Annotated in this window: 115 protein-coding genes, 2 tRNA genes and 1 pseudogene (1 of these 118 running past the window's edge); 13 read left to right on the plus strand and 105 right to left on the minus strand. The window is 40.1% G+C overall.

What is annotated here, in order from left to right:
• Positions 1–107: 107 nt before the first annotated feature.
• From ilvC to DWX96_RS09465, 9 genes are all read right to left on the minus strand, one after another.
• Positions 108–1,130, minus strand: coding sequence for a ketol-acid reductoisomerase (gene ilvC / locus DWX96_RS09425; RefSeq protein ID WP_117698982.1), 1,023 nt, complete (start codon positions 1,128–1,130; stop codon positions 108–110).
• A 24-nt stretch (positions 1,131–1,154) separates the two neighbouring features.
• A complete protein-coding gene (ilvN, locus tag DWX96_RS09430; RefSeq protein ID WP_022242269.1) occupies positions 1,155–1,655 on the minus strand; it encodes an acetolactate synthase small subunit in 501 nt (166 codons plus the stop codon).
• 187 nt (positions 1,656–1,842) lie between these two features.
• On the minus strand, positions 1,843–2,205 hold the full coding sequence (locus DWX96_RS09435; protein WP_158564615.1) for an Hpt domain-containing protein: 363 nt from the start codon (positions 2,203–2,205) through the stop codon (positions 1,843–1,845).
• A 77-nt stretch (positions 2,206–2,282) separates the two neighbouring features.
• On the minus strand, positions 2,283–2,507 hold the full coding sequence (locus tag DWX96_RS14605) for a hypothetical protein (RefSeq protein ID WP_242988778.1): 225 nt from the start codon (positions 2,505–2,507) through the stop codon (positions 2,283–2,285).
• Positions 2,508–2,819: 312 nt separating this feature from the next.
• Positions 2,820–3,779, minus strand: coding sequence for a hypothetical protein (locus DWX96_RS09445; protein WP_118057345.1), 960 nt, complete (start codon positions 3,777–3,779; stop codon positions 2,820–2,822).
• Positions 3,780–4,126: 347 nt separating this feature from the next.
• Positions 4,127–5,101, minus strand: coding sequence for a ribosomal protein L7/L12 (locus DWX96_RS09450; protein ID WP_158552123.1), 975 nt, complete (start codon positions 5,099–5,101; stop codon positions 4,127–4,129).
• A 19-nt stretch (positions 5,102–5,120) separates the two neighbouring features.
• Positions 5,121–6,233 (minus strand): hypothetical protein, encoded by a 1,113-nt coding sequence (locus tag DWX96_RS09455; protein ID WP_118057346.1) that lies wholly within the window; start codon positions 6,231–6,233, stop codon positions 5,121–5,123.
• A gap of 3 nt (positions 6,234–6,236) precedes the next feature.
• Positions 6,237–6,815: a hypothetical protein gene (locus DWX96_RS09460; RefSeq protein WP_022242263.1), complete on the minus strand. Its 579-nt coding sequence runs from the start codon at positions 6,813–6,815 to the stop codon at positions 6,237–6,239.
• On the minus strand, positions 6,815–8,008 hold the full coding sequence (locus tag DWX96_RS09465; RefSeq protein ID WP_118057347.1) for an SPFH domain-containing protein: 1,194 nt from the start codon (positions 8,006–8,008) through the stop codon (positions 6,815–6,817). The genes DWX96_RS09460 and DWX96_RS09465 overlap by 1 nt, the downstream gene beginning before the upstream one ends.
• A 118-nt stretch (positions 8,009–8,126) precedes the next feature.
• On the opposite strand from DWX96_RS09465, the gene DWX96_RS09470 reads away from it, so the two are divergent.
• Complete coding sequence (locus tag DWX96_RS09470; RefSeq protein WP_022242261.1) at positions 8,127–8,366, plus strand: helix-turn-helix domain-containing protein; 240 nt, start codon at positions 8,127–8,129, stop codon at positions 8,364–8,366.
• A gap of 285 nt (positions 8,367–8,651) precedes the next feature.
• Here the strand turns inward: DWX96_RS09470 and DWX96_RS09475 are convergent, their stop codons facing one another.
• The 6 genes from DWX96_RS09475 to DWX96_RS09500 all read right to left on the minus strand — a co-directional run bounded on the left by DWX96_RS09475 (position 8,652) and on the right by DWX96_RS09500 (position 14,348).
• Positions 8,652–8,891: a DNA-binding protein gene (locus DWX96_RS09475; protein WP_117698976.1), complete on the minus strand. Its 240-nt coding sequence runs from the start codon at positions 8,889–8,891 to the stop codon at positions 8,652–8,654.
• A 1-nt stretch (position 8,892) separates the two neighbouring features.
• Positions 8,893–9,129 (minus strand): helix-turn-helix domain-containing protein, encoded by a 237-nt coding sequence (locus DWX96_RS09480; protein ID WP_158552122.1) that lies wholly within the window; start codon positions 9,127–9,129, stop codon positions 8,893–8,895.
• A gap of 401 nt (positions 9,130–9,530) precedes the next feature.
• Positions 9,531–10,055: an O-acetyl-ADP-ribose deacetylase gene (locus DWX96_RS09485; RefSeq protein WP_117698975.1), complete on the minus strand. Its 525-nt coding sequence runs from the start codon at positions 10,053–10,055 to the stop codon at positions 9,531–9,533.
• Positions 10,027–10,248, minus strand: coding sequence for a hypothetical protein (locus tag DWX96_RS09490; RefSeq protein WP_147338618.1), 222 nt, complete (start codon positions 10,246–10,248; stop codon positions 10,027–10,029). Before DWX96_RS09490 ends, DWX96_RS09485 begins: the two co-directional genes overlap by 29 nt.
• Before the next feature lie 217 nt (positions 10,249–10,465).
• Complete coding sequence (locus DWX96_RS09495; RefSeq protein ID WP_117947099.1) at positions 10,466–11,911, minus strand: MFS transporter; 1,446 nt, start codon at positions 11,909–11,911, stop codon at positions 10,466–10,468.
• 19 nt (positions 11,912–11,930) lie between these two features.
• Positions 11,931–14,348, minus strand: a complete 2,418-nt coding sequence (locus tag DWX96_RS09500; protein WP_117699253.1) for a glycoside hydrolase family 3 C-terminal domain-containing protein — start codon at positions 14,346–14,348, stop codon at positions 11,931–11,933.
• Positions 14,349–14,463: 115 nt separating this feature from the next.
• On the opposite strand from DWX96_RS09500, the gene DWX96_RS09505 reads away from it, so the two are divergent.
• Positions 14,464–15,222: a helix-turn-helix domain-containing protein gene (locus tag DWX96_RS09505; RefSeq protein WP_117699251.1), complete on the plus strand. Its 759-nt coding sequence runs from the start codon at positions 14,464–14,466 to the stop codon at positions 15,220–15,222.
• A gap of 109 nt (positions 15,223–15,331) precedes the next feature.
• Here the strand turns inward: DWX96_RS09505 and DWX96_RS09510 are convergent, their stop codons facing one another.
• The 14 genes from DWX96_RS09510 to DWX96_RS09575 form a co-directional block, all read right to left on the minus strand.
• Positions 15,332–15,964, minus strand: a complete 633-nt coding sequence (locus DWX96_RS09510; protein WP_118057349.1) for a hypothetical protein — start codon at positions 15,962–15,964, stop codon at positions 15,332–15,334.
• A gap of 18 nt (positions 15,965–15,982) precedes the next feature.
• Positions 15,983–16,201: a hypothetical protein gene (locus DWX96_RS09515; RefSeq protein WP_118057350.1), complete on the minus strand. Its 219-nt coding sequence runs from the start codon at positions 16,199–16,201 to the stop codon at positions 15,983–15,985.
• 149 nt (positions 16,202–16,350) lie between these two features.
• Positions 16,351–16,803, minus strand: a complete 453-nt coding sequence (locus DWX96_RS09520; protein ID WP_118057351.1) for a hypothetical protein — start codon at positions 16,801–16,803, stop codon at positions 16,351–16,353.
• Complete coding sequence (locus DWX96_RS09525; protein WP_118057352.1) at positions 16,778–17,077, minus strand: hypothetical protein; 300 nt, start codon at positions 17,075–17,077, stop codon at positions 16,778–16,780. The genes DWX96_RS09520 and DWX96_RS09525 overlap by 26 nt, the downstream gene beginning before the upstream one ends.
• A 190-nt stretch (positions 17,078–17,267) precedes the next feature.
• Complete coding sequence (locus DWX96_RS09530; RefSeq protein ID WP_117841112.1) at positions 17,268–18,278, minus strand: GGGtGRT protein; 1,011 nt, start codon at positions 18,276–18,278, stop codon at positions 17,268–17,270.
• Between the two features lie 19 nt (positions 18,279–18,297).
• The gene (locus tag DWX96_RS09535; RefSeq protein ID WP_022243201.1) at positions 18,298–18,990 is read right to left on the minus strand and encodes an iron-sulfur cluster assembly scaffold protein; all 693 of its coding nucleotides are present in this window, start codon (positions 18,988–18,990) and stop codon (positions 18,298–18,300) included.
• Between the two features lie 138 nt (positions 18,991–19,128).
• Positions 19,129–20,706 carry a putative ABC exporter domain-containing protein gene (locus DWX96_RS09540; protein WP_118057353.1) on the minus strand — a complete coding sequence of 526 codons (1,578 nt, stop codon included), beginning with the start codon at positions 20,704–20,706 and terminating at the stop codon, positions 19,129–19,131.
• Positions 20,699–21,412 (minus strand): ABC transporter ATP-binding protein, encoded by a 714-nt coding sequence (locus DWX96_RS09545; protein WP_117698561.1) that lies wholly within the window; start codon positions 21,410–21,412, stop codon positions 20,699–20,701. The genes DWX96_RS09540 and DWX96_RS09545 overlap by 8 nt, the downstream gene beginning before the upstream one ends.
• 230 nt (positions 21,413–21,642) lie before the next feature.
• Entirely contained in the window at positions 21,643–22,314 is a 672-nt protein-coding gene (locus DWX96_RS09550; protein WP_118057354.1) for a UDP-N-acetylglucosamine pyrophosphorylase, read from the minus strand.
• Positions 22,292–25,486 (minus strand): type IA DNA topoisomerase, encoded by a 3,195-nt coding sequence (locus DWX96_RS09555; RefSeq protein ID WP_118057355.1) that lies wholly within the window; start codon positions 25,484–25,486, stop codon positions 22,292–22,294. Before DWX96_RS09555 ends, DWX96_RS09550 begins: the two co-directional genes overlap by 23 nt.
• 89 nt (positions 25,487–25,575) lie before the next feature.
• On the minus strand, positions 25,576–26,937 hold the full coding sequence (locus tag DWX96_RS09560; RefSeq protein WP_118057356.1) for an ATP-binding protein: 1,362 nt from the start codon (positions 26,935–26,937) through the stop codon (positions 25,576–25,578).
• Positions 26,938–27,092: 155 nt separating this feature from the next.
• Complete coding sequence (gene asd, locus DWX96_RS09565; protein ID WP_117698564.1) at positions 27,093–28,178, minus strand: aspartate-semialdehyde dehydrogenase; 1,086 nt, start codon at positions 28,176–28,178, stop codon at positions 27,093–27,095.
• A 172-nt stretch (positions 28,179–28,350) separates the two neighbouring features.
• Positions 28,351–29,763 (minus strand): argininosuccinate lyase, encoded by a 1,413-nt coding sequence (gene argH / locus DWX96_RS09570; RefSeq protein ID WP_117698565.1) that lies wholly within the window; start codon positions 29,761–29,763, stop codon positions 28,351–28,353.
• 109 nt (positions 29,764–29,872) lie between these two features.
• Positions 29,873–30,556 carry an epoxyqueuosine reductase QueH gene (locus DWX96_RS09575; RefSeq protein WP_118057357.1) on the minus strand — a complete coding sequence of 228 codons (684 nt, stop codon included), beginning with the start codon at positions 30,554–30,556 and terminating at the stop codon, positions 29,873–29,875.
• 117 nt (positions 30,557–30,673) lie between these two features.
• On the opposite strand from DWX96_RS09575, the gene DWX96_RS09580 reads away from it, so the two are divergent.
• Together DWX96_RS09580 and DWX96_RS09585 are read left to right on the plus strand one after the other, a co-directional pair.
• A complete protein-coding gene (locus DWX96_RS09580) occupies positions 30,674–31,441 on the plus strand; it encodes an ABC transporter ATP-binding protein (RefSeq protein ID WP_117841118.1) in 768 nt (255 codons plus the stop codon).
• A complete protein-coding gene (locus tag DWX96_RS09585) occupies positions 31,434–32,231 on the plus strand; it encodes an ABC transporter permease (protein ID WP_118057358.1) in 798 nt (265 codons plus the stop codon). The genes DWX96_RS09580 and DWX96_RS09585 overlap by 8 nt, the downstream gene beginning before the upstream one ends.
• 78 nt (positions 32,232–32,309) lie before the next feature.
• Here the strand turns inward: DWX96_RS09585 and DWX96_RS09590 are convergent, their stop codons facing one another.
• Genes DWX96_RS09590 through DWX96_RS09600 form a run of 3 tightly spaced genes read right to left on the minus strand, consistent with a single transcriptional unit; the run spans position 32,310 to position 34,165 of the window.
• The gene (locus DWX96_RS09590) at positions 32,310–32,717 is read right to left on the minus strand and encodes a hypothetical protein (protein ID WP_118057359.1); all 408 of its coding nucleotides are present in this window, start codon (positions 32,715–32,717) and stop codon (positions 32,310–32,312) included.
• Between the two features lie 6 nt (positions 32,718–32,723).
• Complete coding sequence (locus tag DWX96_RS09595; protein WP_117698569.1) at positions 32,724–33,698, minus strand: DHH family phosphoesterase; 975 nt, start codon at positions 33,696–33,698, stop codon at positions 32,724–32,726.
• Between the two features lie 26 nt (positions 33,699–33,724).
• Positions 33,725–34,165: a hypothetical protein gene (locus DWX96_RS09600; protein ID WP_117698570.1), complete on the minus strand. Its 441-nt coding sequence runs from the start codon at positions 34,163–34,165 to the stop codon at positions 33,725–33,727.
• A gap of 228 nt (positions 34,166–34,393) precedes the next feature.
• Here DWX96_RS09600 and DWX96_RS09605 point away from each other — a divergent pair.
• From DWX96_RS09605 to DWX96_RS09635, 7 genes are all read left to right on the plus strand, one after another.
• Positions 34,394–34,466: transfer RNA gene (locus DWX96_RS09605), tRNA-Thr, on the plus strand.
• A gap of 162 nt (positions 34,467–34,628) precedes the next feature.
• The gene (locus DWX96_RS09610) at positions 34,629–35,168 is read left to right on the plus strand and encodes a helix-turn-helix domain-containing protein (RefSeq protein ID WP_022243215.1); all 540 of its coding nucleotides are present in this window, start codon (positions 34,629–34,631) and stop codon (positions 35,166–35,168) included.
• Positions 35,169–35,177: 9 nt separating this feature from the next.
• Positions 35,178–36,251, plus strand: a complete 1,074-nt coding sequence (potA, locus tag DWX96_RS09615) for a spermidine/putrescine ABC transporter ATP-binding protein (protein ID WP_117698571.1) — start codon at positions 35,178–35,180, stop codon at positions 36,249–36,251.
• Positions 36,244–37,065, plus strand: coding sequence for an ABC transporter permease (locus tag DWX96_RS09620; protein ID WP_117698572.1), 822 nt, complete (start codon positions 36,244–36,246; stop codon positions 37,063–37,065). Before potA ends, DWX96_RS09620 begins: the two co-directional genes overlap by 8 nt.
• Entirely contained in the window at positions 37,059–37,838 is a 780-nt protein-coding gene (locus DWX96_RS09625; protein ID WP_117698573.1) for an ABC transporter permease, read from the plus strand. The genes DWX96_RS09620 and DWX96_RS09625 overlap by 7 nt, the downstream gene beginning before the upstream one ends.
• Positions 37,839–37,841: 3 nt before the next feature.
• On the plus strand, positions 37,842–38,891 hold the full coding sequence (locus DWX96_RS09630; protein ID WP_022243219.1) for an ABC transporter substrate-binding protein: 1,050 nt from the start codon (positions 37,842–37,844) through the stop codon (positions 38,889–38,891).
• A gap of 161 nt (positions 38,892–39,052) precedes the next feature.
• Positions 39,053–39,970, plus strand: a complete 918-nt coding sequence (locus DWX96_RS09635; RefSeq protein ID WP_118057360.1) for a DUF5688 family protein — start codon at positions 39,053–39,055, stop codon at positions 39,968–39,970.
• Here the strand turns inward: DWX96_RS09635 and glgA are convergent.
• From glgA to DWX96_RS09750, 23 genes are all read right to left on the minus strand, one after another.
• Positions 39,960–41,399: a glycogen synthase GlgA gene (gene glgA, locus DWX96_RS09640; protein ID WP_118057361.1), complete on the minus strand. Its 1,440-nt coding sequence runs from the start codon at positions 41,397–41,399 to the stop codon at positions 39,960–39,962. The two genes, DWX96_RS09635 and glgA, sit on opposite strands and share 11 nt — an antisense overlap.
• 444 nt (positions 41,400–41,843) lie before the next feature.
• A complete protein-coding gene (spo0A, locus tag DWX96_RS09645; RefSeq protein ID WP_118057362.1) occupies positions 41,844–42,641 on the minus strand; it encodes a sporulation transcription factor Spo0A in 798 nt (265 codons plus the stop codon).
• A 221-nt stretch (positions 42,642–42,862) separates the two neighbouring features.
• Positions 42,863–44,152, minus strand: a complete 1,290-nt coding sequence (spoIVB, locus tag DWX96_RS09650; RefSeq protein ID WP_158561844.1) for a SpoIVB peptidase — start codon at positions 44,150–44,152, stop codon at positions 42,863–42,865.
• A gap of 135 nt (positions 44,153–44,287) precedes the next feature.
• The gene (gene recN, locus DWX96_RS09655) at positions 44,288–45,964 is read right to left on the minus strand and encodes a DNA repair protein RecN (protein ID WP_117841126.1); all 1,677 of its coding nucleotides are present in this window, start codon (positions 45,962–45,964) and stop codon (positions 44,288–44,290) included.
• A gap of 33 nt (positions 45,965–45,997) precedes the next feature.
• On the minus strand, positions 45,998–46,450 hold the full coding sequence (gene argR, locus DWX96_RS09660; RefSeq protein ID WP_117841127.1) for an arginine repressor: 453 nt from the start codon (positions 46,448–46,450) through the stop codon (positions 45,998–46,000).
• A 14-nt stretch (positions 46,451–46,464) separates the two neighbouring features.
• Positions 46,465–47,319, minus strand: a complete 855-nt coding sequence (locus tag DWX96_RS09665) for an NAD(+)/NADH kinase (RefSeq protein ID WP_118057364.1) — start codon at positions 47,317–47,319, stop codon at positions 46,465–46,467.
• A gap of 4 nt (positions 47,320–47,323) precedes the next feature.
• Positions 47,324–48,124: a TlyA family RNA methyltransferase gene (locus DWX96_RS09670; RefSeq protein ID WP_118057365.1), complete on the minus strand. Its 801-nt coding sequence runs from the start codon at positions 48,122–48,124 to the stop codon at positions 47,324–47,326.
• Between the two features lie 5 nt (positions 48,125–48,129).
• Entirely contained in the window at positions 48,130–49,995 is a 1,866-nt protein-coding gene (gene dxs, locus DWX96_RS09675; protein WP_118057366.1) for a 1-deoxy-D-xylulose-5-phosphate synthase, read from the minus strand.
• A gap of 30 nt (positions 49,996–50,025) precedes the next feature.
• The gene (locus DWX96_RS09680) at positions 50,026–50,913 is read right to left on the minus strand and encodes a polyprenyl synthetase family protein (protein WP_117698580.1); all 888 of its coding nucleotides are present in this window, start codon (positions 50,911–50,913) and stop codon (positions 50,026–50,028) included.
• A complete protein-coding gene (xseB, locus tag DWX96_RS09685) occupies positions 50,913–51,164 on the minus strand; it encodes an exodeoxyribonuclease VII small subunit (RefSeq protein ID WP_117698581.1) in 252 nt (83 codons plus the stop codon). The genes DWX96_RS09680 and xseB overlap by 1 nt, the downstream gene beginning before the upstream one ends.
• The gene (gene xseA, locus DWX96_RS09690; protein ID WP_118057367.1) at positions 51,161–52,378 is read right to left on the minus strand and encodes an exodeoxyribonuclease VII large subunit; all 1,218 of its coding nucleotides are present in this window, start codon (positions 52,376–52,378) and stop codon (positions 51,161–51,163) included. The genes xseB and xseA overlap by 4 nt, the downstream gene beginning before the upstream one ends.
• Positions 52,375–52,770: a transcription antitermination factor NusB gene (gene nusB, locus DWX96_RS09695; RefSeq protein ID WP_197420811.1), complete on the minus strand. Its 396-nt coding sequence runs from the start codon at positions 52,768–52,770 to the stop codon at positions 52,375–52,377. The genes xseA and nusB overlap by 4 nt, the downstream gene beginning before the upstream one ends.
• A 97-nt stretch (positions 52,771–52,867) precedes the next feature.
• Positions 52,868–53,245, minus strand: a complete 378-nt coding sequence (locus tag DWX96_RS09700; protein WP_022243233.1) for an Asp23/Gls24 family envelope stress response protein — start codon at positions 53,243–53,245, stop codon at positions 52,868–52,870.
• A gap of 22 nt (positions 53,246–53,267) precedes the next feature.
• Positions 53,268–55,232, minus strand: coding sequence for an EAL domain-containing protein (locus DWX96_RS09705; RefSeq protein ID WP_118057368.1), 1,965 nt, complete (start codon positions 55,230–55,232; stop codon positions 53,268–53,270).
• 2 nt (positions 55,233–55,234) lie between these two features.
• Positions 55,235–55,714, minus strand: a complete 480-nt coding sequence (locus tag DWX96_RS09710) for a hypothetical protein (RefSeq protein WP_117698585.1) — start codon at positions 55,712–55,714, stop codon at positions 55,235–55,237.
• A 46-nt stretch (positions 55,715–55,760) separates the two neighbouring features.
• Entirely contained in the window at positions 55,761–56,693 is a 933-nt protein-coding gene (gene metA / locus DWX96_RS09715) for a homoserine O-acetyltransferase MetA (protein WP_022243236.1), read from the minus strand.
• Positions 56,694–56,771: 78 nt separating this feature from the next.
• Positions 56,772–58,745: an NAD-dependent DNA ligase LigA gene (gene ligA / locus DWX96_RS09720; RefSeq protein WP_118057369.1), complete on the minus strand. Its 1,974-nt coding sequence runs from the start codon at positions 58,743–58,745 to the stop codon at positions 56,772–56,774.
• Between the two features lie 22 nt (positions 58,746–58,767).
• Positions 58,768–59,508, minus strand: coding sequence for a pseudouridine synthase (locus DWX96_RS09725; protein WP_118057370.1), 741 nt, complete (start codon positions 59,506–59,508; stop codon positions 58,768–58,770).
• Positions 59,509–59,656: 148 nt separating this feature from the next.
• On the minus strand, positions 59,657–60,925 hold the full coding sequence (locus DWX96_RS09730) for an SH3 domain-containing protein (RefSeq protein ID WP_118057371.1): 1,269 nt from the start codon (positions 60,923–60,925) through the stop codon (positions 59,657–59,659).
• A 140-nt stretch (positions 60,926–61,065) separates the two neighbouring features.
• A tRNA-Arg gene (locus DWX96_RS09735) sits at positions 61,066–61,137 on the minus strand.
• Between the two features lie 47 nt (positions 61,138–61,184).
• A complete protein-coding gene (locus DWX96_RS09740; protein ID WP_118057372.1) occupies positions 61,185–63,038 on the minus strand; it encodes an ABC transporter ATP-binding protein in 1,854 nt (617 codons plus the stop codon).
• 1 nt (position 63,039) lies between these two features.
• The gene (locus DWX96_RS09745; protein ID WP_118057373.1) at positions 63,040–65,358 is read right to left on the minus strand and encodes an ABC transporter ATP-binding protein; all 2,319 of its coding nucleotides are present in this window, start codon (positions 65,356–65,358) and stop codon (positions 63,040–63,042) included.
• Between the two features lie 42 nt (positions 65,359–65,400).
• Positions 65,401–65,919 carry a MarR family winged helix-turn-helix transcriptional regulator gene (locus tag DWX96_RS09750; RefSeq protein ID WP_117947078.1) on the minus strand — a complete coding sequence of 173 codons (519 nt, stop codon included), beginning with the start codon at positions 65,917–65,919 and terminating at the stop codon, positions 65,401–65,403.
• Between the two features lie 204 nt (positions 65,920–66,123).
• On the opposite strand from DWX96_RS09750, the gene DWX96_RS09755 reads away from it, so the two are divergent.
• Positions 66,124–67,155, plus strand: a complete 1,032-nt coding sequence (locus DWX96_RS09755) for a 3-deoxy-7-phosphoheptulonate synthase (protein ID WP_022243243.1) — start codon at positions 66,124–66,126, stop codon at positions 67,153–67,155.
• 154 nt (positions 67,156–67,309) lie between these two features.
• Here DWX96_RS09755 and xerD read toward each other — a convergent pair whose 3' ends face one another.
• The 7 genes from xerD to DWX96_RS09790 form a co-directional block, all read right to left on the minus strand.
• Positions 67,310–68,194, minus strand: coding sequence for a site-specific tyrosine recombinase XerD (gene xerD / locus DWX96_RS09760; RefSeq protein ID WP_118057374.1), 885 nt, complete (start codon positions 68,192–68,194; stop codon positions 67,310–67,312).
• 201 nt (positions 68,195–68,395) lie between these two features.
• On the minus strand, positions 68,396–68,971 hold the full coding sequence (locus DWX96_RS09765; RefSeq protein WP_118057375.1) for a stage II sporulation protein M: 576 nt from the start codon (positions 68,969–68,971) through the stop codon (positions 68,396–68,398).
• 22 nt (positions 68,972–68,993) lie between these two features.
• Positions 68,994–69,563 carry an NUDIX hydrolase gene (locus DWX96_RS09770; protein WP_118057420.1) on the minus strand — a complete coding sequence of 190 codons (570 nt, stop codon included), beginning with the start codon at positions 69,561–69,563 and terminating at the stop codon, positions 68,994–68,996.
• Between the two features lie 102 nt (positions 69,564–69,665).
• Positions 69,666–71,186: a ribonuclease Y gene (gene rny, locus DWX96_RS09775; RefSeq protein ID WP_416390266.1), complete on the minus strand. Its 1,521-nt coding sequence runs from the start codon at positions 71,184–71,186 to the stop codon at positions 69,666–69,668.
• A 126-nt stretch (positions 71,187–71,312) separates the two neighbouring features.
• A complete protein-coding gene (locus tag DWX96_RS09780) occupies positions 71,313–71,930 on the minus strand; it encodes a regulatory protein RecX (RefSeq protein WP_118057376.1) in 618 nt (205 codons plus the stop codon).
• Positions 71,930–73,018: a recombinase RecA gene (gene recA, locus DWX96_RS09785; protein WP_022243249.1), complete on the minus strand. Its 1,089-nt coding sequence runs from the start codon at positions 73,016–73,018 to the stop codon at positions 71,930–71,932. The genes DWX96_RS09780 and recA overlap by 1 nt, the downstream gene beginning before the upstream one ends.
• 300 nt (positions 73,019–73,318) lie before the next feature.
• A complete protein-coding gene (locus DWX96_RS09790; RefSeq protein WP_022243250.1) occupies positions 73,319–73,525 on the minus strand; it encodes a helix-turn-helix transcriptional regulator in 207 nt (68 codons plus the stop codon).
• A 183-nt stretch (positions 73,526–73,708) separates the two neighbouring features.
• On the opposite strand from DWX96_RS09790, the gene DWX96_RS09795 reads away from it, so the two are divergent.
• Positions 73,709–74,065, plus strand: a complete 357-nt coding sequence (locus tag DWX96_RS09795) for a helix-turn-helix domain-containing protein (RefSeq protein WP_022243251.1) — start codon at positions 73,709–73,711, stop codon at positions 74,063–74,065.
• Positions 74,066–74,204: 139 nt separating this feature from the next.
• On the opposite strand, the gene trxA is transcribed toward DWX96_RS09795, so the two are convergent.
• From trxA to flhF, 43 genes and pseudogenes are all read right to left on the minus strand, one after another.
• Positions 74,205–74,516, minus strand: a complete 312-nt coding sequence (trxA, locus tag DWX96_RS09800) for a thioredoxin (RefSeq protein WP_022243252.1) — start codon at positions 74,514–74,516, stop codon at positions 74,205–74,207.
• An 84-nt stretch (positions 74,517–74,600) separates the two neighbouring features.
• Positions 74,601–76,190: a peptide chain release factor 3 gene (locus DWX96_RS09805; protein ID WP_118057377.1), complete on the minus strand. Its 1,590-nt coding sequence runs from the start codon at positions 76,188–76,190 to the stop codon at positions 74,601–74,603.
• An 11-nt stretch (positions 76,191–76,201) separates the two neighbouring features.
• Positions 76,202–77,356: a phosphopentomutase gene (locus tag DWX96_RS09810; protein WP_117947075.1), complete on the minus strand. Its 1,155-nt coding sequence runs from the start codon at positions 77,354–77,356 to the stop codon at positions 76,202–76,204.
• A 104-nt stretch (positions 77,357–77,460) separates the two neighbouring features.
• A complete protein-coding gene (locus DWX96_RS09815) occupies positions 77,461–78,171 on the minus strand; it encodes a SpoIIIAH-like family protein (protein ID WP_118057378.1) in 711 nt (236 codons plus the stop codon).
• Positions 78,168–78,758 carry a stage III sporulation protein AG gene (locus tag DWX96_RS09820; RefSeq protein WP_118057379.1) on the minus strand — a complete coding sequence of 197 codons (591 nt, stop codon included), beginning with the start codon at positions 78,756–78,758 and terminating at the stop codon, positions 78,168–78,170. Before DWX96_RS09820 ends, DWX96_RS09815 begins: the two co-directional genes overlap by 4 nt.
• Positions 78,755–79,348, minus strand: coding sequence for a stage III sporulation protein AF (locus tag DWX96_RS09825; RefSeq protein ID WP_118057380.1), 594 nt, complete (start codon positions 79,346–79,348; stop codon positions 78,755–78,757). The genes DWX96_RS09820 and DWX96_RS09825 overlap by 4 nt, the downstream gene beginning before the upstream one ends.
• A 43-nt stretch (positions 79,349–79,391) precedes the next feature.
• Complete coding sequence (locus DWX96_RS09830) at positions 79,392–80,609, minus strand: stage III sporulation protein AE (protein ID WP_118057381.1); 1,218 nt, start codon at positions 80,607–80,609, stop codon at positions 79,392–79,394.
• Positions 80,606–80,989 (minus strand): SpoIIIAC/SpoIIIAD family protein, encoded by a 384-nt coding sequence (locus DWX96_RS09835; RefSeq protein WP_117841147.1) that lies wholly within the window; start codon positions 80,987–80,989, stop codon positions 80,606–80,608. The genes DWX96_RS09830 and DWX96_RS09835 overlap by 4 nt, the downstream gene beginning before the upstream one ends.
• Before the next feature lie 9 nt (positions 80,990–80,998).
• Complete coding sequence (gene spoIIIAC / locus DWX96_RS09840; RefSeq protein ID WP_022243260.1) at positions 80,999–81,193, minus strand: stage III sporulation protein AC; 195 nt, start codon at positions 81,191–81,193, stop codon at positions 80,999–81,001.
• Between the two features lie 11 nt (positions 81,194–81,204).
• Entirely contained in the window at positions 81,205–81,723 is a 519-nt protein-coding gene (locus tag DWX96_RS09845; protein ID WP_158561845.1) for a stage III sporulation protein AB, read from the minus strand.
• Entirely contained in the window at positions 81,711–82,658 is a 948-nt protein-coding gene (gene spoIIIAA / locus DWX96_RS09850) for a stage III sporulation protein AA (RefSeq protein ID WP_147337980.1), read from the minus strand. The genes DWX96_RS09845 and spoIIIAA overlap by 13 nt, the downstream gene beginning before the upstream one ends.
• A gap of 517 nt (positions 82,659–83,175) precedes the next feature.
• Positions 83,176–83,352, minus strand: a complete 177-nt coding sequence (gene rpsU / locus DWX96_RS09855; protein ID WP_021737899.1) for a 30S ribosomal protein S21 — start codon at positions 83,350–83,352, stop codon at positions 83,176–83,178.
• A gap of 160 nt (positions 83,353–83,512) precedes the next feature.
• Entirely contained in the window at positions 83,513–86,176 is a 2,664-nt protein-coding gene (gene alaS / locus DWX96_RS09860; protein WP_330408383.1) for an alanine--tRNA ligase, read from the minus strand.
• Positions 86,177–86,194: 18 nt separating this feature from the next.
• Entirely contained in the window at positions 86,195–86,359 is a 165-nt protein-coding gene (locus DWX96_RS09865) for a vanadium nitrogenase (protein WP_117698712.1), read from the minus strand.
• Positions 86,360–86,487: 128 nt separating this feature from the next.
• Positions 86,488–87,246, minus strand: coding sequence for an MBL fold metallo-hydrolase (locus tag DWX96_RS09870; protein WP_118057384.1), 759 nt, complete (start codon positions 87,244–87,246; stop codon positions 86,488–86,490).
• A gap of 10 nt (positions 87,247–87,256) precedes the next feature.
• Positions 87,257–88,561 (minus strand): amidohydrolase, encoded by a 1,305-nt coding sequence (locus tag DWX96_RS09875; protein ID WP_118057385.1) that lies wholly within the window; start codon positions 88,559–88,561, stop codon positions 87,257–87,259.
• Between the two features lie 91 nt (positions 88,562–88,652).
• A complete protein-coding gene (locus DWX96_RS09880; protein ID WP_118057386.1) occupies positions 88,653–89,489 on the minus strand; it encodes a purine-nucleoside phosphorylase in 837 nt (278 codons plus the stop codon).
• A 38-nt stretch (positions 89,490–89,527) separates the two neighbouring features.
• The gene (locus DWX96_RS09885; protein WP_118057387.1) at positions 89,528–94,048 is read right to left on the minus strand and encodes a PolC-type DNA polymerase III; all 4,521 of its coding nucleotides are present in this window, start codon (positions 94,046–94,048) and stop codon (positions 89,528–89,530) included.
• Between the two features lie 8 nt (positions 94,049–94,056).
• Positions 94,057–95,115, minus strand: a complete 1,059-nt coding sequence (ispG, locus tag DWX96_RS09890) for a flavodoxin-dependent (E)-4-hydroxy-3-methylbut-2-enyl-diphosphate synthase (protein ID WP_118057388.1) — start codon at positions 95,113–95,115, stop codon at positions 94,057–94,059.
• Between the two features lie 28 nt (positions 95,116–95,143).
• The gene (gene rseP, locus DWX96_RS09895; RefSeq protein ID WP_022243270.1) at positions 95,144–96,175 is read right to left on the minus strand and encodes an RIP metalloprotease RseP; all 1,032 of its coding nucleotides are present in this window, start codon (positions 96,173–96,175) and stop codon (positions 95,144–95,146) included.
• A 1-nt stretch (position 96,176) separates the two neighbouring features.
• The gene (dxr, locus tag DWX96_RS09900; RefSeq protein WP_117698708.1) at positions 96,177–97,319 is read right to left on the minus strand and encodes a 1-deoxy-D-xylulose-5-phosphate reductoisomerase; all 1,143 of its coding nucleotides are present in this window, start codon (positions 97,317–97,319) and stop codon (positions 96,177–96,179) included.
• An 8-nt stretch (positions 97,320–97,327) separates the two neighbouring features.
• The gene (locus DWX96_RS09905) at positions 97,328–98,134 is read right to left on the minus strand and encodes a phosphatidate cytidylyltransferase (protein WP_117841155.1); all 807 of its coding nucleotides are present in this window, start codon (positions 98,132–98,134) and stop codon (positions 97,328–97,330) included.
• Position 98,135: 1 nt separating this feature from the next.
• Positions 98,136–98,837 (minus strand): annotated as a pseudogene (locus DWX96_RS09910) (isoprenyl transferase); the annotation flags it as partial.
• Between the two features lie 82 nt (positions 98,838–98,919).
• The gene (frr, locus tag DWX96_RS09915; protein WP_022243274.1) at positions 98,920–99,474 is read right to left on the minus strand and encodes a ribosome recycling factor; all 555 of its coding nucleotides are present in this window, start codon (positions 99,472–99,474) and stop codon (positions 98,920–98,922) included.
• 15 nt (positions 99,475–99,489) lie between these two features.
• Positions 99,490–100,185 carry a UMP kinase gene (pyrH, locus tag DWX96_RS09920; protein WP_022243275.1) on the minus strand — a complete coding sequence of 232 codons (696 nt, stop codon included), beginning with the start codon at positions 100,183–100,185 and terminating at the stop codon, positions 99,490–99,492.
• The gene (locus DWX96_RS09925) at positions 100,185–101,042 is read right to left on the minus strand and encodes a polymer-forming cytoskeletal protein (protein ID WP_118057389.1); all 858 of its coding nucleotides are present in this window, start codon (positions 101,040–101,042) and stop codon (positions 100,185–100,187) included. The genes pyrH and DWX96_RS09925 overlap by 1 nt, the downstream gene beginning before the upstream one ends.
• Positions 101,043–101,063: 21 nt before the next feature.
• Positions 101,064–102,047 (minus strand): polysaccharide deacetylase family protein, encoded by a 984-nt coding sequence (locus tag DWX96_RS09930; protein WP_117841156.1) that lies wholly within the window; start codon positions 102,045–102,047, stop codon positions 101,064–101,066.
• 186 nt (positions 102,048–102,233) lie between these two features.
• Positions 102,234–103,172, minus strand: coding sequence for a translation elongation factor Ts (gene tsf, locus DWX96_RS09935; protein WP_022243278.1), 939 nt, complete (start codon positions 103,170–103,172; stop codon positions 102,234–102,236).
• Positions 103,173–103,277: 105 nt separating this feature from the next.
• Positions 103,278–104,015, minus strand: coding sequence for a 30S ribosomal protein S2 (rpsB, locus tag DWX96_RS09940; protein ID WP_022243279.1), 738 nt, complete (start codon positions 104,013–104,015; stop codon positions 103,278–103,280).
• 142 nt (positions 104,016–104,157) lie between these two features.
• Positions 104,158–104,712, minus strand: coding sequence for a hypothetical protein (locus DWX96_RS09945; RefSeq protein ID WP_118057390.1), 555 nt, complete (start codon positions 104,710–104,712; stop codon positions 104,158–104,160).
• Positions 104,702–105,367 carry a DUF6115 domain-containing protein gene (locus DWX96_RS09950; protein WP_117698702.1) on the minus strand — a complete coding sequence of 222 codons (666 nt, stop codon included), beginning with the start codon at positions 105,365–105,367 and terminating at the stop codon, positions 104,702–104,704. The genes DWX96_RS09945 and DWX96_RS09950 overlap by 11 nt, the downstream gene beginning before the upstream one ends.
• Before the next feature lie 19 nt (positions 105,368–105,386).
• Positions 105,387–105,695, minus strand: coding sequence for a hypothetical protein (locus tag DWX96_RS09955; RefSeq protein WP_117698701.1), 309 nt, complete (start codon positions 105,693–105,695; stop codon positions 105,387–105,389).
• A 36-nt stretch (positions 105,696–105,731) separates the two neighbouring features.
• Positions 105,732–107,327: a FapA family protein gene (locus DWX96_RS09960; protein WP_158561846.1), complete on the minus strand. Its 1,596-nt coding sequence runs from the start codon at positions 107,325–107,327 to the stop codon at positions 105,732–105,734.
• Between the two features lie 13 nt (positions 107,328–107,340).
• The gene (locus DWX96_RS09965) at positions 107,341–108,111 is read right to left on the minus strand and encodes a FliA/WhiG family RNA polymerase sigma factor (RefSeq protein WP_118057392.1); all 771 of its coding nucleotides are present in this window, start codon (positions 108,109–108,111) and stop codon (positions 107,341–107,343) included.
• Positions 108,112–108,135: 24 nt separating this feature from the next.
• On the minus strand, positions 108,136–108,444 hold the full coding sequence (locus DWX96_RS09970; RefSeq protein WP_117699038.1) for a hypothetical protein: 309 nt from the start codon (positions 108,442–108,444) through the stop codon (positions 108,136–108,138).
• Positions 108,445–108,459: 15 nt separating this feature from the next.
• On the minus strand, positions 108,460–108,945 hold the full coding sequence (locus tag DWX96_RS09975; RefSeq protein ID WP_022243286.1) for a chemotaxis protein CheD: 486 nt from the start codon (positions 108,943–108,945) through the stop codon (positions 108,460–108,462).
• A 14-nt stretch (positions 108,946–108,959) separates the two neighbouring features.
• Positions 108,960–109,580, minus strand: coding sequence for a chemotaxis protein CheC (locus tag DWX96_RS09980; RefSeq protein WP_022243287.1), 621 nt, complete (start codon positions 109,578–109,580; stop codon positions 108,960–108,962).
• 70 nt (positions 109,581–109,650) lie between these two features.
• Positions 109,651–110,115 carry a chemotaxis protein CheW gene (locus DWX96_RS09985; RefSeq protein ID WP_022243288.1) on the minus strand — a complete coding sequence of 155 codons (465 nt, stop codon included), beginning with the start codon at positions 110,113–110,115 and terminating at the stop codon, positions 109,651–109,653.
• Positions 110,116–110,130: 15 nt separating this feature from the next.
• Positions 110,131–112,218 carry a chemotaxis protein CheA gene (locus DWX96_RS09990; protein ID WP_117947059.1) on the minus strand — a complete coding sequence of 696 codons (2,088 nt, stop codon included), beginning with the start codon at positions 112,216–112,218 and terminating at the stop codon, positions 110,131–110,133.
• A gap of 2 nt (positions 112,219–112,220) precedes the next feature.
• A complete protein-coding gene (locus tag DWX96_RS09995) occupies positions 112,221–113,288 on the minus strand; it encodes a protein-glutamate methylesterase/protein-glutamine glutaminase (RefSeq protein WP_118057393.1) in 1,068 nt (355 codons plus the stop codon).
• 15 nt (positions 113,289–113,303) lie between these two features.
• Complete coding sequence (locus DWX96_RS10000; RefSeq protein WP_118057394.1) at positions 113,304–114,044, minus strand: flagellar brake protein; 741 nt, start codon at positions 114,042–114,044, stop codon at positions 113,304–113,306.
• An 8-nt stretch (positions 114,045–114,052) separates the two neighbouring features.
• Positions 114,053–114,928, minus strand: coding sequence for a MinD/ParA family protein (locus DWX96_RS10005; RefSeq protein ID WP_117699044.1), 876 nt, complete (start codon positions 114,926–114,928; stop codon positions 114,053–114,055).
• Positions 114,929–114,932: 4 nt separating this feature from the next.
• On the minus strand, positions 114,933–115,343 hold the end of the coding sequence (gene flhF / locus DWX96_RS10010; protein ID WP_118057395.1) for a flagellar biosynthesis protein FlhF. Its footprint extends 825 nt past the window's final position; the window shows 411 of its 1,236 coding nt (coding positions 826–1,236); its start codon lies beyond the right edge, outside the window; the stop codon is at positions 114,933–114,935.

Here is a 115,343-nt window from a genome sequence, read left to right on the forward strand (position 1 = left end):
ATTTTCAAGGCTTGAAAGCGGTTTTCATCAACACATTTTGTCCTATAACTCTAAAAAAAGCTGCCGCAATCGCGACAGCTTTTTTATCATCTTTTTGAAGTATCAGATTAGTTGTTAACCAGCTTATCTTCTTCGTTGTTCCAGCTATACAGCTTACGAATTTCTTCGCCGACTTTCTCTGATGGATGCTCAGAAGCAAGCTTTCTCATAGCTTTGAAGTGTACCTGGCGTCCTGCCGGTGACATATCAAGTAAGAATTCTTTTGCAAAAGTACCATCCTGAATATCTGTTAAAATCTGTTTCATTGCTTTCTTTGTCTCAGCAGTAACAATCTTAGGTCCTGTGATATAATCACCATATTCAGCAGTGTTAGAGATAGAATATCTCATTCCAGCGAATCCTGACTGGTAGATTAAGTCAACAATCAGTTTCATCTCATGGATACACTCGAAGTATGCATTTCTTGGGTCATAACCAGCTTCGCAAAGTGTTTCGAAACCAGCCTGCATAAGTGCACAAACACCGCCACAAAGAACTGCCTGCTCACCAAAGAGGTCTGTCTCTGTCTCTGTACGGAAGGTTGTCTCAAGAAGTCCTGCTCTTGCTCCACCAATTCCAAGACCATATGCTAATGCCAGGTCAAGTGCTTTACCGGTTGCATCCTGCTCTACTGCTACCAGACAAGGAGTTCCTTTTCCAGCCTGATACTCAGAACGTACAGTATGTCCTGGTGCCTTAGGAGCGATCATTGTTACGTCAACATCCTTTGGAGGTTTGATACATCCGAAATGAATGTTAAATCCGTGAGCGAACATTAACATGTTTCCTGGCTCAAGGTTTGGCTCAATATCGTTCTTATACATATCTGCCTGTAACTCGTCATTGATAAGAATCATAATAATATCAGCCTGTTTTGCAGCTTCTGCTGCTGTATATACTTTGAATCCCTGTTTTTCTGCTTTTGCCCAGGATTTGCTACCATTGTAAAGTCCAATAATGACATCACAGCCTGATTCCTTTAAATTTAATGCATGTGCATGTCCCTGGCTACCGTAACCAATGATGGCGATTTTCTTACCATCCAGTAAGGAAAGGTTACAATCTTCCTGATAATAAATTTTTGCTGCCATTTTTTCAGCCTCCTGTTTTAATGATTAATCTAAATATGTAACATCGGCAGACCCTCTGGTCAAACCTGTGATACCGGTTCTAGCGAGCTCTAATATCTCATAGCCCTGTAACAGATCCATAAATGCATCTAATTTATCCTGATGCCCTGTCAGTTCAATTACCATGGAATCGTTGGTGACATCAACCACCTTGCCATGGAAAATATTGGTAACGCTTAAGATTGCCTGACGTTCTGTATCCTTTGCTTTAATCTTAACCAGAATCAGTTCTCTTGTAACGGATGTACCCGGCTCTAATTTTTTAATATTGCGCACATCTTCTAACTTTGCCAACTGCTTCTCAATCTGCTCTAAAATCTGTTCGTCACCACTTGCTACTATCGTAATTCTGGTATATCTTGGATCTGCAGTTACACCAGAAGAAAAACTATCGATATTGTATCCTCTCCGGCTGAAAAGTCCTGAAATATGACTTAATACACCAGAAGTATTCTCTACTAAAATAGATAATGCCTGTTTTCTCATGCGAAAACCATCCTTTTTCTTTCATTCACATTACAGTTATTCTAGCATATCAGTTCTGTTTGTCAATACTAAAATGGCTTAAAGTAATAATATTTTTTTATGCAATAACCTATGGTTATATCATTAATAACAATAACAGAAAACTACAAGAAACACATTTTGCAATCTGGCAGGCTGCCTGCATAAATTACGGCTGTGAATCCCTGTATTTCCGGATAATATCAATTGTCTTCTGATAATCCATTCTGACTTTCCTAAATTGCTGCAGCATCTCTTCTCCGTATATTTTATAGCGGAGCTGTTCGCACAGAATTATGCTTGATTTGCTCAGCCGTCCCAACCCGAGCGTCATGGTCTCTCCCTTTAAGGTATGTACCAGATCAAAGGCTTTCTCATAATCCCTTTCCTGTAAAGCTTCATCAATCCGCTGTACTTCATCGTTTTCTAAGAATTTTATCAAAAAACGGTGTACCAGCTCTTCCTTCCGGAGTCTGCGCATGACCTCTGCATAATCTCCCTCCAGTTCCTTGTAGCATTGCTCTAAATCCATACTCATATTCCCTTTCTGTTGATTTTCTCATAGCATTATAGTACACCACCGTTTTTTCTTTTTCAAGCAATTCTTCCTTATTGTCTGGTGTTTCCATCCGGCTGCACCGGCAGTTCATTCTGTTGCTTTACACTTTGTTGTCCTTCCGAGAGCATAATAAGCGTCCAGGTTATTTCTTTTCTTGCATATTCCAATGTCTCTTCTCCATCATATACCGTATCAACCTGGTACTTACGAAATACAAGAATATCTGTAACAGCTTCTGCCATGCTTTCTTCGTCTTCTGCATAGAGTAACTTCATAAAAACATCCTCCTTGTTGCATAACCTGCCAGGCATACCATAACTAGCTTCTTACAAGCATTTTGGAACTATAGAAAACACATTTTGCAGGAAAGCAATTTCCTGTAAAACAAAAAAGCCAGGATAAAATCCTGACTATATTTTCGGGGAGTACCTCCCGAACTCCGAAGAGCCCGAGAGGCATGAGTTATGAAAAATTATATTAGCTTAATAGCTAGTACTTTTATACTATATCTTATAAAAATATGTTTGTCAAGTGTTTCCCTACAATTTTTCTTAGGGACTTACTTGGGTATATTTCCATTTGAATTTCTACAGTTTTTGATATATTTTTTCTACGTCATAATCCGGCGCCATAGTTGCTGCAATTTCATATATCTTCCTGATATTTTCCGGCTCTTCTTCCAGCATATCAGATGTTTCTTCTACGGAGTTGCCTTTTTGCAGTTTCTTGATTACCTGACGAATTAGTTGCAGTTTTTCGCCCTGCTCCAAACCTTCTTCCAACCCCTGTTCCAGACCTTGTTTTCGACCCTGCTCCAATTTATTTTCCAGTTCTTTTTCAATTTCATCTTTCATTAATTCACGCAATGCTTCACACATCTCATTTTGCCTCCTTAACAGACTATATACCTGCTTATTTGCATTTACACTTACTTGAAGTACCGAATCAATATTGCTCCGTTCATTCTTACTTTCCAAATAATGTATCTGTTCCAAAAATAGTTCTGCATCCTGCATCTCTACCTGTGTAGTCAATACCCGCAGGCTGCAATGAGCTTTTCTTTCCAACTGACTTGTTACTACAACTTGTACTGGGAACGGAACTTTTCCTCTTACATAATAAATTCCAGGATACATTTTTTTCAGGATATATCCTTCTTTTTTCAGTTCCAGAAAAAGTGCCTTCGGATAAGCATTCCGAAAAAAGGATACGGTCACCTCAGATGCTGGAATTTTATTGACTGCTATCCCCTGCGCCTTATATAAGCTGGCGTATCCAATTACCTTAAAGAAGGAATCTATCGTCAATTCATCTCCCGGTCCCTTATACTCTAAAATATTGTGTCCCCTCATAATATGACCAATTTCATTTTGTAACGTCCGCTTCCAATCCATCTTTTTAATAATCACAAGATTAATCTGAAGTGGTTTCTTACTCAAATTATACTCCGGAATTAATTCCAGTACATCCAGATCTTGTCGCAGTTCCAGTTCTGTTGCTGCACAAAACGCCGGATGCCATTGTAATTTTTCTGCTTTTCCTGACATTTCTTCTCCTTTCTTTTGTCTTGGAGAGTATACTTTTGCAATGTCACTTAACCGCAACAACCTTTGTCTGAAAGAATTCTCTCCGCTTCATTTAATGTGAAATAAAAGCTTTGAAAATTCCTGTTATCATATCAGGTTATGTGGTGAACCCGGCGAAATGATAGAATACCGGTATACTTCTGACAGGCTATGTGCCATTGAAATGTATATAGAAATATCAAGCTTTGATTGCATTATAACATGATGAAATGAAAATGTCAGTAAAAAAAGAAAGCATCTGCCCTCCCTTAATCGGATAAGCAGATGTTTTCCATCTCAATTTCTTTCAACTTCTATTTTTGTATCTGTTACATGCATCTTGCTCCGCACTTTGTGCAGAATTTTGCCCCGGGCATAATTTCATTTCCACACTGTGAACAGAACATTTTCTGAGCTTCCTCAACTTTGGTGCCGCATTTCGGGCAGAATTTTGTGCCGGATGCAAGTTCGGCACCACAATTATTGCAATAACAACCACCTTGTTCCTGTTTATCTCTATACTTCATTTTACTTGTTGCACCAATTGCATCAAGTTCCTGTTTCATTTCTTCTAATACTTCCAAAGAACCTTTTATAAAGAAACCATTTCCAGCTTCAATTTCATCAATACATTCTTTTGCTTCCCTAAGATCTGATCCTGTATATTCTCGAATCAATTTAATCAGCTGAACCCTCTTGTCTCCTGTAGATGTAATAATCAATGCTGCTTCTGTGTCCATTTCTACATACATATCATCTTCATCCACATCTGAATCATTTTCATTCATATCCATTTCATAATCTGCTCCAAGATTATCCAAAACTTTTATTAACTCTTCTACTCTTTCATTTCTGGCTGAAATTTGAAATCCATTATTTTCTGACAAATCATTTAAAAGTTTTAATTCCAAATCTTTTCTATCTAATCCAAGTATCTGATGATATGCTTCGATTACTTTTTCTCCCTGATCTCCTAATGAAAAAATTGCAATAGATGTATTCATTTCTGCATCATCTTCATCTTGCCAATTCTTTTGAATATAAGTAAATGCACCTGCCTCATCCAATTCCTGTTGCATCTGCTGTAATAATTCTAAAGACTCTAATGTACACACGGTTGACTGTTCATCTAAAATATTGCCATTAATTAAATTGCTTAACTCCGTATAATCTGACTGCAGATATTTTTGAATAATTGATATAATCTGTACCGGGTTAGGACCAACATCTGTAATTACAATTCTATATTCCGGTATCTCCTGCTGTACTCCCTTATTTCCAAATAATGATTTCATGAATCCCATTTTCATTTCTCCTTTTCTACTAGTAGTATTTTCCGGCTTCAATTAATAAAGGAATAATTTCTTCCGGTTTTATCTGCTGCAGTTGTTCTAATCTGCTTCCGATACGATTGATATTCTGTATATTCATTTGTTCCTCATCAAAGCGACGCTGTAAAATCTCATGTCTTTCCTGTAATTTCTGAATCTGTTCATCCATTTTATCAATATTAAGCTGTGCATCATCTTTCTGTGGATTTGCCGTAATGAACCCAAGAATAACAAAGTAAATCAAAATACCCAGAATAATTACACCAACAGACACTGCAACACGGAGAATTGTCCGGACACAGCTCCATAAAATGCGTAAAATTCCTGCAAAAAATCCATAATTCATTGCATTGGCAAATAAATGTCTCACATCAATAATCCAGCGGAACAGGGAAACAGCACACCATACCAGTACTAACGCACAGATAATACCGATTGCAATAGAAATTGCCTTGCGGACAGGGGAAGTCTGGCTCCAACGCTCTGCAAACTCTTCCTTTTTCCGTGTCAGTGTGTTTTCCTGCAATTTAGACATTTCAGTTACCTGTTGTATTTTAGAACTAATCTCATTCTGCTGTACATTCCGCTCATTCAATGACTTTCCAAGACTTGCTAAAGCGATCTGTCTGCCGTCATTTAAAATGCCTTCCATCTCCTGAAGAATCTCTGGAGTAACATCCTCACAGCGATATATTTGCTGAATATAATCTCCTATCTCCCCCCAATTTATATGTTTCTTCTTTTTTTCACATAAAATCAGTCCATAATAGCCCTTACAGCTCCACATAAAATCATTACGGATTCCTGTAAATTCTGCTTTTGCTGCCGAAATGTTTCCCTGATTTAGTAATGTCATGGCATTTTTATAACGGTTATCCAGACCATCTCTTCCACTTCCTCCGGCAACAGCAGCAGTCAGATTGATATTTTCAATTGTTTTCTTCAAATCCTGATGAATATTTTCAATATGTTCATCTGTTTTCTGAAACTCTTTTGATAAATTATGTACCAGGAAAAGATTATCACATGCCATGCATTCATACTTTTCATCTGTAATTTTTCTTACTGCACCACTGCCACAACTGGGACATTTTATTTCTTCCATTTTCTAGCCCTGCTCCTTTGTATTTTTTATTTTTCTGATTTCAAGCTGCTTCATGATTGCTCCGCAGATTTCCGCAAAAGCGGCTTCATCTGTTGTTGAAGAAAGCTGCAATATCAACTGTCTGATTGCCTCATTTTCTGTTGCCACTGCCGGTGAACTGACCGGATCACTGTATCGCATCTTTTCCAGCACTTTGTCAATTTCTTTGCGGTTGACCTCATCTGTAATCTGCACTCTGCAAATTTCAAGCTGCTGAATAAGTCCTTTAAACACTTCGATGGAACTCTGTTCCTGTGTCTGAACCTTTGTAATATATTTATTACTTGCTGCCATAGCAATCTCAATGATAATGAAAACTGCTAAAATCGCACTCTGTAACAAATAGGAATACACCTGATAATCCTTCGGAATTTTCAGGCAGACCTTAAAGAAAACAAAAATCTGAATTACAAGATAGACTCCGCTCAGATATACAAGCGGCATCTTTAATGCTGCCTTTTGTTTTTCCTGTTTATGAAATACCAGAAATGCAAAAATTGGCTGCATCAATATTGCAATCAGGCAAAATATGTACTTGAACATTATTTCTCCCTCCTCGTTCCGCATTTCGTACAGAAATTAGCTTCCGGCGGCATTTCATTTCCACAGTTTGCGCAGAAAATCTTCTGTGGAATCACCACTTTTTCACCACACTGGAAACAGAATTTAGCATCCTTCGACAGACTCGTTCCACACTTGACACAGGTAATATTTCCACCTTGCGCCTGCGGCTGTACTGCTGGCTGCGACTGTGTTGCTGCAATATCCGGCTGCATTGCTGCTGTCCCTGTCTGCGCTGCTGTTACCGGCTGTGCCTGAACTGCTGCATCCATATTGTTTTTCATCATGTCACCCATGGAAAACGCCAGTGGAATCTGTGCCATCATATTCGCCGGATTCGCTGCAAAGCCTTCATTCTGTGCAAATGTTCTGCTTACATCAAACTGCTGCTCCTGTTGCCAGGTATATCCCTGCAGTTCTCTCGCTTTGGCAAGTCCTTCTGCTTCAATTACGGTAGCATCACGATTTCCCATTGCTTCAAACCGCTTCTGTGCCATGCTGTTATCTAATTTTTTAAGTTCTTCCAAATCGTCCGGCTTAATGGTAACTGCAGACACAAAGAAATTTAAAATCCGGATGCCATAGCCTTCAAGGTCGCTTTCCACCTGACCGGCAACGTTTTCGGAAATTTCATTCAAATGCTGGTTGAAAACATTGTAGCTATATTTGCTGAGTTCTACTGCAATGCAATTTTTTACTCTTGCAACTAAAAGGTCTTTAAAAAATTTCTGAATATCTTTGGTGGTCATTGCTTTTTCGGTACCAACCAGATTAATCAGAAGCTTTCTTCCATCCTCTATTTTCAGTCCGAAAGAACCACTGGCACCGGCACTGTAACTATAGCCGTAATTCGGATCACGAACTGTCACCTGACTTGGTGTTCCCCATGCGATATCCATCATGGTCGCAAGGTTAATAAAATAAACCTCCACATGGAACGGACTTACTCCGCCCGAAACCAGATTTCTTATTTTGGAAATAAGTGGAATGTTTTTCGTTTCTAAGGTATAACGACCTGCTTTAAAAGAATCCAGTGCCTGTCCGTCACTGAAAAATACTGCCTCCTGCGACTCATGCACAATCAATTGTGACAGCGTATTAAAGTCTTCTGCGGGATGCTTATAAATAAGAGTTGAATTATCCCCTTCATATTTGATCACTTCCTGAATAGCCATCAAACTTTCTCCTTCCGTAAATTTATATAAACTCCTTTCTCGATTATACTACAAAACTTCCATTTTGGACACTTTTTTCTTCCATTTTGGATATTATTTTCTCAACGAGGTGATACATATGTCAGAAAGAATTAATCAACACCTGCATCCACTGGTAGGTTCTAACATCCGGAGACTGCGGAAAGAACAGGGTTTGAAAGCCACCGAAGTCATTGCGAAGCTCCAATGTGATGGCATCAATGTAACTACCGGCATATTCAGCAAGGTGGAAAATGGTTATAATAACCCAACGGTAGATATGCTGATTGGATTGACCAAGATTTTTAATTGTGATTTTAATGAATTCTTTAAACAATAACAGGCAGCTAAACGGTGAATGGTTTAGTTGCCTGTTGTTGTTTTGTCATATAAAAGGGGAGCTACCAATATTATTTTTTGAAATATGTTATTTTCTACAATGTTGTCCTGTCGTTGACTTTGCCTGATTCTGACATAATCACACTACACATAACATCAAGTGTCTAACACGTTTTTATTATATCATCACCATCTTTTTTTACAATACTAACGCTTATGAAATATACTAATAAAACAAGGTCAGTCTTTCCACACCATGGTGATTCCAAGACTGACCTTAATGTCACTAATTCATATTCTGTTGCAATTCTTTTATGTTGTCCAAATCAGACAAATCCATTCCTTCATATCTCTCAACAAAATCTATCAATGTTGATTTACGAACCTTTAGACTACCTAATCGAAGTGCAGATAATAGTTTTCTGTTAATCAACTCATATACCAGATGCCCATTCACCTCTAATACCGCTGCCGTCTCACGCACATTGTACAAAAGCTTTTCGTCTTTTAAATCCTTTTTATCCATTTTACACCATCCCTCCTAAATATGTTCCTAAAATCGTATTTGCATCAGTTTTGTAAAAATTAATAAATCTAAAAAGCATCTGAATACTCATTCCCTTTGAGCCTTCCTCAATTCGTGCATAATGACATAAACTCATATCCATTTCCTCAGCCGCCTTCATCTGTGTCATTTTTCTTTTTTCACGTAAATCTCTTATATTATTTCCAATCACATATGGATCAAATTTAGTTCTGCTCACTTCTGCCACCTCCATCAATTAACATCCATACTCCTCTGCATGTGATATTTTTCTCTTACTCATAATAAATTATCTCCTTTACGATTTCGTATTGGAGAGCTCCGGCGCCTTCACTCTCGTGACGTGCTCTCTCAAGCACATGTTTATTGTATATTGTCATGGATGAATTACCGACCGTGTTTACGCGACAATTTTGTCGTGTTAACACGACATTTGCATCTGCTTCTAATATACTTAAATATTTTTTACAGATAGGACTTCCGTTCGAAGCAAAAAAAAGAATCCATGCCTTTCCCGCATGAATTCATTTTATCGTTCCTTACGCATCCTTATATTCTATTTTTAATGGTGTATGTGTCTCAAATATCTGTCATATATAAAGTCTGCTATAATTAATACAATTATTTGTCGTATAATTTATCAACCTCGGCTTCATACACCGATTCAGTCTGAGTATCAAACAGCACCCATTCCACCAAATCGAAGCTGTCCGGATTATCTTGCAAGAACCTGTTTACTGTATGTACTGCAATCTTTGCTGCCAACTCAACCGGAAAACCATATGCTCCCGTTGATATGGAAGGAAATGCAATAGACCTTATTCCATTATCCATTGCTAACTTCATAGAATTAAAATAGCAGTTAGCAAGAAGTTCCTCTTCTCTATTTCTTCCACCATTCCATATCGGTCCGACAGTATGTATAACATCATCACATGGCAGATTATATGCCTTAGTGATTTTAGCCTCTCCCGTATCACATCCATGAAGTGTCCTGCACTCCACCAGAAGTTCCGGTCCTGCGGCTCTGTGAATAGCACCATCTACTCCGCCTCCTCCAAGAAGAGAGCTGTTTGCTGCATTCACGATTGCCTGCACATCTGTTATTTTCGTAATATCACCTTTTATCGTCTTGATCAAGTACATTTTCTTCTCCTTTATCTTCAACAATTAATGCTAAATAATATGCAAATGGAATCAATATTTTCTGCTGTACAGAACTCTCATCATACACAATTATCTTCTTTTGAATAGCATTTAAATCTGTGAAATACGCTAAATACAGACTGAACAATTCCCAATATGTTTGATCCCAAATCAAAGCCTTTTCTTCACTCACTTTTATAATACGTGGAAAAAGCATAATTTGTAGAAATCATTTTTATAGTTAATCCATAATTATTACAAACAGATTCTATCACCCTATCTATATGATCTGCTATATATTCAGAAACATTATCACGTACAATACTATTTTCATATATAAAATCATCAATTGTCATTCATATCACTTTTTTCTAAACTCATCAATTATAAGGTCATCACAACTAATTGAATCATTTTTTATTTGTGCTTTTTATTTCCGCTACCAGTTCTTCATACTTACGTTCGTCAATAATATATTTCCGTTTAATCAGTATATAAGCAGCTCCTATAGAAATTACCGGAACAGCTACAATTCCAAGACGCAATATAAATCTTTGTCCGGCATCTGCTGTCTGAATAAATTTATCTGCCTGTACAATTACATTTTCCGAAGTAAGTTCTCCTGTACCAGCTTTTATTTCTAATCCGGATATTTTCTGACTGATTGCATAAATATTGCTTATAATCAGTATTAACGCAACAACCGCCTGATCAACTGCACTTGCTAGCTTTGTTGCAAAAGATCTTACTGCTGAGATAATACTGTCATGTCGTTCATGAAACCGGACTTCATCATACTCTATGGTATTATTTAACATGACAATCATCGTCATATTGAATGCCCCCTGCGAAAAGAAGATTAGAAAACCGATGATATTCAGTAAAACAACACTTTTTGGTACAATGTAGCCTACACTCATAAAAAGTATATACCCAATGACTGTAATGCTGGTAGCTGCAGTTATAATCTGATTTCGTGTGAATTTTGAGGAAAGCCACGCAAAAGATGCCTCTGATATCAGCGTTCCTAATCCATACATAATTGTAAACCAAAATACAAGACTGCCACCTACAGAATATCCAAATTCAAAATAAAAGAAATTCATTCCAATCATAATCAGAAGACCATTTCCGATTTGGAATAATAAACATGCAATTCCAATCACTATCAACTGATCATTTCTCAGGAATATATGAAACATATCTTTTAATGACAGTGTTCTCTTCTTTTCCGGTCGTTTTCTCTCTTTTACTCCAAACACTGTAAGTAGCTGGAAACCAATAAAACAAAAAGCAATCACAATCGCAGCCGTCCGATATGCCATAATCGCATTTCCAGCTACCATATCAGGGAGCAGACCTGCAACAGAAAACTGTCCGATACAGATAAAAATTCCCTGTACGGTTACCAGCCAGTTCCGTTCTCCCGGATCTGATGTAAGACTCGGCAGCATTCCCCAATAGGCAATATCATTCATTGTGTAAGTCATTCCCCATAAAAGATATCCCACTCCAAAAAATGCAACAAATCCCCATCCTTCCGGCCTTACTGTAAACAAGCAGATAATTATCAGGCTGTTTAAAATTACTCCTATAAAAATCCAAGGTTTAAATTTTCCGGCTTTCAAATGCGAATTTTCAATAATAATTCCCATCATTGGATCATTAATGGCATCCCACAGCAGACACACTACCATAATTGCTGATATTACTGCATATTGGGCAACTGTCAGTTTCATCGTATATTGAATATATGTAAGAAGAAACATAGAGACAAGTGCATACGCCATATCTCTTCCGGTTGCTCCTATACAATAGCTCCATTTTGTGCGTTTATCCAATTTATTGTTTTCCATATACGACTTCCCCCTCTCTCTATTTCTTCAGCAGTCTTTTTAAAGCCTGCAGATATTTTTTATTTGCATTGTAAACTAACATATCGATTAACTTCGGAGTTGCAATTCCACCACTGGTTGCAATCAGTCCTTCCAGATTTCCTTCTTCGACTCCCATTTTTACCATTTTAAAGGCCGGGTCCCGCTCTGATTTTCCCCGAAGTATAATCTTAAGTCCAATATGTACGACTCCACGAACAATTTTTCCAAACATTGAGACATTTACCACATCCTGATAGGAATCGTAAACCGTATACTCTCCACGCTTTTTTTCTTTGTCATGTTTCGGTTCACCGCCTAATAGCTGATAAAATTGTTCTGCACTGATTTCCATTCCATGTGGCTGCTCTCTAAAATAATCCGGAAACAGTTCTCTTTCATTTCTAAAATAACTATTTCCTACTACTTCCATATTCGCCTTTAATTGCAAATCATGTACCGATGCTCCGATACAGATCTGATATTTGCCGCTTAACATGGAAAAGGCTTTTTTCTCTACATCATAGACGGAAAAACTTCTTTCATCCAGCTCTAGTATAACTTCTTTTTCTTCACCCGGATGCAGATATATTTTTTGAAATCCCTTTAGTTCTATATGGCTTCTGATAACATCTGATTCAATCGGGCAGATATATAACTGTGCTATTTCTGCTCCACTCACTTTTCCGATATTTTTAATTTTAAAACGAATTTGTATCTTTCCACCACTATATACTTCCGGTACATTCAATTCCGAATAGGAAAAAGAAGTATAGGAAAGTCCATAACCAAACGGATATTTTACCGGAACATGGAATGTCTCATAGTAACGATAACCTACAAAAATGCTTTCCCTGTATTCTACATCATCATTCGGAGGTGCAAAATATCTCCATGCCGGAGTATCTTTTTCTGAAAGCGGAATTGTCTCTGCCAATTTACCGGATGGATTCACCTCTCCACTGATTAAGTCAGCAACAGATTCCCCTACAGCCTGTCCTCCGAGGTACATGTGAAGAATTGCTCCTACATTCTTTTCAAAACTAAAATCCATAGGCGCACCACCGAAACTAATTGCTGCAATATGATTTTTTCCGACAGTTTCTGCAATTTCAGCCAACAGCTCTTCCTGATTTTGAGGGATTTTAAGATTTTTCCTGTCGTATCCTTCTCCTTCATAAGATTCTGTAAGACCGATAAAATATAGAATCACACAATCCTTTTTTCTATATTCCTGTTTCAGTTTTTCTATCGTATCCTGTAGTTGCTTTTCTCCTAATTCCTCCGTTTCATTCTGATATCCCTGTATATAAGTTACCTGATATCCTTTTTCACGTATTGCTTCAATCGCATTTGTCATCTTCGTCGGCTGGATATGACTGCTCCCACCTCCCTGAAACCGCATCTGCCTGGCAAGCTCTCCAATAATGATTACCTTCTTCTCTTTTCCAATTGGCAAAACACTATTATTTTTCAAAAGTACTGCACTTTCATTTTCCAGTTTACGTGCCACCTGATTCTGTTCTTCCATATCTACCTCATAATTTTCTTCTATATTTTTATGAAGTGATACAAAATTCTGCAGAACATTCTTAGTCCAGTTATCCAGTTCCTGATCCGTAATCCGGCCATCCTTATACGCTTCTTTTAACACATCTGTGTGGAAGCCTTTCGGATCTGGCATTTCCAGTGTCAGACCATTTTTCATACAGCTTACAATATCATTTGCTGCTCCCCAATCCGACACCACACCACCTTGATATTTCCATTCTTTTCTCAGAACATCTGTCAGTAAGTATTTATTTCTTGCTCCAAATTCGCCATTAATCCTGTTGTATGAAGCCATTACAGAAGTCGGTTTTGCTTTTTTCACAACTTCTTCAAAAGCCGACAGATATATTTCCCTAAGAGTTCTTTCATCAATCTGGCTATTGGATGTCATTCGTCTTGTTTCCTGTGAATTAACAGCATAATGCTTTAAACTCGTACCTATTCCAAGGCTCTGTACACCTTCGATATATCCCGTTGCCAGCTTTCCTGTCAAATACGGATCTTCACTGAAATATTCAAAATTTCTTCCGCATAAAGGAGAACGCTTGATATTGATTCCGCAGCCTAGCACAATAGATATCTGCTCTTTTTTTGCTTCTTTCGCAATCGCTTCACCCATCTTTTTAACAATAGCAGGATTCCAACTGCAGGCTATTGCACTTGCAGTTGGAAAACAGGTTGCTGGCTTACTGGTTTCAATATCCCCAATCTTTTCCTGTTCCAGTTTTCGAATCCCATGTGGTCCGTCTGTCATCATAATAGAGGGGATTTTCCCATTACAGTCATAAGTATGCCAGTCACCAACACCGCCTAAAAGCCGGATTTTTTCATCTATTGTTAACTGTTCGCATATTTTATCAATGTTCATCTCTTTTCCTCTCTCTTAATCTCTTAATTGTATTTTATCTATTTCTGGCATATAATTATATTGATTTATCGTGTTTTATATCAATTTATCGTGTTTTTGACAGGAGGAATTACCTATGTATAAAATGAAGTCAGACATCAATTTTTCACTCACACATGAAATGTTGGAAAATGCAGAAAATGAACGGATACATACATCTTATGCACAGGAAAAAGCAATTCTCGAATGTGTTTCAAACGGAGATATTCACGCATTGGAGAATACCTATTATTCACTCCCAACAACTGTTTACGGAAAGATGACCTCTTCCAATTCCAAATTAAAATTACTTTTTTATGCAAGTATTGCTAATACAACTTTAGTTACCAGATATGCCATCGAAGGAGGACTTAATGAGGAAACTGCTTTTTCCTTAAGTGATGTATATATACGAAAAATGGAACAATGTACCGATGTTGACGCTTTAATGAAATTAAATGAACAGATGGCTATTGAATTTACGCTTCGTGTTGCTGAAGCAAAAAAGACTCCAAAAAACTACTATTCACCAGCTATTTCTCGCGTCATTGATTATATCTATCATGGTAAAAATAAAACTTTAACCTTAAATCAACTGGCATCTTTAGTTAATTTAACACCTAAATATCTGTCTGCCCTGTTCCATAAAGAAACCGGACAGACGCTTACTGTTTTTATCCATAAAGTTCTTATTGAAAAGGCACAGAATTTACTGGCACATTCCGACTATAGTCTGGGTGAAATCAGTACTTACTTGAATTTTTCATCTCAAAGTTATTTTATTTCTATTTTTAAGAGATACACTGGTATAACTCCCGGACAATATCGTAAAATGCATCGCCAGATTAGTTGGTAAAATAGAAAATAAAATAAGAATATCGATGATTAAACGTTACTATCGCCAGAACTTTTCTCGTCTTGAAGATAAAAGAAAGCTACCAGTTTTTCCTCTGATAGCTTTCCATTCATTCTTGTTCTGTTGGGAACATCGCTGCTTCCAGCTTATTCATCTCTGTATCCGAAAGACCATATTTTCCTGAATTATCTTTTTCCACGGATACTTTTACAGTAACAGTTTTTCCATAACTGTTCTTTTCAAGACTCTTCTGGACACTTTCTGTTAATACGGCTGCAAAGACTTCCGGATCATTTCCATCCAATCCCTGCTTTATTTTTTCATTGTTTACCTCTGTAGAGCTTTGTTGCAATGTCTGAAATACATTGGATGGTTCAACTTGTACACTTACTGTATAAACTCCATCCTCTTCTTTCACATCCTGTACTTTGTATTTTGCCAGTTTCTTTACTTCTGTCAGTTTTTCCGTATAATCAGCAATTCCTTTATCCGTAATGTTATCGGAATCATCAAATTGCTTTTGGATGCTCTCATTAAAATCCTCTTCGATTTCTTTCTTTGCATCTTTTTCCGAGAGTTCTAACAGATTCGCATAGTCCTTATATTCTCCATGATAGTATGCATCAAGAGAACTTTGGGCGTAAGATTTGGCATCGAAGTCTGGTTGTTTAGAGCACGCACTAATCCCAATACTTAACATTATCGTTCCCAAAATCATTAGATACTTTTGTAAGTTTTTCATCCTGTTATCCTCATACTTTTACTTTACAAAAAAATTTACAAATTTTCCGGCCTTTGATGGTAGTTTAAATTTATATTCTTGTCCTTCATACTTGAAAGAAAACTTTCCACCAAATAATCCGGCTTTTCCTTGGATATTTTTCATATTTGGAATATAAATTTTTGCTAATTGTTTGCCATAAGAATTATCAATATTGGCTCGGTGAATATATAAAATATCTTCATATACACTCAGCAATACTAATCCCTTAACGCTCCCAATAAGACCACCTATTTTATTGCTAAGTGATGCATAAATGTAATTATTTTTTCATCTAAAAACTTATCACTATATAATTGCTTTTCCATTTTTTCTAAATTCATAATTCTTTTTCCCTGTATTTAATATTAAAAACAGAAGGGTCTTTCCGGCAGTTTTTCAATTTTATATTTTTCGAATTTCATTCTATAGTTTGCTTCTAATACTTCATGATTACTAGCTTTTTTCCAATTCAACATCCAATTTTTAAAACCACCATCTCGTACAAAATATCTTTCTTCTGGCCATGATTTTAATTCATTGTAAACCGTATGCAATGCATTATCAAAAAGTTCTTTTTTTCTTGTCCAGCTACTGATGTATACATAATCCTCATATTCTACAATTGTTCCTTTATTTGGGTTTTTAAAATATCGTTCATATCCATTCTTTACGTCCTCAAAAGTCACTTCCCCTTGTAACGGAATATATGCTTTTTGGATTAATTGTTGGGCAATTTGTTCACTATAAATTTCATGCATTTGCATATCCATCGATCGTCTTTCTATTTCTAAACTAGAAGTTTTTTTTCTCATAGCCATATAATGTACTTTCCTTACATGTCAGTTTACAATCATTTTCCATCCATAAATCCCCAAAATCAGCATATGAAATATCCCTATCTACCATTACCTGTCCCACATTTTCATATTCAGATAATGCTTTTCTTCCAGCTATTCTTGCGTCCCTTTTACTAGCAAATTCAGATTTTGATTTACGCTTTCTTTTTCCATCAACACTTGCCATCTCAAATGAATACTCATATACTTTTTTGCCAGACCTCAAAAAACGTTCTCTTACCATAATCTCACTCATATAATTCTCCCTCCACATAATGAATATATAAGTAATACTAATAAATCGACTCTTTGAAATCTATGACCTGCGAGGCTAAAAAATTTAACAAAGTATTTAGATACCTCCTTTAATATGAGAATATAAAAAGAGACTTCCGTCTTAATTTAAACGGAAGTCTCCAAAAATCCTATAAAATCAAGCTTTCTATTTAGAATTTACCAGCTTTTGCTGCTTCCTCAACGGAAACGGCAACTGCTACTGTAGCACCAACCATTGGGTTGTTACCCATTCCGATTAAGCCCATCATCTCAACGTGAGCTGGTACGGAAGAAGAACCTGCAAACTGTGCATCAGAATGCATACGTCCCATAGTATCTGTCATACCATAAGATGCAGGACCTGCAGCCATGTTATCTGGGTGAAGGGTACGTCCTGTACCACCGCCGGATGCTACGGAGAAGTATTTCTTACCCTGCTCGATACATTCTTTCTTGTATGTACCTGCTACTGGATGCTGGAAACGTGTTGGGTTGGTAGAGTTACCAGTAATGGAAACACCAACATTCTCATGATGCATGATTGCAACACCTTCCTGAACATCATCAGCACCGTAACATTTTACAGTTGCACGAAGTCCGTTAGAATATGCTTTTTCATATACAACATTAAGTTTTGCTGCTTTGTAATCATACTGTGTCTCAACAAATGTAAATCCGTTGATACGGGAAATAATCTGTGCAGCGTCTTTTCCAAGTCCGTTTAAGATAACACGAAGTGGTTTCTGACGTACTTTGTTTGCTTTCTCAGCGATTCCGATTGCACCTTCAGCAGCTGCAAAAGACTCGTGTCCAGCTAAGAAACAGAAACACTCTGTCTCTTCCTCTAATAACATTTTTCCAAGGTTACCATGTCCAAGACCTACTTTTCTGTGGTCAGCAACAGAACCTGGAATACAGAATGCCTGAAGACCTTCACCGATTGCTGCAGCAGCATCAGCAGCTCTTTTGCATCCTTTTTTGATTGCGATTGCTGCACCTATAGTGTAAGCCCAGCAAGCGTTCTCGAAACAGATAGGCTGGATTTTCTTTACCTGATCATATACATCAAGTCCAGCATCTTTTGTAATTTTTTCAGCTTCTTCAATAGAGCTGATACCATAGCTGTTTAATACAGCGTTAATCTGGTCAATTCTTCTTTCATATCCTTCAAATAATGCCATTATCTTCGTCTCTCCTTTCTTACTCTTCTCTTGGGTCAATGATCTTAACAGCATCAGCTACACGACCATACTGGCCTTTTGCTTTTTCCCATGCAGTGTTAGGGTCATCACCTTTTTTGATAAAGTCTGTCATTTTTCCAAGAGAAACGAACTGATATCCGATAACTTCGTTGTTCTCGTCAAGAGCGATGCCTGTTACATAACCTTCAGCCATCTCTAAGTAACGAACACCTTTCTCCTTTGTTGCGTACATAGTACCAACCTGGGAACGAAGTCCTTTTCCTAAATCTTCCAGACCAGCACCTACTGCAAGTCCGTCATCAGAGAATGCACTCTGAGTACGTCCGTAAACGATCTGTAAGAATAATTCTCTCATTGCTGTATTGATTGCGTCACAAACAAGGTCAGTATTTAATGCTTCAAGAATTGTTTTTCCCTGAAGAACCTCTGCTGCCATTGCTGCTGAATGTGTCATACCTGAGCATCCGATTGTCTCAACCAGTGCTTCTTCAATCACACCATTTTTTACATTTAATGAAAGCTTGCAGGCACCCTGCTGTGGTGCACACCAGCCTACACCGTGTGTAAATCCTGAAATATCTTCAATTTTTTTGGAATGAACCCATTTTCCTTCTTCTGGAATTGGAGCTGGCTCATGTTTTGCGCCCTTGGCAACAGGACACATGTTTTCGACTTCCTTCGTGTAAATCATTATAAGACTCCTTTCGATATGAAATATATATCATGTTAAACTTTGTTATACATTTAACACACCGCCCTCATTTTCTCACATTTTTTGACATTAGTCCAGTCTTTTTTACAGGAAATGCCCCTTAATTTTCTCAATTTGTTAATCTAATGCCTCCATCCGCTCAAATGCAAAGGATGCTCCGATTGCTCCAACCAGTGTCAGCAGGAATATAACGACTATCATCATAATAAATCCTGCAGTCACAGAAATGAACGCTCCTGTTGCTACTGCCACAATGATTCCGACACATAATACCAGTCCCTGGAACAGCATCCGAAGAATCGTTCTGCCCAGTTCTCCAAACATTTTCCCTATCACGACATCTGCCAGCATATTCATATAAAGCTTATTAGCATTCAGGCACATATATAAAATGACGGTCAAAATCATGTAAGACACCGGAAGTCCCATTACGATACTGCCCGGCAGCGTAATCAGAAGTCCGTCAATCAGCGCACGGATATGCTCCATTTTGGTGGCATACCACATTTTCTTAAAATTGCTGTCCGGAATCAGATAGGTGTATGGATTTTCCAGTTCCTTCGACCACTTCGTCTTATAACCGCTGAAAATAAAGATAACATAGGCAATGACGCCCGGAATTACAAACATTTTAAAAGGCTGGCTGGAAATTTTATTATAATAAGAAACAACCGCAATTGCCACACCTATGACCAGAAACAGCACCGAATTCCAGCCAAAGATAAAGAAACGGTTTTTACGGTATTCTAATACCTGCCGGTAGAAAATTGCTTTAGCGTAAGTTCCCTTATAAGCCATCTTTACATTCCGTAAATACTTTTTCTTGCCATTTCCCACTACAACCTCGCCCTTTTTCGAGCGTTTCATCCGGTCATCATAATCTTCTGCAAATTTTGCAGCATCTTCATAGAATTCTCCGGTACACTTCATCTTTCTCGCATAAAGTACCAGAAAAACAGTACTGGTTAAAAGAAGTACGGTTGCCACCACATTGATTCCTGCAGGACCTATAATAATAAACTGAATCAATGCAATTTCCCAGCCTATAATCGGAATCAGCTGTACCACCGGAAGCTGGATTAAGTCCACAAACACAGATAACTGCATGCCTTTCACCGAAACAAAGTAGATTGCCACCAGTGCAAAAGCTGCCATTACTCCATACATAATATAGGTAAGTACGGTAAAGAACTGTTTAGGAAGTGTTTCATTTCCATAGCAGATAATCATTAACGCTCCCTCTAAAATATTTTCCAGTACACCAGCATAAAGGAAATATAAAATCATCTTATATGGTGTAACACCAAATACACCAATTCCAAGTACCAGTACAAATAGTTCAACAATAAAATTGGTTAAGAACTGCTTCATTCCGGCATGAAGAATAACTTTCTTCGGTTCTTCCGGTGCAGCAAATACAAAATGTACTTCTGACGGGCGGAACAACAGTCCTTTTCTCTTGATATAGGAAATCAGATTTGCCGGAACAATCATAACCATCAGTACGGATAAAACAGTTGCAATTCCTTCCGGGCTGTTTAATCCGAAATCGACAGACATGGAACCAAGTCCATACAATACCAATGCTGCATATAAAACAACAAATACCAGTGCAAGAAAAGTCTGTGGCCGTTTCAGGCTCCGCTTCACTTTATTCTTAATGGTCTGGGAAAAAACAAAGGAAAGACTACTCATGTTCTTCACCACCAGTCTTTGGTTCTGTCACTTCAAAGAACAGTTCTTCTATGTCTTTATCCGCAATTTCATTTTTGTTAAATGTTGCTATAATTTTCCCTTGTTCCATTACAAACATCACATCCCACAAATCTTTTACCATTTCAAGCATATGGGTACTGATAAGAATGGTACAGCCTTTCTCTTTTAACTCAAGCACAACTTCTTTCAGTTCTTTTATGGCTGCCGGGTCAAGTCCAACCATTGGCTCATCCAACATCACAACCTTTGGATGAATAGCAAGTGCACAACAGATACTGACCTTCTGCATCATTCCCTTGGACAATTCATTTCCCAGCTTCTCCTGTTTATCCAGAAGTTCAAAACGTGTCAGCAGTGCATCTATTTCTTCCTCTGTAATGTCACTGTTATATGCCCGCTTCACATATTCGATATGCTCCCGCACCGTCAGTGCTTCAAACATTGCCGGAATCTCCGGTACATAGCCAAATATTTTCTTCGCTTCCAGGCTTCTTGCCTTCATTCCATTAATACCAACACCGCCTTCATAACGAAGGAGTCCTGCAATACTCTTTATAATGGTTGATTTTCCGGCACCATTTGGTCCAAGCAGGATACCGACCTGACCATCCTGCACCATAAAGCTGACATGGTCCACTGCTACATTCTTTCCATATTTCTTAGTAAGTTCTTGTACTTCTAACATTTTCACCCTCCAAAATTCACGAGAAACACTCTTTGTAAGCTTCCCGTATATACTGCGAGAAACACTCTTTTCAAAGTTCTCGTCCAACTAAAAAGCAGCCGTATGTATTACTTAATTAATACAGTAATGCATACAGCTGTTTTTGTCAACCATTCATTTCTTAATTTTCTATTGTCATTTTTCTGCAAGCAGCTACCGCAGGTAACTTCTGCGGGTAAATTTCCATCCGTTTAACCTTCTGCTTTACTTACAATTTCATTCTTATTCTTATAAATAGAATGCGCCGGAACTACTCCACGTACCGGGGAAAGCGGATAAATATTGGTATGTGGTCCGATGACCGTTCCCGGATTCAACACGGAATTACAGCCGACCTCTACAAAATCTCCTAACATGGCACCGAATTTCTTACGTCCGGTTTCCATCTTCTCATCAGCAGATTTTACTACCACCAGTGTCTTATCGGATTTTACATTGGATGTGATGGAACCTGCTCCCATGTGTGACTTGTATCCTAAAATAGAATCTCCCACATAATTATAGTGTGGTACCTGCACGGAATTAAAAAGAATGACATTCTTTAACTCGGTAGAATTGCCTACCACCGTTCCTTTTCCGACAATTGCATTTCCACGAATGAATGCGCAGTGTCGTATTTCAGCATTTTCATCAATAATTAAAGGACCATTTAAACATGCTGTCGGTGCCACGACAGCGGATTTTGCCACCCAGATATCCTCACCCTTCTGTTCATAAACATCCGGATTCAATGTTTTTCCCAGTTCTTTGATATAATCTCCGATTCCGGCAAGTGCCTCCCACGGATAAGTAAATTGTGCAAGATAATCCTTTGCGATTGTCTCCTCTAATGTATACATATTACTGATTTTGCACTGTTCCATCTTTCTCTTCCTCTCTTTCTTCTTCCGGTTTCCGGTCAAAATCAAAACGGATTTCATCCTCTTCAAACTTCAGACAGGTATCAAATACATTTCCTGCTTTCGAAGTAAATCCGGTTATTTTTTTAGCGGTATATCCTTTTGCAAAAAGCTCTTCTAATACTTCTTCAGCCAGTTCCACCTTTGCTACATAACGGTTCACCCGGAATCCGCAGTCACATTCATAGTACCACTGGCTTTTCTTTAACAATGCCCCACACTTTGGACATTTTACTTTTGTCTCTTCCGGTTTCGGACGCTCCGGAAAGTCAAATTCAATGCGTCCATCCTCGGTAAGCTTCAATGGTGCATCAAATTTCTTGCCATTCTTAGACTTAAATCCTGTTATAATTTCTGTCTTTCCAGTTAGTAAAAGTGCTTTCACCTGAGTTTCCTTTAATTTTACACCAGCTATTTTACCGATTGAGAAACGGCAGCTGTCCTCTTTGTTTCTGTCATAATTGGCACAGCCATAGCCAAATGGCGTCTGCACAATATCACCCTGACACAGTGGACATTTTACATCTTTTACCTTCTTTGCTTCCACATGCTCAAAATCAAATTTCAGGACTTTCTTTCCATTCTCATCTTCTCCAAGCATCAGGCAGGCATCAAATTTCTTCTTATTCTTTGAAGTAAATCCACGAATCGTTCCGGTTCTTCCATTGGTCAGAAGCTCCTTCACCTGGGCAGTGTTTAAATCTTTCCCGGCTATTTTGCCAATGGCAAACCGGCAGCCAGCCTCATCTTCCGCTTTATAATTGGCACAGCCATAACCAAATGGCTTTATTTCTATTGCTCCGCCACACAACGGACAGCTTACGCCCTCTATGGTCTCCGGCTCATTCTGTGAAAAATCAAAGGTTATATTCGGTTTTCCTTCTTCATCCTTTGTCATCACAAGGCAGGCAGAAAACTTCTTCTTATTCTTCGAAGTAAATCCCTTTAAGACTCCGGTTCTGCCTTTGCTTAATAACTGCTTTACTTCTTCATCGTTAAGCTCTCTTCCGGCGATGGCACCAATAGCAAAACGGCAGCCACTGCCATCTTTATTATAATTTGAGCAGCCATAACCAAAAGGTGTAGTCTCAATCTCGCCGCCACAGACCGGACAGGTTGCTCCGATTTTAACCCTTGCCTTCATATCTTTGGCATTGCTGCCAGCCAATGGACGAATCTGACCGGCAATCTGGCTGGTGAGATTTTCATTTATCATGGAAACTGTTTCTTTCCGGATAAATTCCTCTAACTTCTCCCGATAATCTTCCATCGGAACCGTTCCCTGGGTAATGCCATCCAAGCCCTTTTCCCAGGAAGCGGTCATCTTCGGATTCAAAAGTGCCGGAACAGTCATATTCACCACTTCATAAACCATCTCGCCTAAGGCTTCCGGCGTCAGCACCTGTGTTTTCTTATTCAAAGCAAGGTAGCCGATACGCACCAGCTTCTTGATGATTTCTGCCCTTGTAGCAGAGGTTCCAATTCCGGAGCCTTTAATCTGTTCTCTTAATTCCTCTTCCTCGATTAACTGTCCCGCATTTTCCATGGCAAGCACCATGGAACCTGAAGTATAACGCTTTGGTGGAGAAGTCTTTCCCTCTTTTACCAGAAATTCTTTTACTTCTGCGGTATCTCCTTCTTTGAGACTATCTGCAAGTTTTAGTAATGCTGCGCTGTTCTTGGGATTGTTTTCTTCTCCGTCGCCATCTTCCTTTTCCCGTTTTTCTTTGGTATCCGGTCTTCCGGCAATTTCAAGATATCCGGGAACCTTTAATACTTTTGCTCCGGCAAAGAAAGATTCCTTTTCAATTCCGATGGTCAGCTTTACCGTCTGATACTGTGCCGGCGGATAAAAAATACTTAAAAAACGCCGCACAATCAGTTCGTAGACCCGCTTCTGCAATTCCGTCAGCGACTTATATTCATTGACCTGTCCGGTTGGAATAATAGCATAATGGTCTGTAATCTTACTGTCATCGGTATAACTGCTCTTTCCGATATTTTTATATAAACCATGTTCCATAATATTTTGTACAAAAGGTGCAACCGGCTCAAAGGAACGGAGTCCTCTGATATTCTTACTGATTTCTTTTGCAACGGCAGAAGATAATACTCTTGCATCTGTTCTCGGATAAGTAGTCAGCTTTCTTTCATATAAGTCCTGTGCTACCTGCAGCGTCTCGTCCGGGCTGATTTTAAACCTTTTCGAGCACTCTGCTTGAAGCTCCGCCAGGTTAAATAAAAGCGGTGCACGTTTCTTTGCAATTCCTTTATCTACTGTTTTTACAATCGCTGTTTTATTAGTTAAATCTTCAATTAATTTTTCTGCATGTGTTTTTTCTTTGAATCCATTCTCTTTATAGAGCAACGGAGACGCATAATAAGAAGAACCTTCTACTGCTTTCCATTCGCCTTCTATCTCTGCATCAAAAAAATTCCCCACTACCCGATAAAATGGTGTCTCTACAAAATTACGGATTTCCCGCTCCCGGATTACAACCATGCCAAGCACACAGGTCATGACACGGCCAACTGCAATTGCAGTATAGGACTTGGTTCCTGCCGCATCATTTAAAAGATTTCCATATTTTACAGACATGACACGGGAAAAATTAATTCCCATGGCATAGTCTTCAATGGTACGCATAATCCCGGAATTAGCAAGATTATCATAATCCGCCATTGGTCTTGCTTCAGCAATTCCTCTTTTAATTTCTTCCTCCGTCTGCGAATCTATCCATACCCGCAGCTCTTTCATACCTTCACGGACTCCACCGAACCGCCGGATATTCTCTTCAATGGTCTGTCCTTCTTTTCCGGCATCGCCTGCCCAGTAAACGGTATCAATATCTTCCCGGTGCAAAAGCTTATGTACGATGTCATACTGTTTGCTTACAGATGGTATGACATTATATTTATAATCTTTCGGAAGAAATGGAAGGTCTTCTAACTTCCACTTCTTATATTTTATATCATATTCTTCCGGATATACCATTTCCACCAGATGACCAACACACCAGGTAATAGCATAGTGACTGTCTTCGATATATCCGTCATTTCTGCCGGATACGCCAAGAATTCGTGCAAATTCCCGGGCAACACTTGGTTTCTCCGTGATAATTAACGACTTACCCAACCGTTATTTCCTCCAATTTCTGTGCCATTTCTATTATTTTGTCTTTTTCAATCATTTGACTTTACTGTCATTTTTAGCTTTCCGGCACTTTATAATTCCTTCATATCGATCAGGACAAATCTTTTATCTTCTTCTGCCATCTGTTTTAAATCCTCTGCAAATTCCTGTGCGGAAAACATATAAAGATATTTTGCGGAAATTTTTGCCTGTTTCAGATTATCAAGCAATGCTTCACCTGACGAGCGGGTCATATAAGGCTCTGACCAGTTACAGATTCCGACAATGCTCTCACGGACACTGTTCTGGGCGACAATATCGATATTGCCCTTCTTTCCAACCCAGGTTCCAATCCGGTGAATGTTAATCGGAAGTTTACCAATACGATTTAATAAAGTCAGATATTCCCGGCAGACCTTGACAAAATAACGGTTCATATAGTCATCTAAATCTTTTTCAATATAAGTATCATAAAATTCTTCCGGTGTCATCATATATAAGTCCGATAAATGTGGATAGACAAAACGGAACCAGAAATTCACATAAGTATTGGCAATGCGGTAAACACCCTTTTTCGTATTCTCCCAGCCACCGGTATCAAAGGAAACCACCTTTTCTACCACATCAAATGCCATCAGATTCTTCATGTAGACACTGATTTTTGCTCTGGAGAAGCCTGTCTTTAAAAAGAGGTCATTCAGCTTATTATTTCCCGAAGCCAATGCTGCAAGTATTGTATTATATACAGAAAGTTCTCTTAATTCAATGCTGATATAATTTTCTGCCTCATGGAACAGGAAGCCATCCGGAGACAAAATATGCCGACAGACATTTTCCTTAATACTCTTTTTGGAATTCCAGCGTGTAAGATAACCCGGCACACCTCCAATAATTCCATAGACCTGCACTGCCTGACTGGTTCCATATTCCGGGAAATGTCGAACCACATCAAGAAATGTCGCATCCTCCATGCGGATGGCTGCGTCTACCTTCTTTAAGTATTCACCATATTTTTCTCTGCAGTCTTCCTCTACCCATACCAGTGAAGAGCTGGTCAGAATAATCATAACAGGACCCGGATATAATTTCTTTGCTTTCAGTTTCAGAATGCTGTTCATAAAGCCAACATCTTTTCTGGCAATATACTGGAATTCATCAATAACAACCACAAGCTTGGTCGGGTCTCCACTCTTGATGCGGTTAAAGAATTCATCATAACTATAGCGTGTCAGACGAATTCCGTATTTTGCTTCCACTTCCTGCCCCATCTGTAAAACCTGTTCCCTTTCGGATGCCTGTCTGGCGCGATAGTAAAAAAACTTTTTCTCCTTACAGAATTCTTTTATTAACTGCTCTTTCTGGCAGTTATCTCTTCCATATAAAAGAACAATCTGATTGCCGGACTGTCCATATACCTCTTCTAATTTTTTTAATTCGGATGTCTGAATCATCATTGGTAATATCCTCCAAAATTTCTAATTCTAAGAAGTCACTCTAACAAAAATAATATCACATTTTAATTTTTCTATCAACGCCAAACGATAAAAAAGCCATACTGCTTTCCTGCAATATGACTTTTCTATCTTCATTTTGTTACATATTTTGCTGCTTATTTTGCGGTAATGTAACCCTGTGCTTTTAAAAGTTCTGCACAAAGAACAGCTCCACCAGCCGCACCACGTACGGTATTGTGGGATAATCCTACGAATTTCCAATCATATACGGTGTCCTCACGAAGACGTCCAACACTGATTCCCATACCGTTTTCATAGTTAACATCCATAGAAACCTGTGGTCTGTTGTCTTCTTCTAAGTACTGGATAAACTGCTTTGGTGCACTTGGAAGATTTAATTCCTGTGGAACACCCTTGAAGTTTACTAATTTTTCGATTAACTGCTCTTTTGTAGGGTTCTTTTTGAACTTAACAAATACAGCTGCTGTATGTCCGTTTAATACCGGAACACGGATACACTGGCAGGTAATAACCGGTGATGTAGCAGGTACAATGACACCATCTTTGATTTCACCCCAGATACGAAGTGGCTCTTTTTCGGATTTTTCTTCCTCTCCACCGATGTATGGGATAATATTTCCAACCATTTCCGGCCAGTCCTTAAAGGTTTTTCCGGCACCGGAAATTGCCTGATAGGTAGTTGCTACTACTTCATATGGTTCAAACTCTTTCCATGCTGTAAGAACAGGAGCATAACTCTGGATGGAGCAGTTTGGTTTTACTGCAACGAATCCTCTCTTGGTTCCCAGTCTCTTGCGCTGGAATTCGATTACTTTCATATGTTCCGGATTGATTTCAGGTACTACCATAGGAACATCCGGTGTCCATCTGTGTGCACTGTTGTTCGAAACAACAGGAGTCTCTGTCTTAGCATATGCTTCTTCAATTGCTTTGATTTCATCTTTAGTCATATCTACAGCACTGAATACGAAATCAACTTCTGCTGCAACATTTTCTACTTCATTAACATTCTTTACTACAATATTTTTAACGGCTTCCGGCATTGGAGTATCCATTTTCCAACGATCTCCAACTGCTTCTGCATAGGTCTTTCCTGCACTTCTTGGGCTTGCTGCAATTGTAGTTACCTCAAACCATGGATGATTCTCCAGAAGAGAAATAAATCTCTGACCTACCATTCCTGTTCCACCTAAAATACCGACTTTTAATTTGCTGCTCATTTCTTTTTCTCCTCACGTTTTTATGTTCGTCTATCGCGAACAGTTGTCTTTCTGATAAATATACTATCCTATTTATACAAAAAATGCAATTCACAATTTATCAAAAATTACTAAGTGAATTGCATTTTTCTTATACATATGTACCAATTTTTTTAAATAAGCTACTTATTTTCTACGCCTCTTCCGGCAGATTCAACTCATCCTGCCAGTCCTTTGACAGATATTCCTTATGCAATGCAATGACTTTTTCCATTGCGTCTTTACCAGGCGCACCAACAGTCAGACGTTTATTAACACAGGTTTCCATGGAAATTGCTTCATAGATATCTTCTTCAAATACCGGACAGATTGCCTTTAACTCATCCAATGACATATCATCAATGGCAATCTTCTTATCCAGACAATAAAGCACGATTCTTCCTACAATACCGTGGGCATCACGGAAAGGAACGCCATGATTTACCAGATAATCTGCTGCATCTGTCGCATTGGTAAATCCCTTGTTGGCACTGTCATGCATTTTTTCTTTATTGAATTTCATAGTTGCGAGCATACCGTTAAAGAGTGCCAGACAGCCTTTTGCAGTATCCATGGCATCAAAGGAAAGCTCCTTGTCTTCCTGCATATCTTTATTATACGCAAGGGGAATTCCCTTCATTGTAGTAAGCAATGACATCAGTGCACCATACACTCTTCCGGTCTTTCCACGTACCAATTCTGCAATATCCGGATTCTTCTTCTGTGGCATAATGCTGCTTCCGGTGCTGTATGCATCGTCAATCTCTACAAACTGATATTCATTGGAATTCCAGATGATAACTTCTTCTGAGAAACGGCTTAAATGCATCATAATCGTTGATAATGCAGATAAAAATTCGATTAAGTAGTCACGGTCTGATACGCCATCCATACTGTTTAAGGTTGGTCCATAGAAACCAAGTAATTCTGCAGTATATTCACGGTCTAATGGATAAGTAGTTCCTGCCAGGGCACCGGAACCTAACGGACAGTAATTCATTCTCTTAAAAATATCCTGCAGGCGTAGTCTGTCACGGCGGAACATCTCAAAATAAGCTCCCATATGATGTGCCAGTGTAATCGGCTGTGCTTTCTGAAGATGGGTAAATCCCGGCATAATCGTCTCGGTATTTTCTTCCATAATCTTAAGAATGGTCTCAAGAAGTTCTTTTACCAGCTTGTCAGTATGCAATACTTCCTGTCTGGTATAAAGACGCATGTCCAGTGCAACCTGATCATTTCTGCTTCGTCCGGTATGTAATTTCTTACCGGTATCTCCCAGACGGTCAATGAGCTTTGCCTCTACAAAGCTGTGAATGTCTTCGTATTCATCGGTAATAATAAGCTTTCCTTCTTCTACTTCTTTTAAGATTTCTTTTAAACAGTCTACAATATCCTGCATTTCTTTCTCTGTTAAAATGCCCTGTTTTCCAAGCATTTTCACATGTGCAATGCTGCCTTCCATATCCTGTTTATAGAATTTCTGATCAAATGATATAGACGCATTAAAATTGTAAACGAGCTTGTCTGTCTCTTTGGTAAAGCGTCCACCCCATAACTGTGCCACTCTTTTATCCTCTCTTTCCATACGGATGTCCGTACTTATTCTAAACAAAAATCCATAACTAACTTCTGAAAGTATACCTTATTTTTCATAAAATGACAACCAGAAGAAATCACTCCTGTACTGCTTGCTCACTTTCCTGTGCCGCACGTTCTCTTTTCTGTTCTTCCCGCTCCCGCTTCGAAAATACACAGCCACAATAATCCTGCCGGTACATGCCATACTCTGCCGAAATTACGGTAGAACGCTTATAGCCATCCCGTTTCTTAAAATCCGAATATAAATAGGGAATGCCATATTCTTCAGCCAGCCTTCCTCCAATCTCATTTAACTTTACAGCATTCTTCATGGGACTGATAGACAGCGTTGTCGTAAAATAATCACAATTTAATTTTTTCGCATACTCTGCCGCTTCCCGCAGTCTTAATTCATAACAGCGGAAACACCGTTCGCCACCCTCCCGGATATTTTCATAACCTTTTACTGTTTCATAAAAACGCTCCGGTTCAAAGTTTCCTTCCACAAAGGTGACAGGATATTTCGTCGGAAATTCTTTAATAAAGCGTTTCTGCTCCGCTGCTCTGTGATAATATTCATCCTCCGGATAAATATTGGGATTATAGTACAACACCGTAATATAAAAATAGTTGGAAAGATACTCTAATACATAAGAACTGCAGGGTGCACAGCAGCTATGAAGTAAAAGTTTCGGAACTTCTCCTCTTTCTTCTAATCCGGCAATCGTTTCATCCAATATTTTCTGGTAATTTTCTTTCATCGCATTTACCTTTCCCATTCAAAATTTCTGTCGATTCTGTTCCTATTATAATCTATCCTTTTCTTCTGTCAATCCGGGTGACCAATCTCATTTTTTCACATATATTATCCTATAAACTTCTATCAGGTGAATACCATGTGCTCCATCCTTGAATTGTCCAATATAGATTATATTTATCATACGAAAGACGGCGAAACCAAGGCTCTGTCCAATATCAGTTTTACTTTATCCAATGGAGAATTTGTTGCTATTGTAGGTCCCAGTGGATGTGGCAAATCAACACTTTTATCCCTTATCTGCGGTCTCCTTGTCCCATCCGGCGGCAGCATTTCCTTCATGGGACACCCCCTGCAGTCAAAGGATATCTTAAATATGGGATACATGCTCCAGAAAGACCATCTCTTAGAGTGGCGTACCATCGCATCCAATATCCAATTAGGGCTGGAAATCCAGCACAAAATGACACCAGAAAATCTTGCTTATGCCAGCCGGCTGTTAGAAACTTATGGACTTGCCGATTTTGCTGCAAAACGTCCTTCTGAGCTTTCCGGCGGCATGCGGCAGCGGGCTGCCCTGATTCGGACCCTGGTACTTCGCCCGGAGCTGCTTCTCTTAGATGAACCCTTCTCGGCATTAGATTATCAGACCCGCCTTAATGTCAGCAATGACATCGGTACCATTCTGCGGCAGGAACATAAAACCGCCATTCTTGTAACCCATGATTTATCCGAAGCAATTTCCATGGGAGACCGTGTCATTGTCTTAAGCCACCGGCCGGGCACAATCCGCTCCATTATACCCGTTTCCTTTGAGTCAGATCTTACGCCTTTAGAGAAACGGAATGACAGCCATTTTAAATCCTATTTTAACTTAATATGGAAGGAATTTAATCAAAATGAATAACCCATCCTCTGCACAGCTTATGTACTTACGGCAATGCCGCAGGCATCAGCTTAAAATAAAAATCTGTCGCATCCTGATTCTTATTGTCTTTCTATTGCAATGGGAGCTTTGTGCCAGATATGGAAAAATCGACCCTTTTATTTTCAGCAGTCCCACCAGACTTATCATCTGCTTCTACCAGATGATTACCGGTCAGAAGCTCCTTTATCACATTGGAATCACCCTGTTTGAAACCTTAAGCAGCTTTTTCTTTGTTATTATTTTAACATTACTGATTGCTGCAATCCTCTGGTTTTCCAAAACCTTATCCGAAACCTTAGAGCCTTATCTTGTGGTTTTAAATTCCCTGCCAAAATCCGCGCTGGCTCCACTGCTGATTGTATGGCTGGGCGGCAATTACAAGACCATTATCATCACCGGTATGTCCGTAGCTATCTTTGGCTCTATTCTGAGTCTTTACACTGCTTTTTGTGATATGGATAAAGAAAAGATTCTTCTGATAAAGACATTAGGCGGCACCCGTAATGATGTCATGTTTAAAATTATGCTGCCGGGCTGTGTTCCCACCCTGCTTTCTATTATGAAAGTCAACATCGGTCTTTGTCTGGTTGGTGTTATCATCGGTGAATTTATTGCAGCAAAAAAAGGCTTAGGCTATCTTATTATTTATGGCAGCCAGGTTTTTAAATTAGACTGGGTCATCTTATCGATTCTGATTCTCTGTCTCATTGCCATGCTGCTCTATCAGCTGATTGGAAGTTTTGAGAAGCTCTGCTTAAAGAGGAAATAAAGAAAGGCGGTATGAATTGCACCTGCTCTTCATACTGCCTTTCTCTTTCTTACTTTACAGGAAATTACTTATGAATTTTTATGCTTCTTCGATTTCTTCAAAGTCACAGTAATCTGCTCCTGCTTCAGAAGCAAACTTAAAACTTACTTTCTCGCCCTGATATTCCACGGTAAAATCACCTTCCATATCAAGGAAAGAATGTGCCTGGGCTATATTATCCAAGAATTCTGCCATATCTGCCGGAAAGTCTTTTGCGTCTACCTCTACGCTGCACTCTTCTTCTAAGATTTCCTGCTCCACAAAGAGACGCAGGGTAAAGTCATCCAAATCACTTTCATCATCAAAATCTACACCCTGAAAATAATGATTGCCACAATTTTTAAATAAGTTCTTTACATAAGAGGTACTGGATAAAATTCTCGACTGGGATACATCCTCTGCCTCAAGATAAATATGATAGGTTATCTTCACCTGATTTTCTGCCATGGTATCTTACCTTCCTTCTTCTGCCTTGATCTGCTCTAAGAACAGCATTTCTAATTTATAATCCCGGTCCGGTTCCAACTTTTCCATATTCTTCTTTGGAATGAAACCGCCAGCCATTGCCGGATGTCCGCCACCATTTCCATAATCTGCTAATGCCTTTGCTACAACTCTTCCGGCATCTACATGATTTAATGCACTACGGACAGAAAACTTAATGCCGTCAGAACGGATTGCATAAATCACGGAAATATTAACTACATCAAGAGATAAAATAAAGTCTGAAATAATTGCAATCAGCGCATCCGGACAATCAAACGGAATCGATGCAAATCCCACATCATCATAAATGTGGATATTATCGATTGCCGCACCATATGCCTTTAAATCAGAAAACTCCATTACATTTACATACATGGACTTTAACTCTTCCACATCTGCCATTGGATAGATGTATGCAAACATATCCACATCAAGCTTTGTTGTACCACGGACAAAGTCATCCGTATCCATCTTGATGCCATATGCCAGTGCTGCCGCCACATCCCGGCTCATTGGTGTATTGGTAAGATAAAAATACTCTGCAATCATTGTGGCACAGGCTCCCACACGGCGCACATCTTTATAAGCATATTCACAGGCAATTACTGTCGGATGATGGTCAATACATGCCACCTCATCCCCGATAAAATCGGTCAGATTCGCATTATATTTCTGGGAGTCTACGGTAACAATATAGTCCTCTTTCTTCATATCATCCAAATCTTCTTTAGACAAAATATCAATATGAAATGTGTCAAACATCTTTCTTGTACTCAGGCGTTCAATCTTACCATCATAACAGATATCTGCTTTAATCCCATGGTAATTTAAAAAATGCTGTAAGCCAAAGGCACTGGCAATCGCATCCGGATCTGGAAAATTATGTGTCTGAATATAAGTTCTGTGTCCTCTTAATAACTCTACTAATTGTAAGGGATCCATGTTTTATCTCCTGGTATGATTTCTTCTTATTTTAATATAGAAAGCGGATTATTTTCCTTCTGGAATTTCAATGCAAACAAAGCTGCCCCATAGCATAAAATTCCAATCAGCATAAATATTACTTTACCGGAAATTATTCCAACGACAATCTCTGCTGCTGCAACAATTCCATGCAGCCAGACAGGAAGGTTATGCAGACATGCAGCAAGTCCCGCTTCAATCAACACTACAATACATACGCTCACTACCGGAATCTTCCATACCAGTATACCCAGTACAATTTCCAATACGGCAAAAACCACAAATACACATAACATAATCAGCGCGCTGTTTTCCTTTAATTCTGCAATCGTAAACTGACTGTTCTTCTTTGCATAATTTTTCTTTGCGCTGTTGATTTTCTTCTTCATATTCTTCTTACTGTCCTCAGTTTTCTTTCCCCCTGAAACAAATTCCTTCACTTCCATGAAAAAAACTTCCTCCTTGTAATGATTTCCCTTTTCATAAGCCGGTTCATCTTTCTCCGGTTCTTACACATCTACGCCCATTATACCAAGTAACCTTTGAAAGAACAACTTTTTTCAAAAAAACATTGCAAATTTATTTTTTTCTATATATAATATTATAGTATGATTTTAATAAATAAAGGGTTGTCTGAGGAAAATATTTTATTTCGCATATAACCAGATTATTCTGCTTCCGTGGCTCAGTTGGTAGAGCGGCGCATTCGTAATGCGTAGGTCAGGGGTTCGAGTCCCCTCGGGAGCTTTTTTTGTTGTCTAAAAATAATCTAAAAATAGTATTGACATTTCTCTTTCAATTTCTCATAATACTCCTTAGTGAGTTTATTATTATTAAACTTCAAATACATTATTAGCTTCATTTTGTAAAAACTATGTAAAATCACTTTTCATGGAAAGGAAGTACAAAATGGATATTGGAAATAAAATCAAGGAGCTGCGGATTCTCTACGGTCTCACCCAGCAGGAACTGGCTGACCGTCTGGAATTATCCAAAGGATTTATCTCCCAGTTAGAGCGTAATCTTACATCTCCTTCCGTGGGTACACTTTTAGATATTATCCAGTGTCTCGGCACTACGCCGGCAGAATTTTTTGCAGATGATGAACCTGCACAGCTTGTCTTTAAAAATGAAGATTATTTTGAAAAAGAAGATGCGGAACACAGGAGCTTAATCGAATGGATGGTTCCCGGTGCCCAGAAAGATATGATGGAACCGGTACGTCTGACGCTGAAGCCCGGCGGCACATCAGACATCTATCTTCCACATGAGGGAGAAGAATTCGGCTATGTACTTAAGGGCTCCATTAAAATCATATATGGTACCCGTACTTATACTGCAAGACAGGGGGAGTCTTTTTATCTTAAGTCCAATAAAAAGCACCATATCGAAAATACCGGAAGGAAAGATGCCGTTCTTATCTGGGTTACAAACCCGCCAAGTTTTTAGGAGGTTATGATGGGCAAGAAATTAATACAATTAGAAAATATTACCAAAACTTATGACGGAAATATGATTTTGGATGACTTAAATCTTTATGTAAAGGAAAACGAATTCTTAACACTGCTGGGACCTTCCGGCTGTGGAAAGACTACTACCCTGCGTCTTATCGGTGGTTTTGAGACACCGGACACCGGACGTATTATTTTTGATGGAAAAGATATTACTTCTCTTCCGCCAAATGAGCGTAAATTAAATACCGTATTCCAGAAATACGCACTTTTTACCCATATGAGCATTGCAGAAAATATTGCTTTTGGGTTAAAAATCAGCAAGAAAAGCAAGGCTTATATTCAGGATAAAATCAAATATGCCTTAAAGCTTGTAAACTTAGACGGTTATGAAAACCGCAGCATTGATTCCTTAAGCGGTGGCCAGCAGCAACGTATTGCCATTGCCCGTGCCATTGTAAATGAACCAAAGGTGCTCCTTTTAGACGAGCCTTTGGGTGCACTGGATTTAAAAATGCGTCAGGACATGCAGTACGAACTGATTCGTCTGAAAAATGAACTTGGCATTACTTTTATCTATGTTACCCACGACCAGGAAGAAGCCCTTACCATGTCAGACACCATTGCTGTCATGAATCAGGGCTATATCCAGCAGATTGGTACTCCGGAAGATATTTATAATGAGCCGGAAAATGCATTCGTTGCCGACTTTATCGGAGACAGCAATATCATTGACGGTATCATGATTGAGGATAAATTAGTCAGCTTCTTAGGCATCAAGCACGAATGTGTCGACACCGGTTTTGGTAATAATAAACCGGTAGACGTAGTCATCCGCCCGGAAGATATTGAGATTGTAGAAGCCGGCACCGGTTTTATGGATGGTGATATTACTTCTGTTATCTTCAAGGGTGTCCACTACGAAATCGAAATTATGGCTGGCGGATATGAATGGCTTGTTCATACCACCAAATATTTCGAAACCGGAAGCCATGTGGGAATGAAGGTAATTCCTTTCAATATCCAGATTATGCATAAACCGGAATCCAGTGACGAAAAGGCGGTGGAACTCGATGCATAATGCCAGAAAAAGACTTTTAGCCGGACCTTATCTGGTCTGGATTATTGGATTTACTGTACTTCCGATTCTGATGATATTATATTACGCATTCACCAACAGTGACGGTGGTTTTACCTGGGCAAATATTGCTGCAATTGCAGACCCGGTACATATAAAAGCACTCCTGCTTTCCTTAAAGCTTGGTATCTTATGTACGGTTGTCTGTCTCCTGCTCTCCTACCCGCTTGCCATGATATTAAACAGTCTTCATATCAAGCATCAGAGCTTTGTGGTATTTATCTTCGTCCTGCCAATGTGGATGAACTTCATGCTGCGTATTTTAGCATGGCAGATGTTACTTTCCAACAACGGAATTATCAATGGATTCCTTTCCATTTTTGGCATCCCGAAGCTTCATATGTTAAATACCCAGGGAGCCGTTGTATTTGGCATGATTTATGATTTTCTTCCATTTATGATTATGCCGATTTACAATTCCATAGTACGTATCCGCAAAGAAACCATAGATGCGGCAAGGGATTTAGGTGCCAACAGTTTTATCACCTTCTTCCGTATCATTCTGCCGCTTACTTTGCCTGGAATTGTCAGCGGAATTATTATGGTATTCGTGCCGGCACTTACCTCCTTTGTTATTTCAGACCTTTTAGGTGGAGGTAAAGTACTTCTCATTGGAAATGTTATTGAGCAGTCCTTCATGCAGGGTTCCTACTGGAATTTAGGTTCCGGACTTTCCATTGTACTTATGATTTTTGTTTTAATCAGTATGGCATTTATGAATCGTGCCGGTGAATCAGGAGGGCATGCAGTATGGTAAAGAAAAGTTTATCAAGAATTTATCTTGCAATTATTTTCCTGTTTCTGTATCTTCCAATTGGAGTTCTGATTGTACTTTCCTTCAACAACTCCCTCTCCCGTGTAAAATGGGGTGGATTTACGACAGAATGGTACCGCAATCTTGTTTCTGACCCGACTATTATGAATGCCTTTTATACCACGATTCTGATTACCGTTGCATCTTCTGTGATTGCTACAATAATCGGAACCATGGCAGCAATCGGAATCAGTGCCATGCGGAAAAGGAACCGTCAGATTATGCTTGGTGCAACTAACATTCCACTTCTGAATGCAGATATTGTTACTGGTATCTCCCTGATGCTGCTTTTTGTCCGCTTTACAGAGCTTGGAACATCAACCGTATTGATTGCACATATTACCTTTGACATTCCATATGTCATTTTAAATGTACTGCCTAAGCTTTCCAACACCTCCTCCCATACCTATGAGGCTGCCAGAGACTTAGGTGCAACACCACTTTATGCATTTTTCAAAATTGTATGGCCGGATATCAAGCCTGGTGTATTCTCCGGTTTTCTGATGGCCGTGACAATGTCCTTAGACGATTTTTCCATCACCTACTTTACCAAAGGTGCCGGTGTCAATACATTGTCTACCATGATTTATACCCAGCTGCGTAAAGGTATTATTCCGGAAATGTATGCACTGTCTACGATTTTATTCTTCCTTGCTCTGGTGCTTCTTCTGATTATGAATTACCGCAGTGTCAAGGATGCGAAAGGAAGGTCTTAGGAAATGAAGAAATTCTTATTTTCATTTATGCTTATTGCTGGTCTCCTTACTCTTTCCGGCTGTGGACAGAAAGAGGATGAAAATGCACTTGTTATTTTAAATTATGGAAAATATATAGAGCCGGATGTTATCCAGCAATTTGAAAAAGAAACCGGTATTACCATCAAATACGAAGAATATGAAAGTCCGGAGGAAATGTATACCAAATACAAAGCGGGTTCCATCAAATACGATTTAATCTGTACCTCCGACTATATGATCCAGAAGCTTATCAATGAAGGTGAAGTCTTAGAAATGGATTATGATAATATTCCACTTTACGAAAACATTGACCCGACCTATGTGGAATTTTCCAAGGCATTCGATCCGGAAACGAAATACACACTACCTTATTTCTTCGGCACACTGGGTATTCTCTACAATAAAACCATGGTAGATGAAGCTGATATGGACAGCTGGAATGTTCTCTGGAATCCGAAATATAAGGGACAGATTATCATGGAAAATTCCGTCCGCGATACCTTCGTTCCTGCACTCCGGCTTTTGGACTATTCCATCAATACTACGGATGAAGATGAATTAAACGAAGCACTTTCCATGCTTTGTGACCAGAAAGATTTAGTCTACTCCTATCTGGTAGATTCTTCTGCCGATGAAATGATTGCCGGAAATGCTGCCATGGCTCTTATTTATTCCGGAGAGGCTGCCTATGCACAGGATTATAATGATGATCTTGATTATGTGGTTCCGAAAGAAGGTTCCAATATGTGGATGGACTCCTGGTTCATTCCCAAAACCTGCCAGCATAAGGATGCTGCAGAACAGTTTTTAAATTATCTCTGTCGTGAAGATATCGGTATGGAAAACTTTGACTATGTCTGGTATGCTACACCAAACACCGCTGTTTATGACGAACTGGATGAAGAGGTTCAGGAAAGTACTACTATTTTTTCTGATCAGGAAACTTTAGAAAACTGTGAAATTTTTAACAGTCTTGATGTCCCGGCTACAGAAACTTATGACTATCTCTGGAAGAAATTAAAATCTTACTAAAATATTCTGGTCTCTAAAAGATTAGAAATTTTTTAGAAAAATTTCATATTACGTTTCTTGTTATTCAAGACACAAGATGATATATTGAAAGTCCATTGGAATAATCCATGGACTTTCTTTTCTATTTATTCATTTTTACCATTTCTAACCAGGAGGTCTTTATGACATATCAACAATTTCTTACTGAAATCCAGTTACAAATTCATTCTCTGTTTGATACAGATGTTACGATTCAGCTGCATAAAATCCAAAAAAATAATGGCGTTACTTTGGATGGACTCACTATTCTGCAAAAGGGCTGCAACATTTCTCCCACTATTTATCTCAATGATTATTACAAAGAATATCAGGCTGGGAAAAGTATACATAACATTATTTTACATATCCGGGAAATTTACCGGGCTTACCGTCCCAGCAGTTCTGTCGATGTAGCATTCTTTACTAATTTTGAAAATGTACGGCACCGCATCCTCTTTAAACTGATTCACTATCAGAAAAATGAGGAACTCCTCAAAGAAATTCCTCATTTTCGTTATCTTGATTTTGCAGTTGTTTTTTATTGTCTTTTATCTAGCTCAAGTCAGGGAAACGCCACTATTCTGATTCGTTCCACTCATCTTTCCTACTGGAACGTCTCCGCAGATGATTTATATTCTTATGCCTTAGAGAATACGCCGGCACAGCTTCCTGCTGATTTTGAACCATTAATGCCATTACTCAATAAGCTTATGCCAATGCCCTTTCCTGCCGATAGCATGGAAGAAGAATCCGAAACACCGCTTTATGTATTAACCAATAAAGCCAGACTCTATGGTGCTTCCTGCATTCTCTATCCAAATCTTTTAGATTCCATTGCAGATAAGCTCACATGTGATTTTTATCTGATTCCAAGCAGCATTCATGAATTTCTGATTCTTCCTGTTCTGCCCGGAACCTGTATACAGGATTTAAATGCTATGATTCATGAAGTAAATTCCACTCAGGTTGAGGAAGAAGAAATCTTATCCGATCACGCTTATTTCTATTCCCGCTCTGAAAAGCTTCTTACTTCTATGCCAGAAGAAAGGACTACAATCTAGCATATAATTTTTCATATTCCTTTGCAGAACTGGACCAGGAGAAATTCTGCTCCATGCCACGTCTTGCGATATCCAGCCACCCGGTCCGGTTCTCATGGAATACCTGATATGCATAAAGAAGACTGTCTCGCATTTCATGAGCATTATAATTGGAAAAAGTAAAACCTGTTCCGGTATGCTGATACTCATTATATGGCTCTACGGTATCCTTTAAGCCACCGGTCTCGCGAACCACCGGTACTGTTCCATAACGAAGACTCATCAACTGGCTCAGACCGCAGGGTTCAAATAAAGATGGCATCAAAAAAGCATCTGATGCTGCATAAATTCTATGCGCTGCTTCTTCGGAATACATAATATTTGCCTTCAGTCTGTCCGGATACCTGCTCTCATAATATCGGAACATATTCTCATAACGTTCCTCTCCGGTTCCTAAGGCAACAATCTCAAATTTACCGGAAGAAAGCAGTTCATCCATCATATAATCTACCAGTGAAAATCCCTTCTGCTCTGTCATTCTTGAAACAATTCCAACTAACATCACATCATCCGAATACGGAAGATTCATATCCTTTAAAAGTGCCTGCTTATTTTTCCGCTTGCCCTCTTCTAAATCATTGGCATCATATAAATAAGCAATCTTTGGATCCGCTTTCGGATTATATTCATTATAATCGATTCCATTAATAATACCGCTTAATTTATAGCTGTTACTGCGAATGAGACCATCCAAGCCTTCGCCACCATCCGGAGTTGTTATTTCATAAGCATATGTAGGACTTACCGTTGTTACAGCATCTGCATATACAATACCACCCTTCAGATAATTTCCCTCTCCATACGACTCTAATTTGTCCGGTGTAAAAAGAGCATCCGGCAATCCGGTAATATCTTTTACTGCCTTTAGATTCCAGCGCCCCTGAAACTGTAGATTGTGTATCGTAAATACCGTTTTCATATTCTGGTAAAATACATTTTTCTTATAGATATTCTCCAGATATACCGGAACCAGTCCCGTCTGCCAATCATGGCAATGAATAATATCCGGCTGGTAATTCATATGCGGCAATGCTTCTAATACTGCCTTTGAGAAAAATGCAAATTTTTCTACATCTTCGTAAATATTATTATATGGTCTGTCTCCCGCAAAATAGAATTCATTATCAATAAAATAATACTGGATTCCATCTTCCTTTGCCTCCAGTATTCCTACATATTGTTTTCGCCAGCCCAAATCTACATAAAAATGCAATATATGATGCATTTTCTTACGCATATCCTCACGGATACACATATACTTCGGCAGCATGACGCTGACTTCATATTCATTTTTTGAAAAATATTTTGGCAGTGAACCTGCTACGTCTGCAAGGCCGCCTGTTTTGATAAATGGAACTGCCTCTGATGTAACAAATAATACCCGCTTCATTTCTGTTACCCCCAAATCTGATACCCTTTTTACAAATACGCAGTGCATCTTCGAAAGCCTACGGCTTTCTCGATGTACGGGCATTCGCCCTATCTACGCTCACACTCGCAAATCCGCTGCGCTTTCTTTCGCAGTGCATCTTCGAAAGCCTACAGCTTTCTCGATGTACGGGCATTCGCCCTATTTACGCTCACACTCGCAAATACGCTGTGCTTTCTTTCGCAGTGCATCTCGAAAACCATTGGTTTTCTCGATGTACGGGCATTCGCCCTATCAGCCGACAGAAATACGCGATACTTTGTGCAAGCACAGTATCGCGCATTTCTGTCAGCTGCACTGCTCATTGCTTACGCTCATTATACCACGTTATGGGGGAGCAGAAAATACCTAAACTGTCTGATTCAGATACTATATTTTGCTGCCGTTTTTGTAGAAACCACCCTTTTAATACGCTTTATATTCCAGGCGGATTCTGTCTGCAATCAGTGCTATAAATTCTGAATTCGTCGGTTTACCTTTTCCATTGTTTATCGTATACCCAAACAGCTCATCAATCGTGTCCATTTTGCCACGGCTCCATGCCACCTCTATTGCGTGGCGGATAGCACGTTCTACGCGGCTGGCTGTTGTCTGATATTTTTTTGCGATTGTCGGATAAAGTATTTTTGTAATGGAATTAAGCATTTCAATATCATTTACCGACATAATAATTGCTTCACGCAAATACTGATATCCTTTGATATGTGCCGGAACTCCTATTTCATGTATAATATTTGTCACTTTACTTTCCAGATCCTCCGGCTTTGCCGAAGGCTTTTTCTCATATGCTCCGACTTTTTTTGATTCCACAGCATTCATTCCCCGGAGCACTCTTGTACTTTTTATCCGATTGATAATCATATCATTATCGAAGGGCTTCATAATGTAATAATCCGCCCCCAGATTAAATGCATCTTCTGTAATCCGGTCCTGTCCTACCGCACTGATAATAATAAAACTAGGACATTTTCTTATGGATTTATCTTTTTTTACTTTTTCTAACAGTGCAAGTCCGTCAAGTTTTGGCATAACTATATCCAATAAAACAACATCCGGCTGTTTATGTTTGATAATCTCATATGCTTCGACCCCGTTCTTTGCCGTACCAACCACCTGCAAATCCTTATCGCTGGCTACGATTTCATCTAAAAGCTGTACCATTCTCTCGTTATCATCTGCAATTGCTACATTTAATTTTTCCATGTCAAACCTCCTGCCGTTTCCACTCTTTTGTGCAAAGATGAAACTACTTGTATTTAAACACAACTTTTCTGTCGTTTCAAGCTAAAGCGTTCATCTTATTTCGACATCAATGTCGTCTGGGAGACAACGGCTGCCTTCTTCCCCTTATACATTTTGTATCATAATTATATCCTGACATAAATTATGTCGAAACATGTCGTTAAATTATAAACTGTTTTTTCTTATGGATTCGACGTTTTCCCCATCTCTAACATATCCTCAATAAAAATACCATACCCCTTCTTTGCATCATCGACGAACACATGGGTAACTGCACCTATCAGCCTTCCGTTCTGGACCATCGGGCTGCCGCTCATTCCCTGTACAATACCTCCGGTGCTCTCTAACAGTGCCGCATCCTCTACTTCAAATAAAATACTTTTGTTCTCCTTATTCTTCCGATAATTAACTTCCGTAATTCTTATCTTATAATGCGCTATCGTTCCGTCGATATCACTGATAATTTCTGCTTCTCCAGGTTCAATATCCTGCTTATAACCAACCGGATAAGCTACGGCATGTTCCAGCAAATTATTTTTTTCATGTAATGTTCCATAGATTCCTCGTTCGCAGTTCTCCTCAATATCTCCCATACAATATTTTTCTTCATAATTAATGACTCCTGATAATTCACCCGGTTTACCGGATTCTCCTTTTACGATTCCCACCAGTCTGCTGTTATAAAGTTTTCCTGTCCCCACTTCCAGCATACTTCCGGTATCCATGTCTGTTACCGCATGTCCCAGTGCCCCATAGCTTCCATCCTGACTGATATAGGTAAGTGTTCCGATTCCTGCCAGATCATCCCTTACCCATACCCCCAGCTTATACGTTTCTTCTTTTGACAATCTGGGCTGTATATATAATTCTAATGTTTCTCCATTTCGACGTATCCGAAGCACTAAAGATTTTCCTTCACATTTATCGACAGCATCCATTAACGCCTCCTTATTTTCAAGCTTTTTTCCATCTACTGCACAGATATAATCTCCACTCTTTAAAACATTCTGTGCCGGTGCATACAGTACTCCATCCATCCCTTCAAAATTTCCCGTTCCAATGACAAAGATGCCATCCGTCTGCACATAAATACCAATATTTTCCCCGCTGGCATAGACCTCCTGTTCCGCTACAATATCTGCCTGCACCTCTTTTATTGGTATAATTCCGAAGAGCTTTGCTCGTAAAACAACCGTATCTGAAGCCATATCTATTTCATTTCTTTCGGCACCGGCCTTGTCCATGCTGCTTTGCAGCTGCTGATTTTCCATTACAGATGTATCGATAAATCTCTTTCCGGAATCCCGGCATTCGAAGGTCACCGGCATGGAAATGTCCAGTTTACTTAAATCACCATCGATAAGTTTTACTTCATCCGGAACCATATTTAACATAAGCTGGTAAGCAAATACCAGCCAGACAATCACTATAATCTGCCATATATTTTTTATGCTTTTTCTTATTAATCTCATCCGCATTATATTTTCCTCACTACAGGCATAATAACTACAGGAAACTCTCTTTACAGCTTTCCCGCGTAAAATAAAAACAGGATATTCATTGAATATCCTGTTTTTATTATGTGTATTATTGTTTGATTCAATCGTTTATTTTTTAGCATTTTGTGCCAGGTTAAGCATTTCTCTTGCACTTTCCAATACGGTGTCTGTAATCCTCACTCCACCAAGCATTCTTGCTAATTCAGTTACCTGCTCATCCTCGGTGAGTCTTCGTATGGTAGAAATGGTTGTCTCATTTTCTACGGATTTTTCAATACTGAAATGGGCATCTGCCATTGCAGCAATCTGCGGCAGATGTGTGATGCAGATTACCTGATGATGTTCTGCAATCATATGCATTTTTTCAGATACCATCTGCGCCGTCCTTCCGCTGATTCCTGTATCAATTTCGTCAAAAATCAAGGTTTCTATTTCATCATTTTTAGCAAGCACTGTTTTTAATGCCAGCATAATTCTTGATAATTCTCCACCGGATGCTACGCTGCCAAGTGGTTTTAATGGCTCTCCCGGGTTGGTTGCAATGACAAATTCCACTTCATCAAAGCCATCTGCTCCAAAAGTCTCTTTCTGTTCAAATTTCATTTCAAAACGAACATCTAAGAAGTTCAAATCTACTAACTGCTCCCTGATTTTTTCTGCCAGTTCCTTCGCATATTTTTTGCGGATTGCAGATGCTTTTTCTGACTGCTTCTGCAATGTTTCTTTTAATGCATTTTCCTGTTGCAGCAGCTTCTTATGATACATATCAAAATTTTGTAATTTTTCTGCCTTTTCCTGCTTTTCCTCTAAGGATGCTAAAATTTCATCTATCGTATGACCGTATTTTGCCTTCAGATGATTGATTTCATCCAGACGCTGTTCTGTCCCGGCAAAAGTCTCATCATCAAATTCAGCCTCATCCATATAGTCTGCAATTTCCCGGTTCAAATCATTCAAAAGATTATCAATTTCCAAAAGTTCATCTGCCATCCCACGAATTGCATCATCATAATCTGCCACAGATGACAATTCTCTATGAGCTCTTCCGGTCAGCTCCGATGCACTGCCGTCTTCCATGCTGAGTAATCCATGGGCTGCATGAATTGCTTCCATAATTTTCTTTCCGTTCAGAAGCTTCCGGTATTTTGTTTCTAAAACTTCATCTTCGCCAGCTGTTAATGCAGCTTCTTCAATTTCATGGATTTCATATTCTAAAAGAGATAATTCCCGCATCCGACTCTCTTCATCCAGAGAAGCTTCTTCTAGCTCTTTTGTAACTTCACGGTACTTTTTATAAGTTTCTTTCAACTCACTTTTGATGTCCGACAGTTCATTTCTTGCATAATCATCAAGGATTTCTAAATGCTTCTGTTTCTTAAGCAGCGACTGGTGTTCATGCTGTCCATGAATATCAATCAGCAACGCAGAAACTGCTTTCATCTTTGATGCTGGAACACTTTCCCCATTGATTTTGGCGATGCTTCTTCCTCCGGAAATCTTTCTGCTTAAAATCAGCATATCATCCTCCGGATAAACATCAAGCCCGGAAAGTGCTTTCTTTAAAGCATCTGATTCTACATCAAAAATCAGCTCCACAAAGGCATTCTCCTCATTATCCCTTAACATCTCTTTGGATACCTTTTCTCCCAGAGCCAGATTAATGGAACCAATGATAATTGATTTTCCGGCTCCCGTCTCTCCGGTCAGGATATTTAAACCTTTTTCAAAATCGACTTCCGCCTCATCAATGAGTGCCAGGTTCTTAACATGCAGGTTTCTTAACATATTTTCTCCTTCTACTCTCTCTCGTCTTCCGTTCTAATCTTCCATAATCCGGCGAAGACGTCCCATTAACGCTGTGGTATCCTCTACGGTACGGACAGCGCACATAATTGTATCATCTCCAGCAATGCTTCCTACTATTTCATGGCAATCCATGGCATCCAATGCTGCCGCAACTGCCATTGCCATTCCGGATACCGTCTTAATCACAAGAATATTCTGTGCCATATCCATAGATACAAAACCATCCCGGAATACACGGACATACTTTTCTGTCATGTCCTCCCTATTTTCAGATAAAGCTACATATTTCTGACGGCCATTGCTCAATGCTACCTTAGTCAGTTTTAACTCTCTGATATCCCGCGAAACCGTTGCCTGTGTCACATGATATCCTTCCTGCTCCAACTTTGCTGATAATTCTTCCTGTGTGCCTATCTCATTCTTCTGAATTAATTCCAGAATCTTTGCATGTCGTCCTATCTTCATTACAGTCCCTCCTGTTATGTATAATTCTGCATCTTTTTCCGCAAAATTTCAAGGAAACTAATCTTACTCAAACGAATAATCCCTACGGATTCTTCTGCCTTATGCACTACAATCTTGTCACCAACCTTAAGTTCCACTCCGGAATCTCCATCGAAGCTCACTTCCACCTGCTCATCCCGCTGGCTTCTCCGCATGCCTACTTCAATGGTAATTTCATCTTCCGGTCCGATTACAATGCTCTTGGAATTCAACGTATGTGCATTGATTGGTGTCAACAGCAAAAGGTTGGCTTTCGGATCCACAATAGGGCCACCTGCCGACATACTATAACCGGTGGAACCGGTTGGTGTTGCCACAATAATTCCATCCGCCTTAAAATTATAGAGATACTCTCCATTTACATAAACATTCAGATTCACAATCTGAAGTGCTCCCGTACGATGGATGACCACATCATTTAACGCAACCCTCTGAATCTTCTCTCCGCCACTTTGTACGGTATATCCATCTAAAAGCATTCTCTGCTCTATGGTATAACGGTCAGCCATCAATTCATCAATTGCCGGGAATATCGTATTCTCTTCTACCTCACACAGATATCCAAGCTTTCCTAAATTAATTCCCAGCAACGGAATATTTTTCTTTACCAGATTGCGTGCCGCACGAATTAATGTTCCATCTCCACCAATAACAAGTACTGCCTCGGTTTCTGTTGGAATTTCTTTTTCCACTGCTTCCGCTTTTTCTTCCTCAAAGCTGGCAAAATAATCACAGGTTCCTCCCTTACGCCTGATGTAATCTATAATCTGATTGGTAAAAATAAGTTCACTGTCTTTTTGTGCGTTTACAATTATGAAAAAATGCTTCATATATCTAGGACAATGATGTATGTGCCGCCTCTACGATGGCATCCACATCAATGGTCTCCTCCTTCTTGCTCTCGCTGTTTTTCTCGATATATACCAGATATTCAATATTTCCCTCCGGGCCCTTAATCGGTGAATAGGAAAGATTATGAACAGAAAATCCATTTTCCAACGCAAAATCAATTACCTTATGGATGACTTCCTCATGTACCTTTGGGTCACGGACAACACCTTTTTTTCCTACTTTTTCCCTTCCGGCTTCAAACTGCGGCTTAATCAGGCAGACCATTCTTCCACCGTCCCGCAGCAGCTCCCTTGCCGGTACCAGCACCTTGGTAAGAGAAATAAAAGATACATCAACGGATGCAAAATCAAGGACATCTGCAATATCTTCCGGCGTTACATAACGGATATTGGTTTTCTCCATGCAGACAACCCTTGGGTCATTTCTTAATTTCCAGGCAAACTGTCCATATCCTACATCTACAGAATATACCTTCACTGCACCATTTTGCAACATACAGTCAGTAAATCCGCCGGTGGATGCGCCGATATCCATGCAGACCATTCCCTCTAAAGAAATATCAAATTCCTTCATTGCTTTCTCTAACTTCAGTCCACCACGGCTGACATATTTTAATGTATTTCCCCGGACTTCAATCTCTGCCTCTGTATCAAAATTTGTTCCTGCTTTATCCTCTCTCTGTCCATCCACAAAGACATTTCCTTCCATAATCATAGCCTTTGCTTTTTCCCTGGATTCTGCCAGCCCTTTTTGTACCAAGAGAACATCCAATCTTTCTTTCATCGTTCTTACTGTGCCTTTCTGTCTATAATCTTACCGATAATTCCATCTGCATCAATTCCTGTTTCTTTGCGGAGAAGTTCTACATTTCCATGCTCTACATACACATCCGGTATTGCAATATTTAAAACCTCCATGGAACCATCTCCATTTGTATTCATAAATTCCAATACATGCTCTCCAAAGCCTCCGGATTGTACATTTTCTTCCAGAGTAACCAGAAGCTTATGATTCTTCTGCAGTTTAAGAAGCAGCTCTTCATCAAAAGGCTTCACAAATCTTGCATTGACAAGAGAGCAGGAATAACCTTTTTCTTTTAATTGTTCCCTTACGGTAAGTGCTGTCTTTACCATGCTTCCTACTGCCAAAAGTAAAATTTCACTTTCTTCAAAAAGAACTTCTGCCTTACCATATTCTAACGGTGCCCGGTATTCCTTTAATTCATCAAAGGCTTCGCCTCTCGGATATCGTACTGCAATCGGTCCGGAAAAATCTACCGCATATTTTATCATATCCGATAATTCCCACTTATTCTTAGGTGCTAAAATTGTCATATTCGGCAGACAGGAAAGATACGATAAATCAAAGATTCCCTGATGAGTCTCTCCATCACTGCCCACAAGTCCTGCACGGTCAATGGCAAATACTACATGCAATTCCTGTATACAGACATCATGCAGAATCTGGTCATATGCTCTTTGCAGGAAAGAAGAATAAACCGCTACAATCGGCTTCAAACCGGCAGCTGCCAATCCTGCGGCAAAAGTCACTGCATGTTCTTCTGCAATTCCCACATCAAAGAAACGTTCCGGGAACATATTTCGGAATCTTTTTAGTCCGGTTCCATCTGCCATTGCCGCTGTAATGGCAACCACTTTTTCATCCCGGTCGCCCAATTTACGCATAACCGTAGAAAAAATATCGGTATAATTGGCTTTTACCCGTTTCACAAGAGGCAGTCCTGTCTCAACATCAAAGGCTTCCGTTCCATGAAAACGTGCCGGATGGCGTTCTGCCGGAAGGTATCCTTTTCCTTTTTCCGTAATCACATGTACCAGAACCGGTCCTTCCACCTTAGAGGCTTCTTTGAATAATTTCACCATGGCAGGAATATTATGACCATCTACCGGTCCTAAATAAAGGATTCCCATATTTTCAAAGAGCATGCCCGGAATCACAAGCTGCTTGATTCCATTTTTGGTCTTACGGATTTTCTCAACAATACGTTCTCCATATTTCGGAATGCTGTTCAGGGAATTCGTAATACCATTCTTTAATCCCTGATAAGATTCTGCGGTACGAAGTCCGCTTAAATATCTGGATACACCGCCGACATTTTCCGATATAGACATCTTATTGTCATTTAAAACAATAATCAGATTTGACTTTAATTTGGATGCATTATTCAATGCCTCATAAGCCATTCCGCCAGTCAATGCACCATCTCCGATAACAGAGATGACTTTGTACTTTTCTCCGGTAATCTCCCTTGCCATAGCATAGCCTAATCCTGCGGATATGGAAGTCGAACTGTGTCCCGTATCAAAGCAGTCGCAATCACTTTCATGACGTTTGGGGAATCCGCTCATGCCGCCGTATTTTCTCAGTTCATCAAAACCGGCTTTTCTTCCTGTCAGTAATTTATGGGTATAAGACTGATGTCCTACATCCCAGATAATTTTATCCTCTGGTAAATCAAAAGCAAGATGCAGTGCCATGGTAAGCTCTACCACGCCAAGATTGGAGGCAAGGTGCCCACCGGTTTTTGATATTTTGTCAATCAAAAAAGAGCGGATTTCCTCTGCCAGAATCGGAAGTTCGTTTTTATTTATCCTTTTTATATCATTTTCATGCTCAATCTTTTCCAGCACCATGTATCTTTACTCCTTTGGTTTCTGAAGTTCTTATTTTTCCCTATGAATCAGATATTCTACCAAATGAATCAGAAATTCATTTTTTACCACCAGTGATTCTAATAAATTCACTGCATGTTTTGAATATCGTTTCACATCTTCCTGTGCTTTTTTCAATCCCTCATATGTAACATAAGTTGCCTTTTCGTTTTTGGCATCACTGCCAACCGGTTTTCCAAGCACTTCCTGATTACCGGTAACATCTAAAATATCATCCTGTATCTGGAATGCCAGACCAATCTCTGATGCCGCCTCTTCGATAATCTTCTGCTCGCTTTTCGTGGCACCTGCAAGAATTGCACCGATTAACATAGACGCTTCAATCAAAGCACTGGTTTTTAATTTATAAATAAAATCTAACTGGTCTCTGGTGACAGACTGTGTTTTATCCGTTTCCACATCTACGGTCTGTCCCCCTACCATACCATAAATTCCGGCTTTCTGTGATAATACAAGCAATGCCTTTGCCACATTAGGCGTCTGTTCCGTCTGTAATGCTGTCAATGCTGTCTCATAGGCAAAATTCAAAAGACCATCCCCGGCAAGAATTGCCATAGCTTCTCCATAGACAATATGCGTTGTCTTTCGTCCGCGGCGGTATTCATCATTATCCATTGCCGGCAGATCATCATGAATTAAAGAATAAGTATGAATCATCTCAATGGCTGCCATGAATGGCTCAATTACCTCTGATTTTCCACCAAACATACGGTAAGTTTCCAACATCAGCATTGGTCTTAACCGCTTTCCTCCTGCAAGAAAACTATAATTCATGGCTTCAATTACCTGCTTCTGATAGCCTTCTTCCTCCGGAAGATATTTTTTTATGATGTTTTCAATCTGTTCTGTCCGCTTTGTAAGCTCTGCTGTCATATCCATTAAAATTCCTCCAGCATTCCCTGTTCATTCAACACTAACATTTTCTTTTCAATCGAATCTATCCGCTCACTGCAGTGTTTCAGCTTCTTCATGCCCTGCTCATAGCAGACAAAGGATTCATCCAGAGAAATGTCTTCCTCCATATGTGCAATCAGCTGTTCCACTTCTGCAAATAAATCCTCTAAATTCTCATTTTCTTTTTTTTCCGTTATATTATCTGTCTCATTTTCATTGATTGTATAATCTGTCATCTTCCGATTTCCTCCTGGCATATGATTTCTTCTACTCTTGCCTTAACGGTTCCGTCTTTTACACTGATCTGCAATTGTTCTCCTTTTGAAACCTGTGAAACACTTTTTAAACCATTCTGCCGGCTGTCAGAAACATATGCATATCCCTGTCCCAATCGTTTCAATGGCGAAATATCATCGAAATGCTGGGCTAACATCCGAAGTCTTGCCTTATTCTTATCTAACTGCTGTGTCATGCCATGCTCTAAGCGAAACTGTAATTCCCCAAGATACTGTTTCTGACTGTTCAGACGATATACCGGACTCTGTTGCATTAATCTTGCCTTCAGTGTCTCCATGCGTCCCTGTATCACAGCAATTTTACTCTTCATGCTGCGCATCAGATGTACCCGGTCAGTCTGTATCCGCTGTAACATCTGATTCCTGTCATATACCGCAAGTTCTGCCGCTGCAGACGGAGTTGGTGCCCGCAAGTCTGCCACATAATCCGCAATGGTGTAATCCACTTCATGTCCCACTGCAGAAATAACCGGTGTTTCACATTCAAAAATTGCCCTTGCAACAATTTCTTCGTTGAATGCCCATAAATCCTCTATGGAGCCACCACCACGCCCCACAATGATAATGTCCAAATGCATGGCATCCAATGCATGAATCCCATTTACAATGCTTTCTTTGGCACCCTCACCCTGTACCAGTGCCGGATATAGAATAAGCTGCACATAAGGATTTCTTCGTGCAGCAATATTACGGATATCCTGTATTGCAGCCCCGGTAGGTGCTGTAACAATTCCAATACGTCCGGCATACTGCGGAATCGGTTTTTTATACTCTTCCGCAAACATGCCCATTTCCTCAAGTTCCTGTTTCAATTGAAGAAATCTGGCATATAAATCCCCTGCACCGGCAAGTGTAATTTCTTTTGCATATATCTGATATCTGCCATCACGTTCAAATACTTCAATAGAACCTGTTACCTCGACTTTGTCGCCATCCTTCATACGAAAGGATAAACCACCCCGGTTACCGGCAAACATAATTGCACTGATGGCACTGTTATTTTCCTTTAAAGTAAAATAAATATGACCGGAGGAATGATATTTACAATTCGATACCTCACCCTTCACACATACCTGATGCAGGACAAAATCCTGGGCAAACATATTTCTGATGTATCGGTTAATCTGGGTTACCCCATATACTTTCTTTATCATGCGATTTTTGCCAATACTCCGTTGATAAATGCCGGTGAATCATCTGTTCCATATTTTTTTGCCAGTTCTACTGCTTCATTGATGGCTACTCCGGTTGGAATATCCTCTTCATATTTCATCTCATATACAGCAAGACGAATCAGGGTCAGATCAACTTTGCCCATACGGGTTGTTTTCCAGCCTTTGGATGATTCATTGATAATCTTATCGATTTCCTCTAAAACAGCAATAATCTTATTAAATTTGTCTTCAATATAACTCTCATCCGGCTTCTCAATCGGTTCATTCTCTTCGATAAACAGATTCATCTGCTCTTCGTATTCCTTCTCACTATGAAATTCCACACGGAATAACATTTTAAATATCTGTTCTCTGATTTCTCTCCTGCTCATGTTGTATCCTTTCATTATTGGTCTTCCATGTAACTATAAAAAAGAATGCTTTAACAGCATTCTTTATTATACTACATCTGCGGTTATCACAAAAGTTTTATTTCGTATTTTTCATGTCAACCGTTGCAATTCTGACATTAACAATTGCTACGGATAATCCTGTCATAGTCTCAATTGCAGATTTTACTTTCTCCTGTACCTTCTCAGATACTTCCGGAATAGAATAACCATAAGAAATATTTAAAGCTACTTCTACGCTGACCGTTTTCTCTGCCACTTCTACCTTAACACCCTTAGATAAATTCTTCATTCCAAGTTTGCTCACCAGTTCATTGGTAATATTGCCAGCCATGGATGCAACTCCTTCTACTTCTGTTGCTGCAAGTCCTGCAATAATAGCAACGACCTCATCTGCCACATGTACTTCCCCAAGGTTATCTTCTTTTATTTTAACAACTTTTCTATTATCTGCCATCGTTTTGCCTCCTACAAAAATATTATGTGGTTATTATATCAGATAATTCATTTTTTGAAAACCTTTCCGCATAATATTGTACATTTTCCCTGCGTAAAAGTTCTAAGAAATCTCTGTCCGGAATCGGCTTGGAATAAAAATATCCCTGTAGATAATCACAGTGCTGTTCTGTCAGATAATCTACATATTCCTGATTTTCTACTCCTTCTACCACAATCTCAAGCCCAAGTTCTTTAATCATGCGGATAGTATTACGCAATGCAATCATTGCCTTTTCATTTTTAAATGCTTCCCACAGAATGGTTTTATCAATTTTTACGATACGGAATGGAAACCGGAACAGATAATCCGTATTGGAATATCCTGAGCCATAATCATCCAAAGAAAACTCAATGCCCTGCTTATGCAGTATCTTGATATTGTTTTCCAACATATCACTATGGGCTGCCGCTGTCTCAGTAATCTCAAGATTGATCTGGGCTGGTGCTACATGATACTTCTTCATTATTTCCGTCAACCTCTCGGCAAGATTTTCCTGCATACACTGCACCACAGACAGATTTATTTCTATATACTGTAAGCCATAGTCTGTAAGCTGCTTTTCCCGGATAAAACGACAGACTGTCTCAAATACAAATTCTCCAATCTGCATAATCATTCCGCTCTTTTCTGCAATTGGAATAAATTCTTCCGGAGAAATGTAGCCCATACTCTGATCTTTCAGCCGGACCAGTGCTTCCGCAGATACGATTCTGTTTTCTGTCACCGAATAAATCGGCTGGTAAAAGACTTCGAAACCTTTATGGTCTACTGCATCATTCAAAAGTTTCCGGATACGAAGTTCCCTCTTTGGCCGGTCAATATCCATCTCAGCAGTCTTTAATACTACATTTCCATTTTCAGATGATATTGAACGCATATACTGGATATAGTCAATTAATCCATTCAGATTATTCGTATCACGCGGACACACAATACTGCTGATATGAATCCGGAATTTTGTCTCTACACTGCCGGAATGCCATGGCTGTTCAAACCGGTTCAGAATCTGCCGGATCAGTAAGGAAGAATCAATATCCTTCTTCTTCCGGTCTAACGCCAGCACATATACGCTCTGTGAAAACTGGTAAATACGTGAATTGTCGATAAGCTTACGAAAAAATGCCGCCATTTCCTTCAGGAATTCATTGACGGAATCATTTCCCAATGTCTGCCGCATCACCTTTAAATTATGCACTTTAATGACAAGCATCGGAAAACGCTCACTTCCTAACAGGCGTTCCTCTGACTCTTTTAAAAATGCCCTCCGGTTCATAATTTCAAGCTCCGGCACCGTATATTCCTGTGGTCTTTCCGAAGAAATCAGATATAAAAGTACACACATTGCCATTCCAAAAAACTGAAACCGGAAACCCGGAAATGCAATATGAAGCACCAGTGTAAATACACTTACAACTGCAAATACAGTCGTAGAGAATAATAATTCAAAGCTGAGCCTTTTCCGGAAACGAACCAGAAACACTTCCCCCATCAGATAAAAACAAATCATACAAAGGTAGAATAACATAATTCCATTCTGTCTCTGATAGCTGCCATCCATTCCCACTTTAAAAAGATATGGTATAAATAACTGTACTACCAGCAATGCAATTACAATCCAGGCCGGTACAAACAACCATCCCTTTTCCTTCCGGATAAAGCGTTCCACTCTTCCTGTCAGGCACAGAATATACAAAAGATATGCTGCCGCTGCCACAACCTGTCCTAAAATACAGATATAGAGCAGGACTGTAGTTCCTGTTTTTCCAAAAGTAATTCCCTCCCAGAACAGTAAAAAGTCGCTGGTAGATACAACAAGCAGAGCATACAACATTACGCGGTATACCCTGCTTTGAAAATTGTCACTGTATTTTCTTAAATGATAAGCAACTAATGCAGTCAGAAGAACAAATGCAGCCGCAATATCGTAGTATACTAAATGCTCCATTCTTATCCCTCACACTCTGCATAAATATTATCTGAAAGATATTTTACATCACTGAACGGTTCCTGCTCTGTTGTTTCTTCTGCCATTCCTGCCGCCTTTATCTTCGTCAGTTTGTCGATATAAAAATCCACAGCCTTCTTTGACTCTTCGAAAGTATATAACGCTGCCGGGGAATTCCATTCCCTGATATAAACCTTGTTGTAGTCAATATAAGCAATCATGGCAAAATCGCCGTCTTCGGGGTTTAGAAATGTCTTCTGCATGGATGCATGCATATCACAGCCACGGATGATTTTATCCTCTTTGTTTTTCTTCTGCCCGGTTACAGCTTTTGCAGACTTCTCTCCGGATTCCGTTTTATTTCCGGATGCCTTCTTTTTCTTCTGGTCTTCTTCCACCATCCGGTCTATGGCATCTGCTGCACGATTCATTGCTTCGAAAATATCAAGTTGTCCCTCTACACCTTTTTTCTCCGTTTTCATTGTGCCCCCTGTATTTTCTTAAGCCTTTTTCCAAAAAGAAATCTGCTTATTTTCCCACAATTTTTCTGGTATTGATATAATCATATGGTGTCTGCTGATACACATAATAATTCAGCCAGTTTGCATATAACATATTACCGTGTGAACGCCACTGCAGTAATGGTTTTGCATTGATATCATTGTCCGGATAATAATTCTCCGGCATGGCAATATCCATCCCTTTCTGCAGATCACGCTTATATTCCTCATCCAATGTATAACGGTCATATTCCGGATGTCCCATCACAAAAATTTTGCGTCCCTCATTGGCAATTGCCAGAAATACACCTGCTTTTTCTGATTCTGCAAGAATGGTAATATCCTTTACCTTCTCAATATCCTCTTTACGGATTCCGGAATGTCTCGAATGCGGTGCCATAAAGCGGTCATCAAATCCCCTTACCAGTGGTACTTTGCGGTTCTTTACCTGATGTTCGAAAATTCCAAACATTTTCTCATCCAGCATATATTTTGGGATACCATAGTGATAATAGAGAGCAGCCTGTGCACCCCAGCATAAATGCAGGGTTGATGTTACGTGGGTCTTAGACCACTCCATAATATCACAGACTTCCTTCCAGTAATCCACCTCTTCGTATTCCATGGTTTCTACCGGTGCACCGGTTATAATCAGTCCGTCCAGATTCTCATCCCAGATTTCATCCATTGTCTGATAAAAATGATTCAGATGACTCATGGATGTATTCTTTGATTCATGGGATGATACCGTTAAAAAGGTAACATCAACCTGTAATGGTGTATTTGCAAGTGAACGCAGCAACTGCAGTTCCGTTTCTTCTTTTAATGGCATCAGATTCAGTATTCCAATCCGGATTGGGCGGATATCCTGATGTTCTGCTCTTCCCTCATCCATAACAAACACATTTTCCCTTTCCAGAATCTCTCTGGACGGTAAATCGCTCATTATCTTAATCGGCATATTATCTAACCTCTTTTCATCATATACACATATCTCATTTCATAATACCTTAATTTTACGAATACTTCAATATGCAATTCACTTTCCGAAACGTTCCACAAACATATCTTCAGAAATAATCGGAATGCCAAGACTCTTTGCTTTCTGATTCTTTGATGATGTGGATTCAATATCATTATTCACAAGATAATCTGTTTTCTTAGAAACACTGCCGGTAACAGAGCCGTTCTGGCTCTCCACATACTCTTTAAATTCGGTACGGTTTTTAAACTGATGGACATCACCGGTAATGACAAAGGTAAGTCCTTCACAGGTTCCTCCCTCTGTCACCTTCGGCTCTACTTCCGCAATGTTTAATATTTCTTCTAATGCAGCTACCGTATGACGGTTTTGATTCTGTCTGTACCAGTCCAGCATGGAAGTCGAACGCTCCGGTCCGATTCCGTCAATATCCTCAAATCCTTCCCCTGCATGCAGTTTCTGAAAGAAACCTCCTGTGCCAAGGGCAGCAATCATTTTCTTTCCTGCATCGGTGCCAATCTGCGGAATGCATAGTGCATAAATAAAATGTACCGGATCAACGTTTTTGCTCTTTTCAATTGCCTGCAGCATATTGTTACAGGATTTCTCGCCAAATCCGTCTAAAGAGCGGATTTCATCCGCATGATTTTTAAGAGTATAAATATCTTCAAAATAATGGATATATCCTAAGTTCATAAACTTTAGCATGGTCTGTATGGACAATCCGTCAATGTCCATGCCAGGCTTGCTGACAAAGCGGCTGAATTTTTTTACATGCTTTGCGGTACAGTCCGGATTCGTACAATGTAAAGTCTTTGTTCCGCTGTGTTCACTGATTCTGATTTCCGTTCTGGCATGGCATACCGGACAGAATTCCGGAATCGTAAAAGTTCCTTCCTTTTTCTTGACGCCGATACATTTTGGAATAATCTTATTTGCTTTAATAATATCAAGTGTGGTCTTCCCATCTTCTCCGATTCCAAGACGTTCCATTTCACTGATATTACAAAGGGAGGCTCGGCTTACGGTGGTTCCCTCCAGTGCAACCGGCTCAAATACTGCTACCGGAGAAATGGTAGATGCCGCACAGGACCACTCTACATATTTTAATGTGGTCTCCGCAGAGACATCCTGCCATTTAAACGCATAACCGGCTCTTGACGCATGATGTCCGGTAACATTACCGGTCTGGGCATAATCATTATCTTCATAACAGATAACCAGTCCATCTACCGGAATATCCATTTCACCATCTTCTACCTTCTTTGTCCAGCGTTCTACAACTTCCTCCAACCCTTTCGCATCGGTCAATTCATGTGCTACTGTCGTAAATCCAAGCTTCTCAAGATAATCCATCCGTTCTCCCCAGGATGACATTGTTTCATCCAGATGCACCAGTGTAAATGCATAAAAATGAATATGGCGCTCCTTTACTTTATCAAGATTGCTCTTATCCAGACCTAAAGTTCCGGATGCAAGATTTCTCGGGTTGGCATATTTTTCATCATCATCTTCAATGGTATCATTGATTAATTCAAAATCTGTATAGGTAATAGCCGCTTCGCCACGGACTACCAGATGTCCCTTATATTTTACAGTCTTTGGAATCCCTTCAATGGCATCCTTCATAAATGTGATATTGCTGCCGACGGTTCCATTTCCTCTTGTTAAAATCTTAATAAGTTTTCCGTTATCATAAGTTACTACCAATGTTAATCCATCCAGTTTCCAGGATAACCAGACTGGTCTTTCTCCCGCCCACACCTGTAAATCAGAAATCCGTTTCGTCTTGGCAAGGGAAAGTGCCGGATATTCATGCGCTTCCCGTTCACCATTGCTTTCCTCAAATCCGGCATTCTGTGTCGGACTTTCCGGCAGAATATATCCTGTTTTTTCTTCTAACCGGGTCAGTTCGTCAAACATGCCATCCCATTCATAGTTTGACATAATTTCATCCTGTCCATTGTAATATGCTTCGGACGCCTCATTTAACGTTTTTACCAGTTCCTCGATTCTCTTCTTCTCATCCATGGATATGCTCCTTACCCTCAATCTATTTTGGCATTACTGTTGTATTGCTGGAATTTAAAATGCGCCGGTTCAGCTCAGTCCACTCTTCCGCCGTTACTCTGCGGTACTTTCCTTTTTTGAGACTGCCCAGTTCTATATTCATAATGCGTACTCTCTTTAATTTTACTACTTTATATCCGCAATACTCACACATCCGGCGGATCTGCCGGTTATACCCCTGGGTTAATATGATTCGGAATTTACGCACATCCAGTTTTTCTACTGCGCATGGTCTTGTAACCACACCAAGCTCTTCCAGCGGAACTCCCCCGGACATTTTCTTTAAAAATGCCTCCGTTATGTCATGATTTACGGTAACTTCATATTCCTTTTCATGCATATTCCCGGCACGCATCATCTTATTTACAATATCCCCATTATTTGTCAATAATATAAGTCCCTGGGAATCTTTATCCAGTCTTCCTACCGGATAAATACGTTTCGGATAATGAATATAATCAACAATATTGTCTTTTTCGTCTTTTGCAGCAGTGCAGACAATGCCCACCGGCTTATTAAATGCAAGAAGAATCATTTCCTCTTCTTTTTTTATTTCTTTTCCATCTACGCGCACTCGCTGTCCCGGCATCACCTTACAGCCAACAGAAAGAACTTTTCCATCTACCGTAATGCGTCCCTGCTCAATCAGACGGTCCGCTTCTCTCCTGGAACAATATCCTGCTTCACTTAAAAATTTATTGATTCTGACTCCGTTTTCTTCCATCGATATTTTCACCCTGTGTAAATTTTCTCGCTGCCCGCGGAACAAAGAATGTGTCTTGGTGCATCCTCGCGGAGCGTTTTTTACTTTACAGGAAGGCAATTTCCTGCAAAGTAAAAATAACGGAGGTCCTAAGACCTCCATCTATTTATTATTTTAAGAACTCTGTCTTAACATATCCTTCTTTATCTTTCCAGGTAACTTTTGTCCACCCTTCTGCATAGCTCATCTGAACAGTAACAGAATCTCCTGCATAAGCAACTCCAACCTTGGATGCGGTCTCACTCATAGAGGAACGGATATTAACCGTATTGGTTAATGTAATCTTAGTGCCCGCTGCGATTCCGCTGGTGTCTGCCGACGGCTCCTGTGCCGGTGCTTCTGTTGAAACATAGTCACTCTTTACATATGCCGGTGTACCATTGTAATCAATGCTGCTCCATCCATCTTCTGTCGTACCAGTTCTTGTCAGTGCAGTTCCCTTTTCAACTGTTCCAAGCAATGCTCCGGACTCATTTGGTTCCTGTCTGACATTTACTTTATCCAGTGTATATACCGTCTCCGTTGTCACTTCCGGCTCAGCTGGTGTCTCTGGTTCCACCGGTGCCTCTGGTTCCACCGGTGCCTCTGGTTCCGCCGGTGTCTCCTCTGTTGCCGGTTCTTCCGTTGCCGGCTGCTGCTGTGCCTGTGCGATTGCTGTTGCCCATGCATTATATGCATCAGCAATTGTAACCGTTACCATATTAGAAAGATTTTCATCTGAAGCAATTGCTTTTTCATAATTTGCCTGTACTTCTGCCTGTAATGCAATGACATCTTCCTGTGTTTCAAAACTACTGATTAAGTTTTCCACATTATTATCGGTCGGCTGTTCTTTATAATGACGGTTAAAGCTGCTGTATAAGTTATCAATATAAAGTGCTCCCTGCTCATTCTTCTTTACATAGAAGAACTCCATACCAGGTGCTGTAGTATCTACTCCTGCGAATTTCAAATCCAGCGTTACACAGACAAGATAAGAATCTGCTTCTAATCCTGACTTGGTATAACATTTGATATTCTGATAACTCTCTGCATACTGTGACATCATGGTAATCAGGCTCTGTTCATTCTCGGAAACAGGTGTTGCATAGGTCTGTAATGTTGCCAGATCACCTGCCGCATATGCATTGTAATAATTCTGCATCAGGGTATTGATTTCCGGAACGGCATCTACCTGAAAGCTCTCTGATTCGGTACTCTGTTCCGTAGAAAGTCCATTATCTTTATCTTTATTTCCACTGCTGAATTTTATCATTACTACTGCCAATACAACAAATAATATTACTGCAGTAAAATATTTCCAGTTCTTCTGAAAGAAACTACTTATATCATTCTTTGATATCTTACTCATTTTTTCTTTGATTTCTGACGCTTTCATATCTGTCCTCCTAACCTTACCCGTGACCCCCCAAAAAAAGCATGCTTTGTGAGCTGCCCGTGTAAATAATGAAAAACGTTTCTTATAAGTTTTGCGGGACATAAATCCCGCAAAAAAATGTGTTAATATAAATTATAAAATGCACCCGGCGGGAATCGAACCCGCATTATCAGAGTCGGAGTCTGACGTTCTATCCATTAGACTACGGTTGCAGCTTATTTATACTAACACATCTATATAAAAAAATCAAAGGTTTTATTTAAGAAGCTTCTTCAAACTGGGAATTATAAAGCTGTGCATAGAAACCATTCTTCTGTAACAGTTCTTCATGATTTCCCTGTTCAATAATATCACCATCTTTCATAACAAGAATCAGATCAGCATCACGAATGGTAGACAGACGATGGGCAATAATAAAACTTGTTCTTCCTTTCATCAGGTTATCCATAGCCTTCTGGATTCTGTGCTCTGTTCTGGTATCAACAGAAGAAGTTGCTTCATCTAAAATCAATACCCGGTTGTCTGCTAAAATGGCACGGGCTATGGTAAGTAACTGTTTCTGTCCCTGGGATACATTGCTGGCGTCCTCATTTAATTCCATATTATAACCACCCGGCAGTGTCTGGATGAAATGATGGGCATGGGCTGCTTTTGCTGCTGCAATAACTTCTTCGTCCGTGGCATCCAGTCTTCCGTAACGGATATTTTCCATAATAGTACCTTTAAATAACCAGGTATCCTGAAGTACCATGCCGAAGGCATCTCTTAGCTCCCGGCGGTTATAGTTTCTGATATCGTTACCATCTAATCTGATGCTTCCACTGTTGACATCATAAAAACGCATCAGCAGCTTCACCATGGTAGTCTTACCGGCTCCGGTTGGTCCTACAATGGCAATCTTCTGTCCCGGTTCTACCTTTGCTGAGAAATCATTAATGATAATCTGATCCGGATTGTATCCGAAATGCACATGGGAGAATTCTACTTCTCCGCGAACATCCTTTAATTCCACTGCATTTTCTGTGGTCTGGTCTTCTTCCTCTTCACCTAAGAATTCAAAAACACGTTCCGAAGCTGCGGTCATGGACTGTACCTGGTTAATGACCTGTGCAATCTGCTGGATTGGCTGGGTGAAGCTCTTTACATACTGGATAAATGCCTGAATATCACCAATTCCGATTGTTCCGTTAATTGCAAGCATTCCACCAGAAATTGCCACCCCTGCATAGCCAAGGTTACCGACAAATACCATAACCGGCTGCATCATTCCGGATAAAAACTGGGACTTCCATGCAGATTCATATAATACATGGTTTGTATCATTAAACCGCTTTATGGTTTCCTTTTCTTTATTAAATGCCTGGATAACTAAATGTCCGGAATAAGTCTCTTCCACCTGTCCATTAATATGTCCCAAGTACTCCTGCTGGGTACGGAAATATTTCTGTGAAAATTTTGCAATTGCCGAAACCATCAACGCTGAAATCGGAAGAATTACTAATGCAATCAGTGTCATCAGTGGTGAAATGGAAAGCATCATCACAAGCACTCCGATAATGGTTGCCACGCTGGTAATAATCTGTGTCACACTCTGGTTTAAGCTCTGTCCCAAAGTATCCACATCATTGGTAATACGGGAAAGAACTTCTCCATAAGTTCTGCTTTCAAAATATTTCATCGGCATACGGTTGATTTTTTCAGAAATCTCTTTACGCATACGATAGCAGATTTTCTGTGTGATTCCAGTCATAATAAACCCCTGAAAAAAGCTGAATACCGCACTGATAATATATAAGCCAAGAGTAAATAATAATATCTTTCCAATCAGTGTAAAATCAATTCCGCCGGTTCCTGCTACTTTATTCATCAGACCGTCTGCCAATGCAGTAGTAGCTTTACCCATTACCTTTGGTCCTAATACAGAAAATACGGTAGAACAGATTGCAAGTATCATAACTGCAACAATTCCAATTTTATATTTTCCAATATAAGAAAGAAGTTTCCGGAAAGAGCCCTTAAAATCTTTTGCTTTTTCACCCGGCATCATTCCACCGCCCATTGGTCCTCCCGGACCTCTACGACGTGGTGCACGATAACTTTGCTCATTACTCATGTTATTTTTCCTCCTTTCCCTCTTCTAATCCCAATTCCTTTGCGGATAACTGTGACTGTGCAATCTGCTGATATACTTCACAATCCCGTAATAATTCTTCATGAGTACCTTTTCCGACAATCTTACCTTCATCCAATACAAGAATCTGGTCGGCATGTAAAATGGTACTGATTCGCTGTGCCACGATAATTACACTGCTTTCTTTTGTTTTTGACTCCAATGCTTTACGCAGTGCCGCATCGGTCTTCATATCAAGTGCAGAGAAACTGTCATCAAAGATATAAACATTCGGATTCTTTGCGATTGCTCTGGCGATGGATAATCTCTGTTTCTGTCCACCGGAAACATTCGTTCCACCCTGTGCAATCCCGCTGTCATATTTTTCCGGCTTTTCATTAATAAATTCTGTTGCCTGTGCAATCTCTGCAGCCTCTGTCATTTCTGCTTCCGTAGCTTCCGGTCTGCCAAATTTCAGATTGGATGCAATGGTTCCTGAAAACAGAATTCCCTTCTGTGGTACGAATCCGATTTCGTCTCTTAATTCAGCTAAGCTTAAATTCCGGATATCCACACCATCTAAGGTAATCTTACCGGCTGTTACATCATAGAATCTCGGAATCAGATTAACCAGCGTTGACTTTCCACAGCCGGTACTTCCGATAATCGCTGTTGTCTTTCCCGGTTCTGCTGTAAAATCAATATCTTCCAATACATCTTCATCTGCACCCGGATAACGGAAGTTTACATGATGGAATTCCACTTTTCCGGTATGTTTTTCAATTGTTTCTTTTTCTGCCTTTTCTATAATAGAAGAATTTGTAGTAATAACTTCATCAATCCGGTCTGCTGCAACACCGGCACGCGGCAGCATAATAGACATCATGGTAAGCATCAGGAATGCCATAACAATCTGCATGGTATAAGTAATAAATGCGGTCATTGCTCCTACCTGAAGCTGTCCGGCATCAATACGATGTGCCGATACCCAGACAATCAGTATGGTTACTCCATACATAATAAACATCATGCCCGGCATCATAAAAGTCATGACACGGTTGGTAAATAACTGTGTTCTGGTAAGATTCCGGTTTGCTTCATCAAACCGCTCTTCTTCCTTTTTTTCTCTTCCAAAAGCGCGGATTACGGAAAGTCCCGTAAGAATCTCTCTGGATACTAAGTTCAGGGCATCCACTAACTTCTGCATTATTTTGAACTTCGGAAGTGTAATGGACATCAACACCATAACCAGTCCGGAAATTACCAGTACTGCCATTACGATAATCCATTCCATATGTGCTCCGGTCTTTAATACTTTATAAATTCCACCAATTCCGATGATTGGTGCATATAAAAGCATTCGAAGCATAATTGCTGTTACAAACTGAATCTGCTGAATATCATTGGTGCTTCTTGTAATTAAGGAAGCGGTAGAGAATTTATCCATCTCAGTATTAGAAAAGCCTACTACCTTACCAAAAATTTTCTCTCTTAAGTCTCTTCCGACTCCTGCGCCGACTCTGGATGCAAGATATCCGACTACCACTGCAACTGCCAGCATGAGCAATGACATAGCTGCCATCTTTCCACCCTCTGACCAGAGATAATTCTTCTGGATATGCTCCACATCAAGTCCTGCCTTTTCGTCACAGGATGCTGCATATGCTGTTCCCATGGCATGTAAGGTACTGCTTCCCACAGAATCTATCATATTTTCCATATATTCTCTGGACTGTGCTATACCATCCTGCGTCATTGCACCGCTTGCAATCAGCTGCTTCATCATCGGACGCATATCCACATAAGTTACCATTTCGCCATCATCATTTTCCGCTTCATATGTGGTCAGTTCCATCTGCATCATCTGTCCGATTTCTTCAATGGACATCTCATCCAGGCTTTCTTTGGTAATCTGGTTCTGCGGATTCTGCTCCAATGCTTCCGCAATCGTATTCTTAAAATCCGTTTCACTCATATTTGCCATACGGTAAGTCAGTACGATTGGTGTCAGTAGTTCATCATCCAATGTTTCTAATGTCTCTTTATCCGCAGTACATACATAAGTATCGTCTTTTTTTTCATAGACCGCTTCAAAAGTATCCTTTTCACCATCTGTCATAAAAAGTTCTGCCAGCTGATATTCTTCCTCCGGCATCTTTTCCGGCAAAATATGTTTGATTCCCTTATTCTGGATTCCTACATCGATGATATCGGATGTATATTGTGGCAACGACAAATCGCAATAAGCCTGCACTCCAAGGAGGAGAAATATTACCACGATGATATGCCAGTACGGGAGCATATTTTTAAATATTTTCCGCATCTTTCCTGTTCCTTCCTTTTCTATATTATTTATAAAATATTTCTATTTTAATTGCTGTTTCAACTGTCTTCTCTTTTCAATCTCAAGCTCTGCTATCTGCTCTAATTTATTCAGATAGCCAATCAGCCGGTTCATATCTTCTTCTCCCATTTTCTCCGTAACCGACTTTAATAATTCACTCAAAATCCGGTTGCATTCATTTAAAACCTCTTTTCCTTCCTCAGTTACTCTCACATAAACATTCCGCCGGTCACCCTCACACACCATACGTTCAACATATTTTTTCTCTTCCAGGGAACGAAGTGTCCGGGACACCGCCGGTGCTGCCACACGCATATAACGTACCACTTCCGATACCGTAACCTTTGCATCTATCGATTTGCTATCCGGCTCTTTGGCATCTGTCTCTTTGGTAGCCATCTCTTTTTCTTTGCGGCAATGCTCGATGGTCTTTAAGGTTCCCATTTCCACGGATGAGACCCCCGGCAGAATTGATGAGATTTTCAAACGATGAAAACGATTAAATATGGAAAATATTTCATTTCCACAACCCTGCATCATTTTCACCTCCCTTTCTTTACATTTTATATTTTCTATTTATTTAACATTGTTAACTATTAACATGTGAAAACAATAATAGCACCATGATTAAGATAGGTCAATTAAAAAAGTATAAAATTATTATTAAATCATATCATTGACAGTTAAAAACGAATCTTATAATATAAAAAAAGCAAGTTTTTTTTACTAAAGGAGACTAAAAATATGAGTTTTAATTTTTTAAACCAATTACCAAGTCCGGAAGAAATCAAAAAAGAGTATCCGCTTCCGGAGAAACTGGCACAGATAAAAAAAGAACGGGATGCTGCAATTCGTAAAGTCTTAACCGGCGAAGATAACCGTTTCTTAGTTATCATCGGACCTTGTTCCGCTGACAGCGAAGAACCTGTCTGCGACTACGTCAGCCGCCTGACCAAAATTGCAGAAGATGTCAAAGACCGTCTGATTATTATCCCTCGTGTCTACACCAATAAGCCAAGAACAACCGGCGAAGGCTATAAAGGTATTGCTACCCAGCCTGACCCTGAGAAAGCTCCTGATATGGTTGCCGGACTGATTGCAATGCGTAAGCTGCACATCCGTACCATTGAAGAAAGTGGTCTGACCCCTGCCGACGAAATGCTTTATCCGGAAAACTGGAGTTACATTGACGACCTGCTCTCCTACGTTGCTATCGGTGCACGTTCTGTAGAAGACCAGCAGCATCGTCTTGTAGTCAGTGGGTTTGATGTTGCATCCGGAATGAAGAACCCGACCAGTGGTGACTTCTCCGTTATGCTCAATTCCGTATATGCTGCCCAGCATCCACATCATTTCGTATATCGCGGATATGAAGTAGAGACTCCTGGTAACGACTTAACTCACGTTGTTCTCCGTGGTGCTGTAAGCAAACATGGTAACAGCACACAGAACTACCACTACGAAGATATTATGCGTCTGATTGAAATGTATAATGAACGTGACCTTAAGAATCCAGCTGCTATCGTAGATGCAAACCACTCTAACTCCAATAAAAAATACTTCGAGCAGATCCGTATCGTCAAAGAAGTGATGCATAACCGCCAGCTCTCCCCTGAAATTCACAAGATGATTAAGGGTGTTATGATTGAAAGCTACATTGAACCGGGCAATCAGAAAATCGGCGAACACATCTATGGTAAATCCATTACTGACCCATGCTTAGGCTGGGAAGATTCCGCTCGTCTTATCTATGACATTGCAGAAATGAATAAATAATAATTCCATCTACAGGAGCTGCCTCCGGCAGCTCCTTACGAATGCCTGACAATGGAAAAAGGGGGCAGTCATTTTCTTAAAAAATGGCTGCCCCCTTTTTCTATTTATGCAAGTAGCAAGAAACCCGCAAAGCGTGTTTCCCGTAGTTTCTTCTTTATCCTCTCGGATGTGCCTTGGCATATACTTCACGGATTCTGCTCTGTTTCATCTGTGCATAGATTTGCGTGGTAGAAATATCTGCATGTCCTAACATTTCCTGAACCGCTTTCAAATCTGCCCCATTGCTTACCAGATGAGCTGCAAAAGAATGACGCAGCATATGCGGTGTTATTTCTGTCTCAATTCCGGCTTTCTTTCCATAGGCTTTAATTAATTTCCAGAAACCCTGACGGCTCATTTCTTTGCCGGAACAGTTGGTGAAAAGATATTCACTGCCCTCTTCACTGACAAGATATGATCTTCCCTCTTCCAGATAATGCTGCAGAGCCTCTTTTGCTACTTCTCCAAAAGGAATAATTCTTTCTTTATGAGCATCTTTGCAGGTAATATATTCCAGTTTCAAATTCATATCGCTTAACTTCAAAGAAATCAATTCAGAGACACGGATTCCCGTCGCATAAAGCAATTCTAACATCGCATGGTCCCTTAATTCCTTCGGTGTATTTCCGTTTGGCTGGTCTAAAAGCCGGCTGGTTTCTTCCATAGAAAGAATAACCGGAGCTTTCTTCTCTATCTTGGGTGCCTTTAATCCATCCGTCACATTTTGGTTTACATAATTCTGTACCATAAGATACTGAAAAAAGGCTTTCATGGATGCAAGTCCTCTGGAAATCGTTGCCGGTTTCTTTCCTTCCTGCTCCTGCTTTTCCATATATATTTTTAAGTGTTCCTGTCTGACATCCTCCACAGAAAGCACACCTTCAGAATACAGAAATTCCTTCATTTTGCGCAAATCCGTCTCATAAGAAACCGCTGTATTTTTCGATATTTTCTTTACTTCCTGAAGATACTTCATAAAAGCATCTATTTCCTGTGTCATAACTGTAACCACCTAACTCTTTTTCTCTTATGCCCTTCTATTCTTTTCCAAAAGGCAAGTACAATCCCTATTATAATGATTCTAATTTGGAAAAGCAATTCATATTTTCGCCTGTTTTTTGCTGATTTACATAAATCTACCACATGTATCTTATTTCTATTTTTCTACCCACAATATGTTGTAAAAATTTCGTAAAATTTTTTATATTTTTTTCAACACGAAGTGCACCATACCTGGATTCAGATATGCCTCTGTTAAGAATCCGATAAAGAACAATAATAATATAATCCCCCACAAAAGGATCCATTCCCCAAGCTTTCCATGTTCCTTTCCGCACTGGTACTTTTCTTCTAACTTTAATAACAGCAGGTATCCGGACACATAGAAAATAAATTGTGGGCATAACGCAATCATCATAAGCCAGATGGCACCTGCGCCAATATTGCTGATTGCCATCACGCACAGGAAACCAAAAGAAAAGCCGCTCCATATCAGAAATATACTATTCATAACCCGGTACCACGGTGTCATTCCAAAGAAGATTAATGTAAGGACAACCGGCACTCTTGCTGATAGTACATAAATAAAATAATCATGTTTTTCTATCGTAATATATTTTAACTGCTGTATGAAATAATCATTTAATATGCCATATTGCTGCAGACGGCTTCTTCCATACAAATTAGCAGCTATAATGCCAATCACAAAACAGCCTAAAAATAACACCTCTAACAGATGAAGATGCTTTTCTCTTCTTATCCCCGATACTCTTTCCATGTATTCACTTGTCTTAATTTTCTTATTTCATATTATTCCGGTAACGGTAACAATATGCCAAGATACCAGCTACGGTTTTACTGTCCTGGATTATTCCGGCATAAATTTTTTCCAATAATTCTTCCGGGTCATATGCCCTTACTTCAATAAATTCTTCTGGATCAAGATGCTGTTTTCCCGGTTTTAAATCCGTTGCCAGATATACATCAATAAACTCATTACAGAAAGCTACGGTCGTCTTTAAAGAAAGCATCTTTTCGATATGACCGCACTGAAAGCCCGTCTCTTCCTCTAATTCCCGCATGGCACTTATTTTCGTATCCTCTGTCAGGGAATCTCTGCATCCTGCCGGCAATTCAATAGTATAACGGTCTAATGCATTCCGATACTGGCGTACCATTAAGATTTTGCCCTCCGGTGTAACCGGCACAACTGCCGCAGCTCCTTTTCTGTGTTCCACATAATCCCAGTATGCAATATTTCCATCCGGTGTCTCAATGGTGTCTGAATAAACATCCACGATTGCGCCCTGATATTTCAACTCCCTGTTAACTCTTCTGATTCTTTTTTCTTCCTGATGATTCTGTTCCATTGTATTCTCCTTTTTTCTTACAGCTTTTTCCTCATTACTTGTTTTTCTTGCAAAAAAATAAGTGTCCAAAAAGCTTTCACTCTTCGGACACTTATTTCCTGCTTATTTTGCGTAATCAACTACACGTGATTCACGAATTACGTTTACCTTAATCTGACCTGGATATTCTAATTCAGATTCAATCTGCTTTGAAATATCACGGGCAAGCAATACCATTTCAGCATCACTTATCTGTTCAGGAACTACCATTACACGAATCTCTCTACCCGCCTGAATTGCAAAAGATTTATCTACACCTTTAAATTCATTTGTAATATCTTCTAACTGCTTTAATCTGTTGGAATATGTTTCCATTGTCTCGCGTCTTGCACCTGGTCTTGCTGCGCTAATTGTATCGGCTGCCTGTACCAGACAAGCAATCAATGACTCTGGCTCTACGTCGCCATGGTGTGCCTCTACCGCATTGATAATAAGCGGAGATTCTTTGTATTTTCTACATAAATCCACACCAATCTGAATATGTGAGCCTTCTACTTCGTGGTCTACTGATTTACCAATATCATGCAGGAGTCCTGCACGTTTTGCCAATCTTACGTCTACACCAACTTCAGCCGCAAGTAAGCCACAAAGCTGTGCTACTTCTATAGAATGCTTTAATGCATTCTGACCATAACTGGTTCTGAATTTCATTCGGCCTAACAATTTCACAAGTTCCGGATGAATGCCATGTACACCTACTTCTAAAGTAGCAGCTTCACCCTCTTCACGAATCATGGTTTCAACTTCTTTTTGCGCTTTCTCTACCATTTCTTCAATTCTAGCCGGATGAATTCGTCCGTCTACAATCAATTTCTCTAATGCAATACGAGCAACTTCTCTTCGTATTGGATCAAATCCGGAAAGGATAACTGCTTCCGGTGTATCATCGATAATTAAATCTACACCAGTCAGTGTTTCTAACGTACGGATATTTCTTCCTTCACGTCCGATAATTCTTCCCTTCATCTCATCATTCGGAAGCTGTACTACAGAGATGGTTGTCTCTGACACATGGTCTGCAGCACATTTCTGAATTGCAGTAACCACATATTCTTTTGCCTTCTTTCCAGCTTCTTCTTTTGCCTGATGCTCCATCTCTTTGATTAATTTTGCAGTATCAAGCTTTACATCTTCTTCAACAGTTTTTAATAGATATTCTTTTGCCTGGTCGGAGGTAAGTCCTGAGATTCTTTCTAGTTCCCGTACACGCTCTTCATGAAGCTTTGTAATTTCAGCTTTCTGTTTGTTCAGCTCTTCTTCTTTTGCTGCAAAACCTGCTTCGCGCTTCTCAATGGCTTCCAGTTTCTTATCCAGATTGGATTCCTTCTGTTCCACTCTGCGCTCGTTTCTCTGAATTTCGTTTCTTCTTTCCTTGATTTCCTTGTCCAATTCGTTCTTCGTACGAATCGACTCTTCTTTAATCTCAAGCAAAGATTCTCTCTTCTTCGTCTCAGCGGTCTTCACAGCTTCATCTATTATCTCACGGGCTTTATCTTCTGCACTGCCAATCTTTGAAGCAGTCTGCTTTTTCTGGTATGCATTTGCAACAAACCAGGTGATAGCACATGTGACAATAAATGTAATTACAACAGCTATAATTACTGCCTGCACAGGAGCACCTCCTTTATTCAATTTTCATTGTTCATATAACATAAATATTCATTCATCTGTCATAAATAACAATAAATAAATTTTATACTTTTTCTAATATTATGTCAAGTAGTCCGGACATTTCATTACACGTAAAATGTCTTCACTTTTATATCCTCTCCGCATCAGATATCCATACTGTTTCTGCATTTCCTTTGCATCCGGCTGCTCCGGATTATAATGTCTCTTTTTTAATATTTCAGCAATTTTTTCTGTATCATTATTTTCATAGATTTCTTCTAAGGCCTGCTCTGTAATTTCTTTGGGAACTCCCTTCTGCATCAGTTCCTGCTGTAGCCGGCGGCGGCTCTTACTGCCCTGTCGGTAACTGATATAATTTCTTGCATAGCGCATGTCATCAATATAATGATATTTCTTCACATACTCTATGGCATTAAGAATCAGTTCTTCCGGATATTCACTCTCAGCCAGTTTCCGGTAAAGCCCCTGTTCTGTCCGGTCCATCTTCTCTAAAAGTGCAAGTGCCCGTTTTTTCACCCGCTTACCTACTACTTCATAAAAGAGTTCCTGATACAGTGCCTCGTCTACGGTCTGCCCTTCCTGTAATCTGTAGCGGCGCACCTCACCTTTATATAATACAAGGTGTGTACCATCATCCATACACACCTTATATTTGTTTTTCTTATATACTGTTATCCCCGAAACAATTCTGTCCATTACTCTGCATCAAGAACTTCCGGTCCGTTTGCAGCTGGAGTCTCTGTTTCTTCTTCACTCTTATCCACTGCATAATGAGCTCTTACTTTTTCTTCGATTTCCTGGCAGACCTGAGGATTCTCTTTCAGATAAGTCTTGGCATTTTCACGACCCTGGCCAATCTTATCTCCATTATATGCATACCATGCACCGGACTTATTTACAATACCAAGTTCAGAAGCCAGATCAAGGATATCTCCTTCTTTTGAAATTCCTTCTCCGAACATAATATCAAATTCAGCCTCTTTAAATGGCGGTGCCACTTTATTCTTCACTACTTTAATACGGGTACGGTTACCGACAATTTCTCCACCCTGTTTTAAGGATTCAATTCGACGTACATCAAGACGTACGGAAGAATAGAATTTCAATGCACGGCCACCGGTTGTTGTCTCCGGATTACCAAACATAACTCCAACCTTTTCACGCAACTGGTTAATAAAGATTACAATACAGTTAGAACGGTTGATTGCTGCAGTCAGCTTACGAAGTGCCTGTGACATTAGTCTTGCCTGTAAGCCCACATGGGAATCTCCCATATCACCATCAATCTCTGCCTTTGGCACCAGTGCTGCAACAGAGTCTACGATTACAATATCTACTGCACCGGATCTGACCATAGTCTCTGTAATCTCAAGTGCCTGTTCTCCGTTATCCGGTTGTGAAATATAAAGATTATCAATATCTACTCCGATATTCTTCGCATATGCCGGGTCTAATGCATGCTCAGCATCAATAAATCCGGCAATTCCTCCACGCTTCTGTACCTCAGCGACTGCATGCAGGGCAACGGTCGTCTTACCACTGGACTCCGGTCCATATATCTCAATAATTCTTCCCTTAGGAAGTCCGCCTAATCCCAAAGCAATATCAAGACTTAATGCTCCTGTCGGAACAGTCTCCACATTCATCCGGTTGCTCTCATCCCCCAGTTTCATAACAGAACCTTTTCCGTACTGTTTCTCAATCTGGGATATAGCAGCATCCAGTGCCTTTAATTTATCTTCTTTACTGCTGTCTCTTCTCGTATCTTTTACATCTCTCGCCATGTCAATTCTCCTTCATGCGAACTTATGTTCGTTTTCTGATATTATAGTAGTATACTTTCTTCCAAATGTCAACTGCATTTTTAGAAAATATTTTTTTCTGTCCCTATACATTCTGTAAAGTGGGTATACCCGGCAGAATAGCCAAATATTTTATAGACTGTAAATATTCTCATGTAAAGAAAAAAAGACTTCTTTCTGAAGTCTCTCATGGAAAGGTATCCTTATCTTAACATAATAAGATTCCGGTTACAAATTAATTTTCTATAAACAATGGAAACCTCTGGCAATCGTTCCATCTTTTTAATCATGATATTCATCCATACCAAGAATCAGGAAAATCTGTTCTAAGTACTTCTCACCAGACCGTTCTCCATAAATGATATGATTGATATACTGCGGACTGCACCCAACCGATGTTGCAAGTTCTTCCTGACTCATCTCAAGTTCTACCAGCCTGCGCTTTATTTCTTTCCCCATTGGAGTAATCTGCCGTTTTGTCTTTGCCATAAAAGTCTCCCCTTTTCTTCTTTATCATTTGTGTTTATATAAAAAATGATGTATAATATGAAAATAATTTCACAAATTACATTATAATTCATAAATATGAATTTGTCAATTCATATTTGCGTATTTTATTTTATTTTTTATTTTCTATACAATATTATTTAATACCTGATAAAGGAGTACACTATGACAATCAGCCAACGTATCTTTGCATTATTACGGGAAAAGAAGCTTTCACAAAAAGAATTATCGGAATACACCGGAATCTCTCCCGCTGCTATCAGCAGCTGGAAATCCAAGGGTACAAATCCTTCTTCTGATAAAATTGTAAAAATAAGTGAATTTTTAGATGTTGATGTATACTATCTTCTGACCGGTGAATACCAGCCGGCTTCCAACCTTCAGATTGCAGAAGAATCAGAATATCATGCTTTCCCATCCGACCCGGATGAACATTTACTGCTCCAGCTTTTCCATAAACTTTCCCCGATGGACAAAGGACGCATCATCGGTCAGTTAGAACAGAAACTTGCTGAAAAATAACTTCTATATTTTTTTATATGCAATGATATATTTTTATAGCAATATGAATCAGGCATTTATTACGCATCTATAAAAATTGTATGATAAAATCCGGACAGTATATTAAGATATACCATCCGGATTTTCTTATCAGCTGCAATCATAAAGCTAAAAGCCTTAATACTTCGTCTTTATCCTGCACACCGATGCTCTTTCCCTCAAAAACACCTTTTTTCATTACAACCAGGGTCGGAATGCTCATAATCTGATATTTTAAAGCCAGTGCTGCTTCTTCATCCACATTCACTTTTCCAACCTTTACCTGTCCCTCTAATTCATCCGCCAGTTCTTCTACAACCGGAGACATCATTTTACACGGACCGCACCAGTCTGCCCAGAAATCCAAAAGTACCGGTTTATCTGACTTTAATACTTCTTCTTCAAAATTGTCATTTGTAATCTTTACTACCATTTCGTTATCCTCCTTTACTTTTATAGAAAAGCTTCTATTTTTTCTTTTTTAAGTATGTCTCTTCTTAATTTTGTTTATACCCGCTTAATTTTTACCGAATTCCGATAATACCAGACCATCATTCCGGTCAAGAGTCATGCCGACACTCCATGCATTGACAAATAACAGCAATGGATTGCCCTTAAGGTCACGGATTTTCTTCATATCGGAAGTTCCGGTAAGCTTGTCCATATCAATATCTTTATTTTCAATCCAGCGGATATGCTCATATGGAAGCTTCTCCAAGCGGATTTCCACATTGTATTCATTTTCCAGACGGTATTTTAATACATCAAACTGCAGTACACCTACTACGCCTACGATAATCTCTTCCATACCACCCTGATATTCCTGGAAAATCTGGATTGCGCCCTCCTGTGCGATCTGCATGACACCTTTGACGAACTGTTTTCTCTTCATGGTATCTACCTGACGTACCCTTGCAAAATGCTCCGGTGCAAAAGTCGGTATTCCTTCGAATTCGAAGTTGTCTTTCGCAGTGGTTAAAGTATCACCGATTGAAAAGATACCCGGGTCAAAGACTCCGATAATATCTCCGGCATATGCTTCTTCTATAATCTTTCTCTCCTGTGCCATCAACTGCTGCGGCTGGGAAAGACGGATTGCTTTTCCACCCTGGATATGTTTTACTTCCATGCCGGCTTCAAACTTTCCGGAACAGATTCGCATAAATGCAATACGGTCACGATGATTCTTATTCATATTTGCCTGGATTTTAAAGACAAAAGCAGAGAAATCGGAACCAAACGGATCAATCAGCCCCTTGTCTGAATTTCTCGGAAGCGGTGATGTAGTCATGGAAAGGAAATGCTTTAAGAAAGTTTCTACACCAAAGTTCGTTAAAGCAGAACCAAAGAATACCGGTGACAGTTCTCCCCTGGACACAAGTTCCATATCGAATTCTGCACTTGCACCATCTAACAATTCAATTTCTTCATCCAATTTATCCCGGTATTCCTGCCCGATTTCTGTTGTCAATGCCGAATCATTAATATCAAAATCTTTTTCTTCACCTTCCTTGGTTCCCTTCAAGGTATCAGAGAACAGCATGACTTTTTTCGTATTCCGGTCATAAACTCCCTTAAAATTCTTTCCGGAGCCAATCGGCCAGTTAACCGGACAGGTAGCAATGCCAAGTTCTTTTTCGATTTCATCTAATAAATCAAAGGTATCATTAGCATCACGATCCATTTTATTGATAAATGTAAAAATCGGAATGTGACGCATTACACAGACTTTAAACAGTTTTCTGGTCTGTGCCTCTACACCTTTTGAACCATCGATTACCATAACTGCAGAATCAGCAGCCATCAGGGTACGATAGGTATCTTCCGAGAAGTCCTGATGTCCCGGTGTATCCAGAATATTGATGCAATATCCACCATAATTAAACTGCAATACAGAAGAAGTAACGGAAATACCTCTCTCCTTCTCTATTTCCATCCAGTCGGAAACTGCATGTCTTGCAGTTGCTTTTCCTTTTACAGAACCTGCCAGGTTAATAGCTCCTCCATACAGAAGAAATTTCTCTGTCAGGGTTGTCTTACCGGCATCCGGATGGGAAATAATCGCAAATGTTCTTCGTTTCTCTATCTCTTTTCTAAAATCAGCCAAAATGGGACCTCCTATAATTCCAGCGGCTCACCCGCACATTTTTGCTTTATGTCGAAGTAAGATAATATGGTTGCGGCAATGTCTGCAAAGCTGCCTCTTGTGCCATAGTTCTTACCCGGAGTAATATGCGCTCCATACATAAGAAGTGGTGTATACTCTCTGGAATGGTCAGTAGAAGGTGTACTCGGATCACATCCGTGGTCGGCTGTAATCATTAAAATATCATCCTCCCGTAACTTTGCCAAAAGCTCCGGCAGCCGCTCATCAAAGTGTGTCAGTGCTTTTGCATAACCATCTACATCATTCCTATGTCCATACAACATATCATAGTCTACCAAATTTGTAAAACATAATCCAGTAAAATCTTTGTCCATATAGGCTGATGTTTTGTCAATTCCATCATCATTTCCGTTTGTTCGTACAAAATCTGTAATTCCGCGTTCTGCAAAAATATCTATGATTTTTCCAACAGACAGCACTGTTTTCCCACTTTCCGTCAGCTGATCTAACATGGTAACTGCCGGCGGTTCTAAGGAAAAGTCATGTCTTCCTGCAGTACGGGTAAAATTCCCCGGTTCTCCGATAAACGGTCTTGCGATGACTCTTCCCACTCCGTTTTTCCCAGTCAGCATATTTCTTGCAATCTGGCAATCCCGGTACAGTTCTTCAATCGGCACTACCTCTTCATGAGCTGCCACCTGGAAAACAGAATCTGCTGATGTGTATACAATCAGTTTTCCAGTTTCCATATGCTCTTTTCCATAATCCCGGATAACCTCCGTGCCGGAATATGGACGGTTGCAAAGTACCCCGCGTCCGGTTTTCTGCTCAAATTCTTCTATGATTTCCTGTGGAAATCCATTTGGAAATGTTGGCAGAGGATGACTGGATATCACGCCTGCAATCTCCCAGTGTCCGATGGTGGTATCTTTTCCTTTGGACACCTCTGTCAGTCTGGCAAATGCACCTTTCGGATTTGCTTCTTTTCCTCCAATGTGGACTCCGTCAATATTAAAATAGCCCAGCGAGCGCATATTCGGCATGGAAAAATATGGACTTCGTGAAGCTGCAAGTAAGGTATTGCTTCCTTCATCATGATACTCTGCCGCATCCGGCATTTCTCCGATCCCAACGCTGTCTAATACAATTAAAAACACTCTCTTCATAGGCATTCCCTCTCTTCTCATGGTTCTGTCGTTTCTTTTTCTTATGCTATTATTATACTAATTTCAGCCCCGTTTTCAAGTATCTAAGAGCGGGGCTGCTTCCTTTAATTTGTCTGTTCTGTTGTGTCTGAATTTTCGGTGGTTTCTGTTGCCGGATTCTCCTGTGCAGTATTTTTCTGAATTGGTGTGATAATGATATTTTCTGCCTCAATGCCGGCTTTTCTCTTTACAATATCCTCTATTTGGGCACGTTTGGCATCTGTTACTTCCCCCATATCAAGTACCACATCCGCTGTATTATCAGTAATGCTGACAACTACATCCGTAAATCCTTTTGCCTCTAACAACATCTCAGCTGCATTTTCCCGTTCTGCAATATCCGTCATTGCCACCATCTGATTTAAGGCATCCTGCTTTGCAGCTTCATCTATATTTGTATTATTGATAATTTCCAGCAAAGTCTCTTTGTTTTTAGAACGTACCTGTTCCCGGCCCAGTTTCATTTCTGACGCATAATCCATGCTGCTGCTTGCCATGACGGCTTCGCCCGGGTTCTCTAGGCTCTCTTCAACCACATTGTCTGCCGCTGATACAGCTTCACTACTGTTATCTTCCGTATCGGTAAAAATATCTGCTTCCGCTAAGTCATCCTCTGCCGATATCTCATAAGATAAATCTGCCGTATCCGCAGAAGCCTCCATTGCCACCTTTTCATCTTTGCCATTCTTGTCGGTAAAACTTAAGTAACCAGCCACTGCTATCATCAATGCCAATGCGGTTATAATGAGTTGATTTTTCTTAAATACTTTCTTCATTTACTGTCCTCCAGTCCGCTCATTTTTACTATTTTTATTCTATGTGCTTCTACCTGAAATAATGCCAAAACCGCCTCGGAAATATTCTGTTTCACCTTCTGGTTATCACCACCGGATGCCACAATTAAAATTCCCTCCACTTTGGGAAGAAGTTCCTTAGAAACAAAGGGGGTATTTCCGGCATCTGCTTCCTCATATACCGTACTTTCCTGTAGCTGCTGTTCCTTTGTGCTTCTTACTCCACCAGTGCTGTCACTTTCCTCTAAAGAATTTTCAGAAGTATTTTTATCCTTTTCCACCACCTGCGTCCCACTGTCCTGATAAGTAATCATCACCTTTACATCTCCGGCTCCGTCGATTTTTTCTAAAATATCTTCTAATTTCCGCTCTATTTCATCCTTAGATGCCTCCATGGTATTATTTTCCTTTGAAATATTTTCTTTTGCTTCCTCTGCCTGTTTTTTTTCTTTTGTATCTGTGGGCAATGCGATAATCAGAATCAATATGCCTGCCAGGACTAAAATCATCCAATCTGACCGTTTTAGTTTCTTTTCTTTTATCTTTTGCATAAAATCCTGCATTTTCATCTTCTCACCTCTTCTATCTGAATCTGCGTCTTATCAACCAGATAATTTTCACATACAAATTTTTCTAATTCTGCATATTCCTGACTTGTATGCTCCTTTTTCTCTTCTGTTTCTTTTATCTCAATTGCCGGTATCTCAATATCCGAAACATGGACGGAACTATTTTTTTCAATGTTATCCCCAGACTTTTCAATCCCGATTGTAATACGTTCTATTTCATAAGTCTCAGTTAATGTTACCCTGCTGTATGCCACCGCATAGCCTTTCTGCCTTAGGGTATCCTCTACCCGCCCGCCACAGGCTTCTTCATATTGTAAACGATAATCTGCAGTCTCCGCACTGCTTATGGCATTTATATTTTGTACATTTTCAAGTTCCTGAAAGAACTGTGCCTGTTCCATATTCTGTATCAGCGTATCCTCATCAATTAACCTAGAAGCAATGGGTGCCATTACCGCCAGCAGAATCAGAATCCTAAGAAAGAAATGCACATATTTTTCATAAGTTTTATTCTGTACCAGATACAGCATCACATGTCCAATCAGAAAAAGGATCAGAATTCCCTTCATCCAGTTTAAAATTGCATCCATTTTATATTGCTCTCTCTTCCCCTTCTTATTTCTCTTCTTTCCTCTATCCCATAAGGAATCCGGATACTGCAGTAATCATGGCAATCGTCACAAGGAAAAGTACAAGCGAAGTAAGTAAAATCCTTGTAAGCAGCTGGCAGCCCAGACAAATGCCGTTCATGCTTCCTGCGATCCTCTTATCCGATACCGGTTCGGTTACTGCTGCTGTCACTTTATACATAAGACTCAGCAAAAACATTTTGCATAGTGGAAACATCACCAGCAAAAGTAAAATCAATACCCCGGCTGTTCCAACACTGTTCTTAATGACCATACCCGCTCCAAGCATCAGTTCACTGACTGCTCCTGTTATATTTCCCATTCCCGGTATCATTCCAAGTGTCTTTGTAACGGTACTCATTTTCAAGCGGTCAATGGCCGGAACCACCATGGTCTGTACCACATTCAGACCAATGGTTGCTGCAATCGCACATTTTAAGCACCAGCGGATTATTTCTTCCATCAGTTCACACATTCTGCTAAAACGTTCCCCTTCTATCATATAATTCATAAATTCCATCATGATAAAGATTTTCGTCATTGGCACCAGACAGGCAAGCATTCCCCACTGAACAATATAAACCACGATAAAAGCAATCTGGTAAAATCCTGCCGCTGTAAAATTTGCCATGGAAAATGCCAGAGACATGCCAAATACTGGAATCAGCATATTCATAAAATCTACAATCTGATTCATTGCCGTTACCACAATATCACTCATCATCTGATAGGACTGCAGCAACAGGACTGTCATCTCCATATAAATCAGGAAAAAGCAGACCTCCGATATATAAGTATTATGAAAAATATCGGAGAAATTTTTAAGAAATGCACAGCTGATTGCCAGTAAAAGAACGGTTACCAGTATTGCCTTATTATCCTGCAATTCTCCCCACAGAATCCTTCCCACTGCCTGCGTCAGCTTTTGTCCGTCATAGGAAAAGTTTCCGGTTGCCAGCTCTTTAATCAGTTCATAGAAACTAATCTCTTCTGTAGCATCCTGTTCCTTTAAATACTGCTCAATCTCTGATAAATCCAGCTGTTCCATAAAATCATCCGTATAATCCTTATCCGTCCCTGTCCTGCTGTTATCTGATGCTGCTGATACGGAAGATGCCTGTACAAGTCCTCCTGGCATGAGCCAGAACATGAAAACTATAATGAAACATCCTGCCGTTCTTACAAACATTTTAAACGCATTTTTTAATGGTTGTTTCTTCATAAAAAAGCCCCTAACGTTTCAATAAATCCCATCAGCACCGGCATACTGATTAAAAGAATCGACAGCTTGGCAAAGATTTCAATTTGTCCGGCAATTGCCTGATACCCGGATTCTCTGCAGATATCTGTTGCAAATTCTGCTACATAAGTAATTCCAATCATTTTTAAAATCATGGCAAGATACCTTCCATCTACAGGAATCAGCTCCACCACACTATTGATGTAAGTCAATACAAGCTCCAATTTTCCTATCAGAAAGATAAAGATGCAAATACATGCCACAATGCTGATTAAAATGCTGTATTCGCTTTTGTAATTTTTGATAAAAAGAGCAAGGAAAACCGCAGTGATCCCCAGTAATCCAACCTGAATAATATCCATATTTCTCCTCTACAACGAAAATAGTGACTTCATCGTTTCAAACAAATCATATATGTATGGAACAATCCAGAACAGCACAATCAAAAGTCCTGCCAGACTGGTTAAAAATGCATGTTCTTCCCGCCCACTGTGCTTTAGCACCTGGCTGATTACCGTCACCAAAATACCGACTGCCGCAATTTTAAATATCAGGTTTACGCTCATCTTCTCCTCCATTAAACCAGAATCAGCACCAGAAATATTCCTGCGGTAGCACACAGGTACATGCTGACTTTTATCCTCTCTCGCATCTCTGTCTGTTCCCTTTGAATCAAAATATTGATTCTCTCTATCAGTAGCTCTGCCTCTTTTTCAAATATTCCTCCGCTTCCCTGTTCCAAAAGCCTTCCGCACTCCAAAAACAGCTGTCCCTCCTCTTTCGTAAAGATTTCCCTTTTTTTCCATGACTTCCATGCCTCCTTCCAACAGCTTTTCGGACTGCTGTTCTCATACTGCATCAGTTCCTTATGAACCTGCATAAAAAAGGACTGAAAGACTTCCGGTGCATGATGCTCCAATTCTGCAATAATATCCGGCAGCGGTTTCTTTAAGCTTTGCATATCTCCCTGTATTTTGAGCATACATTCCCGCCAGTCTAAAAGCCCTTCATAATGACGCTTTATCTGCCGCATTCTGTCATACCCAATTCCAACTGTTCCAAAAAGTATCAGCACTGCTCCTATCAATCGGACCATATTTTTTCCCATGTCCCATCATAAATCATAAAATGTCTTCTTCCTTCATCATCCTTTTTTAAGATGACATACCGCTCAAAAATCTTTTGTTCTAGCCATTTTTGAAGCTGTTCCTTTTGTTGTAACTCCAACATATCAGCCGCGTGAATGGTTCCAAGAATACTGCAGCCACAATGCAATACTTCATCCACTGCCTGAAAATCTTCCATAGAGCCAAGTTCATCCACTGCAATTACATCCGGCGACATGGAACGAAGAAGCATCCGCATTCCCACAGCCTTTTTACACCGGTCTATCACATCTGTACGTATGCCAAGATTATTCTGCGGTATTCCATGGCAGCAGGCTGCTATCTCAGAACGTTCATCTACCACCCCTACTTTAAAGTGTATTCTGCTTGTCTCATCTCCGGAAATCAGACGAATACTGTCCCGGAGCAGGGTTGTCTTTCCAATCCCAACGGAAGATACGAAAAGCGTATTTCTCACACTCTGTTCTGTTCTGATAAAGGGCAGAATTTCCTTTGCACATCCAATCTTCTGATGTGCAATTCTTATGTTCAATGATCCGACATAAGCAAGCTGTTCCACCTTTTCTCCCTCCATCCGGATCTGTCCGGTTACTCCTACCCGGTGTCCACCTTCTAAGGTCAGGAATCCACTCTTTAACTCTTCTTCATAGGCATAAATGGAATACCTGCTTAAAAAAGTCAGCATCGCAGAAATATCACTTTCCTTTATGTAATAACTTCCTTCCGCCTCCACACTTAATCTGCCACTTAGCTTATCTAAAAAATATTCCTTTCTCCCATCCCAGAGAATCATCGGCTGGTTTATACGAATGCGTATTTCCTCTGTCTCCTTTAATTTATCTTTATTTGCAAGCAGCATTTTCCGAAGCTCTGCTGGGAAAATCTGAAGTACCTGTTCTAACATTGTTTCCGGATTCACTCCTTTCTTTCGGTCTATCAATATATTCTTTCTAGTCTACTCGCGTAACTACGAGAAACATGCGTAAAAAAGAATGTGCCTTGGCACATTCTCGCACCTGCGGCGGTCGCTTGCGACATCTACCTTATACGCCGCAGTGCGCATCCTCGCGGAGCATTTTTTACTTTACATGAAAGCAATTTCCTGTAAAGTAAAAAAGTCGCAAGGATTTCTCCTCACGACTAATATATGACTTGTCTTATAAAATATGCTCTAAAATTTGTTTCTCGCCTACAGAAACTGTCATCGATAGCTTCTTATAGATAATTGGCAACCCATAAGCTTGGCAATAGAACAGAGAATGTGCCTTGGCACATTCTCGCGCCTGCGGCGGTCGCTTGCGACATCTACCTTATACGCCGCAGTGTGCATCCTCGCGGAGCGTTTTTTACTTTACAGGAAAACAATTTCCTGTAAAGTAAAAAAGTGAAAGCTGCCACAAATGTGACAGCTTTCTATCTTATTAGTTGTACTTACGTTTTCTTGCAGCTTCCGATTTTTTCTTACGTTTAACACTTGGTTTCTCGTAATGCTCTCTTTTACGGATTTCCTGCTGGATACCAGCTTTCGCACAGTTTCTTTTGAATCTGCGTAAAGCGCTATCTAACGTCTCGTTTTCTTTTACGATTACATTTGACATTGTCTCACACCTAACCTCCCTCCAGTTGCGTATTGTGCATATTCAACTGTTTGGGTAATTTTATTGCACTACCAAAGATTATAGCATAATTTTCCCGTACGTCAACCGTTTTTTTTCTGTTTTTCCAATTTTCCGGAAAATATTTTTAATTCAGTATATTTTATGCTAACTGCTGTGCAAGAACAGTCTTTGCTTCTGTCAAAGCATCTTTGATGCCAGCCGGATTCTTACCACCGGCCTGAGCCATATTGGGACGGCCACCGCCGCCTCCGCCAACCTTCGCAGCAATTCCCTTGATGAGGTTACCGGCATGTGCACCCTTGCCCATTGCTTCCTCAGTTGCCATTGCAACAAGATTTACTTTGCCATCACAATCAGAAGCTAATACGATAACACCTTCGCCAAGCTTCTCTTTGAGCTGGTCTCCTAAGTCTCTTAAACCATTCATATCTACACCGGAAACGCTGGTTGCTAAAAGTTTCACACCAGCTACTTCCTCCACCTGATTCATAACATCACCTAATGCATCCTTTGCCGCTTTGCTCTTTAAGGATTCATTTTCAGACTGTAATGCTTTTACTTCGCCTAATACATGATTTACACGCTCAACAAGATTTGCAGGTGTCGCTTTTAATAATTTTGCAGCCTCTTTTAAGGTTTCTTCTAACTGGTCATAATATTCAAATACACCTTTGGATGTCAGGGCTTCAATTCTTCTGACTCCAGCCTGGATTCCAGCCTCGGAAATAATCTTAAATGCCTGGACTGCACTTGTATTGCTTACATGGGTACCACCGCAAAGCTCGGTAGAAAAATCTCCCATTTTTACAACACGGACATTATCACCGTATTTCTCACCAAATAATGCCATTGCACCGGTCTTCTTTGCATCCTCTAAAGACATTACTTCTGTTATAACAGGAAGTGCTTCTGCAATTTTCTGGTTTACAATGTCTTCCACTTTGGTAATCTCATCTGCTGTCATTGCTGAGAAATGTGTAAAGTCAAATCTTAATCTGTGCTCGTCTACATAAGAACCGGACTGCTGTACATGGGTACCAAGTACTTCTCTTAAGGCTTCCTGAAGAAGATGTGTTGCACTGTGGTTCTTTCCGATTGCAAGTCTTCTGTCTGCATCAATGGAAAGTTCTACTTCATCACCGGTCTTAATCATTCCCTTGGTAACTTTACCAATATGTCCGACTTTGCCGCCAAGCATCTTTACGGTATCTTCTACTTCAAAGACAAAGCTTCCGTCCTTGCTGCTGATAACACCGGTATCTGCTACCTGTCCACCCATGGTTGCATAGAATGGAGTCTTCTCTACGAAAATAGTTCCAATCTCACCATCGGATAAAGCTTCTGTGATTTCAGTCTCGGTAGTCATTACTGTAATCTTTGAGGTATAAGTATTGTTCTCATATCCGACAAATTCAGTTGTAATACTTGGGTCGATGGATTCATATACGGTAACATCTGCACCCATGTAGTTGGTTACTTTTCTTGCTTTTCTTGCTTTCTCTCTCTGCTCTTCCATTGCGGCCTTAAATCCGGCTTCATCAATGGTAAATCCTTTTTCTTCTAAGATTTCCTGGGTCAGGTCAAGAGGGAATCCGTAAGTATCATAAAGCTTGAAAGCATCCGCTCCGGATAATTCTTTCTTTCCTTCTTTTTCCAGCTTGTCCTGCATCTCTGCTAAGATAGCAAGTCCCTGATCAATTGTTTTATTGAATTTTTCTTCTTCCTGAGATAATACCTTGAAGATGAAATCTTTCTTCTCCTCTAATTCCGGATAACCATCCTTGCTCTCACGAATAACAGTATCACTGAGTTTTGCCAGAAACAGTCCATCAATTCCAAGTAATCTGCCATGTCTTGCAGCACGACGAATCAGTCTTCTTAAAACATAACCTCTTCCTTCGTTACTTGGCATAATTCCGTCGGATACCATAAAGGTTACAGAGCGGATATGGTCTGTAATCAGACGGATAGAAACGTCATCTAATGCATCCTGCTGATAAGTCTTTCCTGATAATTCACAAATCTTATCACGGATTGCTTTCATAGTATCAATATCAAATACGGAGTCTACATCCTGCATAACAACTGCCAGACGCTCTAATCCCATTCCGGTATCAATATTTTTCTGGGAAAGCTCGGTATAACCACCTTTGCCATCTCCTTCAAACTGTGTAAATACGTTGTTCCATACTTCCATGAAACGGTCGCACTCACATCCTACTTTACAGTCAGGACTTCCACAGCCGTATTTTTCTCCACGGTCATAATAGATTTCAGAACACGGTCCGCAAGGTCCTGCACCATGCTCCCAGAAGTTATCACATTCTCCGGTTTCCGGGTCACGATAGAATCTGGTAATTTTCTCTGCCGGAACACCGACTTCTTTGGTCCAGATTTCAAATGCTTCTTCGTCTTCTCCATAAATAGACGGATACAGGCGCTCCGGGTCAAGCTCTAACACTTTTGTCAGGAATTCCCATGACCATGCAATTGCTTCATGTTTGAAATAATCACCAAAAGAGAAGTTTCCAAGCATCTCAAAGAAGGTAAGATGTCTTGCTGTCTTACCTACATTTTCAATATCTCCGGTACGAATACATTTCTGACAGGTTGTCACTCTTCTTCTCGGCGGAATCTCCTGTCCTGTAAAATATGGCTTTAATGGAGCCATACCAGCATTGATAAGCAGAAGACTGTTATCATTATGTGGTACTAAAGAAAAGCTCTTCATTGCCAGATGTCCTTTGCTCTCAAAGAATTCAAGATACATTCTTCTTAAGTCATTTACTCCGTATTTCTTCACAATAATTCCTCCAAAAAACTATTTTTCTTCCTTTTTATCTTCATGTAATGCCAGTTCCTTTGCATCTTTCCGTTTCCGCAGTGCAATACCTGTGAATACACCGAGAACTGCAATTGCAACCAGAATCACAAAAATAACTACATACTGTAAAAAACTGCCTCCAAATGCGAGAAAATTATCCATACATTCTTCCTCCTGTTTTTAACTACGGGAACCACTTTTTACCGATTTCCCGTGTAACGAAATAGTTTCCTTCCCCTAAGCAGGAAACGTATTAAGTATAGACCAATTAATGGCATAATTCAAGAATTTCATTTGAGATTGTCCATATCAAATACCTGATTTTCTTTTTCGATATCCATGATTCGGTCCGTATACAAATGATTATCACATTTTTGCTTGTATTTTTCAATGGCAGAATAATCCTGCCACATATGCATCGGGAATACATAATCAGCTTCCACATTTTTCATAAAATAAGCCAAACCAAGGTCAGTATACACACCAAGTCTCGGGTCTAAAACCACAAATGCCACATTGATATGCTCACCTTCTAACTTGCGTATCTGGTGTCTGTAGTCCCGCTCCATCTTGCCATTAATCAGCTCTCCCACATGCTCCATCTTCCAGTTATGAAGGTCTCCTGCATGATAAATGGTCTTGCCACAGGTCTTTACCAGAAACGCCACACCGGCATCCGTGGAACGAAGGGTTTTTACCTTCACTTTTCCGATTTCATATTTCTTATCCGGAATGACATATTCGATACATTTCTTTGCCCGCTCCGGAATACCGTGTTTTTTCATAAAATTCGGACTCATTTTTGTATCTTTTGACAAAATAAAATGAATGTCTTCATAATCCTCTGCCAGTTTTAAAATATTCATATCAAAGTGGTCCTGATGCTTATGGCTTGCAAAGAAATAAATGGATTTGTCTTTGTCAAATACCGGAAGCACTCCGGTAAAAGTATAACCGGTTACACGGTTTCCTTCAAAATAATCAAATATCAAAACCACATCTTCCATTTCCACCACAAAACAGCTATGATGTACAAATATTACTTTCATATCGTTCCTCTCATTTCATTCTGCCAATAATTTCATTTGCTTTCCGGTATATTTCTTCCGGTTCAAATCCAATCTGAAATGTGTTATCTTCATAAAGAATTTGTCCATTTACCATAGTAAGCTTTACATTCTGTTTGCTTCCGCTGTATACAATATTCCTGACGAGATTATTTTCCGGCTGCATATTCGGCTGTTTTAAATCAAGCATGATTAAATCTGCTTTCTTTCCCTCTGCCAGACTATCGCATTCATTTAATCCCATGGCAGCAGCTCCTCCTGTCGTTGCCATATAAAGTACTTCTTCTGCACCAACACAGGCTGCATCCTTTTCTCTGACCTTTGCCAGACCGGTAGTTAAAAACATTTCCCGGAACATATCAAGGCAGTTATTACTTGCCGGACCATCTGTTCCGATAGCAAGATTAATTCCTTCTTTTATAAAGCGGTCAATCGGTGCGATTCCGCTTGCCAGCTTCAGATTCGATGCAGGATTCGTTACTGCCGTAAGATTTCTCTTTCGAAAAATTTCAAAATCCTCATCTTCAAAATATACACAGTGATAACCACCGCCGCCATATTGAAACATTCCAAGCTCTTCCATCAGCCGGGTCGGTGTCATTCCATAACGCTCCTTACACTGTTCTACTTCAAGTGCAGTCTCGGAATTATGAAAATACACCGGTGCATGCAGCTTTTCGGATAATGCTGCCACCTGTTTTAAATGCTCTTTTGAGGTGGTATATTCCGCATGAAATCCCGGCACATAACCGGTTAAGTCACTCATTTCATTGACTTTATGATAAATTTCTTCCATCTCTTCAATGGAGCTTGTAAAATCATTGAAGCTGCTGACCTGCATGGTCCGGAATCCACAGTCTATGGAAGCCTTTGCAATTGTCTCCGGAAAGAAATACATATCAAAATTTGAAGTGATGCCACTGGTCAGATATTCCATGATGCCTAGTATGCTGAGCCAGTATATATCATCTGCCGTAAGCAGTGCCTCTTTTGGAAATACCTGCTTTGTCAGCCAGTCCTGTAATGGCAGGTCATCCGCATAGGAACGTAAAAATGTCATAGCCGTATGGGTATGGGCATTTTTAAATCCCGGCAGCAGCAGGTTTTTCTCTGCGTCAATTTCCCTGTCCCAAAGAATCATTCCTGCCGGCTCTTTTTCAAAAACACGTTCCGTATCAAGGCCATCCCCGATATAGATAATCTCATTCTTCTTTACCCACAATTCCCCGGTTATCACCTGAAAAGAATGTCCCTCTGACGGCGCTAAGATTCTGGCATTGTAAAAACGTATATTCATACGCAATCCCCTCCTTATCTTCTACCTTCTCCTGATAGATATCTGCCTCTTATATTTAATTTCTATAGCTGCTTCCCACTATACCATTTTCTTACAGAAATGTATTCATACCGGTAATAGAATCAGTCACCAGCTTTTTAAACAATGGTGCAACACGATCTGCTGTCTCCTGAACTTCACGGTGTGTCAGGGAAAATGGTGAAATTCCTGCCGCAAGATTTGAAATACAGGAAATACCGCAGATTTTCATCCCCATATGATTTGCTGCAATGGCTTCACAGGCTGTACTCATGCCTACCGCATCTGCCCCCAGTACGCGGCACATGGAAATTTCCTGTGGTGTCTCAAAATTCGGTCCTGATAACTGCAGGTAAGTGCCTTCCCGAAGCGGAATATCTGCTTCAATGGCAGCTTTTCGGATTATTTTCTGCAAATCCTCATCATAGATATGGCTCATATCCGGGAACCGTTCCCCCAGTTCATCGATATTTGCCCCGATTAAAGGAGATGGTACAAAGCAGCCAATCTGCCCGGTAATCATCATCAGATCTCCGGCTTTCATTCCCTGCTGTATTCCCCCTGCAGCATTGGTAAGAAAGAGTACCTTTGCGCCCATCATTTTCATTAATCTTGTTGGCAGCACAACATCCTGCATGGAATAACCTTCGTAATAATGCACACGTCCCTGCATACATACTACCGGCACATCCCCTACATAACCGAATACGAAGCGCCCCTTATGCCCCGGTACCGTTGATACCGGAAACCCTTCGATATCGTGATAATCAAGCACTGCTTCCACCTTCATATTCGTGTCAGCATAATCTCCTAATCCGGAGCCTAAAATCAATGCTGCCTGTGGTTTAAAATCAATCTTATCTTCAAAACATGCATAACATTTTAAAAGCTTTTCATATACTTCGTTCATGCTCCTCACTCCTTTTAACAATTATACCTTCCTATGTATTAAAAATCAAATAAAGAAAGCTGGTTCGATTCCGGCAAGTCCCCGAATAATCCAAGGTCTCCCATCAGATCAATTACGGTCTTACTAACTTTGGTCCGCTGTCTGAAATCATCCTTGGATAGAAATGGACCATCCTTGGCAGCCTCTACCACTGCCTCTGCCGCCTTCTCGCCAAGACCATCTATCGTACTTAAGGCAGGCATCAGTCTGCCATCAATAATCTGGAAACGGGATGCCTGGGCTTTATATAAATCAATGGTCCAGAACTCATAGCCTCTTGCATACATTTCCTGCACAATACGCATATCCTTATAGGTATCCTGCTCCTTCTTCGATAGTGAATCCTTTCGTTTCTCATAATCACGCATGAAGTAATTCAGCTTATCCTTTCCCTGACACATAAGCTCATAACTGAATCCGGTTGCACGGATGGAAAAGTATGCTGCATAATATGCCAGCGGATAAAACACCTTGCAGTAAGCAATACGCCATGCCATCATAACGTATGCCGCCGCATGGGCTTTCGGGAACATATACTTAATCTTCTTACAGGACCAGATATACCAGTCCGGTACGCCGTGGGCAGTCATTTCTTCCTCCCACTCTGGTTTTAAGCCCTTTCCCTTACGGACAGACTCCATAATGGTAAAGGATTCCTCACTGTCAAGTCCCATACTGATAAGATAAATCATAATATCATCACGGGTACAGATTGCCGTAGAAATGGTTGCTTTTCCCTCTTCAATCAATGTCTGGGCATTTCCTAACCATACATCCGTACCGTGTGAAAGACCTGCAATTCGAATCAGATGGGAAAAGGACTGCGGATCTGCGTCAATTAACATCTGCATCGCAAAGTCTGTTCCAAACTCTGGAATTCCAAGTGCTCCAAGTGTACAGTTTGTCAACATATCCGGTGTAATACTCAGTGCACTGGTATTCTTAAATAAGGACATGACGGACTTATCATCCAACGGAATCTTCTGTGCATCAATTCCGGTTAAGTCCTCAAGCATACGGATCATGGTCGGATCGTCGTGTCCGAGAATATCAAGCTTTAATAAGTTGTGATCAATGGAATGGTACTCAAAATGCGTCGTAATAATATCGGTTGTCATATCGTTAGCAGGATGCTGAATCGGTGTAAAGGAATAAATCTCTTCCCCCACCGGCAATACTACGATACCTCCCGGATGCTGTCCGGTGGTCCGGTGGATTCCCACGCAGCCCTGCACAATCCGGTCTATCTCACAATTTCTCTTATGCACACCATGCTCTTCATAATAATTCTTTACATAACCGAATGCGGTTTTATCTGCCAGCGTACCAATGGTTCCGGCACGGAAGGTCTGTCCCGCGCCGAAAATTACTTCTGTATACTTATGGGATTTACTCTGGTAATCACCGGAAAAGTTAAGATCAATATCCGGCTCTTTATTCCCCTTAAATCCAAGGAATGTTTCAAACGGAATATCAAAACCGGCTTTCACTAACGGCTTGCCACAGTTCGGACACCGCTTATCCGGCATGTCACAACCGGACTGTCCGCCATATTTCTTTACTTCCGGCGAATCAAAATCACTGTAATGACAGTGGGCACAGTAATAATGCGGTGCCAGCGGATTTACCTCCGTGATTCCGGACATGGTTGCCGCAAAAGAAGAACCTACGGATCCACGGGAACCTACCAGATAACCATCCTCATTTGATTTCCAAACCAGCTTCTGGGCAATGATATACATTACCGCATAACCGTTTCCGATAATGGATTTTAACTCCCGCTCCAACCGCTCCGATACGATTTCCGGCAAATCCTCTCCATACATCTCATGTGCCTTGTTATAGCAGATATCACGCAGCATCTGATCGGAATTTTCAATTACCGGCGGACACTTATCCGGGCGAACCGGAGAAATGCGCTCGCACATATCTGCGATCTTATTGGTATTATCGATAACAACTTCTTTCGCTTTCTCACTGCCTAAATAGCTGAATTCCTCCAACATTTCTTCTGTGGTACGAAGATATAGCGGAGCCTGCTCATCGGCATCCTTAAAGCCTTTACCCGCCAGAATAATACGACGGTATACTTCATCCTCCGGGTCCATAAAATGCACATCACAGGTTGCCACAACCGGCTTATGGAATTCTTCTCCTAATTTTACAATCCGGCGGTTAATGTCCTTTAATTCATCCATGGTGGAAATCGGTGCTTTTTCATCTTTTATCATAAATGCATTATTTCCAAGAGGCTGGATTTCAAGGTAATCATAAAACTTCACCAGACGGATAATCTCTTCCTGCGGCCGTCCCTGTAAAATTGCCTGATAAAGTTCTCCCGCCTCACAGGCAGAACCAATCAGTAAGCCTTCCTTGTGTTTTAAGTATTCGCTCTTTGGAATTCTCGCCCTCTGATGGAAATAATCAAGGTGGGATAAGGATATCAGCTTATAGAGATTCACACGACCCAGATCATTCGTTGCAAGAATAATAGCATGATGGGTCGGCATCTTCATAACGGTCTCTTTGCTGACATGTCCCTCGGCATTTAATTCATCCAGTGTATTGATGCCACGGTCAGCAAGCATTTTTACAAACTTTTCAAATATTTCAGCGGTACATGCTGCATCGTCTACCGCACGGTGATGATTCTCCAGCGAAATATTTAATGCCCTTGCTACGGTATCCAGCTTAAAACGGTTCAGATTCGGCAACAGCATTCGTGCCATGGCAACAGTATCTGCAATGGTAAAATCATAAGGAATGCTTAAACGGTCACAGTTATATTTGATAAAGCTCATATCAAAATCAGCATTGTGTGCTACCATAACAGCACCATCACAGAAGGCTAAGAACTCCGGCATAACTTCTGCAATCACCGGTGCCGTAATTACCATATCATCTTTGATTCCGGTCAGATTTTCAATGTGGAACGGAATCGGCACTTCCGGATTAACAAAAGTGGAAAAGCGCTCGGTTATATTCCCTTTTTCTACTTTTACCGCACCAATTTCAATAATTTTATTTACCAGCGGTGAAAATCCGGTGGTCTCTATATCGAATACCACATAGGTATCCTGCAGAGACTGATTCTTTGAATTTTCTACAATGTCCTTCAAGTCATCCACAAGATAAGCTTCCACACCATAGATAATCTTAAAGTCCGGGTCATCCGGCAGTGCATGGTTTGCAATCGGGAATGCCTGGACATTTCCATGATCGGTAATCGCCAGTGCCTTATGTCCCCACTTATATGCCCTTTTTACCAGATCTCCTACATCAGTAACACCATCCATGTCACTCATCTTGGTATGGCAATGAAGCTCTACTCTCTTTAACGGGCTGTTGTCCATTCTTATTGTAGTAAAATCAGGGATTTTCTTAATTCCGACAATGGAGCCGATGGTCAGCTCACTGTCAAATTTATCAATGGTCGTTACACCTTTAATTTTAAGAAATGCTCCCTTTTTCAAATCTCCCATCAGTTCCGGTAGATTCTCATTTTTTGTAAAGATTTTAAGCACAATGGAATCCGTAAAATCCGTTACCGACATAATGATAATTGTCTTTTCACCACGGATTTCTCTTGTATCTAATGTCATTATCTGTCCACGGATGACAACTTCTCCCATTTCACCTACGATGGTCTCAATCGGAATTGCATCCTCTTCAAAATCACGGCCATAAATAACATCCGGATTGTCTGATTTTTTAACAAAATCTCTTCTCTGGAAGGAAGATTTTCCCTTGAAATCCTTTCCGCCGGAAAAGTTATTCTTTCCAGCAGCAGGTGCTGCTCCTGCACCTTCTGTGCCGGTAGTCTGTTTTTTCTCCGGGGCAGCAGGTGTTTTTTCCTTTTCTGACGCTCTAGCATCGGGCTGTGCGTTTGCTTCATTGGCAGCAGGCTGTTCCATGCCATCCGCATTCTGCGTTCTTGCAGCAGCGGTTCGTGCCACGATATGGGCAACCTCTGTTTCAATCTGGCTGTCTGCACTCTTTAAATAATCATTTTCTGCCGGCTTCTCATACTGTGGCTCAATCATTAATTTTAATCCACAACGTTCGCAGATGATTTTTTCTAAGATATCAATCAGTTCATTACTCCGCTCTGTGGCAACAATGGTATCCTCTAAGGTAAGAATCATATGGTCTTCCCGGTCAAATTCCATTTTGCTGCAGCGCATCAGATTATAGAGCAGTACGCTGTAATTGCGAATCTCTTCTAAAATACTCTCCCGGTATACCGCCATCAGTTTTTCCGGTGTATACTGGCTGGATAAATTAAATTTTTCTATGATTTTAACAGCTATCTCCTTGTGCGGAAATAGCTGTTGTCTGATTTCTTGTTCAATATGATAGATTTCCGGTTTGGGAATTAGCCTTGTACTCTCTAAATAAATCCGCAGTGCATTCTGTGCGGAATTCGATGCCACTTTTGTAATCTCTGTTTCTTTCAAAAGTGCACTCATCTCTCCGGTAATCTTTAATGTCGGAAAAACTTCAAAAAACAGTTTTGCCATAATTTTTCCTACTCCTTATTCCAGTTCAAAAGTTCCTTTCTTAATTCACTTAAGAGCTGATTCTCCGGTACTTTACGGTCTATCTGACCATGCTTTATAATTAGTCCTTCTCCCACACCGCCGGCAATTCCGATATCGGCTTCCTTTGCTTCTCCCGGTCCGTTGACTACACAGCCCATAACAGCAACCTTGATGTCTAAAGGAATGTCCGCTACCATATTCTCTACCTGATTTGCCAGTTCGATTAAGTTGATTCTTGTTCTTCCACAGGTCGGACAGGATACTACCTCAATGCCACCCTTGCGGAGTCCCAAGGTTCTTAAAATCAGTTTTGCTGATTTGATTTCTTCTAACGGATCTCCGGTTAATGAAACACGAATGGTATCTCCAATCCCCTGATTTAAAATCAGTCCCAGTCCAATGGAGGATTTAATATTTCCGCTGATAATCGTTCCTGCCTCTGTAATTCCCACATGCAGGGGATGATTGGTTTGCTCAGCAATCAGTTCATGGGCTTTTACACACATCATAACATCTGAAGATTTGATACTGATCACGAGATTGTCATATCCCATATCTTCAATAAGATGCACTTTATCCAAAGCACTTTCTACAATGCCTTCTGCAGTAACACCATGATATTTTTCTACTAAATCTTTTTCCAGTGAACCGCTGTTGACTCCCACACGGATTGGAATATTTCTTTCCTTTGCTACGTCTACCACAGCCTGCACACGCTCTTTGCTTCCGATGTTGCCCGGATTGATTCTGATTTTATCTGCTCCATGCTCCATGGCAGCAATAGCCAGCCGGTAATCAAAATGAATATCTGCAACCAGTGGTATTGCTATCTGCTTCTTAATCTCAGTCAATGCTTCTGCGGCTTCCATTGTCGGCACCGCACAGCGGATGATATCACAGCCTGCCGCTGCCAGACGGTTAATCTGCTCTACGGTTGCTTTTACATCCTCTGTCTTTGTATTGGTCATTGACTGTATCAGGATTGGATTTTTTCCACCGATGATACGGTCTCCTATTTTTACCACTTTCGTATCTTTTCGTTCCATGATTGCTTTTCCTCCTGTGCAGGATTATTTAAAATAATTTTCGAATATCGTTAAACATAACAAGCACCATCAATGCCAGAAGCAGCATCAGTCCGACAAAATGAACCATGCCCTCTTTGTCCGGATCCACCCGTTTCTTTCTGACGGCTTCTATAATCAGAAATACCAGTCTTCCTCCGTCTAATGCCGGTAATGGAAGCAGGTTCATAATTCCAAGATTGGCAGTCAGCATTATGGAATAATTAATTAATGTCAATACCACCGATAGCGTTCCAGCTGACTTGCTCTCGTCATAAGTATCACCAATATTCTTTACAATACCTACCGGTCCCGAAAGTTCATTGACACTGACTCTTCCGGTCACTAACATCTTCAAGCTGTCCATGGTAACTTCTATCCAGTATTTCACTTCATATACGCTATATTTTATAGTCTCAAAAATATTACCCCGCTCACGCATGGTATTTCCATAGATTCCAAAGAGATTTCTTCCTGCTTCTTCATTATATTTTGGGCTGATGGTACAGGTATATTCCTCTCCATCTCTTTCATAGGTCACTTCCAGATTCTCATTGGAATGAAACAGCGTGTAAACACTTACTTCACGATAAATATGAATGTTCTTTCCATTGATTTCTTTAATGATATCTCCAGCCTGAAGTCCTGCTTCCTCTGCCGGATATCCTTCCATAACACCTTTTACCTCCGGCCGGTCAAATCCGGCTGTCCCGATAACAATCAGTGCCAGAAGGAATGCCAGAATAAAGTTAAAAACCGGTCCTGCCGCTACAACTGCTATTCTCGCCCATACGGACTTGCTGTTAAAGGAGCCTTCACTTTCCGACTCTCCGTCTTCGCCTTCCATCATACATGCTCCACCAAAAGGCAGCAGTTTTATGGAATATTTTGTCTCTCCCTTTGTAATTCCAAATAGCGTTGGTCCAAGTCCCAGACAAAATTCATTTACTTTGATTTTATTTTTCTTTGCCAGCAAAAAATGTCCCAGTTCATGAAAAATAATAATAAAACTGAACATTAAGATTGCAATGATTATTTTCAATCTACCACCTGCTCTCTATATACTCATACGCAGCCTGCTCTGTTGCAAGGATTTCTTCTACGGACGGACTGGCAATATAGGTACACTGCTCCATACACGCCTGTGCAATTTCCGGAATCTCCAAGAAACGGATCTTTCCGTCTAAGAACATTGCTACCGCTCTCTCATTTGCTGCATTAAAAGCAGTCGGAATGTTACCGCCCTTTCTACAGGCTTCATAAGCCAGTTTCAATCCGTAAAAAGTCTCCATATCCGGCTCTTCCAATGTAATTGCCTTCATTTTCCAGAAATCAAGCCGGTCTCCACTTAAGTGTAACCGTTTCGGATAATACAGGGCATACTGGATTGGAAGCCGCATATCTGCCGTTCCAAGCTGTGCAATGACTGCACCGTCTTCATACTCTACCATAGAATGTATGATACTCTGTGGTTGTACTACAACCTGAATCTGGTCTGCATTTACATCAAACAGCCATTTTGCTTCAATGACTTCAAGTCCCTTATTTATCATGGTTGCGGAATCAATAGTGATTTTACGTCCCATGCTCCAGTTCGGATGCTTCAATGCATCTTCCACTTTTACCTGTTCTAATTCCGCCCGCTTCTTTCCACGGAATGGTCCGCCGGAAGCTGTCAAAAGTATTTTTGCAATTTTATTGTCTCCGGCTCCCTGCAGAGACTGAAAGATTGCACTGTGTTCACTGTCCACTGGAAGGATTTTCACATTACATTCCTTTGCCAGCGGCATAATAATATGTCCTGCGGTAACTAAAGTCTCCTTATTAGCTAGTGCAATGTCCTTTCCTGCTTTCATAGCGGCTATGGTCGGACGGATACCAAGCATACCCACAATGGCAGTTACAAGAATCTCTGCTTTCTCTTCCGTTGCTACTTCTAAAAGTCCTTCCATCCCGGAAGCCACCTTTACCTTCAAATCTGCAACCCTTGTCCGAAGCTCAATCGCATCCTCTTCTGCCCATACAGCAACCAAAGCCGGATGAAACTCCCGGATCTGTTCTTCTAATTTTGCAATATTATGTCCTGCCGCAAGTGCAGTTACTTCAATATCTCCATGTTCTCTTACAACAGAAAGTGTCTGGGTTCCGATGGAACCAGTGGAACCTAAAATTGCAATCTTCTTCATGTTTCCTCCTACTTGCCAATCAGATATAATGCAAGATAATAAATAATTGGCGCTGTAAATATTACACTGTCAAAACGATCTAAGATTCCACCATGGCCAGGAATCAGTTTGCCATAATCTTTAATGTCATAATTACGTTTGATTGCAGATGCAGTCAGGTCTCCAATCATAGATATGATTGCCCCAATCGCACAAATCATGCAAAGCATAATGATATCACGGTTGGTGCTTCCCATAGAGCCCTGGAAAACAAAGCAATAAATCAGGGTTAATAATGCTGCTCCCACTACTCCGCCAACAGCTCCTTCCCAGGATTTCTTCGGAGAAAGCACCGGTGCCATCTTGTGTTTTCCAATCAGCACACCCACGCAATATGCACAGGTATCGCAGCCCCAGGAGCATAAGAAAATTAACCATACAATATAAGCTCCACCCGGTAGCATTCTGGTCTGATATACATAAGAAAGCATCACCGATACATAAAATACACCAAAAAATGCTGCTAACATCTGCTCGGTATGATATTTCGGATAAGAAAATACATATACAAACATCAGCACTACCAAAAGTGCGATGACAAATAACATCATATCCGGAATAAACTGAAATTTCAGATTGCAATAATATACAATCGTTGCCAGTCCGCCGACGACACCGGCACAGCTTTTTTCAATTTTAAACACACGATACAGTTCATACAATCCAATCAAAGAAATAATTCCGGTTACTGCCAGCAGCAAATCATTTCCGGTAATAATGAATACCAGTGCCAGAATTACCAGCACGATTCCACTTAATAATCTTGTCTTAAACATATTACTCCTCCTCTATCTTTCCATATCTCCGGTCTCTTCCGCTGTAATCCTCTACTGCTTTACGCAGTTCTTCCGGTGTAAAGTCCGGCCATGGAACCTCAGTAAAATATAACTCACTATAAGCAAACTGCCACAGCAAGAAGTTGGAAAGCCTCTGTTCTCCACTGGTGCGGATCATAAGATCAGGATCCGGAATATCTTTCGTATCAAGATAGGATTCATATTTCTCTTCGGTAATCTCCTCTGCCGAAATACCATCCTGCCACATTTTCTTCATTCCACGGATCATTTCATCTCTTGCTCCATAATTAATGGCAATCTGTAAATTCAGTCCCGTATTATGGGCAGATTCTCTTTCCAATACAGCAATCTGCTGCTGGAATTTATCATCCAGCCGGCTGGTATCCCCGATTACACGGACTCTCATATTATTCTTGTCCGCTGTCTTTATACAGTTCTTAAGATAACTGCTCAAAAGCTTCATCAAAGCATCTACTTCATTCTGTGGACGGTTCCAGTTCTCTGTGGAAAATGCATACATGGTTACGTATTCTATGCCCAGATCATGCGCTGCTTTACAGATAACTTCAACATTCTTTGCCCCCATGGTATGTCCATAGTTTCTTGGCATTCCTCTTTTCTTTGCCCAGCGTCCGTTTCCATCCAGAATAATTGCAACATGTTTTGGAATCTTCATCTTTGTTCTCCTTTTTACAGATGTTTACAACATAAAAGGGGACACGGCAATCGCGCTATGTCCCCATATGTGTCGTACATGGATAAGATTATACCGTAAGGATTTCCTTTGTCTTTTCCTCTACTGCACCATCAATTTTTGCAATATATTTATCCGTAATTTTCTGAGTATCGTTTTCTAATTCTTTTAATTCATCCTCAGATACTTCATTTGCTTTGTTCTGTTTCTTGAATGCATCATTGGCATCCCTTCTGATATTACGAATTGCCACCTTGGCATTCTCACCCTTTTTCTTAATATCCTTTGCCAGTTCTTTACGTCTTTCCTCGGTAAGCTCCGGGAATACAAGACGGATTACTTTACCATCGTTGGTTGGATTTAAGCCTAAATCAGATGTTAAAATTGCTTTTTCAATCTCTTTTACAAGGGATGCTTCCCAAGGCTGGATCTGAATCATTCTTGGCTCCGGAACATTGATATTTGCAACCTGCTGTAACGGGGTCGGTGTTCCATAATAATCTACAGTAATTCTGTCTAAGATATGCGGATTCGCTCTTCCTGCCCGGATAGTTGCATATTCTTCCACAAGATTCTCGTATGATTTCTGCATTTTCTCTTCATATGGGTTTAATCTGCTATCCATAAATAATCTCCTTTATTATACAGTCACTTTCGTGCCGTTAAATTTTCCGCTCATTGCATTTACAATGCTGTCCGGCTCATTTAATCCGAATACATACATTGGCATTTTATTTTCCATACACATAATAGATGCGGTTAAATCTACTACTGCAAGCTTCTTATCAATCACTTCCTGAATGGATACCTCATCATATTTCTTTGCTGCCGGATTTACCTTCGGGTCACTGTCATAGACACCGTCAATGGCTTTTGCCAGGAAAATGCCCTCTGCATCCATTTCAATGGCACGGAGTACAATTCCGGTATCTGTTGAAAAATAAGGATGTCCTGTTCCACCTGCAAAAAATACTACCATTCCTTTTTCAAAATATTTATTGGCACGGTCTTTTGAGAAAAGTTTGGTCATGCTGCCACACTCAAACGGAGTCAGAATCTGTGTCATCATTCCAACAGAACGGAAGATTTCAGATACATAAATACAGTTCATAATCGTTGCCAGCATACCAATCTGGTCTGCTTTGGTACGGTCGATAGTCTCGCTGGAACGTCCTCTCCAGAAATTACCGCCACCAATTACGATTCCAACCTGGCATCCGCCATCTACAATCTGTTTTACCTGGCGGGCAACTTCTGTTACGGTCGGCTCATCAAAACCTGTTTTCTTTTCTCCTGCAAGTGCTTCTCCACTTAATTTTAAAAATACTCTCTTCATTATTTATTCTCTCCAAAAAGACTTTCCACATCAATATCAGCATAGCACTGGGAACAGAAACCTTCGATAACTGCACCATTGTTAATCTGAACAGAACGGGATTTGATGTTACCCATAACAACTGCAGAAGTATCTACAACTACAGGTCCCTGAACATCGATATCGCCCTTGATTGCTCCTGCGATAACTGCAGAGCTTGCGGTAATATTTCCAATAATGACAGAACCAAGTCCGATTTTAACAGTTCCGGTACTTACTACTTCACCTTCTACTTTTGCAGCATCAGCGAAGAATTCAGCAGAATTGCTGTTTCCATTGATAGTTCCGGTAACAACCAGCTTGCCATTACACTGAACATCACCATTAATATTTCCACGGATATCTAAAGAACCAGTAGATGCCATATTACCTGTAATGGATGTTCCTTCTGTGATTACAGATACTTCATCTGAAACTTCATCTGATGTCTGAACCGGAGCAAAATGTGCCGGAGTTGCCGGCTGTACCGGTGTTACTGTCTCTTCTGGCATTGTCATGGTTTCATTTGCTGTTGTCTCACTCATTTTACTTTCCTCCTGAATATGTAAATCTTCTTTTTCTTCTGCAGCTGGTGTCTCTACTTTTGTTTCTGTTTCCTGTGCCGGTGCTTCCTTCTCTACCGGAGCATTGGCATCCTTGGTAACCTTTTCTAAAAGTCCGTCCAATTTGGATAATTCAGACTCCACATCCAGTTCATCTTCCAATGTATTGACTACTACATCGCTATCCTGCTCTGCTGCCTCTGTTGCGTCTTCACCCGGTACCAGTTCGTTCACTGCCTGTGATAAATCCTCTTTAAAATCTTTAAAAAAGCTCATTCTTAAAAACCTCCATTTTTTCTATTGAACACTGTCTGCACTAATATGCTGTATTACAGTTGTATCCTCAGTAATCGGAAGTAACTCTACTCCCTGTGCCTGTAGTGCCTCAATCATCGGACCTAAGGCTTCCACCGTTGTCTCCTTCGTATTTGCATCATGAAGTAACACAACCGATGTTTTATATTTTACCACATCCTCTAACACATTATCTACCAGCTCGTCCGCTGTATATGCCTGTGATGTAGCATCACCACTGGTTACATTCCAGTCAAAATAAGTAACATCCTGATCATTCAGATATTTTATAAACTCTTTCATATCTGTATTACTGACCTGATTGCTGCTTCCACCCGGGAAACGATAATAATGGCAATCCTCTCCCGTTATATCATAAAGATAATTTTGTATTTTGGTAAAATCATCCTCAAAATTTTCAAGCGAATCGTAAATCACACTGTATTTATGGGAATAAGAATGCATTCCCAGTGTGTGCCCCTCATTTACAATTCTTTTATACATCTCCTGGGACTCTTCATCTTCTTTTCCTACAACAAAAAATGTTGCTTTCACATTATACTGCGCCAATGTATCAAGAATAGCTGCCGTATTGGAACTTGGTCCATCATCAAAGGTAAGATATACTTTAAGCTGATCTCCCGGCTGTGCCTTGTTGCTTTCATCCTCTGCCACCAATGGCTGGACAATCGAACTGTCTGCATTCTGATCCTGATATTCTGTGTCTGTCTGTAATTCCGTTCCAGTAGACATTTCTCCTTTCGACTGGTTCTCGTCCTGCTGTACCTTTCCGGAAACAATACCGCTTGATACCAGCCTGTCTATCTGGTTCTGTAAAGAAATTACCCGGCACAACAATACCACGCACAAAATAATCGATATCAGCATCCAGGCGAAGATAGATGTTATAATCCCCGTCTTCATGCGATTAATGCGTTTTCGCCTTTCCCGCTGTTCCTTTAACCCCTTCGTGGTCTTCTCTTCCATGTAGTGACCTCCCGGTCATAAAATCTCTTTTCTATTGTAACACACTTTAACAAAATATCACTATAAAAAATAATTTTAATTGAATTACTTCTTGAGATTTTTCTTTCTTTTGTCAGAAAATTCCCCTGCAGAAATCACTCTACAGGGGAATTTTATATACCTTTACAATTTGTGCTAAGCTTTTGCTTAGTTTCCTGCTATCTGAGCAGCAACTTCTGCAGCAAAGTCTTCATTTTTCTTCTCCAAACCTTCACCTGTTTCGAAACGTACAAACTTCTTAACAGATACAGGAGCACCAACTTCTTTGGAAACCTGCTCTAAGTATTTTCCAACTGTCTGTTTTCCATCTTCTGCTTTTACATATACCTGATCTACTAAGCAGATTTCTTTTAACTCTTTGCTGATACGTCCTTCGATCATTCCATGGATAACCTTTTCCGGTTTCTGGGACTCTTTCGGATCATTCATAATCTGAGCTAAGAGAATTTCTTTCTCATGTGCGATGTAATCTGCACTTACTTCATCTCTGGAAACATATTTTGGATTTAAAGCTGCTATCTGCATTGCAATGTTGGTTAATGCTTCTTTTACTGCATCATTTACAACAGTTGTGTCAGCATCAACGATAACACCGATTCTTCCGCCGCCATGGATATAAGATACTACACAACCATTCTCAGCTACAACCTTTTCGAATCTACGAATCTTTAAGTTCTCTCCGATAACTGCAACTTTCTCTACTAATGCATCTTTTACTGTCTTGCTTTCATCTGCATTCCATTTTTCTTCCATGAATGCATCCATGTCTGCTGCGTCAGAGTTTACTGCCTGTGTTGCAACAGCCTCTACAAACTCACGGAATGTATCATTTTTAGCAACGAAGTCTGTTTCAGAGTTAACTTCAACAACTGCTGCTGTCTTATCATCTTTTACTACAACAGTACAAAGACCTTCTGCTGCAATTCTTCCAGCTTTCTTCTCAGCTTTTGCCTGTCCGTTTTTTCTTAAATATTCAACAGCCTCATCCATGTTGCCGTCTGTTTCACCTAATGCTTTTTTACAATCCATCATTCCTGCGCCGGTTAATTCACGCAGTTCTTTTACCATTGCTGCTGTAATAGCCATCTTCATTTTCCTCCATTTATTTTTTCTAAAGGTAAGGACAGGCAATTACTGTCTGTCCTGTTTTATACACACGTTGTGTGTTTCTTATCGTTTAAAATACTGTTCTTATGCCTCTACAGCTTCTTCTGCATCCTCTGCAGCTTCAGTGTCAACATCAACAGTTCCCTGATTTGCTTCGATAACAGCATCTGCCATTTTAGAAACGATTAATTTAACGGCTCTGATTGCATCATCGTTACCAGGAATTACATAATCTAACTCTTCCGGATCACAGTTTGTATCTGCAATACCAATAAGTGGAATTCCTAAGGAATGAGCTTCCTGAACGCAGATTCTTTCTTTCTTAGGATCTACGATAAAGATAGCATCTGGAATCTTCTTCATTTCTTTAATTCCGCCTAAGTTCTTCTGTAATTTGTCTAATTCTTTCTTTAATTTGATAACTTCTTTCTTAGGAAGAACATCAAATGTTCCATCCTCTTCCATAGTTTCGATTGCTTTTAATCTTGCAATACGGCTCTGGATTGTCTTGAAGTTAGTAAGCATACCACCTAACCATCTCTCGTTTACATAGAACATGTTACAACGCTCTGCTTCTGTTTTGATAGCATCCTGAGCCTGTTTCTTTGTTCCTACGAAAAGAATAGTACCACCATCTGCAGCGATATCTGCCATAGCTTTGTAAGCCTCATCAACTTTACCTACAGATTTCTGCAGGTCAATGATGTAGATACCATTTCTCTCTGTGTAGATATATGGAGCCATTTTAGGATTCCATCTTCTGGTCTGATGTCCAAAATGAACACCTGCTTCTAATAACTGTTTCATTGAAATAACGCTCATTGTTTTTCCTCCATTTGGTTATTCTTCCATATACTTCTTATTATCAGACAACCTTGCGGCACCAATCTGACAATCGGTATATGTGTAAATTTATCGCAACGCATGGATTATATCATACTCAGCCATGCTATGCAACCTTTTTTTAATGATGAATCGTTTTATCCGTAAGTATTCCGGCAATTTCTTCATAGCCAGCCCCTTCCGGAATCGTTACGGTTCCGGGCAGGACAAAATTGGCATAATTATTATCTACCATATATTTATTAAATGCTTCTGCATTGTCCACAAGACCTTCTTCCTGCAGACGCTGCGAAACCGCATTAGAAGAATCTCCTACTTCTACGGTAAATTCCTTCTGTACCATATTGCTTCCATCCTGTGACGGTGGTACGGCATCCGCTCCATCTGTTCCCACATCCTGCGATATCTCCCCTGAATCAGTTGTTCCCGGCTGCATATCTGTCTGTTCTGTATTAAAACCGTCTTCCGTGCTCTTTGGAATCTCATCTTCTGTTTCTGTAGCTTTTGGTATGGTGTCCTTTCCGGTATCTTCCATTACCATTCCAAGTTCTTTTGCCCTTGCAATGATTTCATCATCTGAAAGGTCATTTTTCTTCATTGCAAATGATATGGATAAGATAATCGTGCTTATCAGAATACCAATTCCCAAGCCTCTCAGATAATACTTAAACTTCACTTGTATCTACTCCTTTATACAATCCTACAACCAGTCTCACTTCACCCTGTCCAAGGCCCAGTTCCTTTGCTATCTCTACATACGATTTTCCCTGACTGTATAAGGCAAGGATTTTTTCGTTATGATTCGTCTGCTCCGGCTGTTCTTCCATCTCTCCGGTTGCCGGTTCCGCTTCTGTCTCCACCGGTTCCTCTGTGGCTTTTACTTCTTCTGTTTCTTTAACTACAGACTCTTTCGCCTCTTCTAAGCTCTCACCGATTTCGGCTGACATCTCGCCAATTTGTCCTGCAAGCTTTGTCAGTTCTGTGTGCTTGTCATTTAGCATGCTGTATAAAAACATAATCTCATTATGGGTCTGATTCATCTTCTCCATAACGGTATCCGAATATTCACCGATTGCCAGCATTTTTTCATTGGTCTCTTTATCCAGTGCCCGCTCCACCTTATCTGTGGAATCTTCAATTGCATGGTCAATCTGGTCTTCTATCGCAGCTTCTGCATCTTTCAACTTGTTTTCCAGTATTTTTTTTATCTCATTCTGACTCAGTTCCGCAATACGGTCTAATTCTGCACCGGATAGCTTTTCTGTTACCATAAAGCTTCCTATCATCATAACCAGACCAGCCAGAATCAGGATGATTTCCACGCCTGTCATCTGTCAGATACACTCCTTTTTATATTTTAACATCAAAGCCGCCAATTGCACCTTTGATAACCACACGGTCTTCTTTCTGTTTCTTTTTCCGTTGTTCCTGCCGCTGGTACTGACCCTTTCCCTCTTCCTTTGCATCAAAACGATGTTCTTCCATCTGGGAATCATCTTTCCTGGTCACCTGCTCTGATTGGCGGTATTCTTCTCTTTGCACTTCCATCTGTATATTTTGCTGATCCACCATAGGTTTCATATCCTGCTGTTGTTTCAGTGTTCCAACATCCTGTGTTCTCTGAATAACTCCATTCATATCTACCGGACGAATTGACATATCCACACACCTCCAGCCTGTCTCAACCATATGTCATTACATATTTGAGATTTTTACTTCACCCTCATCCTTATAAAGCTGACAGAAGCTTCTGTCATCCTTTACAATAAGGCTTACATCGGTAATATTTACAATTACTCCCGCATACAGTATCTTTGATACTTTCACCCTTGCATTGCTACTGCCATTTAATATACTCTGCAGCCTTTCGTATTCATGCTCTAATGGTGTACGCTGAGCTTCCTTCTCCTTAAAAGCACGCATAAGCTGTTCAATATACTGGATTTTTCCCTGATCCAGTTTTTCTTTATTCTTAAGCTTCTCTCCATAGGTAGTAAGAATCGTCCGAATCTGCTCAATGGTCTTATTCAGCTGAAGCAGTTCTTCCTGCACTTTCACATAACGTTCTTTCTTTTCCGGATCCACACCAACTTCAATACGTGTTCCTGCTCCAAGGCTGGAACCAATGGTCTGGGCCTCTACCAGACTGCCCGCCCGGATAACGCCACCTGTTATGAATCCATTCTTACCACTTACGCGAACCTCCGTTGCTGCGGATACCTTACTATGTAAAATAGAATCTGTTTCAACATAACCTCCGGAAATGATGGTTGCATTTTCAATAAACTTGCAGATAACATTTCCCTGTGCCCGAAGTATTCCTTTGGTCATTCCATGAATTCCACGTTTTACAATAATCTGACCACCCGCCTGTATCAGCGCATCTTCTACCACGCCTTCTACTACTACATCACCTTTTGCAATAATTGAAAAACCACCTTTTACATTACCTCTTACGGTAACGTTTCCCGGATAATCAATATTACCGGTGGAATTATCCACATCAGCCGGCACTTCATAGACATCTGATACAAATACTTTACCATTTACCAGACTTGCATGTCCGGTTACTTCAGAGTACAGTTCTGTTTTGTCTTCCGATACCCGGATATTATTTCCATATTCTAACCGGAGAGAGCGTACCTGTTTTGGTTTAATTTCTTTTCCCTGTACATCATATCCTTTGATTCCATGATCTTCCGGAAATAATTTTGCCAGAAGGTCTCCTTCTTTGATATGGCTGATTACATTCAGTTCACGGTAATCTACCGAACCATCTTCATTTTTCTTCGGCTTTAAATCAACATCTGTATTAAAATAATATTCAATTCTGGCATCCTGACCATCTACCGGTTTCTTTCCTTTTGCCAGCACAAAATCGGTACAGTATTCCCTATCCTGGAAAAATTTCAAAATTTCATCCTGATCAACCCCTGCTTTGACACCTTTTGCAGTTAAATCCCTTAAGATTTCCTGCACATTCATATTCGTGCCGCCTGCAGCCGGATAAAATCTGCATACCGCCTCCATGGCATCTGCTGATACTGTTACGGACATCTCTTCATTTATCTGAATCGGATAAATATCTCCGACCATAATCTCTGTCATCTCATTGCTGTTAATTGCTGCAACCAGTTCCTTTAAATTATAATCCGGGCAGCCATGCCTTTCCAGATACTCTGTCAGTTCACCAATTTCAATAACATTTCCTTCCAGAGCTGCCGGGAAAAGCTTAATATAAGTCGCATGTTCCTTTATCACAAATTGAAAATAAGCATTTGCCTGTCCCATAGCTTCCCTCCTTTTAACTTTCATCAACCAATATATCCATATAACTTCCCATTTTCTTTTTCATCTTTGCCAGAGCCCTGGTATGAAGCTGGGATATTCTTGATTCAGATACTTCAAGAATACTGCTGATTTCCTTCAAGGTAAGTTCTTCATAATAATAAAGTTCAATTACCCTGCGTTCCTTTTCCGTCAAGGTCTCAAGGCTTTGTGCCAAAACTTCTTTCAATTCGCTTTCTGCCACCACATCTTCCGGTTGTGCAAAATGGGAATTTTTTGTCGCATCCATCGCAGGCTCTGTTCCCTGCTCCACAAACTCATTTAAAGAAACAACATTGGTAACTTTTAACTGGGACTGCCAGTTCAGGTATTCATCCTCTGATACCCCGAGTTCGCTTGCAATCTCTTCATCCAATGCCGTCTTTCCTGTCTTCATTTCTATATTTTTTATTGCTTCGTCAATCTTTTTCTGTTTTTGGCGAACAGCCCTCGGTATCCAGTCCATTTTACGAATCTGGTCTAATATTGCCCCACGGATTCGAAGGCTTGCATATGTCTCAAATTTAACATCCTTGCTTTGGTCAAATTTATCAATTGCATCAATCAGTCCAAAGATTCCATAGCTGACCAAATCTTCATATTCTACATTATATCCAAGATACATACTCAATCTGCCCGCTACTAATTTAACTAACGGAGCATATTCTATGATAATCTGTTCCCGTATTTCAGATACTGGATTTTTCTGATAGCTTTCCCACAGTTTTTCTCTGTCCACTGTTTTCATGCCATAGCCTCCGGTTTCTTATAATTACTCTTCTTTCGCTCTTTTCTCTTCCTCTTTTTCTGACTTTTCTGATGTATCTTCTTTTTTCTCATCAGCAGACTCTTCTGCATCACCATCTGCTTTTTCTTCTGTACTGCTTTCTTCATCCTTTGCAGCTTTAAAATTCTTTTCCAAAATATACGCCGCAATGCCCCCAAGCAGATAGAATATAATCAGTACAAGCAATAATGTCTTTGTAAAGGCAAGCAATTCCATTTTCTGAAAAATTGCCACAATACAGGTAATAAATCCTGCGGTCAACATTACGATTGCAGGAATCGGTTTTGTCTTCATCTTTACATCCTCAATCTAAATAATTTTCAATTCTTTTCCAACAGACTTAATATAGAATTCTCCGGTATCGCAATGTAATTCTACGGTACGTCCATAATTCAGCCCGGTATCCTCTGCCAGAAGCGGAATACCAAGCTCCTTCAGTTTCTGTCTGGAAGCTTCTGCATTTCTTGCTCCAATATTTCCCACTTCAGAGTTACCACTTACCTCGAACATTCTGGCTCCGCCTGCAATCTTTGCTACAAGCCTGCTCTTTGCCGCCCCTGCTTCTGTCATCCGGCGAACCAGCTCTACAATTCCTGTATCTGCGAATTTCGCTATATTCGAATTATTTTTCATCTTTGTACTGTCTGGCAGCATAATATGTGCAAGTCCGCCAATCTTTGTAACCGGGTCTAGCAATGCTATTCCTATACAGGAACCCAGTCCTAATGTGGTAATTGTATCCGGAGCCTTGCAAATATTTAAGTCTGCCATACCAACTTTTATTACTTCACCCATTGATACCCTTCTCCTTATAAGGTAATTCCCAGAGATTTCAGAATCTTCTCATAAGACTCAAGGTCAGGTAACAGAATAAAATATCCTTCTATCATCACTTCATCTCCGAATTCTGTCGTAATCATAAGTGCATTGTCTCCAATTTTACCAAACTGTATTGCCGGAACACTTAAAATAGCTCCCGCCATATCAATTGCAATATAAGGAACCGATGGTGCAATAGTAAGCTGCGTCATGGCAGAAAGCGCGTTCAGATAAGAACCGGCAATGATATTTCCTATTTCTTTTAATGCAGACATATCCATCTCATCAAAATCTTCCGCATAATCTGCCGGACGTCCCATTAGTTTATTTACCAGATAATGTGCAGAATCAAGTTTCATAAGAAACATCATGCTGCCGGTAATATCATCTGTTACTTCCAGATAGATTCCTACGATTGACTCATCTTCCGGGCAAATTGCAGAACCCAGTTCCTGAAAGGTCAGTAATTCAACTCTTGGTACATCCATATTAATCCGGATATTCAACATATTTGCCATTGCAGTTGTTGCATTTCCGGCACCAATATTTCCAATTTCTTTTAAGACATCCACATACATGTCATTTACCTGGTTCAAAGTATAATCCGCCAATTTTATCCTCCTGCTGTCATTTCAAGATATAGAATATAGTGAGGCATTTGCCTCACTATATCTATAACAATTACGCATTTTCTTTTTCTTCTATAATAGAATGAATATCCAGAAGGGAAATTAATTCATCTCCGTTTTTACCGATTCCATCGATAAAAGATACCTTGGCATTCTTCATATCGCCACTCACTTTATCAATTTCATTGGTTCCTAATGTAACAACTTCTTTTACTTCATCCACGATTATTCCCAGTGCACTCTGCTGTTCAATTTTTAAAATTATAATACGGCTGGCATTGGTAAATACATCTTCTTCCAGTTCCATACGTATTCTGAGACTCATAACCGGTACGATTTCTCCACGAAGATTGATAATTCCTTTAAAGAAATTCTGTACTCTAGGTACTCTTGTAATCTTCTGCATACGGACAATATTGTCTACATAACTGATATCGATTCCGTACTGCTCATTTCCGATTTTTACAACAATATACTGTTTTCTGATATTTTCTACTGTTTCAAGTTGCTCTGCCACTCTGCACACCCCCTGTTAAATCAATGTATTTGCATCCAGGATTAATGCGACTTCGCCATCACCCAGAATTGTTGCACCGCTGATTGTCTTATTATTATTAATATACTTACCAAGTGATTTAATTACGATTTCCTGCTGTCCAAGAAGATTGTCTACAACAAGTCCTGCATAACGGTCGCCTTTTCTTACGATAACAACAGTAAGGCTTTCTACTTCTTCATCCTTCGGTGGAATATCAAGTATCTGATCCAGCCGGATGATTGGAATAACAGAACCACGTAAATTAATTACTTCCTTGGATTCTACATATTTAATATCTTCAACCGGAATATCCTCGATAGTCTGAATTGCGCCTAACGCAATTGCATATTTTTCATCGCGGATTTCTACCATCAACGCCTGAATGATTGCCAGTGTAAGTGGCAGTCTTACTACGAATTTGGTTCCAACGCCAAGTTTGCTCTTTACCTCAACATCTCCGCCTAATGCTTCAATATTGGATTTAACAACGTCAAGACCTACACCACGTCCGGAAATATCGGTAATCTGTTTTGCCATAGAGAAACTCGGCATAAATAAGAAATCGATAATTTCTTTCTGGCTCAGCTTTTCTGCCTGTTCCGGTGTTACCAGTCCACGCTCTACTGCTTTTGCTTTAACCTTCTCTGTATCAATTCCGTTACCATCATCACTTACTTCAATGATTACATTATTTCCTTCCTGGAATGCATTCAGATTAATGGTTCCTGTTTCTGGCTTACCGCGTTCCTTACGAACTTCTGCACTCTCAAGACCATGGTCAGCAGAGTTACGAAGCAGATGCTGCAACGGGTCGCCAATCTGGTCAACTACAGTACGATCAAGCTCTGTATCTTCACCGGTCATGCACAATTCCATCTTCTTATTCAATCTTCTGGAAAGGTCACGAATCATACGTGGGAATTTGTTTACAACGCTCTCAATTGGAACCATCCGCACTTTCATAACCGATTCATGAAGACTGGTTGTAATTCTTTCCAGATACTCAATCTGCTCATGGAATGACTGATTCTGGAAATTGCCTCCTTCCTGGGAGCCAATGGATACCAGACTGTTTTTTGCAATAATCAGCTCACTCACCTGGTTCATCAGTGCATCCAGTTTTTCGATATCCACACGCACGGTACGGTTTGTAACCGGTTTGCCTGCCGGTTTTGACTTAGTCTGTGCCGGTTTATTCTCTTTATGTACTGCCTGCTCTGCCGGCTTTGCTGCTGATGTATTTGCCGGAAGATTTTCCTGTACATTTCCCTCATGGAATAGGGTTGCTGTCTTCACTTCTTCACCAACGGCATCCGCAATTTCAGATACATTTTTAACTGCTTTTAAAATATCATCTAATGCAGCATTGGATGATAAGAACAAACTGAAGTCCAGTTCAAAACGTTCATCCTCAATATCCTGGGAACTTGGACTGTAAACAACAATCTGTCCAAACTCTTCTACTGCTTTAAATACAAGGAATGCTCTTGCCGCTTTCAAAAGGCAATCTTTCTGTACTTCTACTGTAATTCCGTAAATTTTGTTTCCACTTTCTTCAGCTGCTTTTAACGCATCTTTATCTTTGGAAGAAAATTCTACGCTTAAGTATTTCTTTTTACCATCACCGTTTTCCGGTTCTTCTGCTTTCTTTTCTTCTTTTTTCTCTTCCTTTGCAGGTGCGGCTGCTCCGCCGTTCTCTGCATTCTCTAAGAATTTGTTCAAAGCTGTAATCAGTGCTTCGTTGTCTTCTGTACCTTCATCTGATGTACTCTTGATCGTATCGAGGTAACTTTCAATTGCATCCAGACACTGGAAAAGAATATCAATCATTTCACTGGTGACTTTTACTTTGTCACTACGAACTTCCTGGAATACATTTTCCATATCATGAGTCAGATGCTGCATTCTCTTAAAGCCCATGGTTCCTGCCATTCCCTTTAAGGAGTGTGCTGCACGAAAAATTTCATTAATGGTATCTTTGTTTTCCGGCTCCTTTTCCAAAGTCATAATGCAATCATTCAGGCTCTGGATATGCTCACTTGTCTCATCAATAAAAATTTCTAGATACTGGCTTACATCCATCTTTAATTTACCCCCACATTCTTTAGAATTGTGTCCGCAACACTTTCTAATGGTACTATTTCATCAACAAGTCCTGTCTCTGCAATTGCCTTTGGCATTCCATATACCACAGATGTTTCTTCATCCTGAGCAATTACGTATACATTTTTTTCTTTCTGGAGTTCTGAAATTCCCTTTGTTCCATCAGCACCCATTCCGGTAAGAACTACACAGGTAATTTCATCATAGCCGCTGTCCATCAAAGACTCATACATCAGATTGGCACATGGTCTTAATCCACCAATTGCCGGTGCATCACTTAAAACAATACAGTGCGTTCCATCTGCTAACCGCTGTACCAGTAAATGTTTTCCTCCCGGTGCCACATAAACATGTCCTTTTTCCAAGACATCACCTTCGTTTGCCTCTTTCACATCCAGCGGGCTGAGTTCATTCAGCCGGGCTGCCATGGATTTTGTAAAACCAGCCGGCATATGCTGAACCACAAGAACCGGTGCATCCATATTGGATTTCAGCAATGGAATTACACTCTGTAAGGATTTTGGACCGCCTGTGGAACATGCAATTGCAACAATCTTGCTCCGGGCTGCATCCTTCGTTCTAATCTTCCGGACAGCTGCCGGTTTTACCACATTCGTAATTACTTTTTTCTGATACGTCTGTGTGCTTCCTGCTGTAGTTATTGTTGCAAGAACTTTTATCAGTTTTTCCCGGAAACGCTGTCCCTTTGTCTCTATCAGATTATTGGGTTTCTCGATAAAGTCAATTGCACCACGTTCCATTGCCTTGAGTGTAACTTCAGCTCCATCTGTCGTTAATGTACTGACCATTACTACTGTTGCTTTTATATTTTCTTTTTGTAATCTTTCAAGTAGTTCCAGTCCGTTCATTCTTGGCATATTTACATCTAAAACAACTGCGTCATATGCTTTCTGACACAATTTCTCATATGCTTCCAAGCCATCTCTGCATGTATCCGTTGCCTGAAAACCACTATCTGAATTAATTATATCACAGATAACTCTTCTCATGAGTGCTGAGTCATCAACAACCAGAATATTCTTTTTCATTCTATTAATTTAACCCTATCCTTTTCCTCTCTGTCTTGCTTTTCTTTCTTCTGCAAAAATATACCTGATAATTTCTTCCCTTATTTTATCATCACGAATAATAAATTTCAGTCGGTTTTCATACATATTATCACGATTTAACAGCTTCGTACTTCGCAGGATATATCCTGGAAGATAATATTGTTTTTCACCGGTCTGCGTCTGTAGCATCACAATAATCAGAACAGCTTTTCCCTCTTCTAACTGCTCATTCGTTACAAAGCGTACACCACCTCCACTGATATCAACAATAGTGCCCTTTTTCTGCTTTTTATAAAAATTATCATCCCTGAGACTTGCGATGATGTCTTCCGTCTGTTCCATTTCCGATTCTTCGTCTGTCAGATGGAAATACTCCATATCAAGGACACATTCCATACGGTAATATTCCCGCCTCTGATATTTGCTCAATGGTGTATTTAATACAATCCGGAGCAGGTAGCGGTTCTCCGTCTTATAACGTTCCCAGATCTGACCAATGCTTTTATACAATCCATTCGGTGTATAGAATACAAATTCATAGCGAAGTCCCAGTGGAAGTAATATCAGTTTTCCACTCTGAATCGGCATCATTATCTCCATTTCACCATTTTCAAACAGTTCAAAAATCTGACTCTTGTAAACTGGTGCAGCCTTTTCTGCAGATTCTGGCCTTTCCGTCTGGTTCACTATATGAATATCAATTTTCATTCCTTCCCGTAAAACATTTGAAATCATTCTATCACCTATCTGTTATTAAAAAATTCAGCAAACAACTGGGCAAAGCCCCGCTTCATCAACGGAATATCATGCGCACCTTCTATAAGATTATTTGCAAGTATCTCAAATGCTTTTGCCGACTTGGTCTCCGGTGCATATAAAGATACTGTCTGCTGCTGGCGTATTGCTTTTTCAAACATGGAATCCTGCGGTATCATGCCGAGATATTCAAGATTACCATTTAAAAACTGTGACACAACGGTATTTAATTTATCATATACTGCCTGTCCATCTTCCACAGAATTTACACGGTTGGCAACCACATGAATCTGCGTTCCGCTTTTGGCAAAATTCGGATTCCGGTGCAGTGCCTTTAACAGAGAATAGGAATCGGTCAGTGAGCTTGGTTCCGGTGTTGATACCAGAAGGACCTCCGGACAAGCCATAACAAATTCCAATACGCTGTCTGCAATTCCTGCTCCGGTATCCACCAGTACAATATCAGCCATTTCATCTAACTGTGCCAGATTACGTACTAAAAAAGTAATCTGATCCTTGGACAGATTATTCATTCCCACAATGCCGGAGCCGCCTGAGATAAAGCTTACTCCTGCCGGTCCCTCTGTTATAATCTGCCGCATATCCATTCCCCGGTATATAACATCACTCAAATTATGTTTTGGTATTGCTCCAAGCATAACTTCTACATTTGCCAGTCCCAAATCAGCATCAAAAATAATAACTTTCTTATTCATTTTCTGAAGCTGGATTGCCAGATTAACTGTAACGCTGGATTTTCCCACGCCACCTTTTCCACTGGTAACCGTAATTACTCTTGCTTTCTGGGGAAGCTTCTGGTTCTTTAATTTAATTACATTGCGCAGCTTTTCTGCCTGATCCATATTATTATCTGCCTCCCAATAACTGTTTTACAATTTTCTGTGACTGGAAAATTTCAATATCATCTGGCACATTCTGCCCTGTTGTCACATAGGAAACATCCGCACCAGAATACATGCGAATATTTAACAGACTACCATAACTACTGGTTTCATCTAATTTAGTAAAAATAATCTTATAATCCGATATCTCATGGTATTTATCTACAATTTCCATCAAATCGCGGTATTTTGTAGTTGCGCTTAATACCAGATAAACATCCTTCTCATATTTGTCATCCAGACTTTCTATGAGGTTTCTCATATCTTTTCTCTGATCTTCATTCTTATAAGAGAATCCTGCGGTATCTACCAGAACGAGATCATAATCCTTTACACGCTCTATGGCTGCATTCATTTCTTCCGATGAATAAATAAC

The sequence above is a fragment of the Roseburia sp. AF22-2LB genome, assembly GCF_003461125.1.
Taxonomy (GTDB): Bacteria; Bacillota; Clostridia; order Lachnospirales; family Lachnospiraceae; genus Roseburia_C; species Roseburia_C amylophila.

Excerpts from the sequence above, each read along its gene's own strand:
- ilvN (WP_022242269.1), bottom strand. The coding sequence starts at position 1,655 with ATGAGAAAACAGGCATTATCTATTTTAGTAGAGAATACTTCTGGTGTA.
- metA (WP_022243236.1), bottom strand. The coding sequence starts at position 56,693 with ATGCCGATTAAGATAATGAGCGATTTACCGTCCAGAGAGATTCTGGAA.
- DWX96_RS09765 (WP_118057375.1), bottom strand. The coding sequence starts at position 68,971 with ATGGAAAGAGTATCGGGGATAAGAAGAGAAAAGCATCTTCATCTGTTA.
- DWX96_RS09530 (WP_117841112.1), bottom strand. The coding sequence starts at position 18,278 with ATGGCATTATTTGAAGGATATGAAAGAAGAATTGACCAGATTAACGCT.
- DWX96_RS09755 (WP_022243243.1), top strand. The coding sequence starts at position 66,124 with ATGAGTTTTAATTTTTTAAACCAATTACCAAGTCCGGAAGAAATCAAA.
- DWX96_RS09815 (WP_118057378.1), bottom strand. The coding sequence starts at position 78,171 with ATGAAGAAAGTATTTAAGAAAAATCAACTCATTATAACCGCATTGGCA.
- DWX96_RS09845 (WP_158561845.1), bottom strand. The coding sequence starts at position 81,723 with ATGGTCCGATTGATAGGAGCAGTGCTGATACTTTTTGGAACAGTTGGA.
- DWX96_RS09545 (WP_117698561.1), bottom strand. The coding sequence starts at position 21,412 with ATGTTAGAAGTACAAGAACTTACTAAGAAATATGGAAAGAATGTAGCA.
- DWX96_RS09830 (WP_118057381.1), bottom strand. The coding sequence starts at position 80,609 with ATGAAGAAACAACCATTAAAAAATGCGTTTAAAATGTTTGTAAGAACG.
- DWX96_RS09560 (WP_118057356.1), bottom strand. The coding sequence starts at position 26,937 with ATGATGATTCAGACATCCGAATTAAAAAAATTAGAAGAGGTATATGGA.
- DWX96_RS09630 (WP_022243219.1), top strand. The coding sequence starts at position 37,842 with ATGAAGAAATTCTTATTTTCATTTATGCTTATTGCTGGTCTCCTTACT.
- DWX96_RS09510 (WP_118057349.1), bottom strand. The coding sequence starts at position 15,964 with ATGAAAAACTTACAAAAGTATCTAATGATTTTGGGAACGATAATGTTA.
- frr (WP_022243274.1), bottom strand. The coding sequence starts at position 99,474 with ATGGATAGCAGATTAAACCCATATGAAGAGAAAATGCAGAAATCATAC.
- DWX96_RS09665 (WP_118057364.1), bottom strand. The coding sequence starts at position 47,319 with ATGAAGCATTTTTTCATAATTGTAAACGCACAAAAAGACAGTGAACTT.
- DWX96_RS09500 (WP_117699253.1), bottom strand. The coding sequence starts at position 14,348 with ATGAACATTGATAAAATATGCGAACAGTTAACAATAGATGAAAAAATC.
- DWX96_RS09590 (WP_118057359.1), bottom strand. The coding sequence starts at position 32,717 with ATGGCAGAAAATCAGGTGAAGATAACCTATCATATTTATCTTGAGGCA.
- DWX96_RS09680 (WP_117698580.1), bottom strand. The coding sequence starts at position 50,913 with ATGGATATGACAGCAGAGCTTACAAAGCGGACAGAACAGATTGAAAAC.
- DWX96_RS09435 (WP_158564615.1), bottom strand. The coding sequence starts at position 2,205 with ATGGATTTAGAGCAATGCTACAAGGAACTGGAGGGAGATTATGCAGAG.
- DWX96_RS09795 (WP_022243251.1), top strand. The coding sequence starts at position 73,709 with ATGACAATCAGCCAACGTATCTTTGCATTATTACGGGAAAAGAAGCTT.
- DWX96_RS09960 (WP_158561846.1), bottom strand. The coding sequence starts at position 107,327 with ATGGGACAGGCAAATGCTTATTTTCAATTTGTGATAAAGGAACATGCG.
- argR (WP_117841127.1), bottom strand. The coding sequence starts at position 46,450 with ATGAAGATAGGACGACATGCAAAGATTCTGGAATTAATTCAGAAGAAT.
- DWX96_RS09535 (WP_022243201.1), bottom strand. The coding sequence starts at position 18,990 with ATGATTTACACGAAGGAAGTCGAAAACATGTGTCCTGTTGCCAAGGGC.
- nusB (WP_197420811.1), bottom strand. The coding sequence starts at position 52,770 with ATGAGCAGGAGAGAAATCAGAGAACAGATATTTAAAATGTTATTCCGT.
- trxA (WP_022243252.1), bottom strand. The coding sequence starts at position 74,516 with ATGGTAGTAAAGATTACAAATGACAATTTTGAAGAAGAAGTATTAAAG.
- DWX96_RS09925 (WP_118057389.1), bottom strand. The coding sequence starts at position 101,042 with ATGAGCTTTTTTAAAGATTTTAAAGAGGATTTATCACAGGCAGTGAAC.
- DWX96_RS09970 (WP_117699038.1), bottom strand. The coding sequence starts at position 108,444 with ATGAAGACAAAACCGATTCCTGCAATCGTAATGTTGACCGCAGGATTT.
- ligA (WP_118057369.1), bottom strand. The coding sequence starts at position 58,745 with ATGGATGAGAAGAAGAGAATCGAGGAACTGGTAAAAACGTTAAATGAG.
- DWX96_RS09905 (WP_117841155.1), bottom strand. The coding sequence starts at position 98,134 with ATGTTTAAGACAAGATTATTAAGTGGAATCGTGCTGGTAATTCTGGCA.
- DWX96_RS09740 (WP_118057372.1), bottom strand. The coding sequence starts at position 63,038 with ATGAGTAATGAGCAAAGTTATCGTGCACCACGTCGTAGAGGTCCGGGA.
- DWX96_RS09810 (WP_117947075.1), bottom strand. The coding sequence starts at position 77,356 with ATGAAGAGAGTGTTTTTAATTGTATTAGACAGCGTTGGGATCGGAGAA.
- rpsB (WP_022243279.1), bottom strand. The coding sequence starts at position 104,015 with ATGAGCGTTATTTCAATGAAACAGTTATTAGAAGCAGGTGTTCATTTT.
- xseB (WP_117698581.1), bottom strand. The coding sequence starts at position 51,164 with ATGACAGATTATACAATCAATGAAAATGAGACAGATAATATAACGGAA.
- DWX96_RS09575 (WP_118057357.1), bottom strand. The coding sequence starts at position 30,556 with ATGGGAAAGGTAAATGCGATGAAAGAAAATTACCAGAAAATATTGGAT.
- DWX96_RS10000 (WP_118057394.1), bottom strand. The coding sequence starts at position 114,044 with ATGATTTCAAATGTTTTACGGGAAGGAATGAAAATTGATATTCATATA.
- DWX96_RS09820 (WP_118057379.1), bottom strand. The coding sequence starts at position 78,758 with ATGAAAATGCAGGATTTTATGCAAAAGATAAAAGAAAAGAAACTAAAA.
- DWX96_RS09460 (WP_022242263.1), bottom strand. The coding sequence starts at position 6,815 with ATGTTCAAGTACATATTTTGCCTGATTGCAATATTGATGCAGCCAATT.
- DWX96_RS09600 (WP_117698570.1), bottom strand. The coding sequence starts at position 34,165 with ATGGAAGTGAAGGAATTTGTTTCAGGGGGAAAGAAAACTGAGGACAGT.
- DWX96_RS09445 (WP_118057345.1), bottom strand. The coding sequence starts at position 3,779 with ATGTCAGGAAAAGCAGAAAAATTACAATGGCATCCGGCGTTTTGTGCA.
- DWX96_RS10005 (WP_117699044.1), bottom strand. The coding sequence starts at position 114,928 with ATGGATCAGGCAGAAAAGCTGCGCAATGTAATTAAATTAAAGAACCAG.
- DWX96_RS09475 (WP_117698976.1), bottom strand. The coding sequence starts at position 8,891 with ATGGATAAAAAGGATTTAAAAGACGAAAAGCTTTTGTACAATGTGCGT.
- DWX96_RS14605 (WP_242988778.1), bottom strand. The coding sequence starts at position 2,507 with ATGAAGTTACTCTATGCAGAAGACGAAGAAAGCATGGCAGAAGCTGTT.
- DWX96_RS09870 (WP_118057384.1), bottom strand. The coding sequence starts at position 87,246 with ATGAAAGTAATATTTGTACATCATAGCTGTTTTGTGGTGGAAATGGAA.
- DWX96_RS09470 (WP_022242261.1), top strand. The coding sequence starts at position 8,127 with ATGTCAGAAAGAATTAATCAACACCTGCATCCACTGGTAGGTTCTAAC.
- DWX96_RS09990 (WP_117947059.1), bottom strand. The coding sequence starts at position 112,218 with ATGGATGTAAGCCAGTATCTAGAAATTTTTATTGATGAGACAAGTGAG.
- DWX96_RS09790 (WP_022243250.1), bottom strand. The coding sequence starts at position 73,525 with ATGGCAAAGACAAAACGGCAGATTACTCCAATGGGGAAAGAAATAAAG.
- DWX96_RS09725 (WP_118057370.1), bottom strand. The coding sequence starts at position 59,508 with ATGGAAGAAAACGGAGTCAGAATCAATAAATTTTTAAGTGAAGCAGGA.
- ilvC (WP_117698982.1), bottom strand. The coding sequence starts at position 1,130 with ATGGCAGCAAAAATTTATTATCAGGAAGATTGTAACCTTTCCTTACTG.
- DWX96_RS09975 (WP_022243286.1), bottom strand. The coding sequence starts at position 108,945 with ATGGGTGAAGTAATAAAAGTTGGTATGGCAGACTTAAATATTTGCAAG.
- DWX96_RS09455 (WP_118057346.1), bottom strand. The coding sequence starts at position 6,233 with ATGGAAGAAATAAAATGTCCCAGTTGTGGCAGTGGTGCAGTAAGAAAA.
- DWX96_RS09610 (WP_022243215.1), top strand. The coding sequence starts at position 34,629 with ATGGATATTGGAAATAAAATCAAGGAGCTGCGGATTCTCTACGGTCTC.
- glgA (WP_118057361.1), bottom strand. The coding sequence starts at position 41,399 with ATGAAGCGGGTATTATTTGTTACATCAGAGGCAGTTCCATTTATCAAA.
- DWX96_RS09950 (WP_117698702.1), bottom strand. The coding sequence starts at position 105,367 with ATGACAGGCGTGGAAATCATCCTGATTCTGGCTGGTCTGGTTATGATG.
- DWX96_RS09670 (WP_118057365.1), bottom strand. The coding sequence starts at position 48,124 with ATGAAAGAAAGATTGGATGTTCTCTTGGTACAAAAAGGGCTGGCAGAA.
- DWX96_RS09620 (WP_117698572.1), top strand. The coding sequence starts at position 36,244 with ATGCATAATGCCAGAAAAAGACTTTTAGCCGGACCTTATCTGGTCTGG.
- potA (WP_117698571.1), top strand. The coding sequence starts at position 35,178 with ATGGGCAAGAAATTAATACAATTAGAAAATATTACCAAAACTTATGAC.
- dxs (WP_118057366.1), bottom strand. The coding sequence starts at position 49,995 with ATGGTGCTGGAAAAGATTGAGCATGAAAATGATATAAAAAGGATAAAT.
- xseA (WP_118057367.1), bottom strand. The coding sequence starts at position 52,378 with ATGATAAAGAAAGTATATGGGGTAACCCAGATTAACCGATACATCAGA.
- DWX96_RS09835 (WP_117841147.1), bottom strand. The coding sequence starts at position 80,989 with ATGGATATTATTCAGGTTGGATTACTGGGGATCACTGCGGTTTTCCTT.
- DWX96_RS09965 (WP_118057392.1), bottom strand. The coding sequence starts at position 108,111 with ATGAAAACAGTGGACAGAGAAAAACTGTGGGAAAGCTATCAGAAAAAT.
- DWX96_RS09550 (WP_118057354.1), bottom strand. The coding sequence starts at position 22,314 with ATGGAACAGTGCAAAATCAGTAATATGTATACATTAGAGGAGACAATC.
- rpsU (WP_021737899.1), bottom strand. The coding sequence starts at position 83,352 with ATGTCAAATGTAATCGTAAAAGAAAACGAGACGTTAGATAGCGCTTTA.
- DWX96_RS09710 (WP_117698585.1), bottom strand. The coding sequence starts at position 55,714 with ATGAAAACGGAGAAAAAAGGTGTAGAGGGACAACTTGATATTTTCGAA.
- DWX96_RS09595 (WP_117698569.1), bottom strand. The coding sequence starts at position 33,698 with ATGGATCCCTTACAATTAGTAGAGTTATTAAGAGGACACAGAACTTAT.
- spoIIIAC (WP_022243260.1), bottom strand. The coding sequence starts at position 81,193 with ATGAGCGTAAACCTGATATTTAAAATTGCGGCAGTCGGTATTTTGGTG.
- DWX96_RS09995 (WP_118057393.1), bottom strand. The coding sequence starts at position 113,288 with ATGAAAAAGAATATTCTGGTTGTTGATGACTCAGCACTCATGAGAAGA.
- dxr (WP_117698708.1), bottom strand. The coding sequence starts at position 97,319 with ATGAAGAAGATTGCAATTTTAGGTTCCACTGGTTCCATCGGAACCCAG.
- DWX96_RS09540 (WP_118057353.1), bottom strand. The coding sequence starts at position 20,706 with ATGAGTAGTCTTTCCTTTGTTTTTTCCCAGACCATTAAGAATAAAGTG.
- DWX96_RS09730 (WP_118057371.1), bottom strand. The coding sequence starts at position 60,925 with ATGAAAGCGTCAGAAATCAAAGAAAAAATGAGTAAGATATCAAAGAAT.
- DWX96_RS09700 (WP_022243233.1), bottom strand. The coding sequence starts at position 53,245 with ATGGCAGATAATAGAAAAGTTGTTAAAATAAAAGAAGATAACCTTGGG.
- DWX96_RS09885 (WP_118057387.1), bottom strand. The coding sequence starts at position 94,048 with ATGGCAAAACTGTTTTTTGAAGTTTTTCCGACATTAAAGATTACCGGA.
- DWX96_RS09450 (WP_158552123.1), bottom strand. The coding sequence starts at position 5,101 with ATGGGATTCATGAAATCATTATTTGGAAATAAGGGAGTACAGCAGGAG.
- DWX96_RS09955 (WP_117698701.1), bottom strand. The coding sequence starts at position 105,695 with ATGTCAATTCGTCCGGTAGATATGAATGGAGTTATTCAGAGAACACAG.
- xerD (WP_118057374.1), bottom strand. The coding sequence starts at position 68,194 with ATGACACAGGAAATAGATGCTTTTATGAAGTATCTTCAGGAAGTAAAG.
- DWX96_RS09780 (WP_118057376.1), bottom strand. The coding sequence starts at position 71,930 with ATGGACAGAATTGTTTCGGGGATAACAGTATATAAGAAAAACAAATAT.
- DWX96_RS09930 (WP_117841156.1), bottom strand. The coding sequence starts at position 102,047 with ATGGAAGAGAAGACCACGAAGGGGTTAAAGGAACAGCGGGAAAGGCGA.
- DWX96_RS09505 (WP_117699251.1), top strand. The coding sequence starts at position 14,464 with ATGTATAAAATGAAGTCAGACATCAATTTTTCACTCACACATGAAATG.
- DWX96_RS09745 (WP_118057373.1), bottom strand. The coding sequence starts at position 65,358 with ATGCGGAAAATATTTAAAAATATGCTCCCGTACTGGCATATCATCGTG.
- DWX96_RS09625 (WP_117698573.1), top strand. The coding sequence starts at position 37,059 with ATGGTAAAGAAAAGTTTATCAAGAATTTATCTTGCAATTATTTTCCTG.
- ispG (WP_118057388.1), bottom strand. The coding sequence starts at position 95,115 with ATGGAACGAAAAGATACGAAAGTGGTAAAAATAGGAGACCGTATCATC.
- DWX96_RS09705 (WP_118057368.1), bottom strand. The coding sequence starts at position 55,232 with ATGGAGCATTTAGTATACTACGATATTGCGGCTGCATTTGTTCTTCTG.
- DWX96_RS09865 (WP_117698712.1), bottom strand. The coding sequence starts at position 86,359 with ATGGATAATTTTCTCGCATTTGGAGGCAGTTTTTTACAGTATGTAGTT.
- DWX96_RS09580 (WP_117841118.1), top strand. The coding sequence starts at position 30,674 with ATGTGCTCCATCCTTGAATTGTCCAATATAGATTATATTTATCATACG.
- DWX96_RS09875 (WP_118057385.1), bottom strand. The coding sequence starts at position 88,561 with ATGAATATACGTTTTTACAATGCCAGAATCTTAGCGCCGTCAGAGGGA.
- DWX96_RS09465 (WP_118057347.1), bottom strand. The coding sequence starts at position 8,008 with ATGGCTATTCAGGAAGTGATCAAATATGAAGGGGATAATTCAACTCTT.
- recN (WP_117841126.1), bottom strand. The coding sequence starts at position 45,964 with ATGTTAAGAAACCTGCATGTTAAGAACCTGGCACTCATTGATGAGGCG.
- DWX96_RS09525 (WP_118057352.1), bottom strand. The coding sequence starts at position 17,077 with ATGAGTGAGATTATGGTAAGAGAACGTTTTTTGAGGTCTGGCAAAAAA.
- recA (WP_022243249.1), bottom strand. The coding sequence starts at position 73,018 with ATGGCGAGAGATGTAAAAGATACGAGAAGAGACAGCAGTAAAGAAGAT.
- DWX96_RS09825 (WP_118057380.1), bottom strand. The coding sequence starts at position 79,348 with ATGGATGCAATTTTAAACTGGATGAAGGGAATTCTGATCCTTTTTCTG.
- DWX96_RS09770 (WP_118057420.1), bottom strand. The coding sequence starts at position 69,563 with ATGGAACAGAATCATCAGGAAGAAAAAAGAATCAGAAGAGTTAACAGG.
- tsf (WP_022243278.1), bottom strand. The coding sequence starts at position 103,172 with ATGGCTATTACAGCAGCAATGGTAAAAGAACTGCGTGAATTAACCGGC.
- spoIVB (WP_158561844.1), bottom strand. The coding sequence starts at position 44,152 with ATGAGATTAATAAGAAAAAGCATAAAAAATATATGGCAGATTATAGTG.
- spo0A (WP_118057362.1), bottom strand. The coding sequence starts at position 42,641 with ATGGAAAAATTAAATGTAGCAATTGCAGATGATAACGAGAGAATGGTA.
- DWX96_RS09485 (WP_117698975.1), bottom strand. The coding sequence starts at position 10,055 with ATGTACTTGATCAAGACGATAAAAGGTGATATTACGAAAATAACAGAT.
- asd (WP_117698564.1), bottom strand. The coding sequence starts at position 28,178 with ATGAGCAGCAAATTAAAAGTCGGTATTTTAGGTGGAACAGGAATGGTA.
- DWX96_RS09520 (WP_118057351.1), bottom strand. The coding sequence starts at position 16,803 with ATGGCTATGAGAAAAAAAACTTCTAGTTTAGAAATAGAAAGACGATCG.
- DWX96_RS09880 (WP_118057386.1), bottom strand. The coding sequence starts at position 89,489 with ATGAACGAAGTATATGAAAAGCTTTTAAAATGTTATGCATGTTTTGAA.
- DWX96_RS09585 (WP_118057358.1), top strand. The coding sequence starts at position 31,434 with ATGAATAACCCATCCTCTGCACAGCTTATGTACTTACGGCAATGCCGC.
- DWX96_RS09750 (WP_117947078.1), bottom strand. The coding sequence starts at position 65,919 with ATGATGCAGGGTTGTGGAAATGAAATATTTTCCATATTTAATCGTTTT.
- DWX96_RS09635 (WP_118057360.1), top strand. The coding sequence starts at position 39,053 with ATGACATATCAACAATTTCTTACTGAAATCCAGTTACAAATTCATTCT.
- spoIIIAA (WP_147337980.1), bottom strand. The coding sequence starts at position 82,658 with ATGTTAGAACAGGTACTTCAGATTTTCCCAGCAGAGCTTCGGAAAATG.
- pyrH (WP_022243275.1), bottom strand. The coding sequence starts at position 100,185 with ATGAAGAGAGTATTTTTAAAATTAAGTGGAGAAGCACTTGCAGGAGAA.
- DWX96_RS09495 (WP_117947099.1), bottom strand. The coding sequence starts at position 11,911 with ATGGAAAACAATAAATTGGATAAACGCACAAAATGGAGCTATTGTATA.